The organism is Streptomyces albiaxialis, assembly GCF_039530985.1.
In the GTDB taxonomy this organism is placed as follows: domain Bacteria; phylum Actinomycetota; class Actinomycetes; order Streptomycetales; family Streptomycetaceae; genus Streptomyces; species Streptomyces albiaxialis.
The window spans coordinates 103,137-215,257 of record NZ_BAAAPE010000007.1; the positions used below are offsets into that span (position 1 = coordinate 103,137).

Consider the following 112,121-nt stretch of genomic DNA (forward strand, 5'->3'; position numbering starts at 1 on the left):
CAGCGTACGTGTTGGGCTGGCGGACGTGGCGATGATCAAGTCAACCGGCGATACCTTCGCCATGCTGGACGACCGCTTTGGCGGAGACCACGCCCGCCAGTCCGTGATCCAGTACCTCAGCCGAGACGTCTCCCCTCTGCTAACAGGCCAGTACACCGAGCCCGTGGGCCGTGCGCTCTTCTCTGCCGCCGCCGAGGCCACGCTCCTTGCCGGGTGGATGTCGTATGACGCCTGCCACCACGGTCTTGCCCAGCGCTACTTACTTCAGGCTCTCCGTCTCGCCCAGGACGGCGATGACCGCCGGCTGGCCGGGAGCATCCTCTCCGCCATGAGCCATCAGGCGACGTTCCTTGGCAACTTCACAGAGGCCGCGACACTGGCGCGTGCCGCCCGGATGGGCATCTCCGGCGTGGCCACACCGACGCTGATGGCGCAGTTCCATGCGATGGAGGCCCGCGCACTGGCGCGTACGGGCGATACGCGCGCGTGCGAACTGGCCCTCGCGGAGGCGACGAAAGCCCTGGAGAGCCGCAACAGCGACGATGAGCCCGAATGGATCACGTACTTCGATGAGGCCGAACTCGCCGCCGAGGCGGCTCACTGCTTCCGTGATGTGAACAGCGCCAAGCAGGCTGTGGCCCACGCGGAGCATGCGATGAGCGGCACGCACGTGCGGAGCGACTTCTTCGCCACGATGGTGCTTGCCGACGCACACCTACGAGCAGGCGAGCCGGAGGAAGCGTGCCGTGTCGCCCTGGATGCGCTGGACCTTGGTGAACAGCTCAAGTCGGCACGATGCGTTGCCTACCTCCGGGAATTCCGGGAGGACCTGTTAGAGATCAGCAACGCATCCGTGCTTTCCGATTTCGAGGAGCAGGCCGCCGAACACCGCATTTGGCTCGCAACTGGCGCCATCACGCTTTCCGCCTAAGAACAGCTAATGGATTGCCACAATTCAATGTGGAGGTGAACTGAGGGCTCGCCTCGCCTCTGCAACAAAACGCGCACGACTGCGTGCACGCAACTCGGCGTTAGCAGATATCAACTCACTTGCCGCGGATGCTTCTTCACCGAAGACTGCGAATAGATTGCTTCGTTCGTCAAGTTGCCGAGTCACCTCATTCACCCTAGATAGATTCTCATTCACCTGCTGAATTATCTCGAACACTTGTGAATCATCGTCGGTGCCACCTCTGCCCTCACGAGCAGCAGCGAGCACCTCATCCAGGCGATCAATGGCACCCGACAGGCTCTCCAGATGCCCTTCCTGTACTGGAGAGTCGAAAAGATCGGAATTCCGAAGGCCGCGACCTGATTGAACGAGGTTGATCAGCGCGTTAACGTCCTGCCAGGCTGCTTTTGCTAGATCTTCAGCAGCTAGGGCAACTTCATTCGGCCCCAGCAGCGCAATGCGCTGTGCCCGTTCACCCGTGCGACCCGCAACGGCCGTCAGCCCATTTTCCCTAGCACCCTGCTCCCCACGCATGGTTCGCATGAACTCATCCCATGCTTCGAGGAAACCGTCATAGGCATTGAGCCGCTCTTGCCTCAACCAGTGGGCATGCTCAGCATTCACTTGATCCCGAACCTGCTTAGTAGCGGATTCCGCGCTCTTGTCGGCACCGATTTTCGTCGCCCGCGCGGTGACTACAGCCCCGAAGGCTGTACCGAGGAGCCCGCATACAGCCGCAATAAGCCCGACAATTAGCCCTTGGCTCACAACTACCCCACCCCCCGGACGGGACCGCTTTGAGTGACTAGAACGGCTTCCAATCGCGCCTGCTGCCACCACTCCGGATCGTCTCCACCCGGCGCGCGAACTCCTCCGCAGACTCGGCACTGGTTGTCACCTGCTGTCCCAGCCAGAGCGTCATCATCAGCTCTCGCACGTCCGCCAGGACCGGGTACCCCGGCCAGTTCATCAGGTCGAACCCGTAGTGATAGACGAACGACTCGTACTCAGCCCGCGTGTGCCAGCCGAAGCGATCGTAATAGAGCGCAGTCTGTACGAGATCCCACTCACGAGGCGCCAGCGCGAAGCCGTCCAGGTCGATCAGGATCGCTTGACCGGTCCGCTCCCGGAGGATGTTGCCGATGCTGGCGTCACCGTGAATCAGGCCGAAGGGGAGCACGAAGTCCAGCCGGTCATACGCCTTGTTGAGCGCCCCAGCACGCTCCTCCAGGAACGTACGGTCCTCATCCGTGATGCCGTCCAAGCCCCGGAGCGCGCCCCACACCTTCGCGAATGGATCGAAGTACGGCAGCCTCAGCGCCTCCGGTTCCTCCAGCCAATGAAGCCGCCGGAGCAAGTCACCCAGCTCATCCAGGCGCCCGTACTCGACCTCATCCTGAGCATTCTCCCAATACGTGACGACCCGGCCGCCAATCAGCGAGGGCTGTTCCACTCCCGGTACGACCCGCGTGGCAGGGAAGTCCTCCCCCTCCAGCCACCGCGCGACGCCGACGGCCCGCGTCATGCTCTCCAGGCTCTCCGGATCGCGAGCGATTCGAATGACCACGGGCGCAGATTCCAGCCGGTATACGGCGTTGGAGCCGAGCCGCAGCAGCTCGGCGCCCGCAGGCTCCAGGCCGGCCGAACGGCACGCCTCCTCCAATACCGCCCCGGCCGCCTCTGCGGTGAACTCCTCCGCCATGCCACGCGCCTCCCCGCCGCCTAGATCACGTTCGACGGTATCGCTCACCTGCCGATGGCCACAGACCGCCCACGGCGTATTTGCGGCGTGATCCAGCCAGACCGAGTCGCGATCAGTGCGCCGACCAGCCCATACACGCAGAACCGCATGGGCCTCCGGAGCCGTGTGCGCAGGTTCGAATCCTGCCGGGGGTACTTTTCGCAAAGTGCCGCAACGCCTCGTGATCAGCCTCTTCGCTGATGCGGGGCGTTTGTCGTGTGTGCGGTGGGCGGGGCCACCGTCTCGCGGCGCCCCGCACTGTCAGTAGTGGCCTCCATACTTCGCGCATGCACCCCAGCGACAGAAGCTCACTCCCTGCGGTCGTCCGGAACGCTGTGCTCACGGCCAATGAAGGCAACTGCACCTATTGCACTTGGGAGCCGGCTCAAGCCGTCGATCACGTGGTTCCGATGAACGAGGGCGGGCGCGATGACGTGTCGAACTTCGTTCCCGCGTGCCGGAGCTGCAACAGCAGCAAGAGGGACCGCACGCCGCTCAGATGGCGACGCGACGTGATTGCGCGGCCGGAAGTCTCCGCCCTGGGCATCCTCCTGGGGGAACGCTGCTATCACGAGCCCGACCTCGTCGTCGGCCTTGCCCCGGATGGGCTCACGCAGCACGTGGCGCGCGTTCAGGCCGAGGTCGTGGAGAACTTCCGGCAGCATGAGCTGGAATTCGCCGCTCAGTTGCTCAGCGACCTGAACCGCTTCGTCACCCGCCTGGGAAATCTCTCGCCAGAACGACAGGGGCTGCTGCGCGGAGAGGCCCGGCGACGCCTCTCCGAGCAGGAGAGAGTCACGCTCGCGGGCAACGCCGAGCGTGCCCCGCTCTGGGAAGCGGACTGGCGCCAGCTCGGCTTACGGCGGCAGCTCAGGGAAGCCCAGCCGTCCGGAGAACCCGGCACGGACCGTACGGACACCCGTGGCTCGGGCCAGGGCATCCGGCGCTAGCCCGCGCCGCCGTCGCGCTCGACGGTGCTCGTACGGGCGGTACGGGCGGTACGTGCCGTACGGGCGTACTCAAAGAGGGCCGGTCGGCGCCGCGGTGGTGCGTGTGCACCAGGGCTCGGGGGCGGGCTGGTGTGGGGGGACCAGGGGGAGTCGGGGGGTGGGGACGATGTGGGGGTGGGGGGCGGGGCGGGAGCGTGGGGGTGCGTGGAATTCGCGCGAATCCCTGACGACGAAGGACGTCCATGTCCGAAGCTGTGATTTCCCCGGTCCGCCCCGCACGTATCGGAAAGCTGGCGATCGGCGCTCTCGGAATTCTGGCGCTCGCCCTCGGCACTCTGCAGTCGGTGGTCGAGCCCGCGTTGCCGTTGCTGCAGGAGGAGTTGGGGGTCAGTGCCGCCGAAGGGGCGCTGATCGGCAATACGTTGCTCATCACCGGTGCGGTCGTCGCGCCCGTCGCGGGCAAGCTCGGTGACCGTTACGGCGGAAAGCGGGTGCTGGTCGGGCTGATGGCCGTGGTTTCGGCCGGTGGGCTGCTGGCCGGGATCGCGCCGAATCTGCCGGTGCTGCTGTTCGGCCAGATATTGCAGGGCGTCATGGTGGGCGCGCTGCCCCTGTCGTTCATTCTGGTGCGCAAGAACCTTCCCGCGGGAGAGTCGCAGGGGGCGATCGGTCTCGTCGTCGCGTTGTTCACGGGCGGCGGAATCGTGGGGACCCTGATTGCCGGGCCGATCGCGGAAAGCCTTTCCTGGCAGTGGATGTTCGCCCTGCCGACGTTCGCGATCATCGCGGCGACGCTCGCCGTGGTGCGGCTGATGCCGCACGATCCGCCGATCGGCTCGGGCCACAGGATCGACTGGCCCGGCGTGCTCCTGCTGAGCGGCACCCTGCTGGCGTTCATGGTCGGGCTCGTGACTGTCGCGAACGGCGATCTGCCGCCGCTCGGGGTCGGGGTCCTCACGCTGCTCGTGGTCGCGCTCGCCACCGGGTGGGTCGCCGTCGAGCGCCGGGCGGCGGCGCCGATGGTCGATCTCCGGATGCTGGCGAAGCCCGCGATGTGGCACGCGTGCGTGCTGACGTTCGTCATCACCACCGCCTTCGGCATGGTGACCTTTCTGCTTCCGCAGATGTTCTCGGTCTCCGCCGACGGGCACGGCTTCGGCATCAGCACCACCGACATCGGGCTGTATCTGCTGCCCGGCGCCGTGGTCGGCGCGGTGAGCGACTCGGTCGGCGGGGTCGCGGCACGGCGGTTCGGGCCGCGTGCCGTGGTCGTCATGGGCGCCGTCGTCACCGCGGCCACGATGCTCACGCTGGCCTCCGTGCACTCCGCGGCGTGGCAGCTCGCGCTCGCGAAGGTGCTGGCCGCGTTCGCCGCGGGCGTCGGTACGACGGCGCTGCTCGCCGGCACCGCCACCGCCGTCGAGGCCAGGGACACCGGCATCGCCACCAGCCTGCTCGTGGTGACCCGCGTGATCGGCGTCGCCCTGGGCGCCCAGGTCGCCGGCGCGATCCTCGCCGCCGGGGCCGGGACCGGAGCCGGGGCGGACCAGCCGTCCGAGGCGGCCTTCGTCACCGGATTCACCGTCGCCGGTCTCGTCGCCGCGACATCACTTCTCCTCGTCCGCGTCACGAAGAAAGAGGTTCGGGCATGATCTCCATCGGTTCCCCCACTACCCCCTTCGCCGGTACGTCCGGCACCCCCTCCGTTCTGATCTCCGGCGCCAGTATTTCCGGGCCCGCCCTCGCGTACTGGCTGCGCCGGGCCGGATTCGCCGTCACCGTCGTGGAGAAGGCGGGGGCGCTGCGCGACGGCGGTTATCCGATCGACATCCGCGGTACCGCGACAGAGGTCGTCCGGCGCATGGGAATTCTGCCGGAACTGCGGGAAGCGCACATCGACTCGCGGCGCTGCACTTTCCTCAACTCCGACGGCAGCACCCTCGCCTCGCTCAGCCCGAGTACCGTTTCCGGCGGTGTCGAGGGACAGGATCTGGAGGTACGGCGCGGGGATCTGGCCGCGAGCCTCTACGCGCTGGTGCGGGACGAGGTGGAATTCCTGTTCGGCGATTCCATCGACACCCTCGACCAGACCCAGGAAGGGGTAGAGGTGACGTTCCGCGGGGGCCGACAGCGTACGTTCGACCTGGTGGTCGGCGCCGACGGGATGCATTCCCGTACCCGCGAGTTCCTGTTCGGCCCCGAGGAACAGTTCAACCGCTACCTCGGCTACTGCTTCGCGATATTCACCATGCCCAACACCTTCGGGCTCTCCCACGAACTCATGATGTGGAACGCCCCCGGAAAGGCCGCGGCCCTCTACGCCGTCGGGGGCGACGACGAGCTGCACGCCTTCCTCAACTTCCACCTGCCGGAACCGCCGGCCGACACCCTCCGGACCCCCGCGGCACAACGGAACCTGGTCGCCGGGGTCTTCGCGGACGCGGGGTGGGAGGTCCCCGGCATGGTCGAGGCCATGCGCGGGGCGGACGACCTGTTCTTCGACACCGCCGGTCAGATCCGGATGCCGCACTGGTCCAGCGGTCGCGTCGCGCTCGTCGGCGACGCCGCGTACGCGCCCTCGTTCCTCACCGGGCAGGGGTCGAGCCTCGCGCTGGCCGGTGCGTACATGCTCGCCAACGCCCTGGCCACGCACCCCGACCACACGGCCGCCTTCGCCGCCTACGAGCAGGGCGTACGCAAGTTCGTCACCATGAACCAGGCGCTGGTCGACAACGGCTCGGCCACGCTCTTCCCCACCACGGCGCGGGCCCTGGTGCAGCGGAACACCATGCTGCGCGACCTCGTCACCCTGCCCGCCGCGGCCGCGCGCCCGGCCCACTCGGCCCTGGCCCTGCCGGACTTCGCCGCCTAGCCGCCGGACGGCCGTAGGTCTGTGGCGGCGCGCGCCGGTCGCCCCGCCACAGGCCTACGGGCCGTACGGCCTTCCGGCCCTACGGTCCACGGTCTACGACGGGCGATCGGTGCCGCCGTCGGGGGCGGTCCGCGCGAGGCCCGTCCGGTAGGCGATGACGACGAGCTGCGCCCGGTCGCGGGCGTCCAGCTTCGTCATGGCGCGCTGCACATGGGCGCGGACGGTGAAGGGGCTGAGGTACATCCGCTCGGCGATCTCCTGGTTGGACAGGCCCGTCGCGACCAGCGCCACCATCTCGCGCTCGCGCGGGGTGAGGACGGCCAGCCGCTCGGGGTCGCTCGGCGGGGGCTCGTCCGGCGTGGCCAGGAAGCGGGTGACGAGGGAGCGGGTCGCGGCGGGTGAGAGCAGCGTGTCGCCGTCGGCGATCGTCCGCACGGCGTCCAGCAGTTCCTCGGCGCCGATGCCCTTGCCGATGAAGCCGCCGGCGCCCGCGCGCAGCGCCTGCGCGACGTACTCGTCGGTCTCGTACGTCGTGAGGATCAGGATCCGGCTGGCGCGGAGGTCCGGGTCGGCGCAGATCTCCGAGGTGGCGGTGAGGCCGTCGACCTCGGGCATGCGGATGTCCATGAGCACCACGTCCGGGCGCAGTTCCCGGGTGAGCCGCACCGCTTCCCTGCCGTCGGCGGCCTCGGCGACCACGGTGATGTCGTCGGCGCTGTCGAGCAGCAGTCGGAAGGCCTCGCGCAGCAGGGCCTGGTCGTCGGCCAGCAGCACACGCAGCGTCACGCCGTACCCCCTGTCTGTCCCCCGCGTTCCGCTTCCGTACGGCCGTCGCCCGCGCCCGTCGTCCCGTCAGTCATGCGCCCCTCGGTGGTCGTCGTTCCGTCGGGTCTCCGCGCCGTGTCCTTGGCGGGCGGGAGGGGCAGCTCGGCGGAGACGAGGAAGCCGCCCTCCGGGCGCCCGGCCGCGGAGAGGTGCCCTCCGACCGCCGTGGCGCGTTCGCGCATGCCGATCAGACCGTAACCGGGCGGGCGTTCGGGCAGCGTGGACGCGATCGATCCCGCGCGCCCGCCCTTGCCCGGGCCGGCGCCCCGGCCCCCGCTCCCGCCCCCGCCGTCGTCGGAGACGGTGAGGGCGAGCCGGTCGCGGTTCCAGACGAGGCGCACCCGGGCGCTCGCGGTACCGGCGTGCTTGGTCACGTTGGTCAGCGCCTCCTGGACGATGCGGTACGCGGTGAGGTCCACGCCCGGCGGCAGCGGCCTGGCCGTGCCCTCCTCGGCCACCGTCACCTCCAGGCCCGCGCGGCGGAAGGAGTCGAGGAGCGCGGGGAGCCGGGAGAGTCCGGGCGCCGGTTCCTCGGGCCCGGCCGTGTCCCCGGTCTGGCGCAGCAGGCCGACCGTGGCCCGGAGTTCGTCGAGCGCGCCGCCGGTGGTCGCCACCAGCTCGTTCAGGCTCTTACGGGTCTGCTCCGGGCGGGTGTCGAAGAGGTGGGCGGCGACCGTGGCCTGCGCGTTGGCCAGGGTGATCTGATGGGCCACCAGGTCGTGCAGCTCGCGGGCGATGCGCACCCGCTCCTCGGCCACCCTGCGGCGCGCCTCGCTCTCCCGGGTCTTCTCGGCCCGCAGGGCCCGCTCCTCCACGGCGGCCAGATAGGCCCGACGGCTCTGCACCGCGTGCCCGAGTACGCCCGCCACCAGCGGAAACGCCGCGACCGCCGCCATCCTGCTCGCGTCCTTCCACGAGAGGGCCCCGAACACGGGGGTGAAGGCGACCAGCAGCGCCGCGGAGGTGAGCGTCACCGCGCTCACCGCGTGCCGTTCGGTGCGCGCGGTGAGCGAGTAGGCGGTGATCACGGCGGGGGCCACGATGAGCGGGCTCAGCAGGAGCCCCAGGAGCGGCACCAGCACGCCGCTCGCGGTCGTGACCGCCATGGCGGCCAGGGGCGCCCGGTGCCGCAGCGGCAGTACGGCGCAGGACACGGCCGCGATCACGTAGGCGGCCGCGGGCGGCGCGGTGAGCGTGCTGCCGTCGTCCCGCAGCACGCCCCCGAGCAGGCAGAGCGCGAACGCCGTCGCCGTGACCGCCACCTCGCGCCACCACGCGCCGCGAGGGCGCGTGGTGGCGTTGCTCGTGTGCGTCATGGCGCTCAGCGCCGGCCGACGGGAAGCCGCGGCACCGCCGCGTCCGGCCCGGCACCCGAGCCCGGCCCGGCACCCGAGCCCGCGTCCGGACCCGCGCCCGGCCCGGCATCGGGTCCGGCACCCGGACCGGCGCCGGGACCCGCACCCGGACCGGCGTCGGGCCCGGTGGGCGGGACCGGCCTGCCCAGTGCCTCCCCCTCGATGTCCACGTTCGGCAGCACGCGGTTCAGGATACGGGGCAGCCACCAGGCCCGGTGGCCGAGCAGCGCGAGGACGGCGGGGGCGATGGCCATCCGGACCACGAAGGCGTCGAAGGCGACGGCGGCGGCCAGGCCGACGCCCATCGTCTGGATGGTCGGGCTGCTCATCCCGACGAACCCGGCAAAGACGCTGATCATGATGATCGCCGCCGCGGCCACCACCCGTCCGCTGTGCCGGAATCCGTCGGTGATCGCCTCGCCGGGCGAGGCTCCGTGGACGTACGACTCCCGTACGCGGGTGAAGAGGAAGACCTCGTAGTCCATGGCGAGGCCGAACACGATGCCGATGACGAGGATCGGCATCAGCGACATGACCGGTCCGGTCTGCTCGATGCCGAGCAGGTCGGCGCCCCAGCCCCACTGGAAGACGGCGACGAGGACGCCGAAGGCGGCACCCACCGACAGCAGGAAGCCGAGCGCGGCCTTGACGGGGACCAGGACCGAGCGGAAGACGACCAGCAGCAGGAGCACCGCCAGGCCGATGACCACGGTCAGATAGGGGACGAGGGCATCGGACATGGCCTCGGAGATGTCGATGTTCATCGCGGTCGTGCCGGTCACCAGGACCGTGGCGCCCGTCCCGGCCTCGACGCCGGAGACCTCGCCCCGTATCGCGTTCACCAGGTCCTTCGTGCCGCCGCTGTTCGGCGCGGTCTCGGGGACGACGGTGAGGACGGCCGTGTCCTTGCTCCGGCTCAGCTCCGGGTCGCCGACCGAGGCGACCCCGTCCACTCCCCGTACGGTCCTGACGACCCGCTCGGCGGCGGCCCCGGCCCCGGCGGCCCCGGCGTCGGCGTCGGCGTCGGCGTCTCCGGACTCCGCGGCGTCGACCACCAAGGTCAGCGGGCCGTTGAAGCCGGGGCCGAAGCCCTCGGACAGCAGGTCGTAGGCGCGGCGCTGGGTGGTCTCGGTCGACTTGGACTCGTCGCCGGGCAGCCCGAGTTCGAGGTTCGCGGCCGGTACGGCGACGGCGCCGAGGCCGAGCCCGGCGACCAGCAGCACGGCGGCCGGGCGGCGCAGCACGAACCGCGCCCACCGGGTGCCGAGCCCGGACCGGCCGGCGGGCCCTGCCGCCTGTCGCGGCCGCCGCCCGGCTCCCTTGCGTACGGCCCGCGACAGCACCCGGCGGCCGAAGAAGCCGAACAGCGCCGGGACCAGGGTCAGCGCGACGAGCACGGCGAGGGCCACGGCGCCCGCGCCGCCCATGCCGATCCTGGTGAGTTCGGGGATCCCGACGACGCCCAGCCCGACCAGGGCGATGAAGACGGTCGCACCGGCGAAGACGACGGCCGATCCGGCCGTGCCCACGGCGCGGCCCGCGGCCTCCTCCGGCTCGCTGCCCCGGGCGCGCTCGTCGCGGTAGCGGGAGGTGATGAAGAGCGCGTAGTCGATGCCGACGGCCAGCCCCAGCATCAGCGCCAGGATGGCGACGGTGGAGGTCAGGCCCAGCGGCACGGCCAGCGCGGAGACGAGGCCGAAGGCGATGGCCACGCCCACGAAGGCGGTCAGCAGCGACAGTCCGGCCGCGACGAGCGAGCCGAGGGCGACGACCAGCACGACGGCCGCGACCGCCACGCCGATGATCTCCGTCGTACCGCCCGGCTCCTCCTCGGCGTCCAGCGCCGAGCCGCCGGTCTCCACGGTGAGGCCCGCGTCCCTGGCCTTGTCGGCGGCGGCCTCCAGGGCGCTCTTCGCCTTCGCGGTCAGATCGACGGCGTCCGCGGTGTAGGTGACCGTGGAGTACGCGATGGTGCCGTCCTTGCTGACGGCTCCGGTCTTGTACGGGTCGGTGGTGGACGCCACCTGCTCGCCCCCGTCCAGCGAGCCGAGCGCGTCCTCGACGGCCGCCCTGCTCTCCTCGGCCGTCACCCGCCGCCCGTCCGGCGCGCGGAACACCAGACGGGCCTCGGCGCCCTGCGCGTTGGCCTCGGGGAAGCGCTCGTCCAGCAGGTCGAACGCCTTCTGCGACTCGGTGCCGGGCATGGACAGGTCCTCTTCCTGCCCTTCCGGCGCCACTGCGGCGGCGGCGACGGCCAGCAGGAGGGCGCCCAGCCACAGGACGCCCACGAGCCGGCGCCGCCGGAAGGCCCACCGTCCGATCCGGTAGAGAAATGCGGCCACCTGCGATCACTCCAGACACCGTCAGCAAGGGGAATGCGCGGGATTCGCGCGCCTTCCACACTTCCTTCCGGTGCGGGGGCAGGGCATCGTCCTCGGCCCCCGACCTCCCCTGGTGCGGGCGCACCAGGCGCCTGCGGGCTCTGGTGCGACCGCATGACGCTCCGCCGTGGCTACGGGGCAGGGGCTGCCCCGTGCCGTGCGTCGCAGTCTGCAGCCGTCATCGTGGCTTGTCGCGCAGTTCCCCGCGCCCCTGAAGCGGCCCCTCCGGGGCCTGCTTCAGAGCGCCGCGCACGAGTGCGCCCCGAAGGGGCGCGGGGAACTGCGCGCTCAGCCACCCCCAGCCCGCAGCCTGCGACGCACGGATCGGGGCAGCCCCTGCCCAGCCCTGAGGTGAAGGGATCAGCTCTTGCCCGCCGCGTGCCAGGTCATGCCCCAGCCGTATTCGAGGTCCGCCGACTGCTGCTTCATGATGCCGGGCGCGCGCACGATGTACTTGGCCTCGCGGCGGACGACCAGTTCGCCGCCGTTGTTCTCGATCAGCGCGACGGCGGCGACCTGCGAGGGGACCGTGCACTCGTCGAGGTGCATCTCGACGGGCGGGCCGGCCGGCGGATAGAGCGTGGCGACGCCGTCGAGGCCCGCGAAGCTCTCGGCGCCCCGGTAGATGACCACGAACACGAGGAGGCGCTTGATCTCGGCCTGGTGGTCGAGGTTGACGACGAGGTTCTCGCCCGCCTCGCTCGCGCCCGTACGGTCGTCCTGGTCGAGGCGGACGTAGGGCGGCTGGTCATAGGAGCCGAACTGGTTCTCGATGGGGTGGACGATGCCCGTCGCCCCGTTCTGCAGCTCCCACAGGCAGGAGAGGTCCAGGTCGACGTCCTCCAGCCGGACGGCGGGCTTCCCCTTCTTCATCCAGCCCTTCGATCTCCGGGCGCTCCAGCGGAGGTTGACCCGCAGGGCTCCGGACGTGGCGCCCTGCTTGGTCAGGGACACCGCCGGTGCCGCCTTCGTCAGCGTGATCTTCGAGAGGCTCACGGGCGGCGGCGCGGACGCCGCGGGAGGCGCCATGGGCGGGGCCTGCGGAGCCATGGGCGGCGCCTGCGGGGCCATCGGCGGGGCCTGCGGAGCCATGGGTGGCGGCGCGGGCGCCGACTGTACGGGCGCGGGCGGCGCCTGTACGGGCGCCGGCGCCGGCGCGGCCTGAGGGGCCGGTTCCGGTTCCGGTTCCGGTTCCTCCACCGAGATACCGAAGTCCGTGGCCAGGCCCGCGAGCCCCGAGGCGTAACCCTGGCCCACCGCGCGGAACTTCCACGCGTCGTTCCGCCGGTACAGCTCGCCCAGCACGAAGGCCGTCTCCGTCGTGGCGTCCTCGGCGTCGAAGCGGGCGATCTCCGTGCCGGTGTCCGCGTCCTCGACGCGGACGAACAGCCCGGGCACCTGCCCGAACGTGCCCTCCGTCGAGGCCACGACCGCCACCTTCGTGATCTCCTGCTCCAGCCCGGCCAGTTGGACCCCGACCGTCTCCCGCACGCCCGCCGGGTCCTGGCGCCTGCCCTCCTGGCGAACGGCGCCGCTCCGGTGCACGGGCTGGTTGTAGAACACGAAGTCGTCGTCCGAGCGGACCTTGCCGGACTCCGTCAGCAGCAGCGCCGACGCGTCCACCTCGGGGACGCCCGGCCCTCCCTGCCATCCCAGCTCGACGCGGACCCTTGCGGCCGGTACGGGCGCGTTGGCGCCCTTTTGCAGCGACATGTCTGCCTCCCCCGTCACGATCTTCCGTCCCCGCAGCCTAGGCGCTCGGCCCCGTGCGACGGGAGGGAGTCCGGAGCGAAGCGTTCCCGGCGAAGCCCCCCCCGCCGCGCGGATCGGCGCCGCGCGCATCGCCGCCGCGCGGATCGGCGCCGCGTCCGTCAGCTCCGCGGCATCGAGCCCCGTACGACCGCCACCGGGCAGTGCGCGTGGTGCAGCAGGGCCTGGCTGACGGAGCCGAGCAGGAGGCCCCTGAAGCCGCCGCGCCCGCGGGCGCCCGCGACGAGGAGCTGGGACTCCTCGCTGGCGTCGATCAGGGCCTGGCGGGTGTACTCCTCGACGAGGCGGGGCCGCACCGTGACGTCCGGGTAGCGCTCGCGCCAGCCCGCGATGGCCTCGTGCAGCACCCTCTCCTCCTCCTCGCGGAGCAGGTCCACGTCGTAGACCAGCGGCATCGCGACGCCGGGGCCGCTCGCGACGGGGCCGGTGAAGTTGTTCCAGGTGTGCAGGGCGACCAGTTCGGCGCCGCGCAGGGACGCGGCCTCGAAGGCGAAGCCGACGGCAGCGTCGCCGACCTCCGAGCCGTCCACGGCGAGCAGCACGGGCCCCGCCGGGTCGGGCCGCCCGCGCGTGACGAGGACGGGGCACTCGGCGTGCGCGGCGAGGTGGACGGCGACGGAGCCGACGAGCAGCCCGGTGAAGCCGCCCATGCCGCGCGTGCCGACGACGACGAGGGTGGCCCCGTGCGAGGCCTGGCCCAGGACGGTGAGGGGCTCGCCGGTCACGACGTCGTGGACGACCTCCACGGAGGGGTCCGTACGGTGGGCGCGCTCGACGGCTTCCTGGACGGTCTTCTCCGCGAGGTTCTTGAGCCCCCCGTCGGCGGGGCCCACCGTCGAGGGGCCGAGGGGGACGTTCATCATCGGCCAGACGAAGGCGTGCAGGATGTGCAGCCTCTCCCCTCGCATCGCGGCCTCGCGGGTCGCGGTCTCCACCGCGTCGAGGCTCGACGGCGAACCGTCCACCCCGACCACAACTGATGCCCTGGCTGCGCCACTCACCGGTGCTCTCCTTCCGCCGTGCGCGGGGGTCGTCCGCCCGCCGTACGCGGGGGCCGTCCGCGCCTCCACCCTTACAGGGCAGAAGCCCTCACAGCAGGGGCAGATGGCCCGAACGGGGCGGGACCTTCGGCCCCGGGGGCACCACATGGCCGCCGCCGGGGAGCTACGGCGGCCCGCAGTGGGCATGGTTCCGGCATGTCCATGGCGGATCACAGACGGCACCCGCACAGACGGCAGCGGCAGGCCACGCACTCCGCGCCCCTCATCGGCGGCGTCCCGGTCGACGTACGGCTGGGCCGTGCCGTCCCCGCGCTCGCCCGGCGCATGGTCGCGCTGTTCACCGAGCGGCTCCCGACGTACGCCATGCTCCCCGGCGAGGAGCTGGCCGGGGACATCACGCGGGCCTGCGAGGAGAACCTGCGCGTCGTCGTACGGTCGCTGCGCACCGGGCGCTTCCCCTCGCCCGGCGACGGCGAGCTGGAGGAGCTGGCGCGGTCGGCCTCGCGGCGGGCCGAGGAGGGGATCCCGCTGTCCGCCGTGCTCTCCGCGTACCACCTGGGCTGGCGGCTCGGGCTGGACGAGGTGCTGGCGGACGCGGGGCCCGAGGACCTGCCGGCCGTGCTGGAGGTGCAGGATCTGCTGCTGGAGCAGCTCCAGTTGGTGACCTCGGTCGTCACGGACGCGTACCAGGAGGTGCGCGAGGCGGTGCACGGCCAGGAGCTGGCGGCGCGGCACGCGCTGCTGTCGGCGCTGCTCGACGGCCAGGACGCGGCGGAGGCCGCCCAGCGCGCGGGGCTGCGGCGCGCGCCCGCGTACACCGTGCTGACGCTGGCGCTGGGCGAGCACCCGGACGAGCACAGGCCCGGCGTCAGCGCCGCCGTCGCCGCGCGCCGAAAGGTGCACCGCGCCCAGGCGGAGCTGGACCACCACACCCGCGGCGAGGCCCTCTACGCGCTCGGGCCGCACGGCGGCCGGGTGCTGCTGCCCGCCGAGGAGCCGGAGCGGGCGCTGCACGAGGGCTGGCCGGAGCTGACGGGTCTCCTCGCGCGCGTGGCGTCGCGCGCGGGCGCCCGGGTGCACGCGGGAGTGGCCGCCGCCGCGCACGACGCGGTCGCCGGGGCCGTACGGGAGTCCGAGGAGGTGCTCGGCGTCGTACGCGCCTCGGGCCGCGCGCCCGGCGCGTACCGCGTCCTCGACGTGCTGATCGACTACCAGCTCTCCCGCCCCGGCCCGGCCCGTGACCGGCTCGCGGGGCTGCTCGCGCCGCTGCGCGGCCACCCGGTGCTGCTGGAGACGCTGCGGACGTACGCGGCGCACGCCTTCAGCCGCCGCGCCACCGCCGAGGCCCTGCACGTCCACCCGAACACCGTCGACTACCGGCTGCGCCGCGTCACCCGCCTCACCGGCCTGGAGACCGCGAGCCAGCCGGGCCTGCTCGAACTCCAGGCCGCGCTGACGGCGTACGGGGTGAGCGAGGGGGCGTAGCCGGGGCCGGGCCGCACTTGTGCTCCGTCACAACGAACCCTCGAGAAGTCTGCGTTACCGGCCAGTTCACCCGGCCGCTCCCGCTCGCCATGCTGTCCGGCGGACGGCCCATGGACGTGACGACGACGACAGCGGGAGTCGCAGATGAAGAAGCCCAGCACGCGCGCGGTGCTCAGTGTGTCCGGCGCCCTGGCCCTGGTGGTGACCCTGGCGGGGACGGCCGGGGCGGAGGACGGTAGACAGGGCGAGAGATATGTGTCCCTCGGCGACTCCATGGCCTCGGGCCCCCTCATCCCCGACATCACGGGACCGGTCGCCTGCGGCCGTTCCACCCACAACTACGCCCACGAGCTGGCCCGTACGCTCGGCGCCGCCGACCACCGCGACGTGACGTGCAGCGGCGCGTCCAGCAAGCACATGACCGAGCCGCAGAAGCTGTCGGTGGCGGGCGTGCCCGCGGGCGAGGCCCCGCCGCAGTTCGACGCGCTCGGCGTGGACACCACCCTGGTCACCCTCACCATCGGCGGCAACGACGCGGGGCTGGTCGGCGTCGCGCAGGACTGCTTCCGGCTCGACCCGAACGGCGGGAAGTGCCAGGAGGAGTTCACCGAGGGCGGCGTGGACACGGTCGCGCGCCGCGTCGACGAGTTCGCGCCGAAGCTCGCCGCCGTCCTGGACGGCATCCGCGAACGCGCGCCCCGGGCCCGCGTCCTGGTCACCGGGTACGGCGACTACGTCAAGCCCGGCGGCTGCTGGCCCGCCGTGCCGGTCCTGCCCTCCGACGCCGACTGGCTCCAGGGCAACGTGAACCGCCTCAACCGCGTCATCTCCGAGCAGGCCGCCGCGCACGGCGCCACGTACGTCGACGTGTTCACCCCGAGCAAGGGCCACGACGCGTGCGCCGCGCCCAAGGACAAGTGGGTCGAGGGCTTCGTCCCGACCGACCTCGCCGCGCCGCTGCACCCCAACCGCAGGGGCGAGGAGAACTACGCGCGGATCGTCCACGAGAAGCTGACGGCCTCCCCCACGGCGCGTTCCGCCGGGAGGTGAGCGCGGTGCGCGCGCCCGGCGCCACGGCGGTGGCCGCCGCGCTCCTGACGGCCGCCACCCTGCTCACCGCCCCGCACACCGCGCGGGCGGCGCCCGACGCCCCCGCGCGGCCCGCCTCCCCGGGGGGCTGCGACCCCCTCGGCGGCGGTACGGCCTGTCTGCTGCCGTTCCCCAACGACTGGTACACGCGCCCCGATCCGGGCACCCCGACCGGCCGCCGCCTCGCCTTCGGCCGGGGCACGTTCCCGCGCGGCACGCTCTCCGGCGACACCGACCCCGCCGCCTGGAACCGGCTCGACGGCTTCTCCCCCGGCTCGACCCTCCTCGCCCACGTGCCCGACGTCGATCTGAGGGCGAGCGGGGCCGCGCCCGTCACCGACATCCGCGCCTCGCTCGACCGGGACGCGCCCCTCGTCCTCCTCGACAGGGACACGGGCAGGCGCATGCCGTACTGGGCCGAACTCGACGCCAACGCGCCCGGCGCGGACCGCCGGGCCCTCCTGGTCCACCCCGCGCGCAACCTCAAGGACGGCCACCACTACGCCGTGGCCGTACGGGGCCTCAAGGACGCGGCGGGCCGGACCCTGCCCGTACGCCCGGAGTTCGCGCGCGCCGCCGGACCCGCGCTGCCGCACGGGGACCCGCTGCGCGCCCGGCAGCGCGCCCTGCGGCCCGTGCTGCGCGACCTGGAGCGGGCCGGGGTGGAGCGCCAGGACCTCCAGCTCGCCTGGGACTTCACGGTCGCCGGCACCCGAAGCCTCGCCGGGGACCTGCTGACCCTGCGCGACGACGCCTTCCGCGGGCTGCGCGGCCGGGCCCCGGCCCACCGCGTCACGAAGGTCGAGGACTTCACCGAGGCCGAGGACCCCAGGATCGCGCGCGAGGTGCACGGCGAGATCACCGTGCCCAGCTTCCTCGACCGCCCCGGAGGACCGCCGGGCTCGCTGCTGCACCGCTCCCCCGGCCCGTACGGGCGCCCGCGCCAGTTGCCGGGGAACACCCAGACGGCGTCCTTCCAGTGCGAGATCCCGCGCACCGCCTTCGCCCGCCCGTCCCGGCCCGCGCTCTACGGGCACGGGCTGCTGGGCCGCCGCAAGGAGGTCGCCGCGGCGAACGTGAAGGCCATGGCCGCCGAGCACAACTACACGTTCTGCGCGACCGACTGGACCGGCATGGCCGAGGAGGACATCCCCACCGTCCTCGCCGCGCTCTCGGACCTGGGCCGCTTCCCCGCGATCCCGGAACGCTCGCAACAGGGCCTGCTGGGCGCCCTGTTCACCGGCCGCGCCCTGATCCACCGCGACGGCCTCACCACCGGCCCCGCCTTCCGTACGGCCGACGGCAGGCCCCTCGTCGACCGCCGCGCGGGACTGGTGTACGACGGCAACAGCCAGGGCGGCATCCTCGGCGGCGCCCTGCTCGCCGCCTCGCCCGACATCGCCCGCGGCGTCCTGGGCGTGCCCGGCATGAACTACGGGCTGCTGCTCGACCGCAGCGCGGCCTTCACCCGGTTCCGCCCCGTGCTCGACCGCGCGTACCCCGACAAGCTCGACCAGCAGCTCTATCTCGCGCTGGCCCAGATGGTCTGGGACCACGGCGAGGCCAACGGCTACGCCAACCACCTCACCCGCGACCCGCTCCCCGGCACCCGGCCCCACCAGGTGCTGATGCACGTCGCGTACGGCGACCACCAGGTGCCGCCCGTCGCCGCCGAGGTCGAGGCCCGTACGCTCGGCGCCCGCCTGGTCACCCCCGCGCTCGCGCCGGGCCGCAGCCCGGACCGGGTGCCGTACTGGGGGATCCGGCCCGCCGGGAAGCTGCCGTACCGGGGCTCGGCCCTGGTGATCTGGGACAGCGGCACCCCGACCCCGCCCCTCTCCAACACCCCGCCGACCGGCCCGGCGTACGGGCGCGACCCGCACTCCGACCCGCGCAACGCCCCGGCGGCCCGCCGCCAGAAGGCGGCCTTCCTCTCCACGGGCCGCGTCGTCGACGTCTGCGACGCGGCGCCCTGCACCGCCCCACCGGCCCCCTGAGGAGACCCCACATGTCCCGCACACACCGCGTCACCACGGCCGCGCTGACGGCCCTCCTGCTCACCTCGGGCGCGGCCCTGGCCCCGCCCGTACTGGCCGACAGCGCGGACCGTACGCCCGCGAAGACCGCACAGCCCGCACAGCAGCGGGCGGCCCAGGCCGTCCCGTTCACCCGGGCCAAGGCGGAACGCGCGGCCGACGGCAGCCACACGCTCTCCTGGACGTCGCCCGCTGCCACGGTGTCCGTGACCGCGTACCGGAACCCGGACGGCACCGGCGACGGCGTGGACCTGGGCAGCGCGGGCGGCACCGGCACGCTCGCCGTCCCCGCCGGGAAGCTGCCCGCGGCCGAGCGCTGGTACTTCCGCCTCACCCCGGACAGCGGCGGCCCGCTCACGGTCACCGAGCGCTCGTTCGGCATCGAGTCCGCCCGGAACTTCCGCGACGTGGGCGGCTACCGCACCACCGACGGCCGCTGGGTGAAGTACGGCGAGGTCTACCGCACCAACAAGATCAGCTCTCTCACGGGCGCCGAGCAGAGCAGGATGCTCTCCCAGGGCATCAGCCTCGACGTGGACCTGCGCAACTACTTCGAGCGCAAGGAGGACCCGGACAGCATCCCGGAGGGCATCGAGTACCGCGTCGCGGACGTGGCGTCCCTGGAGCACGGCATCGAGTTCCACGACCCGGCCCTGATGACGCTCGCCGAGGCGATAGCCCTGGGCCTGCTCAGCGGCTCCTCCGACCTGGGCCAGTCCATCGGCTACCCCTTCATGGTCAATTTCGAGGGCGCCGACCACGCCTTCAAGGACCTGCTGACCGGCATCGCCACGAACGACAAGGGCGCCACGGTCTTCCACTGCAGCGCGGGCAAGGACCGTACGGGCTGGGGCACGGCCGTCCTGCTGACGATCCTGGGCGTCCCGCGCGAGACGGTCGAGGCCGACTTCATGGCCAGCAATCACTACCTGGGCCGCGACAAGGCGGTCGAGCTGTCGTGGCTGCGCTCGGCGTTCGACAAGGCCGACGATCTGTACGGCGACTTCGGCACGTACGTCCGCGAGGGCCTCGGCCTCGACGACGCCACCGTCCAGGCCCTCCGGAACAGGCTCCTGACGCCCTGACAGCCGTACGCGCGCACAGGAAGCACGCGCGCACAAGAAGAAGAGGCCCCGCACAGGTGCGGGGCCTCTTCTCAGCTCGGGGAAGGGAGCGTCACTTGTTGATGCAGGTGTTCCCGAACGCCGGGTTGAGCAGCCCGATGATGTTGATGCTGTTGCCGCAGACGTTCACGGGGACGTGAAGCGGGACCTGCAGCACGTTGCCGGAGACGACACCGGGCGAGTTGGCGGCAGCGCCGTTCGCGCCCGAGTCCGCCGCGGCAGAGCCGGCGGCGGCACCGACGGCCATGCCGGCGGAGGCGACGACGAGGGCCGCCTTCTTCGCAGTGTTCATGGAGCACTCCTCCAGGAGGTGGTTCAACGGCCCCGAACGGGCGCCGCGATCTGCTGAACGCACCACCTGCTCACGGGGCACGGCTCCGGGCCGCACTTCCGTCGTTCGGCGCAGTGTGCGAGAGAACGGAGATCACACCTCGCGACAATCCGATGAATCGATCAGTCCGCGTCATCCGGGTGAATACGCGGAACCATTCCCGCCCCGCCGAGTTGACCAGTGCGCTCCTGAGTCGAGCCACCACTTCGAGAAGGGTAAATCATGATCAAGAACGCGCTGGCCACGGCGGCCGTCGCCACGATCGCCGTCGGCATGGCCGCCCCGCAGGCCATGGCCGTGGGTAACGACGAGGGCACCACCTCGGTCAACGGCAACGGCGCCACCCAGATGTACGGCAACTCGGCGACGCACGGGAACATGAGCCCGCAGATGGCCCTGATCCAGGGCTCGCTCAACAAGCCCTGCATCGCCCTCCCGGCCAAGGCCAACCTCGGCTCGCTGATCGGCCTCGTGCCGATCACCGTCCAGGACATCAACGTCCTGTCCTCGCCGCAGAACCAGCAGTGCACCGAGAACTCCACCCAGGCCAAGGGTGACGAGCCGCTGTCGCACATCCTGGAGGACATCCCGATCCTGTCCGGGAACGGGACCGCGAACCACTGATCCCGTCCCGGCCTCCGGCCGGACTCAGAGATCCCGGGGACCCGGGCCGCTTTCCAGCGGCCCGGGTCCTCCGCGTTTCCCGGAATCGGCAGATCTGCTGAATTATTCTTTTCCGCATTTCTCATTACGCCGCCCGGGCGAGCCCGGTATGAATTCCCTTTTCCTCGTGTCGAAAACCCCCGGGGCTCGTTACGGATGGCGAAAGCGGAGTTGCGGGCATTCAGCCCGGCACACTCGTGGACGCGAAATCCGTGGTCCAGCGAACACCGCTCAAGAAAGGACTCAACGTGAAGTACACGAAGGTTGCGACGGTCGCCGCCGGGACGCTCATCGCCCTGGGCAGCGCCGCCGCTCCGGCCCTCGCCGACGCGGGCGCCAGCGGTGCCTCCGCCAACTCCCCCGGCGTGATCTCCGGCAACACCATCCAGGTGCCGATCCACCTGCCGGTGAACCTGTGCGGCAACACCATCGACATCATCGGGCTGCTCAACCCGGCCTTCGGGAACGTCTGCGTGAACCGCTGATTCTCCGCGCCCTGTGCGCGGGAGCGGCCCGGTCCGGCTCCGGAGCGTGGGGCATGGACCCCGCGCTCCGGAGCCGACCGGTTTCTTGAAGCGCGGAAGCGGGGCACCCGAAGATTCCGCCACGGACTGAGAGCAGGAAACACCATGCGAAGGGTCTTGAGCAGGAGCCTCCTGACCGTTGCCGCCACCAGCGGCGTTCTCGCCGCAGTGGCCGGCTACGCGCAGGCCGACTCCTCCGCCGAATCCAGCAGCGCCGGTTCGCCCGGCATGCTGTCGGGCAACACGGTGGAGGCCCCCGTCGGCGCCCCCGTGAACGCCTGCGGCAATTCCGCCGATGTCGTGGGGGCGATGAACCCCGCGTTCGGCAACAACTGCCAGAACCACTCGGGCGGCGGGGCCGACGCCCGGGACACGGCACCCCGGCCGCAGGCCCCGGCCTCGCAGGCCCCGGCCCCCCAGGCGAAGCCGTCCGTCGATCCGGCGCCCCAGCGCGAACCGGCCCGTGAGCCCGCGCGCGAACCGGCCCGTGAGCCGGTCCGCGAGCCCGCCCGCCAGGCGGCCCCGGCGGAGCGGGACACGGCGCACCGGTCGCAGGTCCCGCAGATCACCGGGAACGACCACCACGAGGGACAGGCCGAGGACGCCGAGGTGGCCCGCCACGCGGCGCCGAAGGCCGCACCGGCCGCCGACGCGGGTGCGCGGCCCGCGCTGGCCGACACCGGCAGCGCCGGGGTGGGCACGGCGGCGGCTCTCGGCGCCGGCGTCCTCGTCGGAGGCGTCGTGCTGTACCGGAGGGGTTCCCGGGGACGCGCCTGACCCTCCGGGGCCTCGCGCGGAACGGATCGCCCCACAGGTCCGTTCCGCGTCTTCCTTCTCTCGTCCCGGGCCCACGAGAGCCGGATCCGGCGTTTCCCGGACCGCACGGACTCGTTGTCAAGGCGTTCCTGGAACGACGCCCCATGGCCGGGGAGAAAGTGTCGCCACTATGAAGCACATGAAGACCGCGGTGGCCGTGACCGGTTCGGTGATGGCCCTCGGCGGCGCGTCGCCCGCCGTGGCGGCGGACGCACCGGCGGGCTCCCCCACGAGCCCGTCCCTCAGCCTCAATCAGGGGCTCTACCAGGCGCTGCAGTCCGAGACGCTGGACATCGCGCCGATCGACGGCCCCCTTGCCGACGGCCTCGTGCACACGGTCAGGACCGGAGACCTGCTCGGAGGACTCCCACTGGGCTGACAGGCGGCCCTCGGGAACTCCATTCAGGTGAATGAGAAAAACCCCTCGCGCGGAACACAGTTGAACCCGGCGTCCCGGACTTCCGCGCATTCTTCAAGGAGAACGCAACACATGATGAAGAAGGTTCTGTCCACGGCGACCGTGGCCGTTTCCCTCGTCGGCGTCTCGGCCATGGCCGCGCCGCAGGCTCTGGCTGTCGGCAACGACACGGGTACCTCCACGCTGAACGGCAACGGGGCGACCCAGTCCTTCGGCAACTCCACCACCCAGGGCAAGATGAGCCCGCAGCTCAGCGCCGTTCAGGGCTCCCTGAACAAGCTCTGCGTCGGCCTGCCGGTCAAGGCCAACCTCGGCTCGCTGATCGGTCTCGTGCCGATCACCGTTCAGGACATCAACGTCCTGTCCTCGCCGCAGAACCAGCAGTGCGCCGACAACTCGACCCAGGCCAAGGGCGACGAGCCGCTGTCGCACATCCTCAGCGACATCCCGGTCCTGGCCGGCAACGGCACCGCCAACCACTGAGGCGCCGTACCCGCTGGACCCCCATGCGGAAGCCCCGCATGCGGAAGCCTCCGCCGCGATCGCGGCGGAGGCTTCTCCGTGTCCGGACCTCCCCCCGTCCGGCGGGCCGGACGGGGGCCGGGGGTCCTAGCCCGGGAGGGGGCCGAGCACCGTGCCCACGACGGGGAGTTCGCCGAGGGTGTCGCCGCGCGTGATGGGGCCGGTCAGGGTGTCGGTGCCGACCTGGCGGAAGTCGGCCACCTGGGTCGCGATCCCGTTGTCGAGCGGGTCCGCGCCGGTGCCCGCCAGCGGGTCGAGCTGGTGGTTCTTGAGGGTGCCGGTCAGTCCGGCGACCGCGTGCTCCGTGCCGCCGAGGCCCTCCAGGGAGGCGGTGAGGCCGTCGGCGATGCCCTGCGCGGCTTCGCCCGCGCCGTTCGCGCCGCCCGAGGGGCCGGAGGAGTCGGCCGCCGTCGCCGTCGTGCCCCCCGCGCCGAGGGCCGCGCCGACGACCGTGGCGAGCAGACCGGCCCGCATCAGGGCACGTTGGACCGGGGAGGCGGAGCGGACAGGGCCGGAGTTCTTCATACGTACCACCGTGGTGCGAGTGCGGTCGGGACTGTTCCGTCTATTCCATGTGTAATCGTGCGATTGCTCACGGTAGTCCATGCCTGCTCCCGGGTTCCAGCTTGCGCGGCGAGGGGGCGACCGCGCGTCAGCCGCCCGGTGACGCACGGATGAGCGAGCGTGCCCCCTCCCGCGTGCTCGCCGCCGCGCGCTCGCCTTTCAGGGTGATTCGCGGCCGGATGGGCGCGATGTCACCACTAGGGTCCGGGGCATGACCTCCCAGACCGCCCGCAGCGGCTTCCAGCAGCGCCAGTTCGGCACCCTCACCGTGATCGGCTGGACCGGTGAACACCCGGAGGACCAGCGGGACATGCCGTTCCTGCTCGTCTACTCGCTCGGGGACGGTCCGGACGGCCCCGAGGCGGGCGAGGAGGCGCTGCGGGCGATGCTGGAGCAGGTGGGGCTCCCCCTCGGCACCGAGCTGGTGGACGGCACGGCGGCGGGTCCGCAGATCCCGGTGACGCTGATGGTCGAGGGCGGCCAGGCGGTGGTGAACATGCCGCACTTCACCGCGCAGTACCCGGCGACGCCGGAGTGGCTGACGGCGGTGGGCGAGCGCGGGGTCGTCTACTTCATGTTCGCGACCCGGCCCTGGCCGGAGGGGACGCCCGGGGCGCCGGTCGAGGAGGACGCGCTGCGGGAGTTCGTGAACGAGGAGATGATGGCCGGCGCGGCGCACTGCCTGCTGCCGGTGCGGGCCCTGAGGAAGTGAGCGGCACCCCTCAGGCGTAGGGCGCGAGCTGCTCGTCGAGGGGGGCGCGGGTCAGCCGGTTGGCGAACGTCGTCAGCGTGTACGTGCTGATGCCGAGGACGACTTCGAGGGCCTGCCGCGGGGTGTACCCGTGGGCGAGGAAGGCGTCGAGGGCCTCCTGGGGGACGTCGCCCGTGTGATCGAGGACCTCGCCGGTGAAGACGCGGACGGCCTCCAGCCGCGGGTCGTCGAGGGGGCGCGCGGCACGCAGGGCCTCGACCGGCGACGGATCGGCCTCCATGGCGGCGAGCTTCTTCGCGTGCATGGCGACGCAGACGTGGCAGCCGTTGCGGACGGCGACCGTGAGGATCAGCACCTCGCGGGCGAGGGGGTCGAGAGTGGTGCTCTCGAAGAGCGCGTTGAGCTTCTGGAAGCCCTCCAGGAGCTGCGGCGAGGTCGCGAGGCGGCCCGCGGCCGCCGGGAGATAGCCGAGGCCCTGCTCGACGCGCTCCAGGGGGCGGCGCGCGGCGGGCGGCGCGGTCTCGGGGGTGTGCTGGACGAACGGGTTCTCGCGCACGGGATGCCTTTCGTACGATGGACAATGTGGTTGTCGAAACAGTAAACCTGGTTGTCGAAAGCGGCAAGGGCTCTGTCGAGGGGCGCCGTGATGTCTGAGCCCGCGCGTACCGAGCGGTGGGGCTTCGAGCTGCCGCTGATGCTCCTCGCGGGGTTCCGCTCGCTCATCGACGCGCTGCACGCGGAGCTGGCCGAGCGGGGCCACCCCGATCTGCGGCCCGCGTACGGCTTCGCGATGCAGGCCATGGGGCGGGAGGGCGTGACCGCGAGCGAGCTGGGGCGGCGGCTGGGGGTGTCGAAGCAGGCCGCGGGCAAGACCGTCGACCGGCTGGCCGCGCTGGGCTATGCCGAGCGCGTGGACGACGCGGCCGACGCGCGGCGCAAGCGCGTACGGCTCACGCCGCGCGGGCTCGACGCGCTCGCGCTGTCCGCCGAGGTCTTCGAGGAGCTGCGCGGGCGGTGGGCGGCGACGCTGGGCGCCGAGCGGCTGCGGGAGGTCGAGGACGCGCTGGAGGCCGTCGTCCCGCCGGGCGCGTACCGGCTCGACGCGGGCTCCTGGTTCGGGGGGTGAGCCGCCCCCGCCGCGGGTCTACGCCTCCGGGTTCCGCTTGTCCTCGTCGACGATCTCCGCGTCGACCACGTCCTCGTCGCCCGCGGACGCCGCGCCCTCCCCTGTGCCGTCCTGGCCCTCCCCCTCGGCGGTGCCGGGCTGGTCGGCGCGGGCCTGGGCGTACATCGCGGTGCCGACCTTCTGGGCCGCGGCGGCCGTGCGGTCGGCGGCCTCGCGGATGGCCGCGGTGTTCTCGCCCTCGGCGGACTCGCCCTTCAGCTTCTCCTTGAGGTCCTCCAGCGCCGCCTCGACGTCGGTCCTGGCGTCGGCGGGGATCTTGTCGGCGTTGTCCTTGAGGAGCTTGTCGGTCTGATAGGCCAGGTTCTCCGCGTGGTTGCGGGTCTCGGCGGACTCGCGCCTGCGGCGGTCGTCCTCCGCGTACTGCTCGGCGTCCCGCATCATGCGGTCGATGTCGTCCTTGGGCAGCGCGGAGCCGCCGGTGACCGTCATGCGCTGTTCCTTGCCGGTGCCGAGGTCCTTGGCCGAGACGTGCATGATGCCGTTGGCGTCGATGTCGAAGGTGACCTCGATCTGCGGCACGTTGCGCGGCGCCGGGGGCAGGCCCGTCAGCTCGAACATGCCGAGCTTCTTGTTGTACGCCGCGATCTCGCGCTCGCCCTGGAAGACCTGGATCTGCACCGAGGGCTGGTTGTCCTCGGCCGTCGTGAAGGTCTCCGAACGCTTCGTCGGAATCGTCGTGTTCCGCTCGATCAGCTTCGTCATGATGCCGCCCTTGGTCTCGATGCCCAGGGACAGCGGGGTGACGTCCAGGAGGAGGACGTCCTTGACCTCGCCCTTGAGGACACCCGCCTGGAGCGAGGCGCCGATGGCGACGACCTCGTCCGGGTTCACGCCCTTGTGCGGGTCCTTGCCGGTCAGCTCCTTCACCAGGTCCGTGACGGCGGGCATCCGGGTCGAACCGCCCACCAGGATCACGTGGTTGATGGCGGACAGCTCCACGCCCGCGTCGGTCACCGCCTGGTGGAACGGGCCCTTGCAGCGCTCCAGCAGGTCCTCGGTGAGCTGCTGGAACTGAGCGCGCGTCAGCTTCTCGTCGAGGTGCAGCGGGCCCTCGGCCGAGGCCGTGATGTACGGCAAGTTGATGTTCGTCTCGGAGGACGAGGACAGCTCGATCTTCGCCTTCTCCGCGGCCTCGCGCAGCCGCTGGACGGCCATCTTGTCCTTGGAGAGGTCCACCCCGTACGCGTTCTTGAACTGCTTGACCAGGTGGTCGACGACGCGCTGGTCCCAGTCGTCGCCGCCGAGGCGGGTGTCGCCCGCGGTGGCCTTGACCTCCAGCACGCCGTCGCCGATCTCCAGCAGCGAGACGTCGAACGTGCCGCCGCCGAGGTCGAAGACCAGGATGGTCTGGTCGTCCTCCTTGTCCAGCCCGTACGCGAGGGCCGCCGCCGTGGGCTCGTTGATGATCCGCAGGACCTTCAGGCCCGCGATCTCGCCCGCCTCCTTGGTGGACTGGCGCTGCGCGTCGTTGAAGTACGCCGGGACGGTGATCACCGCATCCTGGACGTCCTGGCCGAGGTACGCCTCCGCGTCGCGCTTGAGCTTCTGCAGGACGCGGGCTGAGATCTCCTGCGCGGTGAACCGCTTGCCGTCGATGTTTCCGGAGTCGGGGAAGCGCCAGTTGCCGTCGCCGACGTGGCGCTTGACCGAGCGGACCGTCCGCTCGACGTTGGTGACCGCCTGGCGCTTGGCGACCTCGCCCGTCAGCACCTCGCCGCTCTTCGCGAAGGCGACGACGGACGGCGTGGTCCTGGCGCCCTCGGCGTTGGTGACGACGGCGGGATCGCCGCCCTCCAGGACGCTCACGACGGAGTTCGTCGTCCCCAGGTCGATGCCGACCGCACGCGCCATGTCCGTCCTCCTCGCTCGGTGGCCAGCCAGCCGTCGGCGCCGCGGGGCGGTGCCGCACCTCCCTGCATAAAACCTGAGCGGGGTGACGTCAAGGACGCGTCACGGTCCGGGAGTTGGGTCCGGTCAGTCCGCGGCGCCCTCCGCGGCCCCCTCCGCGATGGCCTCCGCGACCTCCTTCGTCCGCGCGGCCTCCTCGGCGGCGAAGCGCTCCGCGTCGAGCTTCTCGGCGATCTCCTCGTCCTGGGCCATCAGCAGGTCCAGGTTCTGGTCGCCCATCTCGAAGACGCCCATGTCGACGTACGCGCGCTGCAGGCGCTCGCCCCACAGGCCGATGTCGCGCACGCAGGGGACGATGCGGCTGAAGAGGAGGCGGCGGAAGAGCTGGAGGTACTCGGACTGCTCGCTGAGGGCGTCGGCCTCCGCGCGCGGGATGCCGAAGTTCTCCAGCACCTCGGCGCCCTTGAGGCGGTCGCGCATCAGATAGCAGCCCTCGATCACGAACTCCTCGCGCTCGCGCAGTTCGGCGTCGGAGAGCTGCCCGTAGTAGTCGCGCAGGGCCATGCGTCCGAACGCGACGTGCCGGGCCTCGTCCTGCATGACGTAGGCCAGGATCTGCTGGGGCAGCGGCTTGTCCGTCGTGTCCCTGATCATGCCGAACGCGGCGAGGGCCAGCCCTTCGATGAGCACCTGCATGCCCAGGTACGGCATGTCCCAGCGGGAGTCGCGCAGGGTGTCCCCCAGGAGGGCCTGGAGGTTGTCGTTGACCGGGTAGAGCATCCCGACCTTCTCGTGCAGGAAGCGGCCGTAGATCTCCGCGTGCCGCGCCTCGTCCATCGTCTGGGTGGCGGAGTAGAACTTCGCGTCCAGATCGGGCACCGACTCCACGATCCTGGCCGCGCACACCATGGCGCCCTGTTCGCCGTGGAGGAACTGGCTGAACTGCCAGGAGGCCGAGTGCCTGCGCAGCTCCGCGCGGTCGGCCGCGCTCATCTTGTCCCAGTAGGGGGTCCCGTGAATGCTCAGCGCCTCGTCGGGAGTGCCGAGGGGGTCGTACGGATCGACCTCCAGCTCCCAGTCGATGCGGCGCTGTCCGTCCCACTGCTTGTCCTTGCCCTTCTGGTAGAGGGCGAGGAGACGGTCCCTGCCGTCGTCGTACTCCCAGGTGAAGCGGGCCTGACCGGTGGACGGAACCTTCCAGAGAGGGTCGCCCGGACCGTGTACGTAGAGATCGTTGCTCGACACCGGCATCGCCTCCAGTCATGGAGTGCCCCTCAAGGGCGGGCAGTTGGCAGGCTCACACGCCGGTTACCACACGGTCAACAAGCCGCGCACAGGGGATTGACGTCCTTACTGACAGGCAGTCTCATAAGAGAAGAGGAAGAAGTGACCGCCGGTAACGCGTACGGAGAGGTGCCCCCGCATGACCACTGCGCCTGACATCGCAGCACAGGAACGCGAGGTGCTCCGGGACGCCCTCGGCCTGCTCAAGGACCGCGAGCAGGTGGCCGAACGGCTGCTGGAGTCCAGCCGGAAGCACTCGTTCGACCCGGACACCGAGCTGGACTGGGACGCCCCCTTCGAGGACGGCAAGTGGTTCTGGCCCCCGGAGCTGGTGTCGCTCTACGACACCCCGCTGTGGCGGCGGATGTCCGAGGAGCAGCGCTTCGACCTCGCGCGGCACGAGGCGGCGTCGCTCGCCTCCCTCGGCATCTGGTTCGAGGTCATCCTGATGCAGCTCCTGGTGCGGCACATCTACGACAAGCCGCTCACCAGCAACCATGTGCGATACGCGCTGACGGAGATCGCCGACGAGTGCCGGCACTCGATGATGTTCGCCCGGATGATCAACAAGGGCGGCGCGCCCGCGTATCCGGTCTCCCGGCTGCACCACAATCTCGCGCGCGTGCTCAAGACGGTCTCGACGACGCCGGGCTCGTTCACGGCGACGCTGCTCGGCGAGGAGATCCTCGACTGGATGCAGCGGCTGACGTTCCCGGACGAGCGCGTCCAGCCGCTGATCCGCGGGGTGACGCGCATCCATGTGATCGAGGAGGCCCGCCATGTGCGGTACGCACGCGAGGAGCTGCGCCGCCAGATGGTGTCGTGCCCGCGCTGGGAGGCCGAGCTGACGCGGATCAGCTCGGGAGAGGCGGCGCGCGTCTTCTCGATCTCGTTCGTCAACCCGCAGGTGTACACGGACGTGGGGCTCGACAGGCGCGAGGCGCTCGCCCAGGTGAAGGCGAGCGGGCACCGTCGCGAGGTCATGCAGTCCGGTGCCCGGCGCCTGACCGATTTCCTCGACGAGATCGGGGTGTTGCGCGGCGTCGGCCGCAAGCTCTGGGTGAGTTCGGGGCTGCTCCCGAAGTAGGGCTCCGCTCCTTTCGGCCCGACAAGAGGCTGACCCTTGCCCTTTCGCCGCGGGCCTGCGGGCGCGTGGTGGCTCGTCGCGCAGTTCCCCGCGCCCCTGATCGGGCAAGCCCCGAAGTTCCGACAAGCTCGGGAGGTCTTGCGCATGGGGGTACCTCCCTGCTCGAAGAGCTTGGGGGAGCAGGGCTGGCAAGCGCAGCCCTGCGCCGGGTGCGCGCCATGACGCCGAGTGGCCCGGAAAGAGCGGCGGCCGGAAGAGAGTCAGAACGCTTGTGCGGCACTCAGCGGTTACGCTGCCTCGTATGAGCAGCAGCGGCACCGCACCGGCGTATCGCAGGCTGAGCGTGGACGAACGGCGTTCGCAGTTGCTCGCCACCGCGCTCGGCCTCTTCGCGCACCGGCCGCCCGAGGACGTCTCGCTGGACGACGTCGCGGCGGCCGCGGGGGTCTCCCGGCCGCTGGTGTACCGCTACTTCCCGGGCGGCAAGCAGCAGTTGTACGAGGCGGCGCTGCGCAGCGCCGCCGACGAGCTGGAGCAGTGCTTCGCCGAGCCGCACACGGGCCCCCTCACCACCCGGCTCTCGCGCGCCCTGGACCGCTACCTGGAGTTCGTCGACGAGCACGACGCCGGGTTCAACGCGCTGCTGCGGGGCGGCAGCGTCGTGGAGACCTCGCGGACCAACGCGATCGTGGACGAGGTGCGCCGCGCTGCGGCCGACCAGATCCTCGTCCACCTCGGCGCCCGCCGCCCCGGCCCCCGGCTGCGGATGGCCGTACGGACGTGGATCTCCGCCGTCGAGGCCGCCTCGCTGATCTGGCTGGACGAGGACAAGCAGCCGCCCCTCGGGGAGCTGCGGGACTGGCTGGTCGACCACTTCATCGCCCTGATCACGGTGACGGCCGGGAGCGACGAGGAGACCGCGGTGCTGGTGCGCGGGGCGCTGGCGATGGAGCGCGCCGACGGCCCCGTGGGCGGGCTGGCCCGCCGGGTGCTGCCGGTCGTGGGGGACGCCGTGCACCTGCTGTGACGCCGTGCCGCCGATCCCGTACCGCACATGGACTTAAATAAAGCTTGAAGGCCAGGCTAGGCTGGCTGGTATGGCTACTCAACTGTCCTGGAAGGCCAAGGAAGCCACCGTCGGCGAGCTGGCCGAGCGCGCCGGCGTGGCCACGTCCGCGCTGCGCTTCTACGAGCGCGAGGGGCTGATCAAGAGCCGCCGCACCTCCGGCAACCAGCGCCGCTACAGCCGTGACACGCTGCGCCGCGTCGCCTTCATCCGCGCCTCGCAGCGCCTCGGCATGCCGCTCGCCGCGATCCGCGAGGTGCTGGCCCTGCTCCCGGAGGGCCGCACGCCGACCAGGGAGGACTGGGCGCGGGTCTCGGAGTGCTGGCGCGAGGAGCTGAGCCAGCGCATCGAGCTGATGCAGCAGTTGCGGGACCATCTGACCGACTGCATCGGCTGCGGCTGCCTCTCGATGACGACGTGCGCGCTGGTCAACCACCACGACCGGCTCGGCGACGAGGGCCCCGGCGCCCGCGCGCTCGCCCAGCCGAGCGGCCCGCCCACGCCCGCGCCGATGCCGGGCTGCCTGGGGCAGGACGGGGAGACCTCCGCCGACGCGGCGACGGGCACCGGCGCGGCCACGGCTACGGCCACCGGCGCGTCCACGGGGTCGGACGCCGGGTGCGCCGACCGCTGCGCGGGCTGAGCGCCGTGCGCAGCGAGGAGACCTCGTTCACCGGCGGCCCCCTGGACGGGCGCGTCCTGCCCGTGCTGCTGGGTCCGACGGGCAGGCCGCCCAAGACGTACGAGGTCCCGGTGCCGGACCCGGACGGCGGGAGCACGGTGGTGCACGTGTACCGACTGGAGCCCGCGCGCGTGAACAAGCTGGGCCTGCCGCGCGGCTGGACGTATGTGTACGAGCCTGACGGAGCGCCGCACGGTGGCCCGAAGTGGCCCTGGCGGCGGCGGGGAGAACGGGGCGGGCGGGGAGAGCGGGGCGGGTCAACGGCTCGTTAACAACGTCTCCGCTACTGGTACGTACCATTGACAGTGATGGTCTAGTCCGGTTGGCTCCCGAGCAGGGGGCGCCGCCCGGGTTGCCTCCCCCGGTCGTCACAGCGTCGGCCGGCGCCCCCTCCCCACTTGCGCGCGGTACCCCTAGTCTGCTCGGCGTGACCGACGGGATTGCCAGCCTCGACGGCTCCGGGTCCGTGCGGCTCGGCCCCTTCCGGCTGTACGGAACGCTCGGCTCCGGCGCGGCCGGAACCGTCCACCTGGGGCGCGGCGCCGCACGCCGCGGCGCGCGCAAGCGGCTGGCCGCCGTGCGCGCGCTCCGCCCCGAGCTGATCCGCGACCGCCAACTGCGCGCGGAGGTACGGCGCGAGACGCTCCTCGCCGCGGAAGCCGTCGACAGCCCGTACGTGGCCGCGGCGCTCGGCTGCGAGCTGGACAGCGAACGCCCGTGGCTGGCCGCCGAGTTCGTGCCCGGCGTGGCACTCGCGACGCTGGTCGAGCAGTACGGGCCGCTGCCCGAGCCCTCCCTGCGCGCCCTGGGCGGCGCCGTCGCGCGCGCCCTCGCCGCGCTCCACGCGGCGGGCACGGCCCACCGCGACCTGCGCCCCGAGAACGTGCTCCTCACCGGCGGGGCGCCCCGCGTCGTCGACCACGGCGCGGCGCTGGGGCGTACGGCGTGGCACGGCACCAGCGGCGCGAGCGGGGACGAGGAGGAGGCGCCCGGCGCGCCCACCGGCGCGCGGGCGGACGTCTTCGAGCTGGGGGCGCTGCTCGTGTTCGCCGCCACCGCGCGCCACCCCTTCCCCGGGCAGCTCCTTCCGACGGCGCGCGAGGGCGCCGACATGACGGGCGTCCCGGAGGCGCTGCGTCCGGCGCTGCTCGCGTGCCTGCACAAGACGCCGGAGTCCCGGCCGCGCGCCGAGACCCTCGTCCGCGCGCTCGACCTCGGCAACGGCGCGGCGCGCCCCGGATCCGAGTGGCTGCCCGAGCCGTACCTCCACGAGATCGGCACCCTCGCGGAGGAGGCCCGGCGCCTGGCGGGCCGGCGCCGCTTCGGGCGGGACTGACACGCCGTCAGCAACCCGGACGAGTGACACCCCTGGGCGGATTCGCCCAGTTCCGCAGGAGACTCCGCGCGCCCCGGGCCACGCTCGCGATGAGCGCGGCAGCGACGAGAGCGGGGTGCGCCGATGGCCAGGTCCTTCACCCGGACCGTACGGAGCGTACGGGCCGTCAGATCGGCGGCGGTCGCGGCAGCGACCGCGACGGTGCTGACGGTCACGGCACTGACGGCGCACCCGGCGCTCGCCGCGCCGGGCGATCCGGAACCGGTGCCGGGCGGCCAGGAGACGGAGATCACCGAGCCGGAGAGCGGGGCGCCCGAGGGCGGCGTGCCGGAAGGCGAGGCGCCGGACGGGGACGTGCCCGAGGGGGACGCACCGGACGGGGACGTACCGGAGAGCGAGGTCGGCGGGGCGTCCGTCGGTGAGCTGCTGAAGCGGCTTCAGCGCCTCTACGCGCGCGCCGAGGCCGCGTCCGAGGCGTACAACGGCACGGCGGAGAAGCTGAAGCGGCAGCGGGCCGCGACCCGGCGCGCGCAGGCCGCGCTCGACCGCGCGCACGACGACCTCACAGCGGGGCGCACCCAGGCGGGCCGGCTGGCCCGCCAGCAGTACCGGGGCGCGGTCACCGGACTGCCGCCCAGCGTGCAGGTGCTGCTCTCGCGCGACCCGTACGCGCTGCTGGAGCGGGGCCATCTGCTGCGCCGCGTCGCGGGCGACCAGGCCGCGACCGTGCGGCGGCTGACCAGCGGCGAGCGGCAGAAGGCCGCGCTGGCCGCACGTGCGCGCGGCGCGCTGGAGCGGCAGCGCAAGCTCACCGCGGCGCGCAAGGCCCGGCGCGACGAGGCGCGGGAGCGGCTGAAGGAGGTCGAGGCGGCGCTCGCCTCGCTCTCCGGGGAGGAACTGGCCGGGGTGAACCGGCTGGAGGACGCACGTACGGACGCGGCGCAGCGGAAGCTGGAGGACTCGGGCGCGCTCGGCGGCACGCGCGCCCCCTCGTCCGCCGGGCAGCGGGCGCTGGACTACGCCCTGGCGCAGGTCGGCAAGCCGTACCGGTGGGGCGCCGAGGGGCCGTCCTCGTACGACTGCTCGGGGCTGACGTCGCAGGCATGGCAGCACGCGCGGCGCGCGATCCCCCGCACGAGCCAGGAGCAGTGGCGGCAGCTCAGAAAGGTGTCGCTGCGCGAACTGCGCCCCGGTGACCTGGTCGTGTACTACCGCGGCGCCACACACGTGGGCCTGTACGCGGGAGACGGCGAGATCGTGGAGGCCCCGCGCCCGGGCGAGGACGTCAAGCTCTCGCCGGTGGCCTCGAACCCGGTCCTGGGCGCCGTCCGCCCGGACCCGGCGAAACGGGAGAGCTGACGGGAGAGCTGACCGCCGCGACGCGGGATCGGGCCGGGTCGGGCCAAGTCGGACCAGGTGCGGTCAGGCCAGTTCGGCGAGGGCGAGGGCCGCGTCGTCGTGGCGCTTGCCCCGGCGGAAGGCGACGCAGTCCGGGTCGGCGGACTCGGCCGTGCGGACGCGGGCGACGAGGGCGCCCGCGCCCTCCTTGCGCACCAGAGAGAGCAGGCCCGCCCAGTCGCCGAGGCGGAAGGTCTCCGTCCAGCGGGCCGCGCCGTCCGTCAGGGCGAGGAGCGCGCGCACCCGCGCGCGCGGAAGGGTACCGGTCACGGCGCGTCCGGCGACCGCCGGATCGGCGGCGGCGGTGTAGAAACCGGTGCCGTCCGGCGCGTTGCGCAGGCCCTCGACCGCGCGTACGTACGCCGCGCGCGCCGCCGCCAGCTCCTCCGTCTCCCCCGCCGCGCGCAGCGCGTGGACGCGGTCGCGCAGGGCGCGGACGGGCGGCGGGAGTTCGGTGAGGCGGCGGTCGAGGACCGGGGTCACCTCGCCGTCGTCGCCCTCCACGAGCAGCGCGGAGTCGGACAGGACGAGGTGTTCGACGCGGTCCTCGTCCCACCGCGCGGCGACCACCGTTGCCTGCGGCGTACGGATATGAGAAAGATCACAGGTTGAAACGTGCGCCTCCGCCGTACGCGCGATGGCCGCCGCGAGGCATTCGGCCAGCGTCATGTCCCGGCGCGATCCGGACAGTTCGAGCATCGCGGACCCGAGGCGGGCCGTGAACCACGGGACGCCGTGCGCGCACCCGACGTCCTCCCGGGGAGGCGTCACGCCGTCCAGGAGCACCAGCGCGCCGCCCCACCCGGACGCGGGAAGGGCCACGGACACATAGTCCTCATTGGGGCGTTGGGGATCACCGGGCTCGGTGGTCATGTCGATGCGCATAGGGGAAGTCTGCCGGAGGCGTACGGCTTCCCGGCGGGCGCCCACCGGGGGCCGCGCCCTGGTCCGTACCTGACGCCCCGACAGGCCGTACGCCCCCCGAACGGCCCTCGCGGGCGGGGCCCGAACGACCGGAACATAGCGCTCCGGGAATCTGCGGGCGGGCATCCTGCCAGGGCGCTCGCCGGATTTCCAACCCATGCCCGGGGGGCGGACGGTACGTCCGCGACGTGGAGTTGTTCCCCAACTCCTGAGTGATGTTCACTCCTTCGGGTGGCCCGGCAGGGGAACCACACCCGCCTCACCACCGCGCTGCGAAGGTCGGTCGACGAGGGCGGGCGGGGTCAGTCTCTTGCCACACACGTTGGACTGTGCCACCCGGGCTCCCCCGGGGCTGGCGGGACGAGATTGCGAGCACGGGTGCGGAAGAAGCAGCTTCGGAAACCGGTTGTTCCCCAGGCCACCGCCGCCACCGCCACCACTTCCGCAGCGCCCCCGGCGCCCGACGCGACGGCCGGGTCCGCCGGGTCCGCCGCGTCCACAGTGCCCGTCGCGCCTGCTGCGCCCGTCGCCCCCGGCAGACGCAGAGCCAGGGTGCGCAACCGGCTGCTCGCCTCCGTGGCCCTCTGCGCCGTCGCGGTGCTCGCGGCGGGCGCGCCCACCGTCGTCGCCGCCTCCGACGACGCCGCGGACGCGCAGCGCCTCGTCGACGACGCGAAGCTCAGCCAGCGCGCCATCGCCCTCTCGCACTCGCTCGCCGACGAGCGCGACGACATCGTGGAGTACATCGCCGCGGGCCGCACCAGCCGCGGCGGCGCCGGGGTCAGCGAGGGCCAGCGCGCGCGTGTGGACCGGCAGGCGCACGAGATCCGCGACGCCGCGCCCGCCGAGGTGCGCAAGGCCCTCAAGGCGCTCCCGAAGCTCCGGCAGCGGGCCATAGCCGGGCGCGGCGGCGCCCTCGACTCGTACGAGGCGTACTCCCGTACGATCCAGGCGCTGCGCGGCGTCTCGCGCGATGTGGCGCGCGGGCTGCCCGAGCGGGCGCAGGACGCGACGGCCGGGGCGCTCCCCGATCTCGCGCGCGCCCTCGACCAGGCCTCGGCCACGCGCGGCCTGCTGCGCGGCGCGCTCGCCGGTACGGGCACCCAGCGCGACCTCGCCTCCGAGGCCCAGCGGGCGCGCGCACGGGAGGAGGGCGCGCTCAGCGACTTCGAGGAGGCCGCGGGGAGCGAGGCGCGCGACAGCTACAGCACGACCGTCAACGGCACGGACGTGAACGCCGCCGAGCGCTATCTCGACCGCCTCACCGCCCGCCCCTACCTCACCCCGCGCGAGCACGCCCTCGACGCCGACCGCGTGGACAACGCGCTCTCCGCGCGCCTCGCGCACATGCGCGGCGTCCAGTCGTCGCTGGCCGCCGCCGAGGTCAAGCGGCTGGAGGGGCTGCGCGACGACGACGTGGACGCGCTGCAGATCCGCGCCGCGCTGGTCGGCGTCTGCCTGCTGCTCGCCGTCGGCGTCAGCGTCTCGACGGCGCGCTCGCTCGCCCGCCCGCTCTCCGTGCTCCGGCGCGGCTCGCGCCGCCTCGCGGACGACCCCTCGGGCGAGCCGGTGGCGTTCCACGGCAGGAACGACGAGTTCGCCGACGTGGTCCGCGCGCTCAACGCGCTGCGCGACTCCGCAGCCGACACAGCCGACCTCCGGGAGCGCGCAGCGCGGGCCGAGGGCGAGCAGGACGAACTGGCGGTCGCCAAGGCCGAGCTGACGGAGCGGTACGAGCTGCTGCGCCAGGAGCGCGACGCCGTACGCGAGAGGCTGCGGGTCTCCGCCGACGCCGCGCACGGCACCTTCGTCCACCTCTCGCTGCGCACCCTCGGGCTGGTCGAACGCCAACTCGGCGTGATCGAGGAGCTGGAGGAGAACGAGACCGACCCGGACCGGCTGGGCACGCTCTTCAAGCTCGACCACCTCGCCACCCGGATGCGGCGGCACACCGAGAACCTGCTGCTGCTCGCCGGGGCCGAGCACGCGAGCGGCCACCAGAGGGCCCCCGCGCCCCTGCTGGACGTGCTGCGCGCCGCCGTGAGCGAGATAGAGCGGTACGAACGGGTCGCGCTGGGCTCCGTGCCCCCGCACACCCAGATCAGCGGCTTCGCGGCGGACGACCTGAGCCATCTGATGGCCGAACTCCTCGACAACGCCGCCTCGTTCTCGCCGCCCGAGACCGAGGTCCGGCTCTCCGGCTGGCTGCTGGAGAGCGGGGAGGTCGCGCTCTCGGTCCAGGACTCCGGGATCGGCGTGGGCGACGAGCAGCTCGCCGAGCTGAACGCGCGGCTGGGCGACCCGGCGGCCCAGGAACCGCCCGAGCAGGGCAGGGACGGCCAGAACGTGCTGGGCATGGGCCTGTACGTCGTGGCGCGGCTGGCGGCGCGGCAGGGACTGCGCGTACGGCTGAGCAAGCAGGACGAGGGCGGGCTCGCCGCCGTCGTCACCGTGCCGCGCGCGCTCCTCCCGGACCGCCCGGCGCCGGGCACGACGGGCGGCTCCGCGGCCACGGCCACGGCCACGTCCCCGTCGACGTCCGCGTCCGTGCCCGCCCCCTCTCCCGCTCCCGACGCCGCCGCCGCGCTGCCGGGCTCGGTCGCGGAGGCCAACTCCAACGACCTGCCGGTGCTCCGCCGCCGACGCCGCCGCGCCAGCGCCGTGGACGACTGGCCGATGGGGCCGGACGGCACGCCGAAGGACGAGGCGGAGACCGCGCCGGAGGACGGGCCGGAGGAGACCACCTCCGGGACCGGCACCGGTCCGGCCGACGCCGTCCCCGCCGACGAGCACACCCGGGCCGAGGACCTGGCGCCACAGGCGGCCCAGGGGCAGCGGGCCGAGCCGGATGCGGAGGCCGAAGCGGAACCCGTGCCGGAGGCGGAAGCGGAATCCGTCGGACACGAGGTCCAGCACGAGGTCGGGCACGGACACGGGCCCGAGCACGAAGGGGCCGCCGGGCCGACCACCCGCGGCACCGGAACGGCACCCGTGCCGGAGCAGGCGCCCGGCGCGCCCACCACGCCCACCACCGCGTACACGGCCAAGGGCCTGCCCAAGCGCACGCCCAGGACGTCCGCGGCGGGCGCTCCGACGGCGCCGCGTCCGCGCCGTGGCGGTACGGGCGCGGAGGAGCTGAGGCGCCGTCTCGGCGGCTTCCAGAAGGGGGCGAAGGAAGGACTGCGTGACGCTGCGGCGGAAGTTGCCGCAGAAGAGAATGTGGAGGAGCAAGCGGGGGCGCAGGTTGACGGTGGTACAGCCGAGGAGGCTCGCAAGTGAACGCGCCCACCACGCGTACGACCAGCAGCTCGGAAGCGCGTAATCTGCGCTGGCTGCTGGACAATCTGGTCGACGAGGTGCCGGGCGTACGGTCCGTCGCCGTCGTCTCGTCCGACGGTCTGCTGCTGTTGTCCTCCGATCCGGAGCAGGAGGGGCGCGGGGTCGAGGCGCGGGAGGAGCCGCGGGGCGGTCCCGCGCGCCCGGCGCAGACGGCACCGCCCGTCCGTACGCCGTCTCCAGGGCCCGGCGGACCCGGTGGCCCGGGCGGGCCGGGTGGCCCCGGCGGTCCCGGTGGTCCCCGCGGCTCCAGCGCCGACCTGGCGACCATCGTCTCCGGCGTGGGGTCGCTCACGATCGGGGCGGCGAAGCTCATGGACGGCGGGCCCGTGCGGCAGACCATGATCTCGATGGACGAGGGCGCGCTCTTCGTCATGACCATCGGGGACGGCTCGCTGCTCGGCGTCCACGCCGCCCCCGACTGCGACATGAGCGTCATCGGCTACCACATGGCGCTCTTCGTCGGCCGCGCCGGACACGTCCTCACCCCCGAACTCCGCAGCGAGCTGCGGGAGTCCATGGAGCTGGAGCAGTAGAGCAGTGACCTCCCATTCCCCTCAGTCCATACGCGGCGCCCACGGCGGACGGGCGAAACGTGTCCGCCCCTACGCCCTCACCGGCGGCCGTACGCAGGCCGGGCACGTGCTGCTCGTCGAGACCTTCGTCGCCGCGATCGAGGCACCGGACGAGCGCCACGAGCTGGGGGCACCTCCCATGCCGCTAGGCATAGGGGGAACGTCGGGCGGGCTGCGCGACCGGGTGATGCCCGAGATGCAGGCCATCGTCGAGCTGTGCCGCAGGATGCGCTCCGTCGCGGAGATCTCCGCGCTGCTGCGGATGCCGCTGGGCGTGGTGCGCGTCCTGCTGAGCGACCTCGCCGAGCAGGGCAGGGTCCGCGTGTACGGCACCGGGCACGGCACGGAGCGGCCGAATCGCGCGCTGCTGGAGAGGGTGCTCGGTGGACTTCGCAGAATCTGAGACGGGCTTCGTACCCGAGTGGCAGAAGGACCTGACGCGCGCGCCGGTCTCCACGAAGATCGTGGTCGCCGGGGGCTTCGGGGTCGGCAAGACGACGTTCGTCGGCGCCGTCTCCGAGATCGAGCCGCTGCGCACCGAGGCGCTGATGACCCGCGCCAGCGAGGAGACCGACGACCTCGGTGCGACGCCCGACAAGGCGACGACGACGGTCGCGATGGACTTCGGGCGGATCACGCTCGACGACGACCTGGTGCTGTACCTCTTCGGCACGCCGGGCCAGCAGCGGTTCTGGTTCATGTGGGACGACCTCGTGCGCGGCGCGATCGGCGCGGTGGTGATGGCCGACACCCGGCGGCTGGAGGACTGCTTCCCGGCGCTCGACTACTTCGAGAGCTGCGCGCTGCCGTACGTCGTCGCCGTCAACCACTTCGAGGGCACGGAGGCGTTCGAGGCGGACGACGTACGGGAGGCCCTGTCGGTCCCCGAGCACGCGCCTGTGGTGATCATGGACGCACGCGAGCGGAGCACCGTGGCCGACTCGCTGCTCGCGCTCGTCGGCCACGCGCTGGAGACGGCACCCGCCTGACCGCCGCCCCGGCCCCGCCCCGCACTGCCCCGTCCCGCCCGTCCCGCCGGGCGTACGAACCACCCAGAACAGACAGAGAGCAGCACCGCCATGCGGAAGATACTCATCGTCGGAGCCGGCCAGGCCGGACTCCAGCTCGCCCTCGGCCTCCAGTCGCACGGCTACGAGGTCACCGTGATGTCCAACCGCACCGCGGACGAGCTCCGCGGTGGCCGGGTGATGTCCACGCAGTGCATGTTCCACACCGCGCTCCAGCACGAGCGCGACATCGAGGTGAATTTCTGGGAGGACCAGGCGCCCCGCATCGGCGGCCTGGGCGTCTCGGTCGCGGCGCCCGACGGCTCCCGCGCCGTCAACTGGCTCGGCAGGCTCGACGGTCACGCGCAGTCCGTGGACCAGCGCGTGAAGATGGCGGGCTGGATGGAGACCTTCGCGCAGCGCGGCGGCCGGCTCGTCATCCACGGCGCGGCAGTCTCCGACCTGGACTTCTTCGCCCGCCGCTACGACCTGGTGCTGGTCGCCGCGGGCAAGGGCGAGCTGGTGTCGATGTTCGAGCGCGACGCGGCGCGCTCCCCGTACGACGCCCCGCAGCGCGCCCTGTCCGTCGCCTACGTGCACGGGCTCGGCCCCCGCCCGGAGCACCCGGAGACGGAGGCCGTGCGCTGCAACCTGGTGCCGGGCGTCGGCGAGCTGTTCGTGATGCCGTGCCTGACGACCTCGGGGCGCGCCGACATCCTCTTCTGGGAGGGCGTGCCGGGCGGCCCCGCCGACGTCTTCCAGGGCATCAAGGACCCGCAGGAGCACCTGGCGAAGACGCTGGACCTGATGGAGGAGTACCTGCCCTGGGAGTACGCCCGCGCGACGAAGGTCGAGCTGACCGACGCGGGCGGCACGCTGGCCGGGCGGTACGCGCCGACCGTGCGCAGGCCCGTGGGGCGGCTGCCCGGCGGGGGCGCGGTGCTGGGCGTCGCCGATGTGGTGGTCGCCAACGACCCGATCACCGGCCAGGGCTCGAACTCCGCCTCCAAGTGCGCGGCGACGTATCTCGCGGCGATCCTGGAGCACGGCGAGAAGGAGTTCGACGAGGACTGGATGCGGGCCACGTTCGAGCGGTACTGGGCGACGGCGCAGCACGTCACCAAGTGGACGAACGCGATGCTGGCCCCGCCGCCCGAGCACGTCCTGGAGCTGCTCGGCTCGGGCAACGGGATCCAGGACGTGGCCGACCGCTTCGCCAACGGCTTCGACGACCCCTCCGACTTCGAGGAGTGGTTCTTCGAACCGGAGAAGGCACGGGCGTACCTGGAGCGGGTCGCTCCCTGACCCCGGGCCGCCGACCGCCCGGCGTCCGGGTCAGGGCTTGAGGAGGATCCGGATCCCGCCGTTCTTCTCGACGGCCTCCTCGCTGTAGACCAGCGGGAAGTACCCGCCCTTCGCCCATGTCCCGTGGAGGTCGGTGAAGTGCGGGCTCCGCCGGTCCCCCGACTGGCCCGGCGCGTTGATCGCGCGGGAGTTGTCCCAGGCCCCGACGTCGAGCGCCATCCGGAACGTCGGGCCGACGACCTCGGGGTAGGGGTAGGTGGCGAAGAAGTAGTACGAGCAGCGCACGGTGTCGAAGGTGCCGCCCCGCTCCACGGGGTCGGTGTTCGGGGTCCCGAGGGGATGCACGAAGACGTGGAAGTGCATCGCGCCCCAGCGCCACTTCGCCTCGTCCTCCCCGAGCTTGGCGCGCACCTCCGCGTACGCCTTCGCCAGCGTGCCGAGCAGCAGCTTGTCCCTTGCCTTCGCGCCGCCCTCGCCGAACCAGTCGTCGGGGCGGGCGAAGGAGTCGAGCATGACGCGCACGTCGGCCCCGAGGCTCAGCGCGATCAGGTGCTCGGCGGCCTTCCCCGGCAGCATCGCCCCGGCCCACGCCGGGTAGAGGAAGCCGGTCGTCCAGGTCTCGAACAGCGCGGTGGCCGCCGAGTCCTTGTCCGCGACCGCGTCGTACCCGCGCAGCAGCTTCAGCGCCCTGCGGGTCGTCGCGTCACCGGAGTCCAGCCGGACCACGAAGGGCAGGAGCCGCGCGGCGGTACCGGACCGCTCGTCGTTCTGCAGCGCGACGGTGTCGTCCAGCGAGGTGCGGCCCGGGCGTGAGAGGACCTTGTCGATACGTTCCTTGCGGTCGGCGGCGGTCCACTCGTAGGAGGGGACGGGCGCGCCGGACGGGAAGTTGTACTCGTTGGCCGAGGCGATGAAGCCCTCGCGGGGGTTGCGGACGCGGGGCAGGTCCGCGTTGTCGTGGAACCCGTCCCACTCGTACCGCCCGTCGCCCGGCACGGGCAGCAGGCCGTCGTACCCCTCGCCCTTCCGCTTCGGGAAGAGGGCGCCGGGGACCCAGCCGATGTCGCCCTTCGTGTCGGCGTAGACCAGGTTCGAGCCGGGCGTCCGCCAGCCGCGCATGGCCTCGACGAACTCCCGGGAGTCGGCGGCGCGCTGGAACCGCAGGCTGCCGAGGTACGGGGACGTCCCGGGCTCCGTCCACACGGTGCGCACCGCGTACGCCTTGTGGTTCTTCTCATCGACCTTGATGACGGGGCCGTGCCGCGTGAACGCCAGCTCGGCGCGGCGCGTCCCGCCGCCCGCCACCGGGATCTCCTCGGTGACGGTCCTGATCCGCTCCCAGCCGCCCCGGTAGCGGTAGCGGCCGGGGTCGTCCGGGTCGAGGTCGTAGACGTAGAGGTCGGCCTGGTCGGCGGGGAGGTTGGTGAGGCCGAACGCGATCTTCCCGTTGTGGCCCATGCTGACGCCCGGGTTCCACGGCTCCCCCGCGCCGATGATGTTCAGGCCCGGCGCGTGGAGGTGGACGATGTACCGGTTGCCGGGCAGCGCGTGGTTCTCCCGGTGCGGGTCGCCCGCGAGGATCGGCCTGCCGGTGGCGGTGCGGCGCGGGGCGACGGCCCAGGCGTTGCTGCCGGTCACGGTCTCGCGCAGCAGGCTCGCGGCCTCGGCGGACAGCCCCTTCGCGGGGTTCGCCGTGCGCATGGTGCCCTCCGCGAACTCCATCTCCGCGGTGGCCAGGTGGAACACGTCGGCCACGTCGTCCGGGATCAGGTCCAGGTCGAGCCCCTCCGGCACGCGCACCGTGTGCTCCGGTTCGAGCTTCTTGTAGTACCTGTCCGCGTCCTCCCCGCCGAGCCGCAGCAGCTTGGCGCGCGCGATCTCGCCCGTGAGGTTGCTGCCGATCGCGTGGGTCCGGATCCGCACCACGTCCTCGGGCTCCCAGCGCGCGGGGCGGTACCCCAGGGTGCGGAACTCCTCGGGCAGCGCCTCCGGGTGGTCGTCCAGCCAGTCGACGTACGCGTTGATCCCGGCGGCGAAGCGGGTCGCGGCCGTACGGGCCTCGGGGCCGTAGGCGGCCCACTCGGCGTCCATGTCGCCGCGGTAGAGGAAGAGCCGCGCGGCCCTGTCCCGCTCGACGTGGTCCGCGCCGAGCACCTCGCTGAAGCGGCCCAGTCCGCGCCGCCGCCAGGTGTCGATCTGGAAGAGCCGGTCCCGGGCGATGTTGAAGCCCTGGGCCTGGAAGAGGTCGCCGGTGTCGGCGGCGAAGAGGTGCGGCACGCCCCAGGTGTCGACCGTGATCCGCACGGGCCGGCGCAGTCCGGGCACCGTGTACGTCTGGTCCTCGTCCGGCTTCCACGCCGCGTCCGCCTTCGCGGCGGCCGAGCCGTCGAGCGCGGTCCCGGCCAGTACGGTGGCCGCGCCCGCGACGCCCGTGCCCACGACGGCGCGGCGCGAGGGAGAAGAAGAGGGGGAAGAGGACGTCGGCATGGTGCGCTCCTGGGGTACGGGTGCGGTGAACGGCCTTGCGGGGCAGGCGCGTTGCCCTCGTCGCCCCACCCGTCGCCGCGCAAGCTACCCCGCACCGGAGGCCCCGCCACACCCCAGCTCTCCCCTAGACCACGGCCGCCGCCGCGCCGCGCGCTAGGGGTCGTACGTAGGGGTCAGTCCGCGTTCAGCCGGTGCAGGAGCCGGGCCAGGTCGGCGATCTCCTGGCGGTCCCAGGACGCGAGCTTGCGGGCGTAGCGCGAGCGGCGGGCGTCGCGGACGCGGGTGAACCGCTCGTGCCCCTCGGGGGTCAGCTCCACGAGGGAGGCCCGGCCGTCGGCCGGGTCCGGGGTGCGGGCGATGAGGCCGAGGGTGTCCAGCGCGCCGAGCTGGCGACTCATCGTCGCCTTGCCCACGCCGAAGTACGCCGCCAGCTCCGTGGCCCGCTGCGGGCCCGCGTCCTCCAGCCGTACGAGCAGGCCGTACGCGGCGGGCTCCAGGTCCGGATGCACCTCGCGGGCCATCTCGCCCGAGGTGGCCCGGGCGCGGCGCAGGAACACCGCCAGCTCCCGCTCCAGATCGAGCCCCTCTGGCCCGAACTCGTCCATCCGCCCGCCCCTTTCATCCGTCAATGCCGCTTCTCCCGCGAAGAAAGTTTCTGCCAGCGGCGACGATAACCGCAGCTCCGCCCAGTATTTCGCAGGAATAGACCACCGGCAGCCGGTGGTGCGTCTTCCGCCTCGCGGGTCTACGCGCGTACCTTCGTTGTGACATGCCCACACCAGTGGACATGTCGTTCCGTCTGCTCCACCTCCACGCGTTCCACGCACGACCCCACCCCCCACCACCCCCACCACCGAGGTCACCGGAGGCAGCGATGTCCAGCTCCCGCACGTCGAGCACCCCGATCGGAACGTCCCGTCGCAGACGCGGAGTCGCGGCGGTCCTCGGCACCCTCACCGCGCTCCTGTCCGCGCTCGCGCTCGTCCTGACCCTGCCCGGCGCCGCCTCGGCCGCCGAGCCGCCGCCCCCGGCCCCGGCGCCGCCCGAGCCCGAGAAGCCCGGCGACGCCTGGATGGGCGCGGGCGTGCGGATGCACGAGGGCGACGACACCCCCGGCACCCCGCCCGCCGACGGCGGCAAGGGCGTGGCCGCGACGGTCCACGGCGTGGACGTCAGCAGCCACCAGGGCAACGTCAACTGGAAGGGCCTGTGGGACAGCGGCGTGCGCTTCGCGTACGTCAAGGCGACGGAGGGGACCGGCTACAAGAACCCCTACTTCACCCAGCAGTACAACGGCTCGTACAACATCGGCATGATCCGCGGCGCGTACCACTTCGCGCTGCCGAACTCCTCCAGCGGTGCCGCGCAGGCCAAGTACTTCGCCTCGAACGGCGGCGGCTGGAGCAAGGACGGCAAGACCCTGCCGGGCGTGCTCGACATCGAATACAACCCGTACGGGTCCACGTGCTACGGGCTGAGCGCCGGGGCCATGGTCAACTGGATCAAGGACTTCACGTCCACGTACAAGGCGCAGACCGGGCGTGACGCGGTCATCTACACGAGCACGAGCTGGTGGAAGCAGTGCACCGGCAACTCCGGCGCGTTCGGCTCCACGAATCCGCTCTGGGTGGCCCGTTACGCCTCCGGGCCCGGCGAACTTCCGGCCGGCTGGGGCTTCTACACCTTCTGGCAGTACACGTCTTCGGGCCCGATCGTGGGAGACCACAACTACTTCAACGGTTCCATGGACCGTTTGAAGGTGCTGGCCAACGGCGGCTGAGTCCTCGACTGGGGCCGCACCTTTGGGGCGGGGAAGCATCGTGGGGCTTCCCCGCCACCGCCGGGTGCGGCCTTCGCCATGGCCGGGCGCGCAGTTCCTCGCGCCCCTGAGGTCTCATGCGAAGGGGCCCCTCGGTTCTCCGAGGGGCCCCTCCTTTCAGCCGGTCGCGTCCGTCACGCCGCGACCGGGACCTCGTGGGCCGGGCTCTGGGCCGGGGTGAGCGCCAGGTCCAGGACCTGGCGGACGTCCGAGACGGGGTGGACGTCGAGGCCGTCGAGGACCTCCTGGGGGACGTCGTCCAGGTCCGGCTCGTTCCGCTTCGGGATGACGACGGTCGTCACCCCCGCGCGGTGCGCGGCGAGCAGCTTCTGCTTGACGCCGCCGATCGGCAGCACCCGTCCCGTCAGCGAGACCTCGCCCGTCATCGCCACCTCCGGCCGCACCTGGCGCCCGCTCAGGAGCGAGGCCAGGGCCGTCGTCATCGTCACGCCCGCGCTCGGGCCGTCCTTGGGGACGGCGCCCGCCGGGACGTGCAGGTGGATGCCGCGCTCCTTCAGGTCGCCGACCGGAAGCTCCAGTTCGGCGCCGCGCGAGCGCAGGTAGGACAGGGCGATGTGTGCCGACTCCTTCATCACGTCGCCGAGCTGCCCGGTGAGGGTCAGGCCTGAGCCGCCCGTCTCCGGGTCGGCCAGGGAGGCCTCGACGAAGAGCACGTCGCCGCCCGCGCCCGTGACCGCGAGGCCCGTGGCGACGCCCGGCACCGCCGTGCGCCGCTCGGCCGGGTCCTGCGCGGACTCGGGCGTGTGGTGCGGACGGCCGATCAGCTCGCGCAGCTCGTCGGTCCCCACCTCGTACGGCAGCTCCAGCTTGCCGAGCTGCTGCTGTGCGGCGACCTTGCGGAGCACCCGCTGGACGGCGCGCTCCAGGTTCCGCACGCCCGCCTCCCGCGTGTACTCGGCGGCGAGCTTGCGCAGGGCCTCCTCGGTGAAGGTGACCTCGCCCTCCTCCAGGCCCGCCCGTTCGAGCTGGCGGGTCAGCAGGTGGTCGCGGCCGATGGTGACCTTCTCGTCCTCCGTGTACCCGTCGAGCTGGACGACCTCCATGCGGTCGAGCAGCGGCTGCGGGATGGCCTCCAGCACGTTGGCCGTGGCGAGGAAGACGACGTCCGAGAGGTCGAGCTCGACCTCCAGGTAGTGGTCGCGGAAGGTGTGGTTCTGCGCCGGGTCCAGGACCTCCAGGAGGGCCGCCGCCGGGTCGCCCCGGAAGTCGGAGCCGACCTTGTCGACCTCGTCGAGGAGGACGACGGGGTTCATGGAGCCCGCCTCCTTGATGGCGCGCACGACACGGCCGGGCAGCGCCCCGACGTACGTACGCCGGTGGCCGCGGATCTCCGCCTCGTCGCGGACGCCGCCGAGCGCGACGCGGACGAACTTGCGGCCCATCGCGCGGGCCACGGACTCGCCCAGCGAGGTCTTGCCGACGCCGGGCGGGCCGACCAGGGCCAGCACCGCGCCGCCGCGACGGCCGCCGACGACGCCGAGGCCGCGCTCCTCGCGCCGCTTGCGCACGGCGAGGTACTCGGTGATGCGCTCCTTGACGTCCTGGAGCCCGGCGTGGTCCTCGTCGAGCACGCGCTGGGCGCCGGTGATGTCGTACGCGTCCTCCGTGCGCTCGTTCCAGGGGAGTTCGAGCACGGTGTCGAGCCAGGTGCGGATCCAGCTTCCCTCGGGGGACTGGTCGCTGGAGCGCTCCAGCTTGTCGACCTCCTTGAGGGCGGCCTTCTCGACCTCCTCGGGCAGGCCGGCGGCCTCGACGCGGGCGCGGTAGTCCTCGCCCTCGTCCTCCGGGTCGCCGTTCAGCTCCGCCAGCTCCTTGCGGACGGCCTCCATCTGGCGGCGCAGCAGGAATTCGCGCTGCTGCTTGTCGACGCCCTCCTGGACGTCCTTCGCGATGGACTCGGCCACGTCCTGCTCGGCGAGGTGCTCGCGCAGGGCGGCGGTGGCGGCCTTCAGGCGCTCGACCGGGTCGAGGGTGGTGAGCAGTTCGAGCCGCTGCTCGGTGGTGAGGAACGGGGAGTATCCCGCGTTGTCCGCGAGCTGCGAGACGCTGTCGATCTGCTGGACGCGGTCCACGACCTGCCAGGCGCCGCGCTTGCGGAGCCAGTCCGTGATCAGCGCCTTGTACTCCTTCATCAGCTCGGTGACCGCGCCGGGCAGGGGCTCGGAAACCGTCTCGTCGATCTCCGTGCCCTCGACCCACAGGGCCGCGCCGGGGCCGGTCGTCCCCGCGCCGATACGGATGCGGCGCAGGCCGCGGATCAGCGCGCCCGGATCGCCGTCGGCGAGCCGTCCCACCTGCTCCACGCGGCCGAGCACGCCGATGTCGGCGTACTGCCCCTCCACGCGCGGAACAAGGAGCACGCGGGGTTTGTCTCCCTGGAGGGCGGCGGACTGCGCGGCCTCGACGGCGGCGCGGACCTCGCTCTCCGAGAGGTCCAGGGGCACCACCATCCCGGGCAGCACGACCCCGTCGCCGTCGGAACCGTTCGCTCCGTCGGCGTCGAGCGGCAGCACAGGCAGGGTGAGCGGTGTGTACCCCGTGGAACCGGTAGCCATGATCTCTCCCTCGGCAGGCAACTTGAGTAATACCCACTCAATGCTGTTGAGGCCCCAGATGTTCCCCGGCCCCTGTTCGCTGAGAGCGATCGCATGCCGGAGAGCCGGGTGAGGGCCGGATGAGGGCCGGATGAGGGCCGGGGGCGTGCCCCGGCCCTCACCGTCACAGCGCCAGCAGTGCTCGTACCGGCATCGTCGGGTCCGACAGGGGCCGGACCGCGAGGCGGACGAGGGCCAGGGCGTTGTCGTCGCCGGCGATGCGGTTCGCGCTCAGCTCGCCGCAGGCCACGCAGTGGTGGATGAGCGACCACTCGCCGTCGGCCCGTACGGACAGGCCGAGCGCCGTCATCCGCCCCCGGCAGTCCGACGCGCGGTCGCCGGGGACCCGGCGGTCCACGTGCAGGCTCGTCAGACAGTGCGGGCAGTGGTTGCGGTGCGCTGTGCCCGGCGCCGCCATGGGGACGGCGAGGGCGCAGCCCACGCAGCGGAACGACTCGCCGCCCTCGCCCGAGCGCCCGTGCCAGGGGTCCTTTCGGCGCTGGGGACGCCGCTGGGACCGGGTATGACGTCGCGCCATGTCACACCTCGCCGAACACTTCGAGGGGGAACGGCGGCTGCGCCAGCGGACGCACGGCCATCCTCATCAGGATGAGGTGGTTGTCGTCCGGCGAGACCGGGTTCGAGGTCAGCTCGTCGCAGCGGGTGCAGCGGTGGATGACCATCCAGGCCCCGTCGCGCAGCACCGCGATGGCGATCGGGCTCATCCGCGAACGGCAGTCCGAGGCGCCGCCCTCGACGTGGTCGGTGACGTGCCGGGAGTGCAGACAGCTCGGACAGTGGTTGCGCACGCGGTCGTCCGGGTCGAGTCGCGTGACGGTCAGCCCGCAGCGTACGCAGGTGAAGGTGCCGGTCCGCGGCGCGCCGGAGCGTGCGGGACCGGAGTCGGTGGTGGACACCGGAGGTACTCCTTGCTGGAGAAAAACGGTTCAGGACAGCAAGGGAGCGCCGAGCGGCCGAGCGGCTCGGAGTAAAGGGTCCGGGCTCAGGAGCGCTCAGCGCCCGGTGGGCCGGGGTGTCATCAACACCTGCGTTTCTAGGGCGCGGACGCCCGGTGGTCGTTACGGAAGACGCCCGGACCGTAGCAACGCGGGCGGCACGGGCGCGAACGGTTTTCCGTACGCTTCCCGGCATGCCGGACCACACCCTTCCCGAGACCCTGGACCGCCGCGACGGGCCGTACGGAGAGGTCGTCCTCCGACGGCGCGGCGAGCCCGGGGAGCCTCGCGGGACGTACGAGATCATCGCCAACGGCTGCTTCCTGATGGACACCTCCGACGGCCGCTCCGAGCGGCTGCTGGTGCGCGCGGCCCTGGAGGAGCTGAGCGCGGGCGGCGGGCTCGCGGCACCCTCGGTGCTCATCGGCGGGCTCGGCGTGGGCTTCTCGCTCGCGGAGGCGGCGGCGGAGCCGCGCTGGGGCCGGATCACCGTCGTCGAGCGCGAGGCGGCGATCCTCGACTGGCACCGCGCGGGCCCGCTGAGCGCGCTGTCCGGGGACGCGCTGCGCGACCCGCGCGCCGAACTCGTCCACGCCGACCTGCTGGAGCACCTGCGCGACGCGGGGCGGACGTACGACGCGCTCTGCCTCGACATCGACAACGGGCCGGACTGGACCGTCACCGACGGCAACGCCTCGCTCTACTCCCCCGCGGGTCTGGCCGCCTGTCTGGCCCGGCTGGCGCCGGGCGGCGTGCTCGCCGTCTGGTCGGCGAAACCGTCTCCCGGATTCGAAAGGTCCTTGCGGAATGCGGGATTCTGTCGCGTTCGGACCGATGAGATCCGGGTCGCCCGAGGCGTCCCCGACGTGGTCCACTTCGCCTCGCGACCGGCGTAGCCGCGGCGGCCGACAGGCCCTTACGCTGCTGCCAGTAAGTGCACCTGTAAGTGCACGGACAGCCGCACGCGGACGCGCACAGACGCGGACGCGTACGGGTGCACAGGCGCACAGGCGCACATGACGAAGCCGACGAAGACACAGCCGCGGGGCGACGCAGGGGCGGGGCCGAATGGACCAGAAGAACAGCACGCAGACGACGGGCGGGACCGCCGCGGCGACCACCCCCGGCGCCCAGCGCCGCATCCTGGTCGTCGAGGACGACCCGACCATCGTCGACGCCATCGCCAGAAGGCTCAGGGCCGAGGGCTTCCAGGTGCAGACGGCGGGCGACGGGCCCGCGGCCGTGGACACGGCCGAGGCGTGGCAGCCGGACCTGCTGGTGCTGGACGTCATGCTGCCGGGCTTCGACGGCCTGGAGGTCTGCCGCCGGGTACAGGCCCAGCGCCCGGTGCCGGTGCTGATGCTCACCGCGCGGGACGACGAGACGGACATGCTGGTCGGCCTCGGCGTGGGCGCCGACGACTACATGACGAAGCCGTTCTCCATGCGCGAGGTCGCCGCCCGCGTCCATGTGCTGCTGCGCCGCGTGGAGCGCGCGACGCTCGCCGCGCACACCCCGCGCACGGGGATACTCCGCCTCGGCGAGCTGGAGATCGACCACGCGCAGCGCCGCGTCCGGGTCACCGGCGAGGACGTGCACCTCACGCCGACCGAGTTCGACCTGCTGGTCTGCCTGGCGCACTCCCCGCGCGCGGTGCTCTCCCGCGAGCAGCTCCTGGCCGAGGTCTGGGACTGGGCGGACGCCTCGGGCACCCGTACCGTCGACAGTCACATCAAGGCGCTGCGCCGCAAGATCGGCGCGGACCGCATCCGTACGGTCCACGGCGTCGGGTACGCGCTGGAGACGCCGGCGCCCACGGCCCCGGCGGCCACCGACGGCGCCTGAGCGGACGGGGGACGGCATGTCCGTGACGGAGAACGGAGGCCGCTGGCAGCACGCGTGCGCCCGGCTCTGGGAACGGACATGGGAGCGGACCTGGGAGGCCCTGCGCCCCCTGGACCCGTACCGCTCGGTGAAGGCCGCGCTCGGCGCGCTGGTGATCGTCTCGGTGGTGATCACCACACTCCTCGCGCTCTTCGCCATGCACTCGAAGACCGAGCTGCGGGTGATCACGATCATCTCGATCGTGGCCTCGCTGCTGATCACCCAGTTCGTCGCCCAGTCGCTCACATCGCCGCTGGACGAGATGACGGACGCGGCGCGCGCGATGGCGCACGGTGACTACACGCGCCGGGTGCGCGGCAGCCGCCGGGACGAGTTCGGCGAGCTGGCCGAGACGTTCAACCAGATGGCGGCCGACCTGGAATCCGTCGACCAGCACCGCAAGGAGCTGGTGGCGAACGTCTCGCACGAGCTGCGCACCCCCATCGCGGCCCTGCGCGCGGTGCTGGAGAACGTGGTGGACGGCGTCTCCGACGCCGACCCCGAGACCATGCGCACGGCCCTCCAGCAGACGGAGCGGCTGGGCCGCCTCGTGGACCACCTCCTGGACCTGTCCCGGCTCGACAACGGGGTGGTGCCGCTGCATGCCCGCCGCTTCGAGGTCTGGCCGTACCTGGCGGGCGTCCTGAAGGAGGCCAACATGAGCAAGGGCTCGGGCCACGCCCGTACGGACGTCCATCTGCACCTCGACGTCTCGCCGCCCGAGCTGACCGCGCACGCCGACCCCGAGCGGCTGCACCAGGTCGTGGCGAACCTGATCGACAACGCGGTCAAGCACAGCCCCCAGCACGGCCGCGTCACCGTCCGTGCCCGCCCGGGCGAGGGCGCGCCGGAGGACGGCAGCCTGGAGGTCGAGGTCCTCGACGAGGGGCCCGGCATCCCGCAGTCCGAGCGGCTGCGCGTCTTCGACCGGTTCAGCCGTACGCAGACGTCGGAGGGCAAGGGGAAGGGCCAGGGCGGCGGCACCGGGGGCACCGGGCTGGGCCTCGCCATCGCGCGCTGGGCGGTGGACCTGCACGGGGGCTGGATCAGGGTGGCCGAATCCCCTCGCGGCTGCCGCATCCACGTCACTCTTCCGGGAGCGGGCAAGGCGCCGGGTTGACGTACGCTCGGGGGTGTGGACCGCGCGGACGCCGGGCAGGCCCTCCGCGGTTGCGCTTTCCCGCCGGAACCGAGGGTGATTCCCGCCAAATCCTGTGCCGAAACCGCCTCCCCGATGTGACTTACGTGACCAAGGGGTGGCCCGGACTCCACCAATCGTCCGGAGAGGCGTAGCCTTTATTTCCGCTGTCCACCACCCAAGGAAGCGGAAGAGGGCGGTTGCCGCCGTGTCGCCACAGTCCCCCAACAGCTCATCGAGCACTCCCACCCAACAGCAGGACGGGCAGGGCAAGGACCCTGCCGCGAACCCTGCCTCGTTCGGTGCCAACGAGTGGCTCGTCGACGAGATCTACCAGCAGTACCTCCAGGACCCGAATTCAGTAGACCGAGCCTGGTGGGACTTCTTCGCCGACTACCGGCCGGGCGAGGAGGCCGGTGGAGCGGCGGGAACGGCGCGTGAGACCGCCGCCGCGGCCCAGGCCGCCCCCGTGGCGCAGCCCGCGCCCGCCCCGGCGGCGCCCACGGCGCAGCCCGCGGCCCCCGCGAAGCCCGCCCCGACCGCTCCCGCGGCGAGTGCCCCGGCGGCCCCCGCGGCCCCGGCGAAGCCCGCCGAGCCCAAGAAGGCCGAGCCTGTGAAGACCGAGCCCGCGAAGGCCGCCGCTCCGACCGCCCCCCAGCCCGCCCAGAGCGAGGCCCCCGCGGGCCCGGAGCTGGTGACGCTGCGCGGCCCGTCCGCGGCCGTCGCGAAGAACATGAACGCGTCGCTGGAGCTGCCCACGGCCACGTCCGTGCGCGCCGTCCCGGTGAAGCTGCTCTTCGACAACCGCATCGTCATCAACAACCACCTCAAGCGCGCCCGCGGCGGGAAGGTCTCCTTCACGCACCTGATCGGGTACGCGATGGTGCAGGCCCTCAAGGCCATGCCGTCGATGAACCACTCCTTCGCGGAGAAGGACGGCAAGCCCACCCTGGTCAAGCCCGAGCACGTGAACCTGGGCCTGGCCATCGACCTGGTGAAGCCCAACGGGGACCGCCAGCTCGTCGTCGCCGGCATCAAGAAGGCCGAGACGCTCAGCTTCTTCGAGTTCTGGCAGGCGTACGAGGACATCGTCCGCCGCGCCCGGAACAACAAGCTGACGATGGACGACTTCACCGGCGTCACCGTCTCCCTGACCAACCCGGGCGGCATCGGCACCGTGCACTCGGTCCCGCGCCTGATGCCGGGCCAGTCGGTGATCATGGGCGTCGGCGCGATGGAGTACCCGGCGGAGTTCCAGGGCACCTCGCAGGACACCCTCAACCGGCTCGGCGTCTCCAAGGTGATGACGCTGACCAGCACGTACGACCACCGGGTCATCCAGGGCGCCGCCTCCGGCGAGTTCCTGCGCATCGTCGCCAACCTGCTCCTCGGCGAGGACGGGTTCTACGACGACATCTTCAAGGCCCTCCGCATCCCGTACGAGCCCGTGCGCTGGATGAAGGACATCGACGCCTCGCACGACGACGACGTGACGAAGGCGGCCCGGGTCTTCGACCTGATCCACTCCTACCGGGTGCGCGGCCACATCATGGCCGACACCGACCCGCTGGAGTACAAGCAGCGCAAGCACCCCGACCTGGACATCACCGAGCACGGCCTCACCCTGTGGGACCTGGAGCGGGAGTTCGCGGTCGGCGGCTTCGCCGGCAAGTCCATGATGAAGCTGCGCGACATCCTCGGCGTGCTGCGCGACTCGTACTGCCGCACCACCGGCATCGAGTACATGCACATCCAGGACCCCAAGCAGCGCAAGTGGATCCAGGACCGGGTCGAGCGCGGCCACGCGAAGCCGGAGCGCGAGGAGCAGCTCCGCATCCTGCGCAGGCTGAACGCGGCGGAGGCCTTCGAGACCTTCCTCCAGACGAAGTACGTCGGCCAGAAGCGCTTCTCGCTGGAGGGCGGCGAGTCCGTCATCCCGCTGCTCGACGCGGTCATCGACGCGGCGGCCGAGTCGCGCCTGGACGAGGCCGTCATCGGCATGGCCCACCGCGGCCGGCTGAACGTGCTGGCGAACATCGTCGGCAAGCCGTACGCGCAGATCTTCCGCGAGTTCGAGGGCAACCTCGACCCGAAGTCGATGCACGGCTCCGGCGACGTGAAGTACCACCTGGGCGCGGAGGGCACCTTCACGGGCCTGGACGGCGAGCAGATCAACGTCTCGCTCACCGCCAACCCCTCGCACCTGGAGGCCGTCGACCCGGTCGTCGAGGGCGTCGCGCGCGCCAAGCAGGACATCATCGGCAAGGGCGGCACGGACTTCACGGTCCTGCCGATCGCCCTGCACGGCGACGCGGCCTTCGCGGGCCAGGGCGTCGTCGCCGAGACGCTGAACATGTCGCAGCTCCGCGGCTACCGCACCGGCGGCACGATCCACATCGTGATCAACAACCAGGTCGGCTTCACCGCCGCGCCGGAGTCCGCGCGCTCGTCGATGTACTCGACGGACGTCGCGCGGATGATCGAGGCCCCGATCCTGCACGTCAACGGGGACGACCCGGAGGCCGTGGTGCGCGCCGGGCGGCTCGCCTTCGAGTACCGCCAGGCGTTCAACAAGGACGTGGTCATCGACCTCATCTGCTACCGCCGCCGCGGGCACAACGAGACCGACAACCCGAAGTTCACCCAGCCGCTCATGTACGAGCTGGTGGACAAGAAGCGCTCGGTGCGCAAGCTCTACACCGAGTCGCTGATCGGGCGCGGCGACATCACCCTGGAGGAGGCGGAGCAGGCGCTCCAGGACTTCCAGGGCCAGTTGGAGAAGGTCTTCACCGAGGTCCGCGACGCCACCTCCGTCCCGGCCCCGGCCGAGGTCCCCGCGCCGCAGGCCGAGTTCCCGGTCCACGTCGACACCGGCATCAGCCAGGAGGTCGTCAAGCGGATCGCGGAGTCGCAGGTCAACATCCCCGACCGGATCGCCGTCCACCCGCGCCTGACGCCGCAGCTCCAGCGCCGCGCGCAGATGGTCGAGGACGACACGATCGACTGGGGCATGGGCGAGACCCTCGCCATCGGCTCGCTGCTGATGGAGGGCACCCCGGTCCGCCTCGCGGGCCAGGACTCGCGCCGCGGCACGTTCGGCCAGCGCCACGCGGTGCTGCTCGACCAGAACACCGGCGACGACTACACCCCGCTGCTCTACCTCTCCGACGACCAGGCGCGCTACAACGTCTACGACTCGCTGCTCAGCGAGTACGCGGCGATGGGCTTCGAGTACGGCTACTCGCTGGCCCGTCCCGAGGCGCTGGTCATGTGGGAGGCCCAGTTCGGCGACTTCATGAACGGCGCGCAGACGGTCATCGACGAGTTCATCTCGTCGGCCGAGCAGAAGTGGGCCCAGACCTCGGGCGTCACCCTGCTCCTGCCGCACGGTTACGAGGGCCAGGGCCCGGACCACTCCTCGGCCCGGATCGAGCGCTTCCTCCAGCTCTGCGCGCAGAACAGCATGACGGTCGCGATGCCGACCCTGCCGTCGAACTACTTCCACCTGCTGCGCTGGCAGGTGCACAACCCGCACCACAAGCCGCTGGTCGTCTTCACCCCGAAGTCGATGCTCCGGCTCAAGGCCGCGGCCTCCACGACGGAGGAGTTCACCCACGGCGGCTTCCGCCCGGTCATCTCGGACGACTCCGTGGACCCGCAGAACGTCCGCAAGGTCGTCTTCTGCTCCGGCAAGGTCTACTACGACCTGGACGCCGAGCGGAAGAAGCGCGGTCTCACGGACACCGCGATCATCCGGCTGGAGCGGCTGTACCCGCTGCCGGGCGCGGAGATCCAGGCCGAGATGGCCCGGTTCGGCAACGCGGAGAAGTACATCTGGGCCCAGGAGGAGCCCGCCAACCAGGGCGCGTGGCCGTTCATCGCGCTCAACCTGGTGGACCACCTGGACCTGATCATCGGTTCCGAGCCGGTGCCGAACGCGGACCGGCTGCGCCGGGTCTCCCGCCCCGCCTCGTCCTCCCCCGCGGTGGGCTCGGGCAAGCGGCACGCGGAGGAGCAGACGAAGCTCATCCACGACGTGTTCGACATCTGACGGTCCCCGCACGCCGGAAGAGGCCCGCCGAAGATCTTCGGCGGGCCTCTTCCGTTGTCACACCCCCGTCTGCGCTTGGGCAGTCTGCGCCAGGGGCGCTGGGGGTGCCCCCTGCTCGGAGAGCTCGGGGGAGGGCAAGCGCAGGCCCGCAGCCGCGTTCGGGCCGTAACCGGCACCCCGCCGTAGGCGCATCCGCGCACGCCCGGCCGCGGCTCTCGCCGTGGCTGGGCGCGCAGTTCCCCGCGCCCCTTCGGGGCACTAGCCCAGGAAGGGCTCGAAGTCCCAGTACGGGCGGGACCGCTGGCGGGCCGAGAGCGTGTGGTGGTGCTGGACGCCCAGGGTCGCGGTGAGCCGCTGGAGGGCGTCCTCCTCCTGCTTGCCGGCCTCCGTGCGCTCGTGGAGGGCCCGCAGGTCCGCCGCGAGGGCGATCTGGCTGGAGAGGGTGAGCGGATGGTCGGGCCCCAGCACCCTGCGGGCCCGCCGCAGGGTGTCGCGGTCCAGCTCGGCGGCCTCCTCGACGCGGCCGGTGAAGTTCCGCCCGCCCCCGGCGTTGAGCGCGCAGCCCAGCGTCCAGGGGTGGTCCTCGCCGAGGACCGTGGTCAGCCCGATGAGGGCCTGCTCGAAGAGGTTGAGCGCGCCGTCCCTGTCGCCCTCGGCCTGGAGCACGAGGCCCACGTTGGACTGCATGCCCGTGGGGACCGGGTGGGCGGTGCCGACGAGGGCGCGGTAGCCGTCCTCGGCCTCGGCGATCAGATCGCGGGCCTCGGAGAGCCAGCCCCGGGCCCGGAGGAAGTTCCCGTAGTCGGTGATGAGCGCGAGGGTGTTGTAGTGGCCCTGCGCGTAGACCCGTTCGTGCTGGGCTTTCAGCTCCTGGAGGACGGCGCGGGTGTCCTGGGTGTCGCTGCCCGCGCGGTACTGGCACATGGCCAGGTTGTGGCGGGCCCACAGGGTCTGGATGTGCTGCTCGCCCAGGACCTGGATGTGCAGCCGCATGCCGAGTTCCTGGCGGGCCAGCGCCTCCTGGTAGCGGCCCATCATGCGCAGGTCGCGGGCGCAGGCGGTGCCGGAGTGCAGGGTGGCGGGATGCCGGGCGCGCAGCACCTGCTCGCGCTTCCTGAGGGTGTCGAGATCGACCTCGTACGCCTCCTGGTAGCGGCCGTGGAGGCGGAGCGTGGTGCCCAGGTTGTGGCGGGCGTTGAGGGTGAAGGACTCCTCGGGGCCCAGCACCTGGGTCGCGGCCTCGACGACCTGCCGCTGGGTGGTGAGCGCCTCCGCGTACTGGCCGAGGAAGCGCTGGTCGGAGGCGAGGCCGTTGTTCGCGCTGAGCAGCGCCATGTCGTCGGGGTCGGGGGCCGCGTGGAGCTGGTCGAGGCGGACCCTGTCGAGGTCGTACGCCTCCCGGAAGCGTCCGCTGGCCCGCAGGATGGTGGTCTGGTGCGCGGTGAGGCCGAGCATCTGCGGGGTGTCGGGGCTCATCCGGGCCGACCAGCTCTGGCGGACCCGCTCGGCGAGGTCGGTGCCCACGGCGTACTCGCCGCTGTTGTAGCAGTACGCCAGGCAGTTGAGCACCAGGGACATCGAGGCGTCGGTGGTGCTCGCCAGCACGCCGGAGGGCTCCAGGTGGGGCATCAGCTCGGCGTAGCGGGCCCAGTTGCGGCTGTCGACGGGGTCGCCGGGGTCGGCGGAGGCGAGGACCTGGCAGACCACGTCGCTGTAGATCTCCCGCGCCTCGCCCGCGGTCAGCTCGCTGACGATGCTGTGCACGACGCGGTGCATCAGCACGGACTCCTGCTGGAAGCCCGGCTCGCCGGAGGACGTGACGGAGAGGCTGCGGGAGTCGCGGGTGAGGACCGAGTAGTTGACGAGGGAGTCCAGCGCGCGGGGCCAGTCGGGGCGGTCGGAGGTGATCCAGCGCAGCTCCTCGGGCAGCCCGGAGGCGCGCAGCCCGCGCACCAGGCCGATGGGGATGCGGCCGGGCGCGAAGCGGGTGCAGAGCATCAGCAGCTCCACGGCGCGCGGCTCGCTCCGGCGGAGCTTGTTGATCAGCATGGACGTGGACGTGAACATCTTGTGCGGGTAGTCGCCGGGCGCCGACTCCTGCTCCAGGGTGCTCAGCTCGCCGGAGCGGACCCGGCGCAGATAGTCGGCGACGTCCATCCGCTCCTGGCCGAGCCAGGCGGCGGCGTGGGCCAGTTGCAGCGGCAGGTCCTGGAACTCGACGGCGACCTCGTCGGCCTCACCGGCCGTCAGGTGCGGGGCCCGGCGCATCAGATAGCCGGTGGACTCGGCCCGGTCGAAGACCGGTACCTCCTGGAGGTCGGCGATCTCGCGCCAGCCGCGGTTGCGGGAGGTGATCAGGACGTGCCCGGGGCCGCCCCTGGGCAGGATCCTGGCCGCCTCCTCGGTCTCCTCCCAGCCGTCGAAGATCAGCAGCCAGCGCCCGGACGGCTCGCCCTTGCGCAGCGCCTCCCGCACGGCGCGGATGCGCTCGCCGGGCTCGGAGCCGGTGCGCAGGCCCAGCTCGGTGGAGAGCTCGGCGTAGCGGTCGCGCTGGGTGCCGCGCTGGTCGGAGTTGATCCACCACACGACGTCGTAGTCGGAGCTGAAGCGGTGCGCGTACTCGGCGGCGAGCTGGGTCTTGCCGATGCCCGCCATGCCGACGAGCGCGCAGACGGAGGCGTCGCGCTCGGCGTCCATCAGCCGCTGCTGCACCTGGTTGAGCAGGTCGTCGCGGCCGGTGAAGCGGGGGTTGCGGCGCGGGACCTCGCCCCAGACGGCGGGCGGGTCGTTGGGATAGCGGAAGCCGGAGCCGACGCTGGGCAGCGGGGCCGCCGAGGGGGTGAGCGAGAGCCGGTTGAGCAGCCGCCGCTCGGCCTCGGCCTCGCCGATGCCCCACAGGTCGACCGGCTCCAGGACGGCGACGGCGGGCAGCATCGGCTTGTTGGTGAGGTTCACGGCGGAGAACTGGTCGGCGTGGTCGGCGATGAAGCCGCGCAGCGCCGTGTTCCACTCGCCCTCGCCGCGCGGGCCGAGCTGGAAGAACCACTCGCTGAGGACCAGCAGCACCCGGCCCGAGGCCAGCGTGAGGTCGCGCAGCGCGTCCTCCAGCGGCTGCTCGCGCGCGGGGTCCCAGCGGTGCAGGCTCGCCCGGTGTCCGTGGGCCTCCAGCCGGTGCGCTATCCAGGTGGCCCAGGGCCGCTGATAGCCGGGGAAGGCCACCACGAAGTGTTCCGGCTGCCGGCCGGAAGGTGAGCTCCGTGCGTTCCCGGCCGGGTTCCGCTGAGCGGCCATGCGCCCTCTCCCTCGTTGTTGCTCGGCGTTCTCGTCGACAGCCCCACGCCCTGACCTGCCGACGTGCGACGCGAATGCTATCGAAAGTAACGAATCGGAAGAATGCGGCGTGCGGTCCGGTCCCCCGCTGTTCCGATTCTTCCCAGGTCCGTGTGGTGCTCCCTCATGCCTATCGCGAACTCCTTTCCGGCGGGAGTGAGTTGACCGGATCGCAGCAGGAGACGCAGGGCGTCGGCCACCTGCTCACGGCACTCGTCGCCGCGCACCCGGGCCGCCCTGCGGGCCGCGGGGGCCGCGCCCGGCCGCGCCGCGAGGCGGTGGAAGAGGTCGGCGAGCCCCAGGTGGGCGTAGGTGCCCTGGAGCACGCCCGCCAGCGGGCGGGGGTCGGGACGCCAGCCGACCCGGTGGACGGGCTCGTCGCCGCCCTCGTACAGCGCGACCAGGTCGGTGACGATGGCGAGCTTGCTGTGCTGGATCTCGTGCACCAGCACCTCGGCCAGCCGCAGCGCCGTCGGCGGGCAGGCGGTGAACACCGCCCAGGGCGCGGCCCGCAGCGTGGCGCTGGACGCGCCGCCGGGGCCCGGCTCCAGCGGCACCAACGCGCGTACCAGCGCGGCCACTTCGAGGGCCCGCCCGGGGTCGGCCGAGGCCAGCAGCGTCAGGGCGGCCTGCCAGCGGCGCCGCCAGCGCTCCTCCCCCGCGCCCGGGCGGGGCGCGCGGCGGGGCGGCAGCAGGCTGAAGGGGCCGGAGTCGGGCGCGGGCAGCCGGTAGGGGTCGATGCCGTCGAGCGCGGCGCCGGTGCCGGGCAGCGGGACGAGCCCGGACCAGCCGGGCGGCGCGGCGCGCGGGGCAGCGCGCCGGGAGACAGTACGGCCGTACGGGGCCCGGCCGTACGGGCCGTACGGGGCCCGGCCGCGCGGGCCCCCGCCGTACGGGGTGCCGTTCGGCACCACGGGGGGCGCCGTGCCGTCGGGGGCCGGGCCGCCGCCGTACGCGTACGGAGCCTGGCCCGGGACCGCGTACGGGACCGTGTGCGGGCGGCCGTCCTCCGGGGTCAGGCGGAGGCTGCGCGGCCCCGCGACGAGGCGCACGCGGGGCGCCCGGGTGCGGTAGACGCCGATGCCGGGGAGGGCCAGCACGCCGTCGGGGGTGTCGAGCGTGCCCCGGTATCCGGCGCGGGCACGCAGTGCCGCCGCGGCGGCGACCGCGCCGAAGTGCGCGAGGGTCCGCGGGCCGACCGGCCCCGGCGCCTCCAGCGCGTCGACGAGCCAGACGCCCACCGACGGATAGCCCAGGACCGCGCGCACCGCGGCCGGGTCGCACCGCTCGGCGTCCTCCAGGACGCGCCAGTGCCGCGCGAACTCCGCGCGCTCCCCGGGCGGTGTGTCCCCGGCCTCCGTCCGGCGCTGGAGCGACTTGAGCAGCACCAGGCGGCGGCTGTGCAACCCCGCCGCGAGCAGGGCGCGGTCCTCCCCGCCGAGCCGGGTGGTGGACAGCCGGGCGAGCGCGCCCGGGCCGACCGCGAACGGATTGCGCACGTCTCGCCCCCTCCCCGGGCACAGCCGTCCGCGGCGGACGGCCCGCGCCAATGTGGCCGGATCCGGCGCACGCCGCCGGTCCGTGCCGCCGTGGTCTCGTCTGGTTGGTCTCCTTTGTCTCCGCGGCGCGCACGCGGGCGCCGCCGGAGGTGTCACCGCGTGCCGAAGGACTCCGTTCCGGGCGCGCACTTCCAGGACTCGGCGAACTGACGGGGACGGCTCAGGGCGTGGCGGACGGCAGCGGACACGACGGCGTCGTCCAGGTGGTAAAGGGTGTGCAGGTCAACACCGGTGAGGTCGGGCAGCGGTGGCGCTGCGGGGGACCCGCTGCCGGAGCCTCCGGCGGACGACTCATCGCGCTGGTGCAGCACGCCGTTCTCCTCCCTGCCACCCGTGGGGGCACCTCCCCGGCTCCCGGCCGGAGGATCGTCCGTGGAAGCTCACTTCTTCCCGACGGCACCCATACGGAAACCCGTTCGGTTCCGGGCGCGTGGGGTTCTGGCCGCCCGCCCGTCACGGTCCCGTCAGCCGCGCGTCCGTGGCCCGTACCTCCTCCCCGGGCGGCGAGACCCCCGTGGCGGCCAGCCGCCGCCACTCGTCGCGGGCCGCGCGGAAGTCGGCGCGGGCCGCGCGCTCGCGGCCCATCAGCGCGTAGAGCACGCCCCTGCCGTGCCAGGCGCGGGCGACCGTCAACGAGGGGCCCTCACCGGCGCGTTCGCTCTCGCGGAGGGACTCGGCGTAGGCGGTCTGCGCCTGGTCGAAGTAGACGCCCGGGTTGGGGCCGCGCACCGCGGGGAAGTCGAGGCGCGCGTCGCCGAGCGCCAGCCACGCCTCGGCCCGCGCCTGTGCCGTACGGCCGCCGCGCGCCGCCTGCTCCAGCAGGTGGCAGCCCTCGTACAGGTCCGGCAGGAAGCCCTCGTGCCCGGTCCGCGCGCGCTCGTCGCGGAAGCGCCGTACCAGCGCCTGCCCGATCAGCAGGTGCAGCCGCTGCGTCAGATCGCCGTCGCCGTACGGGGTGCTGGTCAGGGCCTCGCGCAGGATGCCCTCCGCGCGGGTGGTCTCGCCCGCCTCCCGCAGGAGCATCGCGCCCCACTCGGCGAGGAGTTCGCCGCGCCGGGCGCTGTCGCGCGCGGTGAGCCGCTCGGCCTCCGCGTACGCCTCGTCGGCGCGCCGCCAGTCGCCGCCGTCGCGGTGGACGCGGGCGCGCTCGCGGACGCAGCTCAGCCGCAGCGCCCTGCTGTCGCCCGCCGCCGCGTACGCCCGCTCGACCGCGGCGAGCCGCTCCTCGGGCGCCGCGCGGGTGAGGCGCAGCGCGGCGGCGAGGTCGAGGAGCGCGCCGCACAGCCGGCCGTCGGCGGCGGTGTCGGGCCGGGCCGATAGCCGCCCGGTGACGGTCCGCAGCACGTCGGCCGCCTCGGCGGCGCCGCGCTCCGGTTCCGGTCCCGCCTCGGCGAGCGCGAGCAGCACTCTGCCGTGGCGCAGGCCGCGCGCCGTCTCGGCCTCGTCCGGCAGCGGGCCGCCGTGCGGGCCGGGCGCGGCGAGGGCGCGCAGGATCTCCTCGGCGGCGGCGAGGTGGCCGGTGCCGCCGCCCGTGCGCCACAGGTCGTAGCGCACGGCGGCGAGTTCGAGCCGGGCCTCGGCACCGCCGTCGCCGGTCCATGCGGGATCGCCGTGGCCCTCGGAGCCCTCGGAGCCGGGATCGCCGCTGCCGCCGGGCCCGTCCGGGGCGCGGCCCAGCAGCGTCAGGGCCTGGTCCAGCAGCGCGGCGACGCGGTCGGGGCTGCGGCGGGTGCGGGCCGTTCCCGCGGTGGCGCGCAGCACGCGGGCCAGCACGAGCCGCGCGCGGGCGGTGTCGGCGGAGGCCAGCGCGCTCTCGGCGACCGTACGGGCCCGGTCCAGCAGGTGTGCGTCGCCCTGGACGTGCCACTGCTCCAGGAGGCGTTCGGCCTCCTCGGTGCGTTCGGGGGCCGTGCCGGAGGGCAGGTAGAAGCGGACGACCTCGGCGGGGATCTCCGCGAACAGCTCGTCGGCGGCGGTCTCGGAGTCGTCGTCCGCCCCCTGCACGCCGTTCCCGGGCCCGGGTCCGGCGTCCCCGGCCGGGGACTCGGCGTGCGGCTCGGCGCGGCCCGTCAGCCGGGCGACGGCGACCGCCGGGAAGTTGCGGGTGCCCTTGCCGAACCGGTGGGAGACGTACCCGGACAGGTGCTTGAGGACGAGCGCGGCGGCGCCCTGGTCGAGGGACTGGAGGAGGAGTTCGCGGACGCCCGGCAGGTACCGGTAGCGCGGGCCCGCCCCTCCCTCGCGGTCCGGCATCCGCTCCAGCAGCCCGCTCAGCAGCACCTCGGCCATCTCCATGGGGCCCGTGTCGGGCAGCATCGCCTCCTGCACCAGGTGCATGACGGGCATCAGCAGCGGGACGACGGCGAGGTGGACGGCCAGGTCCAGGGCGCCCGGCGAGGCCATGGAGCGGAACTCGGCGAGCAGCGTGCGGGGCGGCACCGTGCCCGGCGCGGCGGCGGGCGGCGGCATGGCGGGGTGGCGGGGCCGCACCCACGCGGCGGCGCCCGGCACGGAGAGCCGCCCGCTGCCGCCCAGCAGCCGCGCCCAGTTGCCGAGCGCGCGCGGCGTGGGCAGCAGCACGGGGACCGGCAGCGCGTCGGGCGCGGCGCCGGGCCCGTACCCGTCGGGCTCGAAGGCGACGCGGCCGCCCGCGCCCCGGTCGCCGACCAGCGTGCCGGGCTCCGCGGGCAGCGCCGTACGGGGCCACAGGCGGGGCGGCAGCGGCTGGACGACGGCGAGCGGCGAGCCGCCCGTCCAGTGGTGCAGCAGCGACTGCGCGCGGCCCTCCTGCCACAGGGGACCCACGCAGTCGCTCAGGACGAGCGTGAGGCGCCGTCCGGTGGTGTCGCGGTACTGGTCGGCGGGGCGCAGCCGGGCGGGCCCGGGGCCGGGGCCCGTGCCGATGAGCGGGGAGCCGTCGCGGGCGCGGTGCAGATAGCGCACCTGGACGTCGCGGAACGCGCCGAGCTGCTCGAAGGTCTGGCGGAGCCGGTCGAGGGTGGGCTGCCACACGGCGGTGGTCGGCGAGGCGTCCATGAGGAGCTGGATCTCGGTGGCGCGCCGGTCCGTCGTCCCGAACACGGGGCGCACGGCGCCGCTGCGGGCGCTGAGGTCGGCGGTGGCCTCCTCGTCGAGCGGCCCGGGCAGGGGCGGCAGCGGCGGGCGGTAGCCGTGCAACGGGCGCAGCGCGAGCTGGAGTTCGCGGAGCCCGGAGAGCGCGCCGGCGGCCGGGGCGCGCACCGGGAACCCGGCACCGGCGGCCCCGTGGTGGCGGCCCGGCGCGTAGAGCGAGACGGGCGCTGCGGGTGCCTCGGCGGGCGGGCGCGCGGCGTGCGGCCCGGGCCCCGGGCCCGGGGTGGGCGGCTGGTCGTGGGACGGCCGCCCCGGCGGGCGGCGCTCAGCGGCGGCCGCCTCGTCGCCGGGGCTGTCCCGTGCGGAGCGCAGCGTCCAGCGCGCGAGCCAGACGGCCTCGGCCACCTCCTCGGCCGAGGGCTCCCAGCCCGCGGCGCGCAGCCGCGCCACCAGCTCGGCGAGGTGTCCCGTCAGGCGCTCCTCCGCGCCGTCGGCGGCGCCTCCTCCGGGGCGGTCTGCCATCGCCCGTCACCTCGGGCGGTCCAGCGGACGCAGCAGCATCTCGGCGAGGCGGTCGCGGGTGACCCGCTCGGCGCCGGAGGCGCGCTGCGTGAGGAACAGGGCGTTGAGCAACTGGTCGGTGGCGACGACCTGTCCCGGCTCGCGCCGCAGGAAGCGCTCGACCAGCTCCTCGCCGTCGGCCAGCGCCTCCTCGCCGAGGTGCGCGGTGACCATCGCGGCGAGCTGTTCGTGTCCGGGCGGCTTGAGTTCGAGCTGGATGCAGCGGCGCAGGAGGGCCGCGGGGAAGTCGCGCTCGCCGTTGGAGGTGAGGACGATGAACGGGAAGACGGTGCACCGCACCCGGCCGCCCCGTACGGGCACGCGGTCGCCGTCGGCGGTGAGCACCTCGGTGACGGGCTCGCGCTCGGCGAGGCGCTCCAGCTCGGGGATGCCGAACTCGCCCTCCTCCAGGACGTTCAGCAGGTCGCTGGGGAGGTCTATGTCGCTCTTGTCCAGCTCGTCGACGAGCAGCACCCGCGGGCGGGGCGCCCGCCCGCCCTCCTCCGGGCCCGCCGGGAGCAGCGCGGTGCCCAGCGGGCCGAGCCGCAAGTAGGAGCCGATGGGCGGGCGCTCGGCGGGCGCGGTCCCGCTCCCTCCCGCGACGGCCCGGTCGAGCTGGACGTCCTGGAGCCTGCCGATCGCGTCGTAGTGGTAGAGCCCGTCCTTGAGCGTCGTACGGCTCACGACGGGCCAGCGGAGCACCCGGCCGAGCCCCAGCTCGTGGGCGACGGCGTGGGCGAGGGTGGACTTGCCGGTGCCGGGGTTGCCCGTGACGAGCAGCGGACGCCGCAGGTAGAGCGCGGCGTTGACCGCCTCGACCTCCTCGGCGCGCGGGTGCAGGTTCTCCACCAGGCGGCGCTGGGCGCCCAGCCTGCGGGCGGCGTCGGCGCTCTCGCTCCCGTCACCGTCCCCGGTCCCGCCCCCGCCGTTCCGCGGGTCGCGGGCCCCGGCGAAGTCCCGCCAGGGCGGCGGGCCCGGCAGTTCGGACACGCCCTCGTGCGGAACGCCCGCGCCCCGGTAGATGCGCCAGTCGCTCATGATCTGCTCCTCATCACGTAGCTGCCTCATCACGTAGATGGCCGATGGATGAGCGGGGGCTCGCGCAGCGGCCCGTCCCTCGGGGGCCGGTGGGGCGGATCGTAGAGCAGGACGATATGCCGTGCCCAGGCCGTTCCGGGGTCGGACGCCTCCTCGTCCGCGTTGCCGTTCCTGAGGGTGCGTATGCGTCCGGGGAGGTGTTCCGCCGCGCGGGCCGCGCTCAGCATCTCGGCGGCGCGCTCGTGGAAGTCGGTGCAGTCCTCGTGCCCGCCGTCGGTGTGGCGCCACAGCGCGACGACGTGACCAGCGGTGAGCGCGGCCGCCATGGCGCGCTGCCCGGGCCCGCCGCCGGCCCGGGAGCAGTAGACGGGCACGGCCCCGGAGGGGACCGCCAGCAGCCGTCCGTACGCGGCCTGTCCACCCTCGGGGGACGGCGCGTCGTGGCCGTGCTCGGGCACCTCGCGGCGCAGCGGTACGGCGTGCAGGGGCCCCTCCGCTACGCCCGCGGCCCGCGCCCGCCACTCGGGCGTCGGCCCCTGGTCCTTGCGCATCCGGTCCCGGACGACGACCAGTCGGCGCTGGCCCAGCGGCAGCGTGTGCGGGTTGAAGGGGTCGACGGGGTCGTACGGGCGGGCGCGCCACTGGTCGACGGGCAGGTCGAACAGCGGGCGGGGCAGCATGAATTCGACGGCGGCCAGGTGCGCGTCCACGTCGCACTGGTCCAGCGCGGCGGACAGCGGCCCGCGTATCGCCTCCTCCAGCCGCTCGCGCGGCACCTCCTCACGGCTCTGCGCGACGGGCGAGAGCGTCTGCTCCTCGCCGCTGCCGTGCTGGAGCAGGACGCGCCAGGCGTGGCCGCCCGTCCCGTAGATGTCCAGGTCGATCTCGACGCGGACGTCGGCGCGGGCGGCGGAGGCGGGGCGGTGGCCGTCCAGGAGGCGGGGGACGAGGGCGCGGATGATGTCGTTCCTGAGCGTGAGGCCCGTGGCCTCGATCCAGGCGCGCAGGTGGGTGAGCGCGTCGGCGCCGTCCGCCGAGCGGGGTCTGCCGGAACGGGTGAGCGCGGCGTGGACCTTCGCCGCGTACAGCACCACGGCCTCCAGGGCGAGGTCGCGGGTCGGCTCGTCCACGGGGGTGCGGCCGTCACGCGGGTCGTAGAGCAGCCCGGCGCCCTCGCGCCAGCTCCGGGGGTCCTGGTCGCGCAGGGTGTAGGGGGACTGGAGGACGAGGTCCCGCGCGTCGTTGACGAGCTGGAGGACCTCGCCCGCTCCGGCCGGGGGCTCCAGCTCGGCGAAGAGCGCGTAGAGCTGGGCGCGGCGCTCGGCGGTGAAGCCGTGCGCGGGCTCCCCCGCGGCGGGGCCGAGGCGGGCGTGGCGGCGGGGCCAACTGTCGCCGGGGCCGTGGTAGCGCCGCAGGTGGTGGCGGTCGTGCGCGGAGAGCACCTCGTGCAGGACGGCGCCGCCCGCCGCGCCCGCGTCGCACAGGGCCCGTAACGCCGTGACGGGCGTGGCGACGGCGGTGCCGGGGCCGCGCCCCTTGCCCTTGCTGACGGCGATGACGGTGCCGCGCCGCACATCGACCACCGGGCCGCCGGAGCAGCCCTCGACGAGCTGGCCGCCGCTGAGGATCACCGGCGAGACGGTGCCGCCGCCCGTGGTGCCGCCGGACGCGGTGCCCGTGCCGGAGAAATAGAGCGCGTCGTCCTTCGCCGGGCCCGGCATCCAGCCGTGCAGCCCGATCTCGGTGGCGCCGGTCGCCGAACGGTCGCTGAGCCAGAGGCAGTCGGGGTCGGTGGCGTCCGGCACGCGGACCAGCGCCAGGTCGGGCATCGGCCAGGGCGAGGGCGGGGCCCCGGGGTCCGCCGGCGCGGGCAGGCCGAACGCCAGCTCGCCGGTGAGGCCCTCGGCCTTGGCGGGGTCCCCGATCGTGATGCCGATGGCCCGCTCCCCCCTCCACACGCCCGCACCGCCCTTGCCGACGACATGGGCACAGGTGAGCACCCACCCGGGGGCGACGAAGAAGCCGCTGCCCCAGAACGCCGGCCCCCGTCCGCTCAGTCGGTCATACCCGCCGCCCGGCGCACCGATGCGCACGACAGCGGGGCTGACGGCGCTCTCAAGGTCAGCGGGGGCGTTCACGGGACACGGGACGCGCACGGGGACACATCGGGCCGCACGGATCCGCCGGACGCGGCACGCCCGGCTCGTCGCCGCCGCACAGACACCCCCATGTACGCCCCCTCTCCGTCACCGGCCCCAGCAGGCTAGTCCTCAGGTGTGACGGGTGGGAGGGGGCGTGCCCCGGGACGCCAGGTCAGGGTCACGGAGACCGAGGCCTTGGTCTCCCCGTCGGCGATCACCGCGGCGAGGGCCCTGCCCGGGCGGACGGCCAGCTCGACGCCGAAGGTCGCGCTCACCTCGTCGGGCCCCGCGGCCCGCGCCGCCTCGACCACGGCCGTGCCGACGCCGCTGATCACCTCGTTGAGCTGCTCGGCCCGCGCGAGGAGCCGGCCCCGGGTGCTCACGTCGTCGAACGCGAACTCGTCCAGGTCCTCGGCCACTTCGTCGTCGTCCAGTACGTGCACGCGCGCCAGCACGGTCTCGCCGCCGGGCAGCGTGATCTCTCGGATCTCCCGTTCCACGAGCGGACACTGTACGGACGCGGGTGACGACGTGGAACACGTGAGGAGCAGAGGAGAGCGGAGGAGTAAAGGGCGCGGGGCGCGGGGAGGACCGCACGCGGAGGACGCGGCTGCCCCGTGACAGCCGCGTCCCCGCTCCCCCGTGCCGTCCGTCCCCCGCGAGCGGACGGCCGTTTCTCCGCCGCGCGGCCCCGGAGCCGCCCCCCGTGCGGCTCCGGCGCCCGCGCGGCGCCGTTTCGGGCCCCTCAGCCGGGCCCCTTGTCCAGGAACCCGTGGATCGCGGTGATCCGCCCGTCCTCCGCGAGGACGGCCACGTCGATCCCGGCGAGCACCGCCTCCCCGTTCTCGGGTCCGAGGACCCAGGGGAAGCGGGCGAGGCCGTGGTGCGCGTCCACCTCGCCGGTGAGGCGCAGGACGGAGCCCGGGTACTGGCCCTGCGTCACCGCGATGACGGTGTCGATCGCGTCCCGCCCCTCGGCCACGGACAGGGGATCGACGTAGAGCGCGTCGTCCGCCCACAGCTCGGCGAGGGACCTGCGGCGTAAGACGGGGTCCTGCTCGTTCCACGTCGCCACATAGCGCTCGACGAGTTCGCGCACGTCGCGCACGTTCCGCTCCTCCCCCTTCCGCCCGTCCGCCGGCCGGCGGAGCCATCGTCTCCGGTTGCGGGGACGCGAACAACGGCCGATCGCGCAAGGTTCGATAATCTTCCGGTTATCGATTGGACGGACCGTCGGACGGACAGGGGGAACACGGTGGAGCTGCGGGACATCGAGATCTTGCTGACCCTGGCCGAGGAGCTGCATTTCGGGCGGACGGCCGAGCGGCTGCACGTCTCGCAGGCGCGCGTGAGCCAGGCCGTCAAGAAGCAGGAGCGCCGCATCGGGGCGCCGCTCTTCGAGCGGTCGAGCAGGCGCGTCGAGCTGACGCCGATCGGCGCCAAGCTGGTCGAGGACCTGCGCCCGGTCTACCAGGGGCTCCAGGACGGCCTGGAGCGCGCGGCGCTCGCCGCGCAGGGGCGCAACGGGGTGCTGCGGCTCGGCATCATGGGCGCCGTCGGACACGAGATCCGCCATACGCTCGCCGCGTTCCGCACCCGCTATCCGGGCTGCGAGCTGCGCATACGCGAGGCCCACATGAGCGATCCCTTCGGCCCGCTGCGCTCGGGCGAGGTCGATGTGCAGGTCACCTGGCTGCCGGTGCGCGAGCCCGATCTGACGGTGGGCCCGATCCTCTTCCGCGAGACCCTGGTCCTCGCCGTGAACGCCGGGCACCCGCTCGCCTCGCGGACCTCCGTGACGTACGAGGACATGGCGGACCACGTCCTCATCGACCTCCCGCCGACCGCGCCCGACTACTGGTTCGACGCCAAGCTCCCCCGCCACGCGCCCTCCGGGCGGCCGATCCGGCGCGGTCCCGTGATCTCCACGCTCCAGGAGCTGCTGGGCGCGGTCTCGACGGGCGAGGCGCTGTCGCCCGCGCACGCCCAGGCCGCGCGGTACTACGCCCGGCCGGACATCGTCTTCCTCCCGATCGACGACGCGCCGCCGACCGAGTGGGTGCTGGTGTGGCGGACGACGGGCGAGACGGGCTTCGTCCAGGCCCTCGCGCATCTCGTGGAGGAGGCCGGAGGGGACGTCCGGAGGCCGGACCTGCCGGACGCCCCGGACGCCCCGGACGCCCCGGGGTCCTCCGGGAGCGGCCCGGCTCAGTCCGGCCAGGGCAGCCAGGCGTAGAGCCGGAAGCCGTCCCCGTCCCAGCCGTGTTCGAGGCGCCCGCCCGCGAGGGAGGCGCGCTCCGCGAGGCCGATCAGCCCCTGTCCGGCGCCGGGGATCCCCGCTCCGGAACCGCCGGAGCCACCGGAACCGCCGGGGCCGCCGCCCGGTCCCGCGGGGTTGCGCAGCTCGACGCTCAGCCCCTCGCCCCGCGCGCCCCGCACGGTGAGCGTCACGGGCGCGTCGGGCGCGTGCTTGCGGACGTTGGTCAGACCCTCCTGCACGACCCGGTAGACGGTGCGGCCCGCGACCGGCGGCGCCGCCTCCGCGTCCGCGACCTCCTCCCGTACGGTCACGCGCAGCCCGCCGTCGCGGGACTCGGCCACCAGGTGCTCCAGGTCGGCGAGGACGGGCTGCGGCCGGTCGGTCTCCTCCGGCGAGCGCAGCACGCCGATGATCTCCCGCAGGTCCTCCAGCGCCTGGTGCGCGCTCTCCCGGATCACCCCGGCGGTCCGCCGCACCTGTACGGGGTCGCCGGACGGGTTGAACTCCAGGGCGCCCGCGTGGACGCTCAGCAGCGACAGCCGGTGCGCGAGCACGTCGTGCATCTCGCGCGCGATGTCCTCGCGCGCCTCCCGCCGCGCCTCGGCGGCGGCACGCTCGGCGCGCTCACTGCTCGCGGTGCGCCGCGCGCGGACGTACAGGCCCCAGCCGATCGCGCAGGCGAGCAGCGTGAAGTAGGTGAGCGCCGACTCGGTCCTGGGGTCGCCCGACTCCGGGCCGTCCGCGAGGAAGAGCAGCACGGGCGCGAGCGCCATCACGGCCAGCCACTTCGCGACGCGCGGCCCCCGGCGCGAGACGGCGGTGAAGAGCGCGACGAGGCAGGCGCCGGTGAAGAAGTGCCCGACGGGCCCGAGGACGAGCAGCACCACGGCGAGCTGCACGGGCCAGCGGCGCCGCAGGAAGAGCGCCGCGCAGGCACCGGCGCCCGCGACCTGCTCCAGCAGCAGCGCCCGCTCCGACAGCTCGGCCCCGATCACGACCCGGTCGGAGGTGAGCACCAGGAAGCAGGCGGCGAAGAGGAAGGCGCCGATGTCGGCGGCCCACTCCCGTCGCGTCCGGCGGTCCCGTCCCTCTCCCGTGCTGCGCATACGGCGAATCTACGTGCGCGCCGCGCCGCCCGGGCGCCCGCGTGCCGCCCGTAGACCTTGGGAGGACACGGCGGCGCCGGATCCGGGACTTTGGTCGCACGCCGCGCTCCCTCCGCCCGATGCCGCGCGGCGCCGCCGGTCAGCAGGGTGGAGCCATGAAGAATCTGCTCGGCTTCGTCTGCTTCGTCCTGCTGGCCCAGGGCCTCGGAGGGCTCCTGCACGAGTTCACCGACGGCTGGTGGACCCCGTGGACGGTGGTCCACAGGATCGGTTTCCTGCACGGCTACGAGGTCTACGTCTGCGTCCTGCTCGTCGTGCTCGGCCTCGCGGTGGGCGCCGCGAGCGACGCGGTGGGGAAGAAGCGGACGTAGCGGGGACGTAAGGGCCGTGGCGGGGACGCAGCCCGGACGGAGCCCGGACGGAGCGCGGCGACGCGGTCGGCCCCGCCGACCCCGTCGCCCCGCCTGCCCCGTCAGCCCTGTCCGCCCCGTCAGGCCGCCGTCCGTGCGGGCCTGGGCAGCAGTGCGACGAGGAGCATCGCCCCCGCGGTGATCGCCGCCGCGGCGAGGAACGCCGCTGCGTACCCGTCGGCCGCCGCGCCCTTCCCCGTCCCGCCGCCCGCCGCGTGCGCGGAGACCGCGCCCAGGATCGTCAGGCCGAGGGCGCTGCCGATCTGGCGGGAGGTGTTGACGAGCCCGGCGACGACTCCGGCCTCCTCGGGCGCCGTGCCGGTGGTCGCGGCGTCCGTCATCGGCGTCATCAGCAGCCCGAAGCCGCCCGCCATCGCCACGGCCGGGCCCAGGACCGTGCCGAGGAACGTGCCGTCCGCGTCGAGCACCAGCCCCTGCCACGCGAAGCCCGCGGCCGCCGTCAGACCGCCGACGGCGATCATCGTGCGGCTGCCGAACCGGGCCATCAGCCGCGGCGCGGCCTTCGAGCCCGCGATGATCGCGAGGGTGTGCGGCAGGAACGAGAGCCCGGCGCGTACGGCGCTGTAGCCGAGGACGTTCTGCATGTAGAGCGAGAGGAAGTACCACATCGCGAAGCCGCCGACCATGCTGACGAGCGTCACCAGGTTTCCCGCCGTGACGCTGCGGAGCCTGAACAGGCCGAGCGGCACGAGCGGTTCGGCGCTGCGCTTCTCCACCGCCACGAACGCGGCCAGCGCCAGCAGCCCGCCCGCGAGCGGCAGCAGCGTCCCCGGCGCGTCCCAGGCGTGCGACTCCGTCTGGCCGATCCCGTACGCGAGGGCCGCGACGCCGCCCGTCACCAGCGCGGCGCCCGGCAGGTCGAGCCCGCGGCGGGCGGTGCGCTCGTGCCGTTCGCGCAGCCCCACGGCCACGACGGCGATCACCACGGCGCCGACCGGCACGTTGACGAGCAGCACCCAGCGCCAGGAGAGCAGGTCGGTCAGCAGACCGCCGACGAGGCCGCCCGCTGCGCCGCCCGCCGTGCCGACCGCCGCCCAGGTCGCGATGGCCCGGGTCCGCGCGGGGCCCTCGGGGAAGGTGGAGGTCAGCAGCGAGAGCGTGACGGGGGCCAGCACCGCGGCGCCGACGCCCTGGACGGCCCGCGCCGCGATCAGGGTCCCGGCCCCCTGCGCGAGCCCGCCCGCGAGGCTGGCGGCGGTGAACAGGCCGAGGCCCGTCAGGTACACGGGCTTGCGCCCGAAGAGGTCGGCCGCGCGCCCGCCGAGCAGCAGGAAGCCCGCGAACGTCAACGCGTAGGCGTTCACGACCCATTGGAGCGAGGAGGCGCCGAGGCCGAGGCCGTCGCGGATGCCGGGCAGCGCGACGTTCACCACGGACACGTCCAGCACCACCAGGAACTGGCCGATGCTGGAGGCGAGGACGACGGCCCAGGCGCGTGGCGCGGCCGTTCGCGCGCCGGGCGCTTCCGGGCCGCCGCCCGCCGTGTCCTCCGCGGGGGAGGCAGTTGAGGAAGACATGACCGTCATCCTGGCGAGGGGACGGTCCCGGGCACATCGGGACAACGGCCGAGCGGGGTCCGAACCTGGACCTAGGTCGAAGTCCGCACCCCCGCGCCCGCATACCCTGGTGCGGAACCCGTTTTCCCGACCAGGAGCCAGCCGTGTACTTCACCGACCGTGGCATCGAGGAGCTCGCCAAGAGGCGTGGCGAGGAGGAGGTCAGCTTCGAGTGGCTGGCCGAGCAGCTACGGACGTTCGTCGACCTCAACCCGGACTTCGAGGTCCCGGTCGAGCGCCTGGCGACGTGGCTGGCCCGGCTGGACGACGAGGAGGACGACGACTGAGCCGGGGCTCCCCGGCGCCGCGGGGGCCCGCGCCGTAGCGGCCTTGCCACGACGCGATACGCGACATATCGTGTCTCCCCAGAGACGCGATATGTCGTCGTGTCCTGCCGTCGTCGTCCATGCCTACGCCTGGGGAGGCCGCCGTGCCCGCCGAACACTCGTGGCAGATCTCCGAGCCGCAGAAGATCGAGTTCACCGAGCCCGTCACGGAGCTGCACGTCCGCGCCGTCAACGGGACGGTGAACGTCGTGGGGACCGACGACCCCGCCACCCGGCTGGAGATCGGCGCCGTCGAGGGCCCGCCGCTCCTCGTCACCCGCGAGGGCGGCAAGCTCGTCGTCGCGTACGAGGACCTGCCGTGGAAGGGCTTCCTCAAGTGGCTGGACCGCAAGGGCTGGCGGCGCACGGTCGAGGTCTCGGTCTCCGTCCCGGCACAGGCGTCGCTCACCGTGGGCGTGGTCGGCGCCAGCGCGGTCGTCTCCGGGATGCGCGGGCGTACGGACGTGCGCGGCGTCTCCGGCGACTCGACCCTCGTCGGGCTCACGGGCCCCGTGCACGCCGAGACCGTCTCCGGCGCCGTCGAGGCCCAGCGGCTGACGGGCCCGCTCCGCTTCAACTCCGTCTCCGGAGACCTCACCTTCATCGACGGGGGCTCGCACGTGCGCGCCGACACGGTCAGCGGCTCCGTCGTGCTGGACGTCGGCCCGGAGGCGCCCCGCGAGACGGACATCAAGCTGACGACGGTCTCCGGCGAGGTCGCCATCCGGCTGCCGGAGGACGCGGACGCCGCCGTGGAGGCGCGCACCACCAGCGGCGGGCTCTCCAGCGCCTTCCCCGGGCTGCGCACCGACGGCCAGTGGGGCGTGCGCCAGGCGCACGGCACGCTCGGCGCCGGGCGCGGGAGACTGCGCGCCGAGACCGTCTCGGGCGGCCTCGCACTGCTGAAGCGCCCGAAGGAGGAACCGCCCGGCCCCGATGTGCGGCCGAGCGGTGCGGAGGGTGATACTCCGGATGCCCCCGCGGCCCCCTCCCCGGCCCCCTCCGCCCCGAAGGACCTGTGACATGGCTCCCGTCTTCGCCCACGGCCGTCTCCGCCTCTACCTGCTGATGCTGCTGGACGAGGCACCCCGCCACGGGTACGAGGTGATCCGGCTGCTGGAAGAGCGCTTCCAGGGGCTGTACGCGCCCTCGGCCGGGACCGTCTACCCGCGGCTGGCCAAGCTGGAGGCCGAGGGCCTCGTCAGCCACACCACCGAGGGCGGCCGGAAGGTCTACGCGATCACGGACGCGGGCCGCGCCGAACTCGCCGGCCGCCAGGCCGAACTGGCCGAGCTGGAGATCGAGATCCGCGAGTCCCTCTCCGCGCTCGCCGCCGACCTCCGCGAGGACGTCAGTGGCTCCGCCGACGACCTGCGCCGCGAGATGCGCGAACAGGCCCGCAGCGCGCGCGGCGCCTCGGCCTCCGGCTCCGGCTCCGGCTCCGGGGAGGAGGCCGTCTCCGGCGACCGGGAGTCGTGGCGGATGGCGAAGGAGGAGATGCGGCGGGCCAAGGACGAGTGGAAGGAACAGGCCCGCAAGGCCAAGCAGGAGGCCCAGCAGGCCCGCCTCCGCGCCCGCAAGGAGCGCGAGGCGCACACCGAGGCGGTGGAGGAGGTGCAGCGCATCGCGCGGCAGGTGCAGGACCAGATCCAGTCGCACATGCGCACCGGCGACTGGCAGGGCGCGGTCCGCGAGGGCATGTCCGAGCTGTCCCGCGAGATGAGCAACCTGGGCCGGATCGCCGGCAACGCGACGGGCTGGCCGGCGTACACGCGCCCGGCGCAGGAGGAGCCCGACGAGGCGGAGGCCGCCGAGGAGTCCTCGGGCGACCCCGCCCGCGATCTGGAGCGGATGCTCGACCGCTTCCGCGACGACGTCCGCGATACGGCCCGCGACAACGGGGTCACGGAGCCGCAGCTCCGTGAGGTCCGCCGCCACCTCTCCGCGGCCGCCGCCCACATCGCCGCAACCCTCCGCCAACACTGACCCCAAAGGGCCGCACCACACTTCAGACGGGGCGCCGTACCCAATACGTCGGGGCTTGCCCGTTAAGGGGCGCGGGCCTGTGTTTGATTTGCGGCTCCGCCGCGCGGGCGCGCCCGGTCACGACACGTCGGGGCTTGCCCGTTAAGGGGCGCGGGGAACTGCGCGCCCAGCCCAGACGCGGGCGCGCCCCGCGAAGCACAGACGGGGCAACCCGGGCGCGGAGCGGAGAAGCGGGCCTCCCCCGTCAGGGGGTGAGGTTCTGTAGGTCGGCGAGCATGCGGGCGGCCAGGTCGCGCTCGGCCGCGTAATAGCGCTCGGCCCAGCGCAGAACCAGCTCGGGGTACGCCCAGGACGGATCGTCCCGAGCCGCCTCGGCATCGGCACCGGCACGGTCCCGCATCTTCTCCGCGTACGCCTGGTGCTCGCGCAGCACGTCCGCCGCGCGCCCCGGCTCCAGGAGATGGCCGAGCCAGAGCCGCAGCATCACCCCGTGCTTGAGGACGGGCGGTTCGACGGGTGCGCCCCGGGCCCATTCCCGTACGGCCGCACGCCCCGCGTCGGTGATCGCGTAGATCCGCTTGTCGCGGTTGCCGGTCGTCTGCGGGACGGTGCGCGAGGTGACGTACCCGGCGCCCTCCAGCCGTTTCAGCTCGCTGTAGATCTGGCTGAAGGACGGCGACCAGTAGAAGAAGCCGAGCGACTTGTCGGCCCATTTCTTCAGGTCGTAGCCGGACAGCTCCCGCTCGAAGGAGAGCAGTCCGAGCACGGCCCAGCTCGTCGGCGGCAACGGCCGCCCCGTCCCGAGGTCTTCGGCGTCCTCCGCCCCACGCTTTCCTGCCACGCCGCGACTCTACGCCGTGGCCCCGCCGCCCTTCCTCCCTCCGAGTATTCCTGTTAGGAACAGCGCATGGAGTTCGATCTCTCGGGCCGGGTCGTCGTCGTCACGGGCGCGGCGGGCGGCCAGGGCGCCGCGCACGCCCGTACGCTCGCCGCCGCCGGTGCCGCGCTCGTCCTCACGGACCTGGACGAGGAGGGCGGGGCTGCGGTCGCCCGCGCGCGGGAACAGGACGGCGCCGAGGCCGTGTTCGTGCCGCACGACGTGTCCTCCGCTCGGGACTGGGCCCGCGTCGCGGACGAGGCCCGGGCGCGCTTCGGGCGGATCGACGTCCTGGTCAACAACGCCGGGCTGTGGCGCACGGCGCCCGTCGGCGAGCAGACGGAGGAGGGCTTCCGGGCCCTGCTGGACGTCAACCTCCTCGGCCCGTTCCTCGGCATCCGGGCCGTGCTGCCCGCCCTGCGCGAGGCGGGCGGCGGCTCGGTCGTCAACGTCTCCTCGACGGCCGGGCTCACCGGCATCCCGGGCCACAGCGCGTACGGCGCGACGAAGTTCGGGCTGCGCGGGCTGACCAGGTCGGCGGCGCTCGACCTCGCGCCGGAGGGGATACGCGTCAACTCCGTCCACCCCGGAGCGATCGACACCCCGATGATCGCGGACGTGCAGGGCGCGGGCGCACGCGTGCCGCTGGGCCGCGTGGGCGCGCCGCGCGACGTGACGGGGCTGGTCCTCTTCCTCGCCTCGGACGCGTCGGGCTATGTGACGGGGGCCGAATTCGTGGTGGACGGGGGTTCGACGGCATGACGGGGACCCACGAGGAAGCGGAGGACACCACGGACCCCGCCGTACTCGATCTGTGGCGGCACGGCCTCGGCACGCTCCCCGACTCCCTCTGGGAACGCACGGAGCTGCGCGTGCTCATCGCCGCGGACAACGGGCTGACGCGGGTGCCGCCCGCGCTCGGGCGGCTCACCCGCCTCCGTACGCTCGATCTCGGCCACAACCTCCTCACCGAGGTCCCCGAGGAGCTGACGCGGCTGCCGCTGACCGACTGCCTCTATCTGCACGCCAACCGGCTCGTCTCGCTCCCCGCCTCCCTGGGCCGCCTCACCGCGCTGCGCTACCTCAACGTCGGCGAGAACCGGCTCGACCACCTCCCCGACGGGCCCGACGGCATCGGCGGGATGGTCTCGCTCGTCGAGCTGCGCGCCGGGCACAACCGCCTCACCGCCCTCCCGGACGCCCTCGGCGACCTGCGCTCCCTGCGCGAGCTGTGGCTGCGCGGCAACGCGCTCACCGCGCTGCCCGCGGGCGTCTCCGCGCTGACGGAGCTGCGCCACGCCGAACTCCGCGAGAACGCCCTGGAGGAGGTCCCGGCGCCGTTGGAGGCCCTCCCGTTCCTCCGGCACCTGGACCTGCGCGCCAACCGCCTGCGCACGCTGCCCCGTTGGCTCGCGGCGCTCCCCTCCCTCGAAAAGCTCGACCTGCGCTGGAACCCCCTGGCGGCGGACCCCGTCACCCGGTCCACCCTGCGCGCGCTCCGCGCGAACGGCTGCTTCGTCCTCACTCCCTAACAATTGTTTGGTAGGTTGGCGTTCCGCCCGTGAGCCCGCCGGGAGGGGACTGGCCGAGAATGGACGCATGGGAAGCACGGGAAGCACAGTGACGCCGAAGAGGACCGCCGCGCCGACCGGCCGCAGGGCGGAGCTGCTCGCGACCGCCGCGGAGGTCTTCGCCGAGCAGGGCTACAGCGCGACGACGGTCCGCACCATCGCCGACCGCGCGGGCATGCTCGCCGGGAGCCTCTACTACCACTTCGACTCCAAGGAGTCGATGGCGGACGAGATCCTGAGCGGCTTCCTCCACGACCTGTGGGACGGGTACGAGCGGATCGAGACGGCCGGACTGGCGCCCCGCGCGACGTTCGAGCGCCTGGTCGCCGAGTCGTTCGCGCAGATGGAGCGGCACCGCCCGGCGGTCGTCATCTACCAGAAGGAGGCCCGCGGCCTGGCCTCCCTGCCCCGTTTCGGCTATCTGGCCGAGTCCCAGCGGAGGTTCCGCGAGCTGTGGACCGCGACCCTGGAGCGCGGCGTCGCCGACGGCAGCTTCCGGCCCGGCCTGGACGTCCCGCTCGCCTACCGCTTCGTCCGGGACACCGTGTGGGTGGCGGCCGTCTGGTTCCGCCCGGACGGCAGGAAGAGCACGGCGGAGGTCGCCGGGCAGTACGCCTCGATGGTCCTGGACGGCATCTCGGCGCCCTAGCCCCAGCCCCAGGCAAGGCAAGGCCTCAGGAGTAGGTCGCGGCCATCTTCGCCCGGAACCACTCCCCCGGCGTCGTCCCCGTCACGCGGTCACGGTCACCCGATTTCCGGAAGCGCGGCAGCGGTTCGATACGGGTGTCGTGATTGGGCAGGAAGAAGAACGGGAGAGAGAGGCGGGAATCCGTGGTGCCCTCCGCCGGATTGCGCACGCGGTGCACGGTGGAGACCCAGTGCCCGTTCGTCCAGAACGCCATCAGATCCCCGATGTTGATGACGAATCCGCCCGGCACGTGGGGGACGTCGTGCCATTCTCCGTCCCGCCGCACCTGAAGTCCGCCGACCGCGTCCCGCAGCAGAATCGTGAGGCTCCCCCAGTCGCTGTGCGCGCCCATGCGCATCTGGCCGGGCAGTGGCGGTCCCGACGGGGGGAAGTAGTGGTTGGCGACCAGCGTGGAGACGTGCCGGTCCACCTTGTCGTCGAAGAACTCCTCGTCCAGGCCGAGCGCAAGCGCGAAGAGCCGCATCAGGTCGCCGCCGAGCCCGCCCATCGCCCGCATGTACGCGGTCCAGACGTCCCGGAACCCGGCGGGCTCCTCCGGCCAGTCGTTGGCCCGGGTCCAGGGCGCGTCGGCGCCGCCGCACCGCGCCCGGCGTTCCGGCGCGAGGTCGCCGAGGACGTTCGCCGTGTAGATCTCGCACAGGTCCGGGGGCGCGTCCCCGCCCGCGCCGCGCGCCACGCTCCCCTCCGCGTACCGCAGTCCGCCCTTCCCCGGACCGCAGAGCACCTTCTCCTTCCGCGGCGCGGGAAGGCGGAAGAATTCCCGTGTGACCGCGTCCATACGGCCGGTCAATTCCGCCGGTATTCCGTGTCCGACGACGGTGAAGAATCCGGAACTCTCGCACGCGCGCCCGATCTCCCGCGCGACGGAGGTCCGGCCGCGCCGCCCGCCGCTTCCGTTCCTCGCCGCCGAGAGATCGACGACCGGCACGAATTCGCTGTCTTTTCCCATGAGTTCGAGTATTCCGTTGAAGCGGCCCCGGAGACCCGGCGCCGCCTCCCGCCCGGCACGCGGCCACGGGCCCGGCCGAAGCCTCAACCCCGCGCTTGAGCGTCCGGCAGGTCCGCCGCCTCGTCGAAGCGGTCGTGCGGGGAGACGGCGACCGCCTCGGGCCCCTCGCCCGCGAGGAGGGCGGCGGCCAGGGACGCCGAGCAGGCCACGTACGTGGAGTCGAGGTCGATGTCGGTCGCGACGACCCACGCGCGGTCCTCCGGCCACCACAGATGGGGGCCGTCGCGGAACTCGTTCGCGTACGGGCGGCCGAGGCCGATGCTCACCTGGCGTGCGGCTCCGACGGGGCCCGTGAACAGCACATGGTCGCGGTGCGGCAGCGCGAGCCGCGGCACCGCCGAGACGTCCAGGCCCGGCGGGGGCAGCGCGGCGGCCCGGGCGGCGCGGAGTTCCCGCGCGCTCGCCGGCCCGTCCGCGTACACGGAGACGGCGAACGACGACCGCCGCTCCCGCTCGTCCCCGAGATAGCCGAAACCGTCCCACAGCGCGAAGACGCAGGCGTCCGGCGTCCCGGTGTGCGCGGCGAGCACCGGCACGAGCGCGCCGAGCTGGCCGTCCGGCAGCACGCCGCCGTACGGCTCGTCGTCCTCGTCCCAGGGCCGCGGCCCCTCGGGCACATGTCCGGGCAGTGGGCGCGAGACCCGCGCCCACTGCGCGGTGGCGTCCAGCGTGCGGCCCGTCCACGCCGCGACCGCGCCCCAGGCCAGCTCGCGGTCCCCGTCGAGCTGCACGGAGTGCGGCAGCCGTACGTACGCCGCGTACCCGGGCGGTACGAGCGAACCCGCCACCGTCCCGCCGAAGTCGGTGACCGCCCGGCGCAGCCAGCCGCCGAGCCGGTCGCGCGCGGAGGCGTCGCGCACCGGCGACAGGTCGGGTGCGCCGGGCGCGGTACGGGAGGAACGGCCTCGCATACGCGGCAGTATCCGCGCGCCCCCTCCCCCGCCGCACCCGGATATCCCGCGTACCCGGGTGTCCCGCGCCCGGCCGCCCCGCTCCCGCACCGGCATGCTGGGAGGAGAGGCCGACCGAGGAGGCAGGGCCATGCCGAGGGGCGAGCGGGCGGGGCGGGAGGAGCACGGGGGCGGTGAGCCCGCGCCGCAAGGCGTGCTGCTGCGCTTCGCCCCGCCGCTGCGCTTCTTCCTCGCCGCCCGGCACCGGCTCTCCGGCGAGGTCCGCGCCCCGTGCGACGGCGTCTCCACGCTGGGGCACCTCGTGGAGGCGGCGGGCGTGCCGCTGACCGAGGTGGGAGCGCTGCGTACGGGCGGACGCGCCGATACGCACGCCCTGTCGCACACCGGTACGCACGCCGCCGCCCGCTCCGTGCCGGCCCGCCACCGGCCGGAGGACGGCGACACCGTCGACGTCACGCCGGTGCCCCGCCCGCAGCCGCTGCCGCAGCCACTGCCGGGCCCGGAGCCCGCCGGGCCCCGCTTCGTCCTGGACGTCCACCTGGGCGCGCTGGCCCGGCGGCTGCGGCTCGTCGGCGTGGACGCCGCCTACCGGAACGACGCGGGGGACGCCGAGCTGGTCGAGGAGGCCAACGCCGCGCGGCGCGTGCTGCTGACCCGGGACAGGGGGCTGCTGCGCCGCCGCGCGCTCTGGCTCGGCGCGTATGTGCGGGGCCAGCGGCCGGACGGCCAACTCGCGGACGTACTCGACAGGTTCGCCGTGCCGCTCGCGCCCTGGACCCGCTGCCCGGCGTGCAACGGACCGCTGACCGCCGTCCCCAAGCGGGAGATCGCCGACCGCCTGCCGCCGGGTACCCGGCGTACGTACGACGACGGCTTCGCCCGCTGCGCCTCCTGCGACCGCCTCTACTGGCCCGGCGCCCACCACGCCCGCCTGGCGGAACTGGTGGAGAGGGCACGCCGGATGTCCCCCCAGGGGGTGTCTGACACATGAGCGCGGGAGAAGGAGCGGTGTCTGGAGCGTGCGTGCCGGACACCGCGACGCCGCGGGCATTGGTCAGACACCCCCTAGCTCGGGCTCCCCACACGGAGGGCGAACACGCGCATCGCGAGCACCGTCTCCATCGCGCACAGGGCCACGCCCAGGGTGACGTGGGCGGCGAGCGAGCCCTCCAGGCCGAGCCCGGTCTGCGCGAAAGTGGCCACCAGGATGCCGACGGTGGCCTTCAGCGGCCAGGTCAGCCCGCGGTTGCGGCGCCACAGCAGGAAGGCGGCGACGACCTGGAGGAACACCAGCGCCTCGAAGACGTAGGCGTTGGCGCCGTGCGGGTCGATCGAGTCGACGTCGCCGTTGAGCAGCATCCCGGCGAGCAGGCCCTGCACCAGGGTCCCCAGGCAGGCGAGGGCGGACACGGCCCGCAGCATCGCGAGCGGGCCGCGGCCGTCCACCGTCTCCCGGGCCGTCGAGGGCGCCGCGCCCGCCCCGGCGGGCGAGGGCGGGCCCCCGGAAGAAGTGCCGTACATCGAAGTCCCCATTCCCCATTCCGTTCGGTCACTCGGTCATCGGTGTCAGGAGCCGGAGCCGGCCCCGGCCCCGGTCCCGGCCACGGAGTCGGCCCCGGCGTCGGAGGCGAGCCACTCCTCGAAGGTGGGACCGGCGAGCTTGGCGAGCGGGCCGGGCAGGAATCCCCCGGCCGCCGCGATCTCGGCGTCCGGCATGCCCGCGCCGTCGACCGGGACGACCTTGACGCCCCGGCGGGCCCCGAGGAGCGCGGCCGCGTCGGCCAGGGTCTCCTTGCGGGGCCCGGCGACCTCGGGGACCGGCGTCCCGGGCTCCGGCTGGGTGGGCAGGCCGCTGCCGGTGGCCAGCTCGACCATCGTCTCGGCCACGGTGCGGCAGGCCACGAGCTGGGTGGGCAGCGCGGGGATGTACGCGACGTCGCCCTGCTGCCAGTCCAGGAGCTGGCCCACGAACTCGTGGAACTGCGAGGCCCGCAGGATGAGCGCGGGCAGGGGGCCCGACAGATGTGCCTCCTCGTGCACCTGCTGGGCGGCGATGAATCCTGCGGTGGCCTTGTCCGCGCCGATGATGGACGCGGCCACGACCCGCCCGGCCCCCGCCTCCAGCCCGGCCTCGTGCAGATTGCGGGCGGCGGTGCGGAAGAACTCGGAGGCGGCCTCCTGGTCCGAGGCGTGCCACGACGCGGCGTCGACGATGACATCGACCCCCATCAGGGCGTCGGCCAGGCCCTCGCCCGAGATGATGTCCACGCCGGTGGCGCGGGACATCCGGACCACCTCGTATCCCTGCTCCGTGAGGACGTCCACGACGTGTCGTCCCAGCCGGCCGGTCGCTCCCGCCACCGCGAACTTCCTGGTGCTCATGCTGCGTGCCCTTCCTCGGGTGCGGCGCGCCGCTCCGGGCCGTACGTTCGTCCGGGCGGCGTCCTGACGCTCACGGGACGCCGCCGACGCGCCGCCCGTAACGGACGGGGCCGTGTGACGTAGACCACCGGGCAGGGGTGTTACGCGACGGCGCCGCGGACCGTCTCGTGCGTGGAGCGACATGGGAACGAACAGGCGGGAGCCGGGATGAGCGAGCACAGCGAACGGGCCGGGGACGCCGCCGGGCCGGGTGGGGACCACGGCCGGGCGGGGCCGGTGGACCGGGCCACCGAGGTGTTCGTCGCCCACCGCAATCTGCTCTTCACCGTCGCCTACGAGATGCTCGGCTCGGCCGCCGACGCCGAGGACGTCCTCCAGGAGACCTGGCTGCGCTGGGCGGGCGTCGATCCGGCGACCGTGCGGGAGCAGCGCGCGTACCTGGTGCGGATCGTCACCCGGCAGGCCCTGGACCGGATGCGCGCGCTCGGCCGCCGCAAGGAGTCCTACGTCGGGCCGTGGCTGCCCGAGCCCCTGCTGACCGCGCCGGACGTGGCCGACGACGTGGAGCTGGCGGAGAGCGTCTCGATGGCGATGCTGCTGGTGCTGGAGACGCTCGCGCCGGTCGAGCGGGCCGTGTTCGTGCTGCGCGAGGTGTTCACCCTCGGGTACGACGAGATCGCCGAGGCCGTCGGCAGGAGCCCGTCCGCGGTCCGCCAGCTCGCCTACCGGGCGCGGTCGCACGTCGCCGCGCGCCGTCCGCGCGGCGAGGTCTCCCCGGCCCAGACCCGGGCCGCGCTGAGGGCCTTCCAGCGCGCCGTCGAGACCGGGGAGCTGCAGAGCCTGCTCGACATCCTCGCGCCGGATGTCGTCGCCCTGAGCGACGGCGGCGGGGTCAAGCACGCGCTGCTGCGGCCCGTCGTGGGCGCGGACAGGGTGGCCCGCCTGCTGGCGGGCGGCTGGTGGAAGCGCGAGGCCCGGCGCTCGGTCGAGCCGGTCCAGATCAACGGCAGCCCCGGGCTGCTCGTGCGGGTCGACGGGGAGATCGACGGGGTGGTGGCGGTGCGGGTCGAGGACGGCTTGGTCACCGGCGCCTACCACGTCCGCAACCCCCACAAGCTGTCACGGGTCGCGCGCGAGACCCCCGTCAGCCGCGCCCCCGCGCACGGTTCCGGGACCGGGGCCGGGACCGGAACGGGCGGGCCGTCGTAGGCTGCCCGGCATGACGGAGATCGACTACGCCTGGCGCGGCGACTTCGGGAACGCGGACGTGAACGCGCTGCACGCCGAGGGCTTCGGGCATCCCCCGGCCGACATCGACTGGCGCGCGCAGGTGCGCGGGCACAGCCTGGGCTGGGTGTGCGCCCGGCGGCGGGACGACGGCACGCTCGTGGGGTTCGTCAACGTGGCCTGGGACGGCGGCGTGCACGCCTTCGTGCTCGACACCGTGGTCGCCGGGGACGCGCGCCGCGCGGGGATCGGCGCGGAGCTGGTGGCCACGGCCGTACGGGGCGCGCGGGAGGCGGGCTGCGAGTGGCTGCACGTCGACTTCGACCCGCACCTGCGGGAGTTCTACTTCGGCTCGTGCGGCTTCACGCCCACGGACGCGGGCCTCATCGCGCTCTGAGCCCGGACGCGTCGGCCGGGTCACTCCGGGGGCCGCGCCCCGTAGACGGGCTCCGGATCGGGGGACTTGGACAGCAGGGCCCGCAGCGGGGCGTCCAGCTCGGCCGGGTCCCAGCGGGCGGCCTTGTCGGTGGTGGCGGCGCGGCGCCAGCCGTCCATGACGGTGATGCGCCCGCCCTCGGCCTCGAAGACGCGCCCCGTGATGCCGTGCGAGGCGGGCGAGCCGAGATAGACGACGAGGGGCGAGACGTTCTCGGGGGCCATCGCGTCGAAGGACCCGTCGTCGGCGGGCGCGGCCATCGTCTCCGCGAAGACCCGCTCCGTCATCCGCGTACGGGCCGCGGGCGCCAGCGCGTTGACCTGGACGCCGTACGGGGCGAACTCCTCGGCGGCGACGAGCGTGAGCGCCGCGATCCCGGCCTTGGACGCCGCGTAGCTGCCCTGCCCCACGGCGCCCAGCAGGCCCGCGCCGGAGGAGGTGTTGACGATGCGCGCGGCCTCGGGCCTGCGGCCCGCCTTGGTCTCCGCGCGCCAGTGCGCCGCGGCCTGCCGCATGGGCAGGAAGTGGCCGCGCAGATGGACGCGGACGACGGCGTCCCAGTCGTCCTCGTCGAGGTTGACGAGCATGCGGTCGCGCAGGAAGCCCGCGTTGTTGACGAGGGTGTCGAGGCGGCCCCAGCGCTCCAGCGCCGTGTGGACGAGGTTGGCGGCGCCCGTGGTGTCGGCGACGTCGTCCGTGGAGACGGCCGCCTCGCCGCCCGCGGCCCGTATCTCGCCCGCCACCTGGGCCGCCGGGGTCTCGCCGCCGTCCCCGCCGTCCAGGGCCACGCCCAGGTCGTTGACGAGGACCCGCGCGCCCGCGCGGGCGAACGCGAGGGCGTGGGCGCGCCCCAGCCCGCGCCCCGCTCCGGTGACGACGACGACACGGTCCTTCGCAAGAGGGTGGTTCATCGCGCTCTCCTTGTCGGCCGGTTGCCGGTCCGGTTGCTGCCGTTCCGCGGGGCCGCGGTCCACGACCGCGCGCGGTCCCTCGGTCTCACGGCCCCTCGGTCGCGCGGTTGCGCGTCAGGGCGGCTCCGGGCGGGCCGTCGCCTCGTGCAGCGCCAGCCGTTCGCCGCCGCCGTGGACCGCGAGCGACGCGCCCGTGACGTACCGGGCGCGCGGCGAGGCCAGGAACAGGCACGCCTCGCCGACCTCCTCCGGCTCCGCGAGCCGCCCCGCGTGCACCGTGCGGGCGAGCGCCGCCAGGTCCGTGCGCCGGGTCTCCCCGCCGCTCCGGGTCTCCTCGTCGCGCCCGGCCTCCCCGTCCCCCTTTCCCTCCCCGCCCCCGAAGTGTTCCCGGAGGCGCTCGGTCCCGACCATCCCGAGCACGAGCGTGTTGACCCGTACGCCGTCGGGGGCCCACTCGGCGGCCAGCGAGCCCGCGAGGGAGGCGAGCCCCGCCTTGGCCGCGCCGTAGGCGGCCGTGCCCGGCGAGGGGCGGGTGCCGCTGACGCTGCCGATCATCAGGACGGAGCCGCCGCCGGGCTGGCCGCGCATCACCCGGTGGGCGGCGCGCGCCATGAACAGCGGGGCGAGCAGGTTGAGTTCGACCACGCGGGCGTGGTCCGCCACCTCCCCCTCGGCGACGGTCCGCCGGGGGGTGCCGCCCGCGTTGTTCACCAGCACGTCGAGCGAGCCGTGCTCGCGGGCGAGCCGGGCGCACAGCTCCTCACCCGCCCGCGCGTCCCGGACGTCGAGGGGCTCGTACCGCGCTTCACGTGCGCCGTCCGTGATTCCGCACTCCGGCGCGTGCCTGCCGCACACGACCACGTCCGCGCCGTCGCGCAGGAAGACCCGGGCGATCCCGGCGCCCACCCCGCGCGTTCCGCCGGTGACGAGCACGACCGCCATCAACTCACCCCCGCCAAACAAACGTTAGGTGGAAGGTAACCGATCCCGCCCCACGTGTCTCCACCGCACCCGCATAGGGTGCGGCTCCATGTGGAGACGCAAGCGCGCGGCGCGCGGCCCCGTCATCGCCCTCTCGGCACACCAGCTCTGGATGGTCTCGCTGGCCGCCCCCGTGAACCGGGGCGACGAGTCGTCACGCACCACCCTCTACCCGTTCACCGAGCGGGACGACGAACGGGCCCGGGCCTGGCTGGAGGAGCAGTGGGGGCTGACCACGGCCGCCGAGGTGACCGACAGGCTCCAGGACCTCATGGAGTCGGGCTACCGGGCGCGGGCGGGCGGCGCGGCCCACAGCCAGCCGCTGGCCTGGGACGTCGCGCTCCACACCGACGTGGTCCGCAAGGCGTACGCGGCCGGGCTCATGGACAGGGCCACGGCCTGGCACCTGCTGCGCGCGACCGTGGCGCCGGTGACCGCCAGATACGGCTCCTGGAGCGCGTTCGCCGACGACTACCTGCGGGGCCGCCTGCTGTGGACGGCCATGCTGCGGGGCACCGAAGACGAGGACTTCCCGGCCCCGCAGGCGGTGTCCGACGCCCACCTCCGCCGCCTCCTCGCACCCACGAACCCCACCAGCCCCTGGAACCTCGCCCCTTGGGACACCATCCACCGCCCCGACGGCCCGGTGGGCACCGGGAGCACCCGGGCGTGGTGAACGCCGGCCACCGGCGCCGGGTTTGAGCGGTCGCTCAAACAGCCCTACCCTGGTGTTTGAGCGACCGCTCAAACACCAGGGACGAGGGGGAGTTCCCATGGGGGCAGAGGGAGCACACGCGCCGAAAGGGCTGTACGTCGAGGCACGCGTCCGCACGGACCTCGACGAGCTGTGGCGGCGCACCCAGGACCCGGAGCAGCACCAGCGCTGGGACCTGAGGTTCACGCGCATCGCGTACCTCGACGGCGACGGCGGGGACGGCGGCCCCCGGCGCTTCACGTACGGGGTCCGGGTGCTGCCCGGTCTGACCGTCTCCGGCACCGGCGTCTCGGCGGGTGAACGCCACCGTCCGGACGGCACCCGGACCTCGGCGCTCCGCTTCGCCTCCCCGCACCCGCTCTCCTTCATCGAGGAGGGCAGCGGCTACTGGCGCTACGTGCCGTGCGGCGACGGCACCGTCCGCTTCCTCACCGGGTACGGCTACGTGCCGCGCTGGGGCCGCGCGGGCGCCCTCGCCGACCGGTACGCGCTGCGGCCGCTGATGGGCTGGGCCACCGCCTGGTCCTTCGACCGGCTGCGCCTGTGGTGCGAGCGGGGCGTCACCCCCGAACGCGCCCTCGTACGGGCCCTGTCGGAGGCCGTCGCGCGGCTCCTGGCGGTCGCGGGCGCCGCGTACGGGGCATACGGGGCGCACGGGGCGCCGTCCGTGCCGTCCGTGCCGTCCGTGGCCGCCGCCGCGCTCGTCGCCCTCGCGGCCGTACTGCTGCCGCCGCTGCCCGGCACCCCCGCGGCCCGCCGCTGCCTGCGCCGCGCCCCCACGGGCGCCCGTACGCGCGCCGCCCGTACGCCCCGCGCGCCCGGAACGGCCGCCCACGAGTCCCGCACGGAACCCACCGCCCCGACCGTCCCGACCACCCCGCCCGCCCTTCTCGACCGACTGGAGCGACCGTGACCTCGATCTTCCAGCGCGCCCTCGGCGCCGACTTCGACCGGCTGCACCCGCGGCTCCGGCGGCGCTTCTCCGTCGGGCTCGACAGCGGCGAATCCTGCGTGGGGCGCGGCGTGATGGACCGCGTGTGGCACCGGGGCGGCTGGGTGCGGCCGTTCCTCGCGCTCGGCGCGGCCCGTCACATCCTGGTGCCGGGCGCCGGGCGCGACATCCCGTTCACCATCGAGAACGTCCCGTACCTCGACTCGTACGGCCGCGAGACCGTCACCTTCGTGCGCACCTTCGCCTTTCCGGGCGGCGCGCGGCGGTTCGACGCGACGATGGTCCACAGCGAGGAGCGCGGCCGGATCGTGGACTACCTCGGCACGCACCAGCACCTCGCCACCGACCTGGACCTCGAAGTCGACGCGCACGGCGCCCTGGTGATCCGCTCCGGCGAGCACCGCTTCCGCGAGGGCCGGATCGACGCGCGGGTACCGGACCTGATCGGCGCGGACGCGCTCGTCCGGGAGTCGTACGACGACGACGCGGGCCGCTTCCGGATCAGCGTGACCGTGGCCAACCGGCGCTTCGGACCGCTGTTCGGGTACGAGGGCTCGTTCACCGCGGAGTACGCCGACGTGCGCGAGCGCGGCGTGCGCGCGGGCCTGCGGCCGGTCCGCGAGGAGGCACGCGCGTGAGCGGCACCTCCCGGGAGACGCGGACCAAGCTCCTGGAGGGCGCGCTGCGGACGCTCACCGAGCAGGGCATCGCCAAGACCTCGGCGCGCGCGGTCGCCACCACCGCCGGGGTCAACCAGGCGCTGGTCTTCTACCACTTCGGCACCGTCGACGAGCTGCTCGCCGCCGCCTGCCGCCACGGCGCCGAGCAGCGCCTCGCCCGCTACCGCGAGCGGCTGGCCGAGGTGCGCTCGCTCGACGGGCTCCTCGCGCTGGCCCGCGAACTGCACGCCGCCGAGCGCGAGGAGGGCAGCGTCGCCATGCTGGGCCAGCTCATGGCGGGCGCCCAGACGCACCCCCGGCTGGCGTCCGCGACGGCCGCGGGGCTGGCGCTGTGGACGGAGGAGATCGAGGCGGTGCTGCGGCGCCTCCTCGGGGGGACGCCGCTGGCGGAGTTCGTCGACCCGCGCGGCCTCGCGCACGCCGTCTCCTCGGCCTTCATCGGCCTCGAACTCTACGAGGGCGTCGACGCGGAGGGCGCGGAACGGGCCTTCGCCGCGCTCGAACAGCTCGTCGGGACGGCCGCCGCGCTGGAGTCCCTCGGCCCCGTCGCCCAGCGCGCCGTACGGCGGAAACTCCGGCGGGGGTAAGTTCATTCTGCACGGCGGACGGAGCCCGCGTCACCCTCTTCCGGGACGATCTTCACGCCGGATCGGCGTCCTACGGTGAAGCACATGCAGCAGACCGGACAGGACATCACCGCCGCACTCCTCCGCATGCGCGACGAGGACCGGGCCGCCTCGCCGAAGGCCAACGCCGAGGACCTCGCCGAGCAGTTGGCCTGGCGCCGCGTGGCCGCCGCCCACGGCGACCGGCTCCGCGAGATCCTCAGGGCCCACGGCTGGCCCACCGACCCGGAGGCCGCCGAGGCCGCCTGGCTCCTCGCCCAGCACGCCGACCGCCAGCTCGACGTCCAGCGCCTCGCGCTGCGCCTCCTCCAGGAGGCCGTACGGGCGGGGGCGGCGGGCGAGGACGGGGCCCGGCAGGCGGCGTTCCTGGACGACCGGCTCGCCGTCAACGAGGGCCGCGAACAGTCCTACGGCACCCAGATCGGCGGCATCACCGACGAGGGCGCCCCGGTCCCGTGGCCGGTCGCCGACCCCGAGGGGATGGACACGCGCCGCGCGGCGGTGGGCATCCCGCCGTTCGAGGCGTATACGCGGGCGCACGCGCCGCAGCCGTAGCCATAGCCGTGGCCGTGGCCGTAGCGGTAGCCGTAGGACCGCGCCCGTCAGCCCCCGCCCGGCTCCCGCCACATCGGCCACATCGGCGGGCCGCCGCCGGGCAGGACGAGGGGCGTGCCGCGCGGGGCGAATCCGTGCCGCTCGTAGAAGATCCGGCTGCGCTCGGAGCTGGCCTCCAGGTACGCGGGCAGCTCCTCCTTGTCGCAGCGGTCGAGGGCGAGGCGGAGGAGGGCGCCGCCGATGCCCCGGCTCTGGAGGCCGGGGCGGACGGCGAGCGCCTGGAGGTAGGCGTGGGGCTCGTGCGGGTGGACCTCCCCCGTGACCGCGCCGATGCCGGGGACGCGGGGGTTCCCGGGGTCCACGGCGTCCAGCAGCGCGCCCGTCTCGTCGAGCCCCACGGGCTCGGCCCGGGCGTCGAACCAGAGCGCGACGCCGACGCCGTCGGCCGTCATCTCGGCGGTGCCGTACCGGAACGCGCCCTCCAGGAACGCGCCGAACAGCAGCGGGTGCCACGTCTCGCGGCGCTCCTCCTCCGGGAAGATCCAGCGGCTCACGGGGTCGGTGCGGAACGCCGCGTGCAGCAGCTCCCGCGCCCCCGGCAGATCCTCCTCGCGCACCGGCCGAACCGCCCGTACGTCCCGCGCCCCGGCGTCCATCCGCACACCGCTCCCCTCAACTCTCCCCGGCCGTATGCCGGTTGGGGACGCTACACGGTGAGGACGACCTTTCCGAAGAGGTCCCCTCCGGCCATCTTCGCGAAGCCGTCGCGGGCCTCGGACAGCGGCAGGGTCGAGTCGATGACGGGGCGGACGCCCTTCGCCGCGCAGAAGCTCAGCAGCGAGGCCAGCTCCTCCTTGCTGCCCATCGTCGAGCCGACGACCCTCAGCTCCAGGAAGAAGATCCGGTTCAGCTCGGCGGACGGCGGGTTGGGGCCGCTGGTGGCGCCGGAGATCACCAGGGTGCCGCCGGGCTTGAGGGACTTCACCGAGTGCGACCAGGTCGCGGCGCCGACGGTCTCCAGGACGGCGTCCACGCGGTGCGGCAGCCGGGCGCCGCTCTCGACGGCCAGCTCGGCGCCCAGCTCCTCGGCGCGCTTGCGCTTGGCCTCGTCGCGGCTGGTCGCGAAGACCCGCAGCCCGGCGGCGGCGCCGAGCACGATCGCGGCGGTGGCCACGCCGCCGCCCGCGCCCTGGACGAGGACGGAGTCGCCGGGGCGGACGTCCGCGTTGGTGAACAGCATCCGGTACGCGGTGAGCCAGGCCGTGGGCAGGCAGGCGGCCTCCTCGAAGGACAGCTCCTTCGGCTTGGGCAGCACGTTCCACTGCGGGACGGCGACGCGCTCGGCGAAGGTGCCCTGGTAGCGCTCGGTGAGGATCGAGCGGGGCTCGCGGGGGCCGACGCCGTGCCCGGTCTGGCCGATGACGGAGTGCAGCACGACCTCGTTCCCGTCGGCGTCGACGCCCGCCGCGTCGCAGCCGAGGATCATGGGCAGCGTCTCCTCGGTGATGCCCACCCCGCGCAGCGACCACAGGTCGTGGTGGTTGAGCGAGGCGGCCTTCACGGAGACCGTGGTCCACCCGGGCGGAACCCTCGGTTCCGGCCTCTCCCCCAGCTCCAGCCCGTCGAGCGGCTGATCCTTGTCGATACGCGCGGCGTAGGCAGCAAACATGATCCCGACGCTACGCCGCGCCCCCGGTACCGGGAAGGTCGCACCAGGTCCGATGGGCGGGTTTTTACCACCGACACGGCGGGGTGCCCCGCTCGATAATGGCGAGCATGACTCCCTTCCGCGGCTTCCTCTCCCGTGGCCTGACCGGGCTCAGGCGCTGTCTGACGCTGTGGCGGCTCTCCTGGGCCGCGACCGGGCTCACCTTCTGCGCGGTGCTCTTCAGCTCGGGCCCCGGGCTGCTCGTGCTGCCGAACGTACGGGAGGGGGTGCGGCGCCTGGCCTCCCGCCAGCGCGAGCTGGCCGGGTCCTGGTCCGGCGTGCGCGTCCCGGAGCCCGCCTCGGGGCCGCCCGCGCCGGGGACCCCGCTGCGCTACCGCTTCCAGGCGGTCTTCGCCGAGCGGCAGGCCCGCCGCGAGTGGCTGTGGGTGGCGCTCGACCCGGTCGTGGGCGCAACGCTGGCGTTCCTGCCGATCCTGACGGTCCTCGCGGGCATATGGGGCATCGGGTTCGCGCTCACCGGGCTCTCCGGCGTCTACACCCCGGGGCTCGCCCTGACGCTGCCCGCCGGGCTGCTCGGCGCGGCGGCCCTGCCGCTCACGCTGTGGGCCGCGCCGCGCCTCGTCCGGGTGCACGCGCTGTGGATCGGCTCGATGCTCAGCCCGAGCGAGAGCGAGCGGATGGCGCACCGCATCGAGCACCTGTCGGCGACCCGCTCCGCCGCCGTGGACACGCAGATGAGCGAGCTGCGCCGGATCGAGCGGGACCTGCACGACGGGGCGCAGGCCCGGCTCGTGGCGATGGGCATGACGCTGGACGCCGCGGACGAGCTGCTGGAGCGCGACCCGGAGGCCGTACGGGCGCTGCTCGCGGAGGTCCGGCAGTCCTCGGCGCAGGCCCTGGAGGAGCTGCGCGACCTGGTGCGGGGCATCCATCCGCCGGTGCTCGCCGACCGGGGCCTCGCGGACGCCGTACGGGCGCTGGCGCTGGTGAGCCCGCTGAGCGCGGAGGTGAGCCTCGATCTGCCGGGCCGCCCGGAGATGCCGGTGGAGTCGGCGGTCTACTTCGCGGTGTCCGAGGCGCTGGCCAACGCCGCCAAGCACTCGGGCGCCGACCGGGTCTGGATCGACCTCACGTACGACTACGCTCGGGGCGTGCTGCGGGCGGGCGTCACCGACGACGGCCGCGGGGGCGCCGACGCCTCGCGGGGCACCGGGCTGCGCGGCATCGAGCGCAGGCTCGCGACGTTCGACGGGGTCCTGGCGGTGAACAGCCCGCCGGGCGGCCCGACCATGGTGATGATGGAGCTGCCGTGCGTGTTGTCCTCGCCGAAGACCATTTCCTGCTGAGGGACGGCCTGATCCGGCTGCTCGGGGCGCACGGCCACGAGGTCCTGGCCGCCGTGGAGACGGGACCAGACCTCCTGGACGCGCTGCTCACCCACCGTCCCGACGTCGCGATCGTGGACGTCCGGCTCCCGCCCGGCTTCAGCGACGACGGCCTGCGTGCCGCGACGGCCGCTCGCCGCGAGGTCCCCGGACTGCCGGTGCTGCTCCTGTCGCAGTACGTCGAACCGCTCTACGCCCAGGAGCTGCTCACCAGCGGCCGCGGCGCGGTGGGCTATGTCCTGAAGAACCGGGTATCCAACGGGCGCGCTTTCATGTCCACGATCCGCCAGGTCGCCGAGGGCGGCACGGTGATGGACCCCGAGGTCGTCACCCAGCTCTTCGTGAGCAAGGACCGCGACGAACGGATGAACAGCCTCACGGCCCGCGAACGGGAGGTCCTGGAGCACGTCGCCCAGGGCCGCTCGAACGCGGGCATCGCGGAGACCCTCGTCATCTCGGAGAAGGCCGTCGCCAAGCACATCAGCAACATCTTCCCCAAGCTCGGCCTGCACTCCTCCGATTCGGACAACCGGAGGGTGCTGGCCGTACTGGCCTACCTGGAGCGGTAGGCGCGCACTGGACCCCTCACAGGACCTTCGAGAGGAAGGACTTGGTGCGCTCGTGCTGCGGGTTGCCCAGCACGTCCCTCGGGTTGCCGGACTCGACGACGACGCCGTCGTCCATGAAGACGAGGGAGTCGCCGACCTCGCGCGCGAAGCCCATCTCGTGGGTGACGACGACCATCGTCATGCCGTCCCGCGCCAGGTCCCGCATCACGTCCAGGACCTCGCCGACCAGCTCCGGGTCGAGCGCGGAGGTCGGCTCGTCGAAGAGCATCAGCTTCGGGTCCATCGCCAGGGCGCGCGCGATGGCCACGCGCTGCTGCTGGCCGCCGGAGAGCTGCGCGGGGTAGTTGGCCTTCTTGTCCCCGAGCCCGACCCGGTCCAGGAGCTGCTCGGCGCGCTCCCTGGCCTCCTTCTTGGAGACGCCCTTGACCTGGACCGGCGCCTCCATCACGTTCTCCACCGCGGTCATGTGCGGGAAGAGGTTGAAGCGCTGGAAGACCATGCCGATGCCCCGGCGCTGCTCGGCGACCTCGCGGTCCCGCAGCTCGTGGAGCTTGCCGTTCTTCTCGCGGTAGCCGACGAGGGTGCCGTCGACGTACAGCCGGCCGGCGTTGATCTTCTCCAGGTGGTTGATGCACCGCAGGAAGGTCGACTTCCCGGAGCCCGAGGGGCCGACGATGCAGAACACCTCCCCGGAGCGGACCTCCAGGTCGATGCCCTTGAGCACCTGCACGGGGCCGAAGTGCTTGTGGACGGCCTCCGCCTTCACCATCGCTGTCATGCGCCCTGCGCCCCCGATCCGGTGCCGCGGCTGAGGGTGAGCACGTTCCGCCGGACCCGCTGCCACGGTGTCTCGGGAAGCTGGCGGAGAGAGCCGCGCGCGTAGCGCCGCTCCAGGTAGTACTGACCGATGCTGAAGACGGTCGTGATGATCAGGTACCAGAGCGTCGCGACGAGCAGCAGCTCGACCACCGCGCTGGAGTTGTTGCCGATGTTCTGCGCCTTGCGCAGCGTCTCCTCGTACATCACGACGGCGCAGAGCGAGGAGGTCTTCAGCAGGTTGATGAACTCGTTGCCGGTCGGCGGCACGATCACGCGCATCGCCTGGGGCAGCACGATGCGGCGCATGTTCTGCGCGTTGGTCATGCCGAGCGCCTGCGAGGCCTCGGTCTGGCCCTCGTCGACGGACTGGATGCCCGCGCGGCAGATCTCCGCCATGTACGCCGCCTCGTTCAGACCGAGACCGAGCAGCGCCGCCATGAACGGCGTCATGACGTCGGTCATCTCGTCCTTGTAGATCGGCATGATGTTCAGGACCGGGAAGATCAGCGCCAGGTTGAACCAGAGCAGGAGCTGCACATAGACCGGTGTGCCGCGGAAGAACCAGATGTAGCCCCAGGCGACGGACGAGGTCACCGGGTTCTTCGACATCCGCATCACGGCGAGGATGATGCCGAGCACCAGGCCGATGATCATGGACAGCACGCTGACCACGATCGTGTTCTTGACGCCCGTGAGGACCTGGTCGTCGAAGAAGAAGTCGCCGACGGCCGACCAGCGCAGGTCGGCGCCCGCGACGGCGTTGGCGAAGAGCGCCAGCAGGGCCAGCACGATCACGGCGGCGACGTAGCGGCCGTAGTGCCGTACGGGGATGGCCTTGATGGTCTCAGGGGCGCCGGACGACGGCGCGTCGGCGGGCACCTTGTCGGTGGGTTGTGTCACGGGGCTTGCCTCTCAGCGTCCGTTTCGGGGTCCGTGGGTTCGGGGCCGGGCTCGGGCTCGCGGCTCGGGGCCCGACGGCTCAGGAACCGCCGTTGATCTTCACGGAGTCGACGGCGCCGTCCTCGACGCCCCACTTCTGGAGCGCCTTCTCGTAGGACTTGTCCTTGATGATCGCGACGAGCGCCTCCTTGAGCGCGTCGCGCAGCTTGGTGTTGCCCTTGCTCACGGCGATGCCGTAGGGCGCGGACTCCATCTGCTCGCCGACGACCTCGAAGTCGGAGCCGCTCTTGGCCGCGTTGGCGGCGACCGGGAAGTCGGAGACGTCGGCGACGACGGCGCCGGTCTTCAGCCGGACGCGGGCCTCGTCGTCGGTGTCGTACGCCTCGACGGTGACCTTCTTCTTGCCGTCCTTCTCGCACTTCTCCGTCTGCGTCTTGAGGATCTCGTGCGAGGTGGTGCCGCGCTGGGTGGCGACCTTCTTGCCGCACATCTGCGCGACGGTCTCGATCTTCTCGGGGTTGCCCTTCTTGACCAGGATCGAGGAGCCGGCGGTCAGGTAGTCGACGAAGTCGACGCCCTTGCCCGCCTTCTTGCCCTTGTCGTCCAGGCCCTCCTGGCGGTCCTTGGTGTCCGTCATCGAGGACATGATCATGTCGAAGCGGCCGGTCTGCATCGAGGTGATGAGCCCGTCGAAGGTGCCGTTGGTGAACTCGAAGCGGACGCCGAGCTTCTTGCCCATCGCGTCGGCGATGTCCGGGTCGAGCCCGACGATCTCGGCGCCCTCCTTGTACTCCATGGGCTTGTACGCGGCGTCCGTACCGACCTTGATCACACCCGCGTCGCGGATCTTCTCGGGCAGCTTCGCGTTGAGCGAGCCGCCGCCCGAGCCCCCGGAGCCGCCGCCGGCGCCGTCCGTCTGGTCCCCGCAGCCGGTCAGCAGCAGGGCGCCGGTGACCGCGAGGGCGCCCAGCGCCACGAACCGGGAGCGGAAGGCGGCGGTGCGGCGAGTGGTGCTTGCGGTCATGGGCGGTCCTCCTGCGCGGATGGGGATGGCCTGATGGGGATGGCCCGGTCGGCCGGGGCACACACCTTCGGATGTCGCGACCTCGAACGGATGGGGGGCATCTTGCCATCCGGACAAGCGCATGCAGGGGGCTCGCGATGTCAAAATCGGATAACGGAGCGTCGAATCCGGATACAGGGCGGCTGGAAGCGCGTAAGGGCTTACGTCGTCTCAGTCCGTGGACTTCTGTCCCTGTCGCACCGCTTTGCCTGCCATTCCCCCCTGGTGACACCCCGACGCCCCCCTCGGGGGCCGGAAGTGGCTCGTGCCCGGCACCCCTCGTCCGGTAGAAAGGTCGATTACACCCCTCACCCGGGGACCAGGGCGCGTGTGCGGCGCGCCCGGCGTCCGCACCTCCCTCCGGGCCGCGGCCATCCGCGTCCCGGGAAGCGGACGCGGTGCCCGCCCGTTCCTCACAGCAGGGAACGGTCACCCTCACCGACACGACTAAGGGGTCCAACACAGTGGCAGCGGAGATCGTCAATCCGAAGGACGGGCTGGAGGCGGACGTGATCGATCCGGCCTTCGCCCTGCACCGCGGGGGAAAGATGGAGGTGCGGGCGACCGTGCCCGTCCGCGACGCGGACGACCTGTCCCTCGCCTACACACCCGGCGTCGCCAAGGTCTGCGGCGCCATCGCCGAGCAGCCCGAGCTGGTCGACGACTACACATGGAAGTCCCAGGTGGTCGCCGTCGTCACCGACGGCAGCGCCGTGCTGGGCCTGGGCGACATCGGCCCGGAGGCCTCCCTCCCGGTGATGGAGGGCAAGGCCATCCTCTTCAAGCAGTTCGGCGGCGTGGACGCGGTGCCGCTCGCGCTGGACGAGCGCGACACCGACGAGCTGGTGGCCACGGTCGCCCGCCTCGCCCCCTCGTTCGGCGGCATCAACCTGGAGGACATCTCCGCGCCGCGCTGCTTCGAGATCGAGGCCCGGCTCAAGGAGAAGCTGGACATCCCGGTCTTCCACGACGACCAGCACGGCACGGCCATCGTCACCCTGGCCGCGCTGCGCAACGCGGCGAAGCTCAGCGGGCGCGAGCTGGGTGAGCTGCGCGCCGTGATCTCGGGCGCGGGCGCCGCGGGCGTCGCCATCGCGCGCATCCTCGTCGAGGCGGGCATCGGGGACGTCGCGGTCTGCGACCGCAAGGGCGTCGTCTCGCGCGACCGCGAGGACCTCACCGAGGTCAAGCGGGAACTGGCGTCCTTCACCAATGCCGCGGACCGTACGGGCTCCCTGGAGTCCGCGCTCGCGGGCGCCGACGTCTTCATCGGCGTGAGCGGCGGCACGGTCCCCGAGGAGGCCGTCTCCAAGATGGCCGAGGGCGCGTTCATCTTCGCGATGGCCAACCCGAACCCGGAGATCCACCCGGACGTCGCCCGCAAGTACGCGTCCGTGGTCGCCACGGGGCGCAGCGACTACCCGAACCAGATCAACAACGTCCTCGCGTTCCCCGGCGTCTTCGCCGGCGCGCTCCAGGTCCGGGCCACGGACATCACGGAGGGCATGAAGCTCGCCGCCGCCAACGCGTTGGCGGCGGTCGTCGCGGACGAGCTGTCCGCGGACCGTGTCATTCCCTCGCCCTTCGACGAGAGGGTCGCTCCGGCGGTGACGGCGGCTGTCGCCAAGGCCGCCCGCGACGAGGGCGTAGCCCGCCGCTAGCCCCCAGGGCACCCCGAGTGCATCCCCGCACCCGGGGTGCCCCGCCCCCCCTGCGCCGGGCGCCCGGACATGGGGGCTGGGTACGGGCTGCCTCGTACTGTGCATCGCAGGCTGCGGCTGCGCCGTGGCTCGTCGCGCAGTTCCCCGCGCCCCTAACGGGGCAAGCCCCACCTCTCCCTTGCGCTTGGGAGGTCTGCGCGAAGGCGCAGGGCTGGCAAGCGCAGCCCACTTCGCCGGGTGCCCCGCGCACAAGAGCCGCGCCCGGGCTGCCCCGGACTTTGCTTCGCGGGGCGCGCCCGCGTCGTGGCTGGGCGCGCAGTTCCCCGCGCCCCTTAGGTTGACGCGGCTCAGCGCAAGGCGAGGACCAGGGCGTCTGTGGGGGAGCACCAGATGGGGCGGGCTTCGGAGAAGCCGACGGCACGCATGGTCTCGGCATGCCAAGAAGAGGGCTGGAACTCCTCGTCGTTGTGGTCGTGCGCGACCTCGGCCGGGTTCCCGAAGAGGGCGAACCGCTCCTCCACCACATCCCGCAGCGCCGGCTCCGCCGCGAGCGCGGTCCACCACGAGCCCCAGTCCAGCACGTCGCCGTCCCGGAGCCGCCGCTGCCGGTCCCCCTCGAAGAGGTGCACCGCGGCGTTGATGCGCGGGGTCGACTCGTCGGGCATGTGGTCGGCGTTGAGGAAGACGCCGCCCTCGCGCACGAGGCCCGCGATCTGCCCGTAGAGCCCGCGCAGCGGTTCGGTCAGCATCCAGTGCAGCGCCGTCGCGGTGAGCACCGCGTCGAACGGGCCCTCCGGCAGCGCGTCCCGCCAGTCCGGGTCGCTCAGGTCGGCGCTGACGAACTCCGCCCGCGCGTCCCCCGCGAAATGGCCGCGCGCCAGCGCCAGCAGCGCGGGGTCACGGTCGACGCCGACGGTCCTGGCCTTCGGCAGCCTCCGCAGCACGCGGTCCGAGATACTGCCCGTACCGCAGGCGAGATCCAGCACCCTCGGTTCGGGGCCCACCAGCGCCTCGACCATGTCGAGCATCACCCGGAAGCGCTCCTCCCGGTCCGGGAGGTACCACTCCTGCTGCCGGTCCCAACTGTCCTGCCAGGCCTGCCAGTCCACCGAACCGGCGACGGCGGCGTCCGCGTGAGTACCCATGCCCGCTCCTCCGCGTATACGTAATACCCTCGAAGCCATTCATCTGTTACCAACGTACTGACGACTGCGACCATAAACCGCCGCCGTAAGGATCACAAGTGGAACTGAACTATTACTCGGACCTGGCCGTGCGCCTCGTGAACACCGAGCGTCCGGAGCGCGGCGAGGACTCGCTCACCTCGGTCGAGGCCGTGCGCGAGATGTGCGGTCCGGACTCGATGACCGCGCGGCGCGCGACGGAGGCGGACGTGACGCGCCTGCGCGCCGTACGGACGCGGCTGCGGGCGGTCTTCACGGCGGCGGCCGAGGGCGACGAGGTGCGCGCGGTGGATCTGCTCAACTCGCTGCTGATGGAGTTCCCGACCAGCCCGCAGATCTCCGGGCACGAGTATCTGGACGACGAGGGGCGCCCGCGCTGGCACATGCATCTGGCCGAGCACCCGGCCAATGCCACCGCGGGATACGCGGCGACGGCCTGCATGGGCCTCGCCTTCCACCTCACCGACCTCGGCGTGGACCGGCTCGGCGTCTGCCAGGCGAGCCCGTGCCGGAACGCCTATCTCGACACGTCGACGAATCGTTCCCGCCGCTACTGCTCCGACCGCTGCGCCACCCGCGCCAACGTCGCGGCCTACCGCGCGCGCAAGCGCCGGAAGAGCGAGCTGGAGAACGAGGACGGCGCGGCGACAGCGGCGGGCCGCGGCCGGACGGGACCCACGAGCGGCCGTACCGCCCCCGCCGTCCAGCGGGCCACGGACGACACCGACGGGTGAACCCCGCGCGGCGACCTCAGCCGCAGCCAGGCCCGCGCGACCACCAGTTCGTCGGGCACCGTGCCGAACTCCCGGCTGTCGTTCCGCACCCGGGGGTTGTCCCCCTGCACCCACCAGCCGCCCGCGCGGCGCCCGGTCACGCGCTTGACGATGAGCAGGTCGTGCTGGAACGGGTGCCTGAGCACCACGATGTCCCCCGGACGCACCGCCGCGCCGTACGCGACCACGAGTTGGTCCCCCGGACGGAGCGTGGGCTCCATCGACGGGTTGTAGACCTCCGCCAGCCCGATCCGCTTCAGCGGTCCGCCGCCCTGCCCGTCCCGGCTTCGGCTGTGCTCACGCGTCCGCTCCGGCATTCTTCCGCCTCCGGTCCTCTCAGGACCGCGCCTCGGTCCGTTGCTCCAGCAGGTCCAGCCTGACACTGGACTTTTGTCCTAAGCCCGTGGGGGCACACGCGAAAAGGCTTCCCACACGGAGTAATCTCGCACGTGAGAAGACGATCACGAGGAAGGACGGCTTTATGCTCTCCCGCCTGTTCGCCCCCAAGGTGCAGGTCAGCGCCCACTGCGACCTGCCCTGTGGTGTGTACGACCCGGCTCAGGCCCGTATCGAGGCCGAATCCGTCAAGGCCATCCAGGAGAAGTACCAGGCCAACGAGGACCCGCACTTCCGGACGCGCGCCACCGTCATCAAGGAGGAGCGCGCCGAGCTGGCCAAGCACCACATCTCGGTGCTGTGGAGCGACTACTTCAAGCCTCCGCACTTCGAGAAGTACCCGGAGCTGCACCAGCTCGTGAACGACACGCTGAAGGCCCTCAGCACGGCCAAGGGTTCCACCGACCCGGCCACCGGCCAGAAGGCGCTGGACTACATCGCCCAGATCGACAAGATCTTCTGGGAGACCAAGAAGGGCTGACCGCCCCCTTGGACACCCCGGCGACCTCACGCGTCGTACACGCGCACCCGGCCCGCCGCCACCCGGCGGCGACCGGGTGCGCTGCCGTTCGCCCTCGAACTCCCTTGCGGGGAACGTGTAATTGAGTAATTTGACTTACATGACGACAGGCAGCGAGGAAGAGACGGAGCTGCGCGGCTGGCTGGCCGGGCGGTTACCGGAGGAGCTGTACGAGCGGGTGCTGGAGGTGACCGTGGACCGCGAGGAGATCACGGTCGTCGGCAGCGTCCCCGAGCCCGCGCTCGACGCGGACGTGCCCGGCCCCGAGCGCGCCGCCGCGCTGGAGGGCCGCATCGCCGAGTTCCGGGAGCGCACCCGCGAGGAGCGGATGCGGGTGGCCCGCGAGACCGAGCGTCGGTACGGGCGCAAGGTGTCCTGGGGCGCCGAATGCGGCGGCACCCGCGCCCTGTTCACCCATGTCGCGGCGCCCGTCATGACGCGGCTGCGGCAGCCGGAGCGGCAGGTGCTGGACACCCTCATCGCGGGCGGCGTGGCCCGCAGCCGCAGCGAGGCCCTCGCCTGGTGCGTCCGCCTCGTCGGGCGGAACTCCGACACGTGGCTGGCGGAGCTGCGCGACTCCCTCGCCCACGTCGAGCGCGTACGGGCGCGGGGACCGGACCGGGGCACCGGAGAGGACGCGTCAGGAGCGGCGCCGCCGGCGGATTCATAGCCCACGCCGATCGCGGCACAGAGAGAACGCCTTGATCGGGGACACCGTCGAGACGGGCCCCGGAGGAGAAGAGGGCGGCGGAGAAGGAGGACACCTCCCTGCTCTCCTAGGACCCGGTGAGCCGCCACAGGGAGGTGATCTCCTGGGAGCGTGCCTCGTGCAGGGGGTCGGCGGTGTCGGTGGCGCGGCCGTGGCGGGGGCGGGCGTCCTCGCGTCCGGCGACGCGCAGGCCCGCCTCCCCGATCCAGCCGAGCAGCTCCTCGCGGCTCCGCAGCCCGAGGTGTTCGGCGAGGTCGGAGACGATCAGCCAGCCCTCGCCGCCGGGCGCGAGGCGGGGCGCGAGCCCGGCGAGGAAGCCGCGCAGCATCCGGCTGCCGGGGTCGTAGACCGCGTGTTCGAGGGGTGAGGCGGGCTTGGCGGGCAGCCAGGGCGGGTTGCAGACGACGAGCGCCGCCGGGCCCTCGTCCCGGGGCGGGAAGAGGTCGGCGCGGACGACCTCGACCGCGTCGGCGACCTCCAGCCGCCGTACGTTCTCCGCCGCGCAGGCCAGCGCGCGGGGGTCCTGGTCGGTCGCGACGATCCGCCGGACCCCGCGCCGGGCCAGCACGGCGCTGAGCACGCCCGTGCCCGTACCGATGTCGAAGGCGGGGCCCTCGGGGGGCGGCAGGGGCGCGCGGGCGACCAGGTCGACGTACTCGCCGCGCACCGGGGAGAAGACCCCGTACGCGGGATGGACGCGGTCGCCGCCGAGCGCCGGGACGGGCACGCCCTTGCGGTGCCACTCGTGCGCGCCGATGACGCCCTGCAGTTCGCGGAGCGAGACGAGGGAGAGGCCGGGGGCTTCCGCCGCCGGGCCGTACGCCTCGGCGCACGCCTCGTCCACGCCGGGCGCGCGACGCAGCGGCACGGCGTACCCCTCGGGCCCGGCCTCCAGCGGGACGAGCAGCATGCCGAGCACCCGGGCCCTGCGGGACTGTCCCTGCCGCTGCAGATGGAAGCTCTCCAGCGGCGTCGCCCCGCGCTTCGGCGGCTTGCGGTCCACGCGCCGCGCCATGGCGGCGAGGAGCTGCCGGGCCCCGTGGTAGTCGCCGCGCCAGAGCAGCGCGGTGCCCTCGCACGCCTGCTTGTACGCGGCGTCGGCGGTCGTACGGTCGTCGGCCACGGCCACCCGGCGGGGCGCCCGGGCCCCGTTCTCGGAGCGCCAGCGCGCCGTGCGCTCCGTGCCGTCCTCGGTCCAGCCGACTGTCTCGCTCACCGCTCGATCTTAGGCCGGGCCCCCGCGCCGGTCCGTACCGCGCCCATGCTGGCCGCGACGACCAGCGCGATGGCGACGAGCTGGAGCGGTCCGAGGTTCTGGCCCAGCACCACGAAGCCCGCCGCCGTCGCCGCGACCGGCATCAGGCTCATCAGCACCGCGAACGTCGCGGCGGGCAGCCTGCGCAGCGCGAACAGCTCCAGCGTGTACGGCAGCCCGGAGGAGAGCACCGCCACGGCGGCGCCCAGCCCCAGGACCACCGGGTCCAGCAGCGCGGAGCCCGCGCTCACCACGCCCAGGGGCGCGCTGACGACGGCGGCCACGCCCATCGCGAGGGCCAGGCCGTCGGCCTTGGGGAAGCGGGCGCCCGTACGGGCGTTGAAGACGATGTACGCGGTCCAGGTCGCCCCCGCCGCCAGCGCGAAGGCGCAGCCGGAGAGGTTGAGGTCCTCGAAGTCGCTGGCGCCCAGCAGATACACCCCGCCCAGCGCGAGCCCGGCCCACAGCAGGCTGAGGAGACGGCGCGAGGTGACGACGGAGAAGATCAGCGGACCGAGCAGTTCGAGGGTGACGGTCGCGCCGAGGGGGATCCGGTCGATGGCCTGGTAGAAGAGGCTGTTCATGGTGCCGAGCGCGAGCCCGAGCCCGGCGACGGCCGTCCAGTCCCGGCGGGAGTAGCCGCGCACCCGGGGCCGGCACACGGCGAGCATCAGCACCGCGGAGAAGATCAGCCGCAGCGCGACCACGCCCAGCGCGCCCGCGCGCGGGAAGATCAGCGCCGCCAGCGCCGAGCCGAACTGGAGCGACATCGCGCTCCCGATGACCATCCCGACGGCGCCCGTACGGGCCCGGCGCGCGGGCCCCGTACCGGAGGTGCCGGAGGAGGGTGCGGAGGGTGCGGCGGGTGCGGCGTCGGGGGTACCGCTCTCGGCCACGGCGGGCCCGGCGGCGCGGTCGGCAGCGCTCATACCCGCCACGCTAGGCGCGCGCCCGCGCCACGTGAAATGCCGTTTTCCCTGTGGGTATGCTCCGGACGCATGACCGCGGAGCTGCGCCACCTCAGAGCCTTCCTGGCCATCGCCGAGGAGGGCAGCGTCACCCGTGCCGCCGCCCGGCTCCGCGTCAGCCAGCCCGCGCTCTCGCGCACCCTGCGCCAGCTCGAACAGCACCTGGGCGTGCGCCTCGCCGACCGCTCCACGCACCATCTGGAACTGACGCCCGAGGGCCGGGTCTTCCGCGACCGCGCCAGGGCCGCCGTCGCCGCCGTGGACGAGGCCCTCGACCCCGCCGGGCCCCGCGTGTGGCCGCTCCGCCTGGGCCACCCCTGGTCCGCGCTGGGCCGCTCGACCACTCCCCTGCTGCGCCGCTGGCGCGAGGAGCACCCGGACACCCCGCTGGAGCTGCGCCGCGTGGACGACCGTACGGCCGGGCTGCTGCGGGGCGAGGTGGACGTCGCGCTGCTGCGCGGCGAACTGCCGCCGGAGGCCGCGACCGGGGAGCTGCGCAGCCAGTGGCTGCTGGACGAGCCGCGCATCGCCGCGCTGCCCGCGGACAGCGAACTGGCCGCCCGCGAGGGCCCGGTGACCCTGGCCGAGCTGGCGCGCCACCCGATCGTCATCAACACGGTCTCGGGGCTGACCTCGCTCTCCCTGTGGCCCGAGGAGATCCGCCCCGGCCCGGCGTCGACCGTACGGGTCGCGAACACCGACGACTGGCTGTTCGCCATCGCGGCGGGCGGCGCGGTCGGCGCCTCGGTCGCCTCGACGGCCGACATGCACGCGCACCCGGGCGTGGTCTACCGCCCGCTGGCGGACGCCGCCGACGCCCCTGTCCATCTGCTGTGGCGCGCGGTCCCCGGCCACCCGCTCATCCCCGACCTCGTGCGCACGGCACGCCAGGTGCTGAGTGACCCGGGAACGGACTGATCACGGCATACGTTGACGGCGACAAGGGGCACTCGCCCCGTTCCGCACTGTCAGCAGCACCGGGAGGCAGGACCATGGCAGGGTTTCTCGACCGCGCCAAGGAGCAGGCACAGCAGGCGCTGTCCCAAGGCAAGGAGAAGGTGGAGGACGTCCAGGCCCAGCGCACGGGGAATGATCTGCTGAAGAAGCTCGGCGCGGCCTATTACGCGGAGCAGCGCGGCAGCGGCTCCCCCCAGGACGTCCAGCAGGCGCTCGCGGCCCTGGAGCAGCACATCGCCCAACACGGCGACGGCTTCCTCCGGAGCTGACCCGTACTCGCCCCGTAAGGGGCGCGGGGAACTGCGCGAGCAACCACAACAAAAGCCGCACCCGGCACGGCACACCACGGGGCACCCCGTGCACCGCGATGTTCGCCGGGCGACCCGGCACCGAGCGGCCCGGAACGAGGGGCCCGGCCCCCGGAAAGGGGGGCCGGGCCCTTGTCCGGTCAGCGTCCGGTCAGCCGAAACGCAAGCGGTACAACATCAAAAGCGCCGCCGCCGTATTGGCGGCAGGCACCTCGCCTCGCGCGATGAGGTCCGGCGTCTCCTTGAGCGGCACCCACTCGCGCTTGTCGGACTCGAAGTCGTCCTCGGGGTGCCCGAGGTACGTCGCGTCCTGCGCCCAGTAGATGTGGTGCCGGGCGTCCGTCAGCCCGTTCGCGGGCTCGACGGTCATCAGATGCTCCAGGGGGCCGGGCCGCCACCCGGTCTCCTCCACCATCTCGCGGGCCGCCGCGGCGGCGAGCTCCTCGCCGTCCTCGACCACGCCGGCCGCGATCTCCCACCCCCAGCTATCCGTGATGAAGCGGTGCCGCCAGAGCAGCAGCACCTCGTTGCGCTCGTTCACGGCCGTCGCCATCGCCACGGGGCGCAGCCGGATCAGATAGTGATCGAGATGTCTCCCGTTCGGTAGCTCTACATCCGCCAGATTCACCCGAAGCCACTGGTTCTCGTACACAGTGTGTTCACCCAGGTTCTTCCATTGCACGTATGTGCCCCCTTCCTGACGGAGGTTGGGCACATCCCAGCATGTTGTGCGCTCCCACTGACAGAGGCTCTCCGGGGACCCGAACGAGCCCCGGCGCTGCTCCGGCTCAGAGGGGAACGCTCAGGGCGTCCTCGATGAGCCTCGCCGCCTCGGCCGCCGGAGTCCCGGGATGCTGGGCCAGGCGGTGCTTGACCCTGCGCATCCGGCCCCGCAGCCGCTGCGACTCGATCCCCTGCGCCGTACCGACCATTTCGGCGGCCGTGGCGGCGGCGCGCTCGGCCTCTCCGCTGTGCAGCTCGACATCGGTGAGGGTCGCGAGCCGGTTGACCCGGCCCCGGACGTGCGCCGGCGCACGGGCCGCCTCGCGCGCGTACCGTCCGGCCTCCTCGACCTCTCCCAGGAGGAGAAGCGCCTCGGCCAACCGGACCTCGACCAGGCCCGGTTGGACGTAGTTGGTCTCCTCGGGCTCCTCCTCGGGACGGATACGTCCGGAGTAGGTCTCGGCCCGCCGCATGCAGACGTACGCGCCGCGCCGGTCGCCGATCCTGGCGTACGCCTTCGCCTGCATCGCGTACAGGTCCGTGGCCAGCGCGGGGCTGGCGTGCGGCCCCGCGGTGCGCAGGACCGCCTCGGCGCAGGCGAGGGCGTGCCTGCTGTCGCCCAGGAACAGCGCCTGGTTGACGAGCAGCGCGACCACGTACCCCCCGAAGACGAGGTCGCCCGACGCCTTGCCGAGGCGCAGGGCCTGGTGGAAGTAGCGCTGGGCGAGCCCCTGCGCGTCCGTGTCGTACGCGCAGATGCCGCTGACGGCGGCCAGCGCCCCGGCGGCGCGGAAGAGTTCGCGCCCGGTGCCGTCGTCGTACCCCCCGCGCAGCAGGGGCGCGACCTCCCCGGTGAGGAAGCCGACGACGCGGGGGCGCGTCGCCACGCCTCCCGCGTTCCGGTACAGATGCTCGTAGTGCCCGCGCGCCGCGTGCAGCACCGCGACGTCGGCCTCCTCCACCCGTCTCTCCCCGGTGCGCGAGACGTCGAGGTCCCGCGGCGGGTTCTCCCACTCCCACACGGGCGCGACCGCCGCGGCCCCCGTCAGGAGGGAGGGGCCCGGCCAGTCGTCGTGCACCTGGTCCGAGCGCCACAGGGAGGCGGCGCGCTCCACGAAGCGGCCGAGCCCGCCGTCGTCCGGACGCGGGCCCGTCGCGCCCACGTCCTGCGGCACCGCCAGGGCGCCCTGGCGCGCGGCCGGGGCCGCCATGCCGATGTCGTCGAGGGTGAGGGTGCGGCTCAGCCGCCCGCCGAGGATCTCGCAGATCAACTCGGGCACCCGGCCGCGCGGACGCTGCCCTTTGAGCCAGCGCGCGACGGCCGTGTGATCGTAACGCAGGGTGATCCCCGCTTCGTTTCCTAATCGATTGATCCGCGTCGCGAGACCGGACCGGGACATTCCCGCCTGGTCAAGCAGCGCGTCCAGTTGACTGTTGGGCTCCATGCCGCCCTCCGGTCGTCCGTCGTGTTGTTTCGCAGAGTAACGGACCCGGTTTCACACGGGGTGTGAATGCACCACGTACGCGTGCGTTCGGCACATGCTCCCGCGCAGGTTCCGCATGCGCTTGCCTAAGGGGTGGCGCGTACGGATCGCCACGTACGGCACACGAAGAGACACGCAGAGAGAGGAAGACCCATGAACGACCCCATCCAACTCCGGCCCGGTGACCGCCATGTGTCCCGCTGACCCCACGAGTGCCCAGGCGCCTCACCGCACCCGGGCCCGCAACCGCCCCGCCAATCACACGCTGCGTGCGCTCCTGGAGGAGACCGAGTGGACGCAGGCGGCGTTCGCGCACGCCATTACTCGTGTCGGCGCCGAGGTGGGCATACATCTCCGGTACGACCGGACCTCCGTCGCGCACTGGTTACGCGGCAGTCGTCCCGATCCCCGCGTGCAGCGCCTCATCGCCGAGGCCCTCTCCCGGCGGCTCGGCCGCCCGGTCACGGTCGCGGAGCTGGGCATGCGCTCCGCCCGTACGGCCGCGGGGCAGCGCGACCGGCGCGGGCAGCGCCCCCACCGGGCGCCGCGCGGCGCCCCCTCCGACGACGAGGGGGCGGAGGGCGGCGATCCGTCCGGACCGGCCGCCCCCGTGCACCCCGCCGACCGCCTCACGGCGCTCACGGCGCCCGTCGTCCCCGCACCGCGCGCCGACGCCCCGCCCCCGGCGCCCTACCGGCTGAGGCTCCTCAGCGAGCCCGCGCAGCAGCCCCGTCCGGCCCGGTCTCCCCTCCCCAGCCGGGCCGGACGCGGGCGGGGGCAGCCCGCGGCGACGGGCGTGCCCGGGGCCCGTCCGCCGGGCGAGGGTGAGGTCGCCTCGGTGCACGAGCACGCGCGCTTCTTCGCGCTCCAGGCGGACCGGCACGGCGGCGGCCACATCCGCACCTCGCTCGCCGCGTATCTCTCGGGCCTCGTGCGGACGTTGCGCTCCGGCGGCGACAGCGCCCACCACCGCGGCATGCTGGCCGGCGCCGCGCGGCTCAGCTTCCTGCTCGCGCGGGTCTACGCGGACGAGGGGCGGCACGGCCTGGCGCAGCGCGCGTTCCTCACCGCGGCCGAACTCGCGGCGGAGGGCGACGACCCGGAGGGCGTCGCGCTCGCGCGGCGGGCGCTCAGCTCCCAGGCGCATCAGCTCGGGCATCCGCGCGAGAGCCTCGCGCTGGCGGAGGCCGCGTGCGGCGCCGCGCCCGCGGGCGCCGACCCCTCGGCGCGCGCGTTCCTGTACGCGGGGCTCGCGGTCGCCCGGGCCGGCCTCGGCGACCGCGAGCGGGCGATGGACGCGCTGCGCAGCGCCGAGCACCAGTTGGCCCGCGCCCCCGCGGACCTCACGACGGGGCCGCGCAGCCCCGGCGGCGAGCCGGTCGGCTCGTACCAGGACGCGGCGCTGCTCTACCAGTCGAGCCAGGTGCGCGCGGCCCTCGGTGACCGCAGCGGCGCCATCGGCGACCTTCGCTCCTCGCTGCGTTCCCGTCCGGCGGCCGAGCGGCGCTCGCGGGCGCTGTGCCAGGCCGAGCTGGCCGAACTGCTGCTGTCCTGCGGGCGGCTGGAGGAGGCGTGCGGCTCGTGGAAGGGCTTCCTGGAGGACTGCGCGCTGGTCCGCTCCGGACGCGTGCGCGAGGCCCGCGCGCGCATGCCGGCGCTGCTGCGCCCGTACGCCCGGGAGCGGTGCGTGCAGTCACTGCTCGCACACACGAACCCCCTGGCGAGCGGTGCGCGGTTCGACTAGAACCGCCCCCGGACGGGGTAAACAGCCTGCACCGCGGTACAACTCCGCACGCCGACAACGGACACCACACGATACGGGGGACGAGGATGGCCACTCCCATCACCGCGACCGCCTTCGTCGCCGCTCTCAAGAAGGAGGGCGTGCGCGTCGAGGAGGTGCGCGACTGGCGCAACCACAACCGCAATCACAAGGGCCCCTGGGGCCCGGTGCACGGCGTCATGATCCACCACACCGTGACCAGCGGCTCGAAGGAGACCGTCGACCTGATCTACGACGGCCGGGCCGACCTGCCGGGCCCCCTCTCGCACGGCTGCATCACCAAGGACGGCACCGTGCACCTGACGGGCCACGGCCGCGCCAACCACGCCGGTCTCGGCGACGACGACGTGCTGCGCGCCGTCATCGCCGAGCGCGGCCTGCCCACGCCGAACGAGCGGAACACGGACGGCAACCGGTACTTCTACGGCTTCGAGTGCGAGAACCTCGGCGACGGCGAGGACCCCTGGCCCGAGGAGCAGCTCGACGCGATCGAGCGCGCCGCGGCGGCCCTGTGCCGCCACCACGGGTGGGGCGCGCGCTCGGTCGTCGGCCACCTGGAGTGGACCGACCAGAAGTCGGACCCGCGCGGCTTCACCATGGACGCGCTGCGCGAGCGCATCGCGGACCGGCTCAAGTGACCGGCTGAGCGAGGACGGGATGACGGACGGGGGAGCGCCCGGCCGGGCCGGCGGCCCCGGCCGGGCGCCACCCGCGCCGCGGCACGCACAATGGCGGGGTGCCTCCCCTGCCCGACGCGCTCGCCGCGCGCCTCCCGTCACCTCTCGAAGAGGCGGCGGACGCGCGCTTCGCGCGGCGGGGCGTGCGCCTGCTGCTGAAGCGGGACGACCTGATCCACCCCGAACTGGTCGGCAACAAATGGCGCAAACTCGCCCCCGCGCTCCGCGAGGCCCTCGCCTCCGGAGCCCGGGAACGCGGCACCGCGCTGCTGACGTTCGGCGGTGCCTATTCGAACCATCTGCGTGCCACGGCGGCCGCCGGACGGCTGCTGGGGCTGCGCACGATCGGGGTCGTACGGGGCGAGGAGCTGGCGGACCGGGAGCTGAATCCGTCGCTCGCGCGGTGCGCGGCCGACGGCATGCGGCTGCACTTCGTCCCGCGCGCCGACTACCGTCGCCGGACCGATCCCGCGTGGCAGGAGGAGCTGAGGGAGCGGTTCGGGCCCTGCCTCCTCGTCCCCGAGGGCGGCAGCGACGGGGCGGCCGTACGGCACTGCGCGGAGCTGGGCCGCGAGCTGCGCGGGCTGACGGACGTGGCGGCCGTCGCCTGCGGCACGGGCGGCACCTTCGCGGGCATGGCGGCGGGCCTCGCCCCAGGTCAGCGGGGTCTCGGCATTCCGGTGCTGAAGGGCGGCTTCCTGACCGGGGAGGTGCGGCGGCTCCAGCGCGAGGCGTTCGGACAGGTGCGGGGCGACTGGTGGCTGGACGACCGCTTCCACGGCGGGGGATACGCGCGCACGAGCCCCGAGCTGGAGGAGTTCGCGGCGGACTTCGCCGGGCGCCACGGCCTCGCCCGGCTCGACCGCGTCTATGTGGCGAAGCTGCTGTACGGACTGACGGTCCTCGTGTCCGAGGGCGCGTTCGACCGGGGCAGCACGGTGACGGCCGTCATCACGGGCTAGCCGACCCCTCGAAGGGGTCACGGAAAGTGAGCAAATTGACTACTCTGTGTCGTCATCAACTTCCGCGCTCCGCCGAGCCGTTGACTGAGAGTGACGATCTCGGCCGCACTCCCCCGCGCCGGGAACGGCTTTCAGCCCTTGTGCGATTCCGCACCGTACGGGGCTATGAACGGTTCAAGTGGCGGGTATCGAACAGACACGACCCGCCCGGCGAGCCGCGGGACCGCCGCGGATCACGGACCGGCGGCCCAGCTTTTGCCAACGGAGCGTAATCACCAAGGATTTGGGGGCTCCAACCCCTAGCCACGTACAGTGCCCATATGTTTACTATGGGTGACACTCACGGGATGAGGCGGCATAGATCCATGCGTGCGGCATCGTGACACGGATCGCGATAGCGTCGCTGGCGAAACGAACCAACAGCCGCTTCGGCCCACGACAGGCCCAACCGGCACGTGTCACCTTGGAGGTGAGGGTGTCCCAGATCGCAGGCGAGCCCGCGGCGCAGGACTTCGTGGAGGTCCGGCTGCCGGCGGCGGGTGCCTATCTGTCGGTGCTGCGGACGGCCACCGCCGGTCTCGCGGCCCGCTTGGACTTCACCCTCGACGAGATCGAGGATCTGCGGATCGCCGTGGACGAGGCGTGCGCGATCCTGCTCCAGCAGGCGGTCCCCGGCTCCGTGCTCAGTTGTCTCTTCAAGCTCGTGGGCGACTCGCTCCGCGTGACGGTCTCGGCTCCGACGACCGACGGCCGCGCACCCGAGCGCGACACCTTCGCCTGGACGGTGCTCTCGGCCCTGGCGGGAGAGGTGGATTCGGCAGTGTCGGACGACCGTACGGTCAGCATCAGCCTGCACAAGAAGCGCGGTGCGGGCCCCGGAGCGTCGTGACCGAGCACGAGGCGCGGGAGATGTGGGCAGACCGCCGGAGCGCGGTCTCTCCGGGCATTCCTGAGCAGCAGGCCCGGCCGCACCCGGCCGACCCCACCAGTCAGCGACCGGAGCAGGCAGAGCGGGCGGACGCGATGGACCAGCAGCAGGAGATCCACGGGCAGGGCGGCGCCCCCGGCGAACGCGGCGGGCAGTTCGACCCGCACGACCGCAGCGGCGCGCGGGCACTGTTCATCGAGCTGCGCAAGCTGCCCGACGGCTCCACCGAGCGCGCCGAGCTGCGCAACCATCTGGTGCGGATGCACCTGCCGCTCGTGGAGCACCTGGCCCGCCGCTTCCGCAACCGCGGCGAGCCGCTGGACGACCTCACGCAGGTCGCGACGATCGGCCTGATCAAGTCCGTCGACCGCTTCGACCCCGAGCGCGGGGTCGAGTTCTCGACGT

At 73.3% G+C, this 112,121-nt stretch carries 105 protein-coding genes and 1 pseudogene (2 of these 106 cut by a window edge); 60 read left to right on the top strand and 46 right to left on the bottom strand.

Annotated features, from left to right (window positions below; translation table 11 throughout):
• A protein-coding gene (locus ABD343_RS11400) for a helix-turn-helix domain-containing protein (protein WP_486387848.1) crosses the window boundary here: on the top strand, positions 1-931 show its 3' portion. It extends 458 nt beyond the left edge of the window; 931 of the gene's 1,389 nt are visible here — the last part of the coding sequence; its start codon lies off the left edge, out of view; it ends in the stop codon at positions 929-931.
• A 24-nt stretch (positions 932-955) separates the two neighbouring features.
• Here the strand turns inward: ABD343_RS11400 and ABD343_RS11405 are convergent, their stop codons facing one another.
• Together ABD343_RS11405 and ABD343_RS11410 are read right to left on the bottom strand one after the other, a co-directional pair.
• Positions 956-1,720, bottom strand: a complete 765-nt coding sequence (locus tag ABD343_RS11405) for a hypothetical protein (RefSeq protein WP_344526838.1) — start codon at positions 1,718-1,720, stop codon at positions 956-958.
• A gap of 37 nt (positions 1,721-1,757) precedes the next feature.
• Positions 1,758-2,654, bottom strand: a complete 897-nt coding sequence (locus ABD343_RS11410) for a phosphotransferase (protein ID WP_344526840.1) — start codon at positions 2,652-2,654, stop codon at positions 1,758-1,760.
• A 326-nt stretch (positions 2,655-2,980) separates the two neighbouring features.
• On the opposite strand from ABD343_RS11410, the gene ABD343_RS11415 reads away from it, so the two are divergent.
• From ABD343_RS11415 to ABD343_RS11425, 3 genes are all read left to right on the top strand, one after another.
• Positions 2,981-3,643 (top strand): HNH endonuclease, encoded by a 663-nt coding sequence (locus tag ABD343_RS11415; RefSeq protein ID WP_344526842.1) that lies wholly within the window; start codon positions 2,981-2,983, stop codon positions 3,641-3,643.
• Between the two features lie 242 nt (positions 3,644-3,885).
• On the top strand, positions 3,886-5,295 hold the full coding sequence (locus tag ABD343_RS11420; protein WP_344526844.1) for an MFS transporter: 1,410 nt from the start codon (positions 3,886-3,888) through the stop codon (positions 5,293-5,295).
• A complete protein-coding gene (locus ABD343_RS11425; protein WP_344526846.1) occupies positions 5,292-6,515 on the top strand; it encodes an FAD-dependent monooxygenase in 1,224 nt (407 codons plus the stop codon). The genes ABD343_RS11420 and ABD343_RS11425 overlap by 4 nt, the downstream gene beginning before the upstream one ends.
• A gap of 93 nt (positions 6,516-6,608) precedes the next feature.
• Here the strand turns inward: ABD343_RS11425 and ABD343_RS11430 are convergent, their stop codons facing one another.
• The 5 genes from ABD343_RS11430 to ABD343_RS11450 all read right to left on the bottom strand — a co-directional run bounded on the left by ABD343_RS11430 (position 6,609) and on the right by ABD343_RS11450 (position 13,847).
• Positions 6,609-7,301 (bottom strand): response regulator transcription factor, encoded by a 693-nt coding sequence (locus ABD343_RS11430; RefSeq protein WP_344526848.1) that lies wholly within the window; start codon positions 7,299-7,301, stop codon positions 6,609-6,611.
• Positions 7,298-8,656, bottom strand: a complete 1,359-nt coding sequence (locus tag ABD343_RS11435) for a sensor histidine kinase (RefSeq protein WP_344526850.1) — start codon at positions 8,654-8,656, stop codon at positions 7,298-7,300. The genes ABD343_RS11430 and ABD343_RS11435 overlap by 4 nt, the downstream gene beginning before the upstream one ends.
• A gap of 5 nt (positions 8,657-8,661) precedes the next feature.
• The gene (locus ABD343_RS11440) at positions 8,662-11,037 is read right to left on the bottom strand and encodes an MMPL family transporter (protein WP_344526852.1); all 2,376 of its coding nucleotides are present in this window, start codon (positions 11,035-11,037) and stop codon (positions 8,662-8,664) included.
• Between the two features lie 399 nt (positions 11,038-11,436).
• The gene (locus tag ABD343_RS11445) at positions 11,437-12,789 is read right to left on the bottom strand and encodes a TerD family protein (protein WP_344526854.1); all 1,353 of its coding nucleotides are present in this window, start codon (positions 12,787-12,789) and stop codon (positions 11,437-11,439) included.
• Between the two features lie 158 nt (positions 12,790-12,947).
• Positions 12,948-13,847: a universal stress protein gene (locus ABD343_RS11450; RefSeq protein ID WP_344526856.1), complete on the bottom strand. Its 900-nt coding sequence runs from the start codon at positions 13,845-13,847 to the stop codon at positions 12,948-12,950.
• Positions 13,848-14,042: 195 nt separating this feature from the next.
• Between ABD343_RS11450 and ABD343_RS11455 the strand changes: the two genes are divergently transcribed.
• The 4 genes from ABD343_RS11455 to ABD343_RS11470 all read left to right on the top strand — a co-directional run bounded on the left by ABD343_RS11455 (position 14,043) and on the right by ABD343_RS11470 (position 19,542).
• A complete protein-coding gene (locus tag ABD343_RS11455) occupies positions 14,043-15,332 on the top strand; it encodes a PucR family transcriptional regulator (protein ID WP_344526858.1) in 1,290 nt (429 codons plus the stop codon).
• Positions 15,333-15,476: 144 nt separating this feature from the next.
• Entirely contained in the window at positions 15,477-16,382 is a 906-nt protein-coding gene (locus ABD343_RS11460) for an SGNH/GDSL hydrolase family protein (RefSeq protein ID WP_344526860.1), read from the top strand.
• 5 nt (positions 16,383-16,387) lie between these two features.
• Positions 16,388-18,418 (top strand): hypothetical protein, encoded by a 2,031-nt coding sequence (locus tag ABD343_RS11465; protein ID WP_425578154.1) that lies wholly within the window; start codon positions 16,388-16,390, stop codon positions 18,416-18,418.
• Positions 18,419-18,429: 11 nt separating this feature from the next.
• Positions 18,430-19,542, top strand: coding sequence for a tyrosine-protein phosphatase (locus tag ABD343_RS11470; protein WP_344526862.1), 1,113 nt, complete (start codon positions 18,430-18,432; stop codon positions 19,540-19,542).
• A gap of 91 nt (positions 19,543-19,633) precedes the next feature.
• On the opposite strand, the gene ABD343_RS11475 is transcribed toward ABD343_RS11470, so the two are convergent.
• Positions 19,634-19,873 carry a chaplin gene (locus tag ABD343_RS11475; protein WP_344526864.1) on the bottom strand — a complete coding sequence of 80 codons (240 nt, stop codon included), beginning with the start codon at positions 19,871-19,873 and terminating at the stop codon, positions 19,634-19,636.
• A 261-nt stretch (positions 19,874-20,134) separates the two neighbouring features.
• On the opposite strand from ABD343_RS11475, the gene ABD343_RS11480 reads away from it, so the two are divergent.
• The 5 genes from ABD343_RS11480 (at position 20,135) to ABD343_RS11500 (ending at position 22,816) form a co-directional block, all read left to right on the top strand.
• Positions 20,135-20,536, top strand: a complete 402-nt coding sequence (locus tag ABD343_RS11480; protein ID WP_344526866.1) for a rodlin — start codon at positions 20,135-20,137, stop codon at positions 20,534-20,536.
• Between the two features lie 287 nt (positions 20,537-20,823).
• The gene (locus tag ABD343_RS11485) at positions 20,824-21,060 is read left to right on the top strand and encodes a chaplin (RefSeq protein ID WP_344526868.1); all 237 of its coding nucleotides are present in this window, start codon (positions 20,824-20,826) and stop codon (positions 21,058-21,060) included.
• A gap of 144 nt (positions 21,061-21,204) precedes the next feature.
• A complete protein-coding gene (locus ABD343_RS11490) occupies positions 21,205-21,876 on the top strand; it encodes a chaplin (RefSeq protein WP_344526870.1) in 672 nt (223 codons plus the stop codon).
• 178 nt (positions 21,877-22,054) lie between these two features.
• Entirely contained in the window at positions 22,055-22,294 is a 240-nt protein-coding gene (locus ABD343_RS11495) for a hypothetical protein (protein ID WP_344526872.1), read from the top strand.
• 114 nt (positions 22,295-22,408) lie between these two features.
• Positions 22,409-22,816, top strand: a complete 408-nt coding sequence (locus tag ABD343_RS11500; protein ID WP_344528514.1) for a rodlin — start codon at positions 22,409-22,411, stop codon at positions 22,814-22,816.
• Between the two features lie 126 nt (positions 22,817-22,942).
• Here the strand turns inward: ABD343_RS11500 and ABD343_RS11505 are convergent, their stop codons facing one another.
• Positions 22,943-23,380: a hypothetical protein gene (locus ABD343_RS11505; RefSeq protein ID WP_344526874.1), complete on the bottom strand. Its 438-nt coding sequence runs from the start codon at positions 23,378-23,380 to the stop codon at positions 22,943-22,945.
• A gap of 250 nt (positions 23,381-23,630) precedes the next feature.
• On the opposite strand from ABD343_RS11505, the gene ABD343_RS11510 reads away from it, so the two are divergent.
• On the top strand, positions 23,631-24,131 hold the full coding sequence (locus ABD343_RS11510) for a DUF5949 family protein (RefSeq protein WP_344526876.1): 501 nt from the start codon (positions 23,631-23,633) through the stop codon (positions 24,129-24,131).
• A 10-nt stretch (positions 24,132-24,141) separates the two neighbouring features.
• Here the strand turns inward: ABD343_RS11510 and ABD343_RS11515 are convergent, their stop codons facing one another.
• Positions 24,142-24,687 carry a carboxymuconolactone decarboxylase family protein gene (locus ABD343_RS11515; RefSeq protein ID WP_344526878.1) on the bottom strand — a complete coding sequence of 182 codons (546 nt, stop codon included), beginning with the start codon at positions 24,685-24,687 and terminating at the stop codon, positions 24,142-24,144.
• 90 nt (positions 24,688-24,777) lie between these two features.
• Here ABD343_RS11515 and ABD343_RS11520 point away from each other — a divergent pair, with 90 nt between their 5' ends.
• Complete coding sequence (locus ABD343_RS11520) at positions 24,778-25,257, top strand: MarR family winged helix-turn-helix transcriptional regulator (protein ID WP_344526880.1); 480 nt, start codon at positions 24,778-24,780, stop codon at positions 25,255-25,257.
• A gap of 18 nt (positions 25,258-25,275) precedes the next feature.
• Here ABD343_RS11520 and dnaK read toward each other — a convergent pair whose 3' ends face one another.
• Together dnaK and ABD343_RS11530 are read right to left on the bottom strand one after the other, a co-directional pair.
• Positions 25,276-27,168: a molecular chaperone DnaK gene (gene dnaK, locus ABD343_RS11525; RefSeq protein WP_344526882.1), complete on the bottom strand. Its 1,893-nt coding sequence runs from the start codon at positions 27,166-27,168 to the stop codon at positions 25,276-25,278.
• A gap of 123 nt (positions 27,169-27,291) precedes the next feature.
• A complete protein-coding gene (locus ABD343_RS11530) occupies positions 27,292-28,410 on the bottom strand; it encodes a ferritin-like domain-containing protein (protein WP_344526884.1) in 1,119 nt (372 codons plus the stop codon).
• Between the two features lie 178 nt (positions 28,411-28,588).
• On the opposite strand from ABD343_RS11530, the gene ABD343_RS11535 reads away from it, so the two are divergent.
• The 6 genes from ABD343_RS11535 (at position 28,589) to ABD343_RS11560 (ending at position 33,979) form a co-directional block, all read left to right on the top strand.
• A complete protein-coding gene (locus ABD343_RS11535) occupies positions 28,589-29,536 on the top strand; it encodes an AurF N-oxygenase family protein (protein WP_344526886.1) in 948 nt (315 codons plus the stop codon).
• Positions 29,537-29,837: 301 nt separating this feature from the next.
• Positions 29,838-30,563, top strand: a complete 726-nt coding sequence (locus ABD343_RS11540; protein ID WP_344526888.1) for a TetR/AcrR family transcriptional regulator — start codon at positions 29,838-29,840, stop codon at positions 30,561-30,563.
• A gap of 70 nt (positions 30,564-30,633) precedes the next feature.
• Positions 30,634-31,245, top strand: a complete 612-nt coding sequence (gene soxR, locus ABD343_RS11545) for a redox-sensitive transcriptional activator SoxR (RefSeq protein ID WP_344526890.1) — start codon at positions 30,634-30,636, stop codon at positions 31,243-31,245.
• A 5-nt stretch (positions 31,246-31,250) separates the two neighbouring features.
• Positions 31,251-31,556, top strand: coding sequence for a hypothetical protein (locus ABD343_RS11550; protein WP_344528516.1), 306 nt, complete (start codon positions 31,251-31,253; stop codon positions 31,554-31,556).
• A gap of 155 nt (positions 31,557-31,711) precedes the next feature.
• Positions 31,712-32,620 (top strand): protein kinase domain-containing protein, encoded by a 909-nt coding sequence (locus ABD343_RS11555; RefSeq protein ID WP_344526892.1) that lies wholly within the window; start codon positions 31,712-31,714, stop codon positions 32,618-32,620.
• Between the two features lie 123 nt (positions 32,621-32,743).
• Positions 32,744-33,979 carry a C40 family peptidase gene (locus ABD343_RS11560; RefSeq protein WP_344526894.1) on the top strand — a complete coding sequence of 412 codons (1,236 nt, stop codon included), beginning with the start codon at positions 32,744-32,746 and terminating at the stop codon, positions 33,977-33,979.
• Between the two features lie 63 nt (positions 33,980-34,042).
• Here the strand turns inward: ABD343_RS11560 and ABD343_RS11565 are convergent, their stop codons facing one another.
• The gene (locus ABD343_RS11565; RefSeq protein ID WP_344526896.1) at positions 34,043-34,903 is read right to left on the bottom strand and encodes a protein phosphatase 2C domain-containing protein; all 861 of its coding nucleotides are present in this window, start codon (positions 34,901-34,903) and stop codon (positions 34,043-34,045) included.
• Between the two features lie 591 nt (positions 34,904-35,494).
• Here ABD343_RS11565 and ABD343_RS11570 point away from each other — a divergent pair.
• The 5 genes from ABD343_RS11570 to ABD343_RS11590 all read left to right on the top strand — a co-directional run bounded on the left by ABD343_RS11570 (position 35,495) and on the right by ABD343_RS11590 (position 41,165).
• Positions 35,495-38,221, top strand: a complete 2,727-nt coding sequence (locus tag ABD343_RS11570; RefSeq protein ID WP_344526897.1) for a sensor histidine kinase — start codon at positions 35,495-35,497, stop codon at positions 38,219-38,221.
• Entirely contained in the window at positions 38,218-38,814 is a 597-nt protein-coding gene (locus ABD343_RS11575) for a roadblock/LC7 domain-containing protein (RefSeq protein ID WP_344526898.1), read from the top strand. Before ABD343_RS11570 ends, ABD343_RS11575 begins: the two co-directional genes overlap by 4 nt.
• A 4-nt stretch (positions 38,815-38,818) precedes the next feature.
• The gene (locus tag ABD343_RS11580; RefSeq protein WP_344526900.1) at positions 38,819-39,256 is read left to right on the top strand and encodes a DUF742 domain-containing protein; all 438 of its coding nucleotides are present in this window, start codon (positions 38,819-38,821) and stop codon (positions 39,254-39,256) included.
• Positions 39,237-39,842 carry a GTP-binding protein gene (locus ABD343_RS11585; protein ID WP_344526902.1) on the top strand — a complete coding sequence of 202 codons (606 nt, stop codon included), beginning with the start codon at positions 39,237-39,239 and terminating at the stop codon, positions 39,840-39,842. The genes ABD343_RS11580 and ABD343_RS11585 overlap by 20 nt, the downstream gene beginning before the upstream one ends.
• Positions 39,843-39,932: 90 nt before the next feature.
• On the top strand, positions 39,933-41,165 hold the full coding sequence (locus ABD343_RS11590; RefSeq protein WP_344526904.1) for a styrene monooxygenase/indole monooxygenase family protein: 1,233 nt from the start codon (positions 39,933-39,935) through the stop codon (positions 41,163-41,165).
• Between the two features lie 30 nt (positions 41,166-41,195).
• Here ABD343_RS11590 and ABD343_RS11595 read toward each other — a convergent pair whose 3' ends face one another.
• Positions 41,196-43,652: a penicillin acylase family protein gene (locus tag ABD343_RS11595; RefSeq protein WP_344526906.1), complete on the bottom strand. Its 2,457-nt coding sequence runs from the start codon at positions 43,650-43,652 to the stop codon at positions 41,196-41,198.
• Between the two features lie 173 nt (positions 43,653-43,825).
• Positions 43,826-44,257, bottom strand: coding sequence for a MarR family winged helix-turn-helix transcriptional regulator (locus tag ABD343_RS11600; protein ID WP_344528517.1), 432 nt, complete (start codon positions 44,255-44,257; stop codon positions 43,826-43,828).
• A gap of 269 nt (positions 44,258-44,526) precedes the next feature.
• Here ABD343_RS11600 and ABD343_RS11605 point away from each other — a divergent pair, with 269 nt between their 5' ends.
• On the top strand, positions 44,527-45,432 hold the full coding sequence (locus ABD343_RS11605; protein ID WP_344526908.1) for a lysozyme: 906 nt from the start codon (positions 44,527-44,529) through the stop codon (positions 45,430-45,432).
• 173 nt (positions 45,433-45,605) lie between these two features.
• Here ABD343_RS11605 and lon read toward each other — a convergent pair whose 3' ends face one another.
• From lon to ABD343_RS11620, 3 genes are all read right to left on the bottom strand, one after another.
• Positions 45,606-48,047: an endopeptidase La gene (gene lon / locus ABD343_RS11610; RefSeq protein ID WP_344526910.1), complete on the bottom strand. Its 2,442-nt coding sequence runs from the start codon at positions 48,045-48,047 to the stop codon at positions 45,606-45,608.
• A gap of 163 nt (positions 48,048-48,210) precedes the next feature.
• A complete protein-coding gene (locus tag ABD343_RS11615) occupies positions 48,211-48,624 on the bottom strand; it encodes an RNHCP domain-containing protein (RefSeq protein WP_344526912.1) in 414 nt (137 codons plus the stop codon).
• 1 nt (position 48,625) lies between these two features.
• Positions 48,626-49,003: an RNHCP domain-containing protein gene (locus tag ABD343_RS11620; RefSeq protein ID WP_344526914.1), complete on the bottom strand. Its 378-nt coding sequence runs from the start codon at positions 49,001-49,003 to the stop codon at positions 48,626-48,628.
• Between the two features lie 233 nt (positions 49,004-49,236).
• On the opposite strand from ABD343_RS11620, the gene ABD343_RS11625 reads away from it, so the two are divergent.
• From ABD343_RS11625 to ABD343_RS11640, 4 genes are all read left to right on the top strand, one after another.
• Positions 49,237-49,938 (top strand): spermidine synthase family protein, encoded by a 702-nt coding sequence (locus ABD343_RS11625; protein ID WP_344526915.1) that lies wholly within the window; start codon positions 49,237-49,239, stop codon positions 49,936-49,938.
• 172 nt (positions 49,939-50,110) lie between these two features.
• Complete coding sequence (locus tag ABD343_RS11630; RefSeq protein WP_344526916.1) at positions 50,111-50,887, top strand: response regulator transcription factor; 777 nt, start codon at positions 50,111-50,113, stop codon at positions 50,885-50,887.
• Between the two features lie 16 nt (positions 50,888-50,903).
• Positions 50,904-52,046, top strand: a complete 1,143-nt coding sequence (locus ABD343_RS11635; RefSeq protein WP_344526918.1) for a sensor histidine kinase — start codon at positions 50,904-50,906, stop codon at positions 52,044-52,046.
• 226 nt (positions 52,047-52,272) lie between these two features.
• On the top strand, positions 52,273-56,115 hold the full coding sequence (locus tag ABD343_RS11640; protein ID WP_344526920.1) for a multifunctional oxoglutarate decarboxylase/oxoglutarate dehydrogenase thiamine pyrophosphate-binding subunit/dihydrolipoyllysine-residue succinyltransferase subunit: 3,843 nt from the start codon (positions 52,273-52,275) through the stop codon (positions 56,113-56,115).
• A 258-nt stretch (positions 56,116-56,373) separates the two neighbouring features.
• On the opposite strand, the gene fxsT is transcribed toward ABD343_RS11640, so the two are convergent.
• From fxsT to ABD343_RS11680, 8 genes are all read right to left on the bottom strand, one after another.
• Positions 56,374-59,406: an FxSxx-COOH system tetratricopeptide repeat protein gene (gene fxsT, locus ABD343_RS11645; RefSeq protein WP_344526922.1), complete on the bottom strand. Its 3,033-nt coding sequence runs from the start codon at positions 59,404-59,406 to the stop codon at positions 56,374-56,376.
• Between the two features lie 77 nt (positions 59,407-59,483).
• The gene (locus ABD343_RS11650) at positions 59,484-60,944 is read right to left on the bottom strand and encodes an aKG-HExxH-type peptide beta-hydroxylase (RefSeq protein WP_344526924.1); all 1,461 of its coding nucleotides are present in this window, start codon (positions 60,942-60,944) and stop codon (positions 59,484-59,486) included.
• A gap of 152 nt (positions 60,945-61,096) precedes the next feature.
• Positions 61,097-61,315, bottom strand: coding sequence for a hypothetical protein (locus ABD343_RS11655; protein WP_344526926.1), 219 nt, complete (start codon positions 61,313-61,315; stop codon positions 61,097-61,099).
• A gap of 142 nt (positions 61,316-61,457) precedes the next feature.
• On the bottom strand, positions 61,458-64,598 hold the full coding sequence (locus ABD343_RS11660) for an SAV_2336 N-terminal domain-related protein (protein WP_344526927.1): 3,141 nt from the start codon (positions 64,596-64,598) through the stop codon (positions 61,458-61,460).
• Positions 64,599-64,604: 6 nt separating this feature from the next.
• The gene (locus ABD343_RS11665; protein ID WP_344526929.1) at positions 64,605-65,675 is read right to left on the bottom strand and encodes an AAA family ATPase; all 1,071 of its coding nucleotides are present in this window, start codon (positions 65,673-65,675) and stop codon (positions 64,605-64,607) included.
• A 29-nt stretch (positions 65,676-65,704) separates the two neighbouring features.
• Entirely contained in the window at positions 65,705-67,768 is a 2,064-nt protein-coding gene (locus ABD343_RS11670; RefSeq protein WP_344526931.1) for a VMAP-C domain-containing protein, read from the bottom strand.
• Between the two features lie 170 nt (positions 67,769-67,938).
• Positions 67,939-68,316 (bottom strand): CU044_2847 family protein, encoded by a 378-nt coding sequence (locus ABD343_RS11675; RefSeq protein WP_344526933.1) that lies wholly within the window; start codon positions 68,314-68,316, stop codon positions 67,939-67,941.
• A gap of 245 nt (positions 68,317-68,561) precedes the next feature.
• Positions 68,562-68,924: a nuclear transport factor 2 family protein gene (locus tag ABD343_RS11680; protein WP_344526935.1), complete on the bottom strand. Its 363-nt coding sequence runs from the start codon at positions 68,922-68,924 to the stop codon at positions 68,562-68,564.
• 147 nt (positions 68,925-69,071) lie between these two features.
• Between ABD343_RS11680 and ABD343_RS11685 the strand changes: the two genes are divergently transcribed.
• Positions 69,072-70,052 (top strand): LysR family transcriptional regulator, encoded by a 981-nt coding sequence (locus ABD343_RS11685; RefSeq protein ID WP_344526937.1) that lies wholly within the window; start codon positions 69,072-69,074, stop codon positions 70,050-70,052.
• Here ABD343_RS11685 and ABD343_RS11690 read toward each other — a convergent pair.
• Positions 70,025-71,182, bottom strand: a complete 1,158-nt coding sequence (locus ABD343_RS11690) for a sensor histidine kinase (RefSeq protein WP_344526939.1) — start codon at positions 71,180-71,182, stop codon at positions 70,025-70,027. The two genes, ABD343_RS11685 and ABD343_RS11690, sit on opposite strands and share 28 nt — an antisense overlap.
• 155 nt (positions 71,183-71,337) lie before the next feature.
• Here ABD343_RS11690 and ABD343_RS11695 point away from each other — a divergent pair, with 155 nt between their 5' ends.
• Positions 71,338-71,553 carry a hypothetical protein gene (locus ABD343_RS11695; protein ID WP_344526941.1) on the top strand — a complete coding sequence of 72 codons (216 nt, stop codon included), beginning with the start codon at positions 71,338-71,340 and terminating at the stop codon, positions 71,551-71,553.
• A 119-nt stretch (positions 71,554-71,672) separates the two neighbouring features.
• Here ABD343_RS11695 and ABD343_RS11700 read toward each other — a convergent pair whose 3' ends face one another.
• Positions 71,673-73,139 (bottom strand): MFS transporter, encoded by a 1,467-nt coding sequence (locus ABD343_RS11700; RefSeq protein WP_425578155.1) that lies wholly within the window; start codon positions 73,137-73,139, stop codon positions 71,673-71,675.
• A gap of 134 nt (positions 73,140-73,273) precedes the next feature.
• Between ABD343_RS11700 and ABD343_RS11705 the strand changes: the two genes are divergently transcribed.
• The 3 genes from ABD343_RS11705 to ABD343_RS11715 all read left to right on the top strand — a co-directional run bounded on the left by ABD343_RS11705 (position 73,274) and on the right by ABD343_RS11715 (position 75,481).
• Entirely contained in the window at positions 73,274-73,456 is a 183-nt protein-coding gene (locus ABD343_RS11705) for a DUF6104 family protein (protein WP_344526944.1), read from the top strand.
• Between the two features lie 143 nt (positions 73,457-73,599).
• Positions 73,600-74,517: a DUF4097 family beta strand repeat-containing protein gene (locus ABD343_RS11710; RefSeq protein ID WP_425578156.1), complete on the top strand. Its 918-nt coding sequence runs from the start codon at positions 73,600-73,602 to the stop codon at positions 74,515-74,517.
• Between the two features lies 1 nt (position 74,518).
• A complete protein-coding gene (locus ABD343_RS11715; protein WP_344526946.1) occupies positions 74,519-75,481 on the top strand; it encodes a PadR family transcriptional regulator in 963 nt (320 codons plus the stop codon).
• A gap of 244 nt (positions 75,482-75,725) precedes the next feature.
• Here the strand turns inward: ABD343_RS11715 and ABD343_RS11720 are convergent, their stop codons facing one another.
• Entirely contained in the window at positions 75,726-76,322 is a 597-nt protein-coding gene (locus tag ABD343_RS11720; protein WP_344526948.1) for a helix-turn-helix transcriptional regulator, read from the bottom strand.
• A 66-nt stretch (positions 76,323-76,388) separates the two neighbouring features.
• Between ABD343_RS11720 and ABD343_RS11725 the strand changes: the two genes are divergently transcribed.
• The 3 genes from ABD343_RS11725 to ABD343_RS11735 all read left to right on the top strand — a co-directional run bounded on the left by ABD343_RS11725 (position 76,389) and on the right by ABD343_RS11735 (position 78,578).
• A complete protein-coding gene (locus ABD343_RS11725) occupies positions 76,389-77,120 on the top strand; it encodes an SDR family NAD(P)-dependent oxidoreductase (RefSeq protein ID WP_344526950.1) in 732 nt (243 codons plus the stop codon).
• The gene (locus ABD343_RS11730; protein ID WP_344526952.1) at positions 77,117-77,890 is read left to right on the top strand and encodes a leucine-rich repeat domain-containing protein; all 774 of its coding nucleotides are present in this window, start codon (positions 77,117-77,119) and stop codon (positions 77,888-77,890) included. Before ABD343_RS11725 ends, ABD343_RS11730 begins: the two co-directional genes overlap by 4 nt.
• Before the next feature lie 67 nt (positions 77,891-77,957).
• On the top strand, positions 77,958-78,578 hold the full coding sequence (locus ABD343_RS11735) for a TetR/AcrR family transcriptional regulator (RefSeq protein WP_344526954.1): 621 nt from the start codon (positions 77,958-77,960) through the stop codon (positions 78,576-78,578).
• Between the two features lie 25 nt (positions 78,579-78,603).
• Here ABD343_RS11735 and ABD343_RS11740 read toward each other — a convergent pair whose 3' ends face one another.
• A complete protein-coding gene (locus ABD343_RS11740; RefSeq protein WP_344526956.1) occupies positions 78,604-79,587 on the bottom strand; it encodes an isopenicillin N synthase family dioxygenase in 984 nt (327 codons plus the stop codon).
• Positions 79,588-79,670: 83 nt separating this feature from the next.
• The gene (locus ABD343_RS11745; RefSeq protein WP_344526958.1) at positions 79,671-80,558 is read right to left on the bottom strand and encodes a hypothetical protein; all 888 of its coding nucleotides are present in this window, start codon (positions 80,556-80,558) and stop codon (positions 79,671-79,673) included.
• Between the two features lie 130 nt (positions 80,559-80,688).
• Between ABD343_RS11745 and ABD343_RS11750 the strand changes: the two genes are divergently transcribed.
• The gene (locus tag ABD343_RS11750; protein ID WP_344526960.1) at positions 80,689-81,549 is read left to right on the top strand and encodes a Mut7-C RNAse domain-containing protein; all 861 of its coding nucleotides are present in this window, start codon (positions 80,689-80,691) and stop codon (positions 81,547-81,549) included.
• Positions 81,550-81,623: 74 nt separating this feature from the next.
• On the opposite strand, the gene ABD343_RS11755 is transcribed toward ABD343_RS11750, so the two are convergent.
• Both ABD343_RS11755 and ABD343_RS11760 read right to left on the bottom strand, forming a co-directional pair.
• Positions 81,624-82,091 carry a hypothetical protein gene (locus ABD343_RS11755; protein ID WP_344526962.1) on the bottom strand — a complete coding sequence of 156 codons (468 nt, stop codon included), beginning with the start codon at positions 82,089-82,091 and terminating at the stop codon, positions 81,624-81,626.
• Positions 82,092-82,124: 33 nt separating this feature from the next.
• Complete coding sequence (locus ABD343_RS11760; RefSeq protein ID WP_344526964.1) at positions 82,125-82,940, bottom strand: SDR family oxidoreductase; 816 nt, start codon at positions 82,938-82,940, stop codon at positions 82,125-82,127.
• Between the two features lie 207 nt (positions 82,941-83,147).
• On the opposite strand from ABD343_RS11760, the gene ABD343_RS11765 reads away from it, so the two are divergent.
• Entirely contained in the window at positions 83,148-84,149 is a 1,002-nt protein-coding gene (locus ABD343_RS11765; protein ID WP_344526966.1) for an RNA polymerase sigma-70 factor, read from the top strand.
• A 10-nt stretch (positions 84,150-84,159) separates the two neighbouring features.
• The gene (locus tag ABD343_RS11770; protein WP_344526968.1) at positions 84,160-84,564 is read left to right on the top strand and encodes a GNAT family N-acetyltransferase; all 405 of its coding nucleotides are present in this window, start codon (positions 84,160-84,162) and stop codon (positions 84,562-84,564) included.
• 20 nt (positions 84,565-84,584) lie between these two features.
• Here ABD343_RS11770 and ABD343_RS11775 read toward each other — a convergent pair whose 3' ends face one another.
• Together ABD343_RS11775 and ABD343_RS11780 are read right to left on the bottom strand one after the other, a co-directional pair.
• The gene (locus ABD343_RS11775; protein ID WP_344526970.1) at positions 84,585-85,514 is read right to left on the bottom strand and encodes an SDR family oxidoreductase; all 930 of its coding nucleotides are present in this window, start codon (positions 85,512-85,514) and stop codon (positions 84,585-84,587) included.
• Between the two features lie 114 nt (positions 85,515-85,628).
• Positions 85,629-86,456: an SDR family oxidoreductase gene (locus tag ABD343_RS11780; RefSeq protein WP_344526972.1), complete on the bottom strand. Its 828-nt coding sequence runs from the start codon at positions 86,454-86,456 to the stop codon at positions 85,629-85,631.
• A gap of 88 nt (positions 86,457-86,544) precedes the next feature.
• On the opposite strand from ABD343_RS11780, the gene ABD343_RS11785 reads away from it, so the two are divergent.
• The 5 genes from ABD343_RS11785 (at position 86,545) to ABD343_RS11805 (ending at position 90,023) form a co-directional block, all read left to right on the top strand.
• Positions 86,545-87,171 (top strand): DUF1266 domain-containing protein, encoded by a 627-nt coding sequence (locus ABD343_RS11785; RefSeq protein ID WP_344526974.1) that lies wholly within the window; start codon positions 86,545-86,547, stop codon positions 87,169-87,171.
• A gap of 97 nt (positions 87,172-87,268) precedes the next feature.
• On the top strand, positions 87,269-88,123 hold the full coding sequence (locus ABD343_RS11790) for a hypothetical protein (protein ID WP_344526976.1): 855 nt from the start codon (positions 87,269-87,271) through the stop codon (positions 88,121-88,123).
• Positions 88,120-88,800 (top strand): DUF4166 domain-containing protein, encoded by a 681-nt coding sequence (locus ABD343_RS11795; protein ID WP_344526978.1) that lies wholly within the window; start codon positions 88,120-88,122, stop codon positions 88,798-88,800. The genes ABD343_RS11790 and ABD343_RS11795 overlap by 4 nt, the downstream gene beginning before the upstream one ends.
• Complete coding sequence (locus tag ABD343_RS11800) at positions 88,797-89,429, top strand: TetR/AcrR family transcriptional regulator (protein ID WP_344526980.1); 633 nt, start codon at positions 88,797-88,799, stop codon at positions 89,427-89,429. Before ABD343_RS11795 ends, ABD343_RS11800 begins: the two co-directional genes overlap by 4 nt.
• Before the next feature lie 84 nt (positions 89,430-89,513).
• A complete protein-coding gene (locus tag ABD343_RS11805; RefSeq protein ID WP_344526982.1) occupies positions 89,514-90,023 on the top strand; it encodes a DUF6624 domain-containing protein in 510 nt (169 codons plus the stop codon).
• Between the two features lie 47 nt (positions 90,024-90,070).
• On the opposite strand, the gene ABD343_RS11810 is transcribed toward ABD343_RS11805, so the two are convergent.
• Both ABD343_RS11810 and ABD343_RS11815 read right to left on the bottom strand, forming a co-directional pair.
• Positions 90,071-90,679, bottom strand: coding sequence for a GNAT family N-acetyltransferase (locus tag ABD343_RS11810; RefSeq protein WP_344526984.1), 609 nt, complete (start codon positions 90,677-90,679; stop codon positions 90,071-90,073).
• 50 nt (positions 90,680-90,729) lie between these two features.
• Positions 90,730-91,692, bottom strand: coding sequence for a zinc-binding dehydrogenase (locus tag ABD343_RS11815; RefSeq protein ID WP_344526986.1), 963 nt, complete (start codon positions 91,690-91,692; stop codon positions 90,730-90,732).
• Positions 91,693-91,799: 107 nt separating this feature from the next.
• Here ABD343_RS11815 and ABD343_RS11820 point away from each other — a divergent pair, with 107 nt between their 5' ends.
• Positions 91,800-93,038, top strand: a complete 1,239-nt coding sequence (locus tag ABD343_RS11820) for a sensor histidine kinase (RefSeq protein ID WP_344526988.1) — start codon at positions 91,800-91,802, stop codon at positions 93,036-93,038.
• Positions 93,002-93,646: a LuxR C-terminal-related transcriptional regulator gene (locus ABD343_RS11825; protein WP_344526990.1), complete on the top strand. Its 645-nt coding sequence runs from the start codon at positions 93,002-93,004 to the stop codon at positions 93,644-93,646. The genes ABD343_RS11820 and ABD343_RS11825 overlap by 37 nt, the downstream gene beginning before the upstream one ends.
• Before the next feature lie 16 nt (positions 93,647-93,662).
• On the opposite strand, the gene ABD343_RS11830 is transcribed toward ABD343_RS11825, so the two are convergent.
• The 3 genes from ABD343_RS11830 to ABD343_RS11840 form a co-directional block, all read right to left on the bottom strand.
• Positions 93,663-94,424 carry an amino acid ABC transporter ATP-binding protein gene (locus ABD343_RS11830; RefSeq protein ID WP_344526992.1) on the bottom strand — a complete coding sequence of 254 codons (762 nt, stop codon included), beginning with the start codon at positions 94,422-94,424 and terminating at the stop codon, positions 93,663-93,665.
• On the bottom strand, positions 94,421-95,365 hold the full coding sequence (locus tag ABD343_RS11835) for an amino acid ABC transporter permease (RefSeq protein WP_344526994.1): 945 nt from the start codon (positions 95,363-95,365) through the stop codon (positions 94,421-94,423). Before ABD343_RS11835 ends, ABD343_RS11830 begins: the two co-directional genes overlap by 4 nt.
• 79 nt (positions 95,366-95,444) lie before the next feature.
• Positions 95,445-96,389: an ABC transporter substrate-binding protein gene (locus tag ABD343_RS11840; protein WP_344526996.1), complete on the bottom strand. Its 945-nt coding sequence runs from the start codon at positions 96,387-96,389 to the stop codon at positions 95,445-95,447.
• Positions 96,390-96,892: 503 nt separating this feature from the next.
• Between ABD343_RS11840 and ABD343_RS11845 the strand changes: the two genes are divergently transcribed.
• Positions 96,893-98,089, top strand: a complete 1,197-nt coding sequence (locus ABD343_RS11845; protein WP_425578157.1) for an NAD(P)-dependent malic enzyme — start codon at positions 96,893-96,895, stop codon at positions 98,087-98,089.
• A gap of 347 nt (positions 98,090-98,436) precedes the next feature.
• On the opposite strand, the gene ABD343_RS11850 is transcribed toward ABD343_RS11845, so the two are convergent.
• A complete protein-coding gene (locus ABD343_RS11850) occupies positions 98,437-99,234 on the bottom strand; it encodes a class I SAM-dependent methyltransferase (RefSeq protein WP_344526998.1) in 798 nt (265 codons plus the stop codon).
• A gap of 98 nt (positions 99,235-99,332) precedes the next feature.
• Between ABD343_RS11850 and ABD343_RS11855 the strand changes: the two genes are divergently transcribed.
• The gene (locus ABD343_RS11855) at positions 99,333-100,007 is read left to right on the top strand and encodes a CGNR zinc finger domain-containing protein (protein WP_344527000.1); all 675 of its coding nucleotides are present in this window, start codon (positions 99,333-99,335) and stop codon (positions 100,005-100,007) included.
• Positions 100,008-100,099: 92 nt separating this feature from the next.
• On the opposite strand, the pseudogene ABD343_RS40985 reads toward ABD343_RS11855, so the two are convergent.
• A pseudogene (locus tag ABD343_RS40985) lies at positions 100,100-100,363 on the bottom strand (S24 family peptidase); the annotation flags it as partial.
• Between the two features lie 164 nt (positions 100,364-100,527).
• Between ABD343_RS40985 and sodN the strand changes: the two are divergent.
• On the top strand, positions 100,528-100,923 hold the full coding sequence (gene sodN, locus ABD343_RS11865; RefSeq protein WP_344527002.1) for a superoxide dismutase, Ni: 396 nt from the start codon (positions 100,528-100,530) through the stop codon (positions 100,921-100,923).
• A gap of 139 nt (positions 100,924-101,062) precedes the next feature.
• Positions 101,063-101,632, top strand: a complete 570-nt coding sequence (locus ABD343_RS11870; RefSeq protein WP_344527004.1) for a hypothetical protein — start codon at positions 101,063-101,065, stop codon at positions 101,630-101,632.
• 106 nt (positions 101,633-101,738) lie between these two features.
• On the opposite strand, the gene ABD343_RS11875 is transcribed toward ABD343_RS11870, so the two are convergent.
• Together ABD343_RS11875 and ABD343_RS11880 are read right to left on the bottom strand one after the other, a co-directional pair.
• The gene (locus ABD343_RS11875) at positions 101,739-102,887 is read right to left on the bottom strand and encodes a methyltransferase (protein ID WP_344527006.1); all 1,149 of its coding nucleotides are present in this window, start codon (positions 102,885-102,887) and stop codon (positions 101,739-101,741) included.
• Positions 102,884-103,855 (bottom strand): EamA family transporter, encoded by a 972-nt coding sequence (locus ABD343_RS11880; protein WP_425578158.1) that lies wholly within the window; start codon positions 103,853-103,855, stop codon positions 102,884-102,886. Before ABD343_RS11880 ends, ABD343_RS11875 begins: the two co-directional genes overlap by 4 nt.
• A gap of 69 nt (positions 103,856-103,924) precedes the next feature.
• Here ABD343_RS11880 and ABD343_RS11885 point away from each other — a divergent pair, with 69 nt between their 5' ends.
• Complete coding sequence (locus ABD343_RS11885) at positions 103,925-104,812, top strand: LysR family transcriptional regulator (protein ID WP_344527008.1); 888 nt, start codon at positions 103,925-103,927, stop codon at positions 104,810-104,812.
• A 74-nt stretch (positions 104,813-104,886) separates the two neighbouring features.
• Positions 104,887-105,120 (top strand): hypothetical protein, encoded by a 234-nt coding sequence (locus tag ABD343_RS11890; RefSeq protein WP_344527010.1) that lies wholly within the window; start codon positions 104,887-104,889, stop codon positions 105,118-105,120.
• A 190-nt stretch (positions 105,121-105,310) separates the two neighbouring features.
• On the opposite strand, the gene ABD343_RS11895 is transcribed toward ABD343_RS11890, so the two are convergent.
• Both ABD343_RS11895 and ABD343_RS11900 read right to left on the bottom strand, forming a co-directional pair.
• Complete coding sequence (locus ABD343_RS11895) at positions 105,311-105,841, bottom strand: NUDIX hydrolase (protein ID WP_344527012.1); 531 nt, start codon at positions 105,839-105,841, stop codon at positions 105,311-105,313.
• Between the two features lie 106 nt (positions 105,842-105,947).
• Positions 105,948-107,327: an NsdA family TPR-like regulatory protein gene (locus ABD343_RS11900; RefSeq protein WP_344527014.1), complete on the bottom strand. Its 1,380-nt coding sequence runs from the start codon at positions 107,325-107,327 to the stop codon at positions 105,948-105,950.
• 229 nt (positions 107,328-107,556) lie between these two features.
• Here ABD343_RS11900 and ABD343_RS11905 point away from each other — a divergent pair, with 229 nt between their 5' ends.
• The 5 genes from ABD343_RS11905 to ABD343_RS11925 form a co-directional block, all read left to right on the top strand.
• Positions 107,557-109,110 (top strand): NsdA family TPR-like regulatory protein, encoded by a 1,554-nt coding sequence (locus tag ABD343_RS11905; RefSeq protein WP_344527016.1) that lies wholly within the window; start codon positions 107,557-107,559, stop codon positions 109,108-109,110.
• Between the two features lie 86 nt (positions 109,111-109,196).
• On the top strand, positions 109,197-109,787 hold the full coding sequence (locus tag ABD343_RS11910; RefSeq protein WP_344527018.1) for an N-acetylmuramoyl-L-alanine amidase: 591 nt from the start codon (positions 109,197-109,199) through the stop codon (positions 109,785-109,787).
• A gap of 98 nt (positions 109,788-109,885) precedes the next feature.
• Positions 109,886-110,788, top strand: coding sequence for a 1-aminocyclopropane-1-carboxylate deaminase/D-cysteine desulfhydrase (locus ABD343_RS11915; RefSeq protein WP_344527020.1), 903 nt, complete (start codon positions 109,886-109,888; stop codon positions 110,786-110,788).
• Between the two features lie 475 nt (positions 110,789-111,263).
• Positions 111,264-111,677 carry an ATP-binding protein gene (locus ABD343_RS11920; RefSeq protein ID WP_344527022.1) on the top strand — a complete coding sequence of 138 codons (414 nt, stop codon included), beginning with the start codon at positions 111,264-111,266 and terminating at the stop codon, positions 111,675-111,677.
• A 20-nt stretch (positions 111,678-111,697) separates the two neighbouring features.
• On the top strand, positions 111,698-112,121 hold the start of the coding sequence (locus ABD343_RS11925; protein ID WP_344528521.1) for an RNA polymerase sigma factor SigF. It continues 512 nt past the right edge of the window; 424 of the gene's 936 nt are visible here — the first part of the coding sequence; the start codon lies at positions 111,698-111,700; the stop codon falls past the right edge of the window.

Excerpts from the sequence above, each read along its gene's own strand:
- ABD343_RS11730 (WP_344526952.1), top strand. The coding sequence starts at position 77,117 with ATGACGGGGACCCACGAGGAAGCGGAGGACACCACGGACCCCGCCGTA.
- ABD343_RS11415 (WP_344526842.1), top strand. The coding sequence starts at position 2,981 with ATGCACCCCAGCGACAGAAGCTCACTCCCTGCGGTCGTCCGGAACGCT.
- ABD343_RS11695 (WP_344526941.1), top strand. The coding sequence starts at position 71,338 with ATGAAGAATCTGCTCGGCTTCGTCTGCTTCGTCCTGCTGGCCCAGGGC.
- ABD343_RS11420 (WP_344526844.1), top strand. The coding sequence starts at position 3,886 with ATGTCCGAAGCTGTGATTTCCCCGGTCCGCCCCGCACGTATCGGAAAG.
- ABD343_RS11690 (WP_344526939.1), bottom strand. The coding sequence starts at position 71,182 with ATGCGCAGCACGGGAGAGGGACGGGACCGCCGGACGCGACGGGAGTGG.
- ABD343_RS11460 (WP_344526860.1), top strand. The coding sequence starts at position 15,477 with ATGAAGAAGCCCAGCACGCGCGCGGTGCTCAGTGTGTCCGGCGCCCTG.
- ABD343_RS11480 (WP_344526866.1), top strand. The coding sequence starts at position 20,135 with ATGATCAAGAACGCGCTGGCCACGGCGGCCGTCGCCACGATCGCCGTC.
- ABD343_RS11740 (WP_344526956.1), bottom strand. The coding sequence starts at position 79,587 with ATGGGAAAAGACAGCGAATTCGTGCCGGTCGTCGATCTCTCGGCGGCG.
- ABD343_RS11455 (WP_344526858.1), top strand. The coding sequence starts at position 14,043 with ATGTCCATGGCGGATCACAGACGGCACCCGCACAGACGGCAGCGGCAG.
- ABD343_RS11660 (WP_344526927.1), bottom strand. The coding sequence starts at position 64,598 with ATGGCAGACCGCCCCGGAGGAGGCGCCGCCGACGGCGCGGAGGAGCGC.
- ABD343_RS11810 (WP_344526984.1), bottom strand. The coding sequence starts at position 90,679 with ATGGACGCCGGGGCGCGGGACGTACGGGCGGTTCGGCCGGTGCGCGAG.
- ABD343_RS11615 (WP_344526912.1), bottom strand. The coding sequence starts at position 48,624 with ATGGCGCGACGTCATACCCGGTCCCAGCGGCGTCCCCAGCGCCGAAAG.
- ABD343_RS11785 (WP_344526974.1), top strand. The coding sequence starts at position 86,545 with ATGTGGAGACGCAAGCGCGCGGCGCGCGGCCCCGTCATCGCCCTCTCG.
- ABD343_RS11765 (WP_344526966.1), top strand. The coding sequence starts at position 83,148 with ATGAGCGAGCACAGCGAACGGGCCGGGGACGCCGCCGGGCCGGGTGGG.
- ABD343_RS11475 (WP_344526864.1), bottom strand. The coding sequence starts at position 19,873 with ATGAACACTGCGAAGAAGGCGGCCCTCGTCGTCGCCTCCGCCGGCATG.
- ABD343_RS11850 (WP_344526998.1), bottom strand. The coding sequence starts at position 99,234 with ATGGGTACTCACGCGGACGCCGCCGTCGCCGGTTCGGTGGACTGGCAG.
- ABD343_RS11775 (WP_344526970.1), bottom strand. The coding sequence starts at position 85,514 with ATGAACCACCCTCTTGCGAAGGACCGTGTCGTCGTCGTCACCGGAGCG.
- soxR (WP_344526890.1), top strand. The coding sequence starts at position 30,634 with ATGGCTACTCAACTGTCCTGGAAGGCCAAGGAAGCCACCGTCGGCGAG.
- ABD343_RS11735 (WP_344526954.1), top strand. The coding sequence starts at position 77,958 with ATGGGAAGCACGGGAAGCACAGTGACGCCGAAGAGGACCGCCGCGCCG.
- ABD343_RS11600 (WP_344528517.1), bottom strand. The coding sequence starts at position 44,257 with ATGGACGAGTTCGGGCCAGAGGGGCTCGATCTGGAGCGGGAGCTGGCG.
- ABD343_RS11560 (WP_344526894.1), top strand. The coding sequence starts at position 32,744 with ATGGCCAGGTCCTTCACCCGGACCGTACGGAGCGTACGGGCCGTCAGA.
- ABD343_RS11890 (WP_344527010.1), top strand. The coding sequence starts at position 104,887 with ATGGCAGGGTTTCTCGACCGCGCCAAGGAGCAGGCACAGCAGGCGCTG.
- dnaK (WP_344526882.1), bottom strand. The coding sequence starts at position 27,168 with ATGGCGCGTGCGGTCGGCATCGACCTGGGGACGACGAACTCCGTCGTG.
- ABD343_RS11635 (WP_344526918.1), top strand. The coding sequence starts at position 50,904 with ATGTCCGTGACGGAGAACGGAGGCCGCTGGCAGCACGCGTGCGCCCGG.
- ABD343_RS11905 (WP_344527016.1), top strand. The coding sequence starts at position 107,557 with ATGTGTCCCGCTGACCCCACGAGTGCCCAGGCGCCTCACCGCACCCGG.
- ABD343_RS11505 (WP_344526874.1), bottom strand. The coding sequence starts at position 23,380 with ATGAAGAACTCCGGCCCTGTCCGCTCCGCCTCCCCGGTCCAACGTGCC.
- ABD343_RS11820 (WP_344526988.1), top strand. The coding sequence starts at position 91,800 with ATGACTCCCTTCCGCGGCTTCCTCTCCCGTGGCCTGACCGGGCTCAGG.
- ABD343_RS11630 (WP_344526916.1), top strand. The coding sequence starts at position 50,111 with ATGGACCAGAAGAACAGCACGCAGACGACGGGCGGGACCGCCGCGGCG.
- ABD343_RS11470 (WP_344526862.1), top strand. The coding sequence starts at position 18,430 with ATGTCCCGCACACACCGCGTCACCACGGCCGCGCTGACGGCCCTCCTG.
- ABD343_RS11840 (WP_344526996.1), bottom strand. The coding sequence starts at position 96,389 with ATGACCGCAAGCACCACTCGCCGCACCGCCGCCTTCCGCTCCCGGTTC.
- ABD343_RS11520 (WP_344526880.1), top strand. The coding sequence starts at position 24,778 with ATGTCTGAGCCCGCGCGTACCGAGCGGTGGGGCTTCGAGCTGCCGCTG.
- ABD343_RS11590 (WP_344526904.1), top strand. The coding sequence starts at position 39,933 with ATGCGGAAGATACTCATCGTCGGAGCCGGCCAGGCCGGACTCCAGCTC.
- ABD343_RS11750 (WP_344526960.1), top strand. The coding sequence starts at position 80,689 with ATGCCGAGGGGCGAGCGGGCGGGGCGGGAGGAGCACGGGGGCGGTGAG.
- ABD343_RS11435 (WP_344526850.1), bottom strand. The coding sequence starts at position 8,656 with ATGACGCACACGAGCAACGCCACCACGCGCCCTCGCGGCGCGTGGTGG.
- ABD343_RS11565 (WP_344526896.1), bottom strand. The coding sequence starts at position 34,903 with ATGCGCATCGACATGACCACCGAGCCCGGTGATCCCCAACGCCCCAAT.
- ABD343_RS11770 (WP_344526968.1), top strand. The coding sequence starts at position 84,160 with ATGACGGAGATCGACTACGCCTGGCGCGGCGACTTCGGGAACGCGGAC.
- ABD343_RS11815 (WP_344526986.1), bottom strand. The coding sequence starts at position 91,692 with ATGTTTGCTGCCTACGCCGCGCGTATCGACAAGGATCAGCCGCTCGAC.
- ABD343_RS11625 (WP_344526915.1), top strand. The coding sequence starts at position 49,237 with ATGCCGGACCACACCCTTCCCGAGACCCTGGACCGCCGCGACGGGCCG.
- ABD343_RS11760 (WP_344526964.1), bottom strand. The coding sequence starts at position 82,940 with ATGAGCACCAGGAAGTTCGCGGTGGCGGGAGCGACCGGCCGGCTGGGA.
- ABD343_RS11805 (WP_344526982.1), top strand. The coding sequence starts at position 89,514 with ATGCAGCAGACCGGACAGGACATCACCGCCGCACTCCTCCGCATGCGC.
- ABD343_RS11540 (WP_344526888.1), top strand. The coding sequence starts at position 29,838 with ATGAGCAGCAGCGGCACCGCACCGGCGTATCGCAGGCTGAGCGTGGAC.
- ABD343_RS11605 (WP_344526908.1), top strand. The coding sequence starts at position 44,527 with ATGTCCAGCTCCCGCACGTCGAGCACCCCGATCGGAACGTCCCGTCGC.
- ABD343_RS11885 (WP_344527008.1), top strand. The coding sequence starts at position 103,925 with ATGACCGCGGAGCTGCGCCACCTCAGAGCCTTCCTGGCCATCGCCGAG.
- ABD343_RS11910 (WP_344527018.1), top strand. The coding sequence starts at position 109,197 with ATGGCCACTCCCATCACCGCGACCGCCTTCGTCGCCGCTCTCAAGAAG.
- ABD343_RS11410 (WP_344526840.1), bottom strand. The coding sequence starts at position 2,654 with ATGGCGGAGGAGTTCACCGCAGAGGCGGCCGGGGCGGTATTGGAGGAG.
- ABD343_RS11665 (WP_344526929.1), bottom strand. The coding sequence starts at position 65,675 with ATGAGCGACTGGCGCATCTACCGGGGCGCGGGCGTTCCGCACGAGGGC.
- ABD343_RS11790 (WP_344526976.1), top strand. The coding sequence starts at position 87,269 with ATGGGGGCAGAGGGAGCACACGCGCCGAAAGGGCTGTACGTCGAGGCA.
- ABD343_RS11595 (WP_344526906.1), bottom strand. The coding sequence starts at position 43,652 with ATGCCGACGTCCTCTTCCCCCTCTTCTTCTCCCTCGCGCCGCGCCGTC.
- ABD343_RS11725 (WP_344526950.1), top strand. The coding sequence starts at position 76,389 with ATGGAGTTCGATCTCTCGGGCCGGGTCGTCGTCGTCACGGGCGCGGCG.
- ABD343_RS11755 (WP_344526962.1), bottom strand. The coding sequence starts at position 82,091 with ATGGGGACTTCGATGTACGGCACTTCTTCCGGGGGCCCGCCCTCGCCC.
- ABD343_RS11830 (WP_344526992.1), bottom strand. The coding sequence starts at position 94,424 with ATGACAGCGATGGTGAAGGCGGAGGCCGTCCACAAGCACTTCGGCCCC.
- ABD343_RS11780 (WP_344526972.1), bottom strand. The coding sequence starts at position 86,456 with ATGGCGGTCGTGCTCGTCACCGGCGGAACGCGCGGGGTGGGCGCCGGG.
- ABD343_RS11715 (WP_344526946.1), top strand. The coding sequence starts at position 74,519 with ATGGCTCCCGTCTTCGCCCACGGCCGTCTCCGCCTCTACCTGCTGATG.
- ABD343_RS11445 (WP_344526854.1), bottom strand. The coding sequence starts at position 12,789 with ATGTCGCTGCAAAAGGGCGCCAACGCGCCCGTACCGGCCGCAAGGGTC.
- ABD343_RS11745 (WP_344526958.1), bottom strand. The coding sequence starts at position 80,558 with ATGCGAGGCCGTTCCTCCCGTACCGCGCCCGGCGCACCCGACCTGTCG.
- ABD343_RS11495 (WP_344526872.1), top strand. The coding sequence starts at position 22,055 with ATGAAGACCGCGGTGGCCGTGACCGGTTCGGTGATGGCCCTCGGCGGC.
- ABD343_RS11425 (WP_344526846.1), top strand. The coding sequence starts at position 5,292 with ATGATCTCCATCGGTTCCCCCACTACCCCCTTCGCCGGTACGTCCGGC.
- ABD343_RS11870 (WP_344527004.1), top strand. The coding sequence starts at position 101,063 with ATGACGACAGGCAGCGAGGAAGAGACGGAGCTGCGCGGCTGGCTGGCC.
- sodN (WP_344527002.1), top strand. The coding sequence starts at position 100,528 with ATGCTCTCCCGCCTGTTCGCCCCCAAGGTGCAGGTCAGCGCCCACTGC.
- lon (WP_344526910.1), bottom strand. The coding sequence starts at position 48,047 with ATGGCTACCGGTTCCACGGGGTACACACCGCTCACCCTGCCTGTGCTG.
- ABD343_RS11900 (WP_344527014.1), bottom strand. The coding sequence starts at position 107,327 with ATGGAGCCCAACAGTCAACTGGACGCGCTGCTTGACCAGGCGGGAATG.
- ABD343_RS11700 (WP_425578155.1), bottom strand. The coding sequence starts at position 73,139 with ATGACGGTCATGTCTTCCTCAACTGCCTCCCCCGCGGAGGACACGGCG.
- fxsT (WP_344526922.1), bottom strand. The coding sequence starts at position 59,406 with ATGGCCGCTCAGCGGAACCCGGCCGGGAACGCACGGAGCTCACCTTCC.
- ABD343_RS11535 (WP_344526886.1), top strand. The coding sequence starts at position 28,589 with ATGACCACTGCGCCTGACATCGCAGCACAGGAACGCGAGGTGCTCCGG.
- ABD343_RS11500 (WP_344528514.1), top strand. The coding sequence starts at position 22,409 with ATGAAGAAGGTTCTGTCCACGGCGACCGTGGCCGTTTCCCTCGTCGGC.
- ABD343_RS11490 (WP_344526870.1), top strand. The coding sequence starts at position 21,205 with ATGCGAAGGGTCTTGAGCAGGAGCCTCCTGACCGTTGCCGCCACCAGC.
- ABD343_RS11510 (WP_344526876.1), top strand. The coding sequence starts at position 23,631 with ATGACCTCCCAGACCGCCCGCAGCGGCTTCCAGCAGCGCCAGTTCGGC.
- ABD343_RS11880 (WP_425578158.1), bottom strand. The coding sequence starts at position 103,855 with ATGAGCGCTGCCGACCGCGCCGCCGGGCCCGCCGTGGCCGAGAGCGGT.